The 111324-nt window shown below is 69.8% G+C and carries 120 protein-coding genes and 1 tRNA gene (2 of these 121 cut by a window edge); 58 read left to right on the top strand and 63 right to left on the bottom strand.

Translation table 11 applies throughout. The annotated features are described in order from the left end of the window. Positions 1 to 3374, top strand: the 3' portion of a protein-coding gene (gene dnaE / locus ACFFQA_RS23215; protein WP_377855981.1) for a DNA polymerase III subunit alpha. Its footprint begins 124 nt before the window's first position; 3374 of the gene's 3498 nt are visible here — the last part of the coding sequence; its start codon lies off the left edge, out of view; its stop codon occupies positions 3372 to 3374. Between the two features lie 24 nt (positions 3375 to 3398). Here the strand turns inward: dnaE and ACFFQA_RS23210 are convergent, their stop codons facing one another. The 7 genes from ACFFQA_RS23210 to ACFFQA_RS23180 form a co-directional block, all read right to left on the bottom strand. Beyond that, on the bottom strand, positions 3399 to 3836 hold the full coding sequence (locus ACFFQA_RS23210; RefSeq protein ID WP_377855832.1) for an NUDIX hydrolase: 438 nt from the start codon (positions 3834 to 3836) through the stop codon (positions 3399 to 3401). Positions 3837 to 3855: 19 nt separating this feature from the next. Continuing rightward, positions 3856 to 4683 (bottom strand): hypothetical protein, encoded by an 828-nt coding sequence (locus ACFFQA_RS23205; protein WP_377855829.1) that lies wholly within the window; start codon positions 4681 to 4683, stop codon positions 3856 to 3858. Further along, a complete protein-coding gene (locus ACFFQA_RS23200) occupies positions 4680 to 5228 on the bottom strand; it encodes an RNA polymerase sigma factor (RefSeq protein WP_377855826.1) in 549 nt (182 codons plus the stop codon). Before ACFFQA_RS23200 ends, ACFFQA_RS23205 begins: the two co-directional genes overlap by 4 nt. Before the next feature lie 62 nt (positions 5229 to 5290). Continuing rightward, on the bottom strand, positions 5291 to 5929 hold the full coding sequence (locus ACFFQA_RS23195) for a TetR/AcrR family transcriptional regulator (RefSeq protein ID WP_377855824.1): 639 nt from the start codon (positions 5927 to 5929) through the stop codon (positions 5291 to 5293). 29 nt (positions 5930 to 5958) lie between these two features. Beyond that, a complete protein-coding gene (locus ACFFQA_RS23190; RefSeq protein WP_377855822.1) occupies positions 5959 to 6282 on the bottom strand; it encodes a DMT family transporter in 324 nt (107 codons plus the stop codon). A gap of 114 nt (positions 6283 to 6396) precedes the next feature. Continuing rightward, the gene (locus ACFFQA_RS23185) at positions 6397 to 7191 is read right to left on the bottom strand and encodes a hypothetical protein (protein ID WP_377855819.1); all 795 of its coding nucleotides are present in this window, start codon (positions 7189 to 7191) and stop codon (positions 6397 to 6399) included. A 56-nt stretch (positions 7192 to 7247) separates the two neighbouring features. Then, positions 7248 to 7766, bottom strand: coding sequence for a SigE family RNA polymerase sigma factor (locus tag ACFFQA_RS23180; protein WP_377855818.1), 519 nt, complete (start codon positions 7764 to 7766; stop codon positions 7248 to 7250). 162 nt (positions 7767 to 7928) lie between these two features. Here ACFFQA_RS23180 and ACFFQA_RS23175 point away from each other — a divergent pair, with 162 nt between their 5' ends. Both ACFFQA_RS23175 and ACFFQA_RS23170 read left to right on the top strand, forming a co-directional pair. Beyond that, on the top strand, positions 7929 to 8978 hold the full coding sequence (locus ACFFQA_RS23175) for a threonine aldolase family protein (protein WP_377855815.1): 1050 nt from the start codon (positions 7929 to 7931) through the stop codon (positions 8976 to 8978). Continuing rightward, entirely contained in the window at positions 8942 to 9538 is a 597-nt protein-coding gene (locus ACFFQA_RS23170; protein WP_377855813.1) for an HAD family hydrolase, read from the top strand. The genes ACFFQA_RS23175 and ACFFQA_RS23170 overlap by 37 nt, the downstream gene beginning before the upstream one ends. Positions 9539 to 9583: 45 nt before the next feature. On the opposite strand, the gene ACFFQA_RS23165 is transcribed toward ACFFQA_RS23170, so the two are convergent. Both ACFFQA_RS23165 and ACFFQA_RS23160 read right to left on the bottom strand, forming a co-directional pair. Continuing rightward, positions 9584 to 9745, bottom strand: a complete 162-nt coding sequence (locus ACFFQA_RS23165) for a hypothetical protein (protein WP_377855810.1) — start codon at positions 9743 to 9745, stop codon at positions 9584 to 9586. A gap of 58 nt (positions 9746 to 9803) precedes the next feature. After that, positions 9804 to 10973 (bottom strand): pyridoxal phosphate-dependent aminotransferase, encoded by a 1170-nt coding sequence (locus ACFFQA_RS23160; RefSeq protein WP_377855808.1) that lies wholly within the window; start codon positions 10971 to 10973, stop codon positions 9804 to 9806. Positions 10974 to 11205: 232 nt separating this feature from the next. Between ACFFQA_RS23160 and ACFFQA_RS23155 the strand changes: the two genes are divergently transcribed. After that, positions 11206 to 11985: an SdrD B-like domain-containing protein gene (locus ACFFQA_RS23155; RefSeq protein ID WP_377855805.1), complete on the top strand. Its 780-nt coding sequence runs from the start codon at positions 11206 to 11208 to the stop codon at positions 11983 to 11985. A 56-nt stretch (positions 11986 to 12041) separates the two neighbouring features. On the opposite strand, the gene ACFFQA_RS23150 is transcribed toward ACFFQA_RS23155, so the two are convergent. The 3 genes from ACFFQA_RS23150 to ACFFQA_RS23140 all read right to left on the bottom strand — a co-directional run bounded on the left by ACFFQA_RS23150 (position 12042) and on the right by ACFFQA_RS23140 (position 17447). Beyond that, positions 12042 to 12665, bottom strand: coding sequence for a Uma2 family endonuclease (locus ACFFQA_RS23150; protein ID WP_377855802.1), 624 nt, complete (start codon positions 12663 to 12665; stop codon positions 12042 to 12044). Positions 12666 to 12747: 82 nt separating this feature from the next. Beyond that, positions 12748 to 15018: a (Fe-S)-binding protein gene (locus ACFFQA_RS23145; protein WP_377855800.1), complete on the bottom strand. Its 2271-nt coding sequence runs from the start codon at positions 15016 to 15018 to the stop codon at positions 12748 to 12750. A gap of 254 nt (positions 15019 to 15272) precedes the next feature. Beyond that, on the bottom strand, positions 15273 to 17447 hold the full coding sequence (locus ACFFQA_RS23140; protein WP_377855798.1) for an LPXTG cell wall anchor domain-containing protein: 2175 nt from the start codon (positions 17445 to 17447) through the stop codon (positions 15273 to 15275). 405 nt (positions 17448 to 17852) lie between these two features. Here ACFFQA_RS23140 and dnaK point away from each other — a divergent pair, with 405 nt between their 5' ends. The 5 genes from dnaK (at position 17853) to ACFFQA_RS23115 (ending at position 23351) form a co-directional block, all read left to right on the top strand. Continuing rightward, the gene (gene dnaK, locus ACFFQA_RS23135) at positions 17853 to 19700 is read left to right on the top strand and encodes a molecular chaperone DnaK (protein WP_377855794.1); all 1848 of its coding nucleotides are present in this window, start codon (positions 17853 to 17855) and stop codon (positions 19698 to 19700) included. Next, on the top strand, positions 19697 to 20398 hold the full coding sequence (grpE, locus tag ACFFQA_RS23130; protein WP_377855791.1) for a nucleotide exchange factor GrpE: 702 nt from the start codon (positions 19697 to 19699) through the stop codon (positions 20396 to 20398). The genes dnaK and grpE overlap by 4 nt, the downstream gene beginning before the upstream one ends. A gap of 27 nt (positions 20399 to 20425) precedes the next feature. After that, positions 20426 to 21607 carry a molecular chaperone DnaJ gene (dnaJ, locus tag ACFFQA_RS23125; protein WP_377855788.1) on the top strand — a complete coding sequence of 394 codons (1182 nt, stop codon included), beginning with the start codon at positions 20426 to 20428 and terminating at the stop codon, positions 21605 to 21607. Beyond that, a complete protein-coding gene (locus ACFFQA_RS23120; protein ID WP_377855786.1) occupies positions 21607 to 22080 on the top strand; it encodes a heat shock protein transcriptional repressor HspR in 474 nt (157 codons plus the stop codon). The genes dnaJ and ACFFQA_RS23120 overlap by 1 nt, the downstream gene beginning before the upstream one ends. A 134-nt stretch (positions 22081 to 22214) precedes the next feature. Next, complete coding sequence (locus ACFFQA_RS23115) at positions 22215 to 23351, top strand: sialidase family protein (RefSeq protein ID WP_377855783.1); 1137 nt, start codon at positions 22215 to 22217, stop codon at positions 23349 to 23351. Positions 23352 to 23402: 51 nt separating this feature from the next. Here the strand turns inward: ACFFQA_RS23115 and ACFFQA_RS23110 are convergent, their stop codons facing one another. Both ACFFQA_RS23110 and ACFFQA_RS23105 read right to left on the bottom strand, forming a co-directional pair. Beyond that, a complete protein-coding gene (locus ACFFQA_RS23110) occupies positions 23403 to 24506 on the bottom strand; it encodes an FAD-binding oxidoreductase (protein WP_377855780.1) in 1104 nt (367 codons plus the stop codon). 500 nt (positions 24507 to 25006) lie between these two features. After that, a complete protein-coding gene (locus tag ACFFQA_RS23105) occupies positions 25007 to 25159 on the bottom strand; it encodes a hypothetical protein (RefSeq protein WP_377855777.1) in 153 nt (50 codons plus the stop codon). A 12-nt stretch (positions 25160 to 25171) separates the two neighbouring features. On the opposite strand from ACFFQA_RS23105, the gene ACFFQA_RS23100 reads away from it, so the two are divergent. From ACFFQA_RS23100 to ACFFQA_RS23040, 13 genes are all read left to right on the top strand, one after another. Next, the gene (locus ACFFQA_RS23100) at positions 25172 to 25759 is read left to right on the top strand and encodes a pyridoxamine 5'-phosphate oxidase family protein (RefSeq protein WP_377855774.1); all 588 of its coding nucleotides are present in this window, start codon (positions 25172 to 25174) and stop codon (positions 25757 to 25759) included. Positions 25760 to 25816: 57 nt separating this feature from the next. Beyond that, positions 25817 to 26275, top strand: coding sequence for a MarR family winged helix-turn-helix transcriptional regulator (locus ACFFQA_RS23095; RefSeq protein ID WP_377855771.1), 459 nt, complete (start codon positions 25817 to 25819; stop codon positions 26273 to 26275). Between the two features lie 102 nt (positions 26276 to 26377). Next, positions 26378 to 26848 (top strand): MarR family winged helix-turn-helix transcriptional regulator, encoded by a 471-nt coding sequence (locus tag ACFFQA_RS23090; RefSeq protein ID WP_377855768.1) that lies wholly within the window; start codon positions 26378 to 26380, stop codon positions 26846 to 26848. Next, positions 26845 to 28539, top strand: coding sequence for an MDR family MFS transporter (locus ACFFQA_RS23085; protein ID WP_377855765.1), 1695 nt, complete (start codon positions 26845 to 26847; stop codon positions 28537 to 28539). The genes ACFFQA_RS23090 and ACFFQA_RS23085 overlap by 4 nt, the downstream gene beginning before the upstream one ends. Before the next feature lie 134 nt (positions 28540 to 28673). Beyond that, the gene (gene clpB, locus ACFFQA_RS23080; protein ID WP_377855762.1) at positions 28674 to 31274 is read left to right on the top strand and encodes an ATP-dependent chaperone ClpB; all 2601 of its coding nucleotides are present in this window, start codon (positions 28674 to 28676) and stop codon (positions 31272 to 31274) included. A 73-nt stretch (positions 31275 to 31347) separates the two neighbouring features. Then, positions 31348 to 32109 (top strand): TtfA family protein, encoded by a 762-nt coding sequence (locus ACFFQA_RS23075; protein ID WP_377855759.1) that lies wholly within the window; start codon positions 31348 to 31350, stop codon positions 32107 to 32109. A gap of 64 nt (positions 32110 to 32173) precedes the next feature. Further along, positions 32174 to 32953, top strand: a complete 780-nt coding sequence (locus ACFFQA_RS23070; protein WP_377855756.1) for an SDR family NAD(P)-dependent oxidoreductase — start codon at positions 32174 to 32176, stop codon at positions 32951 to 32953. An 88-nt stretch (positions 32954 to 33041) separates the two neighbouring features. Beyond that, complete coding sequence (locus tag ACFFQA_RS23065) at positions 33042 to 33551, top strand: MarR family winged helix-turn-helix transcriptional regulator (protein ID WP_377855753.1); 510 nt, start codon at positions 33042 to 33044, stop codon at positions 33549 to 33551. Between the two features lie 19 nt (positions 33552 to 33570). Further along, entirely contained in the window at positions 33571 to 34119 is a 549-nt protein-coding gene (gene pyrE, locus ACFFQA_RS23060) for an orotate phosphoribosyltransferase (RefSeq protein WP_377855750.1), read from the top strand. A 4-nt stretch (positions 34120 to 34123) separates the two neighbouring features. Then, the gene (locus ACFFQA_RS23055; protein ID WP_377855747.1) at positions 34124 to 34774 is read left to right on the top strand and encodes a TrmH family RNA methyltransferase; all 651 of its coding nucleotides are present in this window, start codon (positions 34124 to 34126) and stop codon (positions 34772 to 34774) included. 61 nt (positions 34775 to 34835) lie between these two features. Beyond that, positions 34836 to 36005, top strand: a complete 1170-nt coding sequence (locus ACFFQA_RS23050) for a glycoside hydrolase family 76 protein (protein ID WP_377855744.1) — start codon at positions 34836 to 34838, stop codon at positions 36003 to 36005. Between the two features lie 20 nt (positions 36006 to 36025). After that, complete coding sequence (gene purD, locus ACFFQA_RS23045) at positions 36026 to 37282, top strand: phosphoribosylamine--glycine ligase (protein ID WP_377855741.1); 1257 nt, start codon at positions 36026 to 36028, stop codon at positions 37280 to 37282. A gap of 62 nt (positions 37283 to 37344) precedes the next feature. Continuing rightward, a complete protein-coding gene (locus ACFFQA_RS23040; protein WP_377855738.1) occupies positions 37345 to 38346 on the top strand; it encodes a cation diffusion facilitator family transporter in 1002 nt (333 codons plus the stop codon). Here ACFFQA_RS23040 and ACFFQA_RS23035 read toward each other — a convergent pair. After that, on the bottom strand, positions 38234 to 39175 hold the full coding sequence (locus ACFFQA_RS23035; RefSeq protein ID WP_377855736.1) for a helix-turn-helix transcriptional regulator: 942 nt from the start codon (positions 39173 to 39175) through the stop codon (positions 38234 to 38236). The two genes, ACFFQA_RS23040 and ACFFQA_RS23035, sit on opposite strands and share 113 nt — an antisense overlap. Positions 39176 to 39278: 103 nt before the next feature. Here ACFFQA_RS23035 and ACFFQA_RS23030 point away from each other — a divergent pair, with 103 nt between their 5' ends. Next, positions 39279 to 40010, top strand: coding sequence for an SDR family oxidoreductase (locus ACFFQA_RS23030; protein ID WP_377855734.1), 732 nt, complete (start codon positions 39279 to 39281; stop codon positions 40008 to 40010). On the opposite strand, the gene ACFFQA_RS23025 is transcribed toward ACFFQA_RS23030, so the two are convergent. Together ACFFQA_RS23025 and dcd are read right to left on the bottom strand one after the other, a co-directional pair. Continuing rightward, complete coding sequence (locus tag ACFFQA_RS23025; RefSeq protein WP_377855732.1) at positions 39980 to 40498, bottom strand: CLIPPER-2 domain-containing protein; 519 nt, start codon at positions 40496 to 40498, stop codon at positions 39980 to 39982. The genes ACFFQA_RS23030 and ACFFQA_RS23025 overlap by 31 nt on opposite strands. A gap of 47 nt (positions 40499 to 40545) precedes the next feature. After that, complete coding sequence (gene dcd, locus ACFFQA_RS23020; protein ID WP_377855729.1) at positions 40546 to 41130, bottom strand: dCTP deaminase; 585 nt, start codon at positions 41128 to 41130, stop codon at positions 40546 to 40548. Positions 41131 to 41200: 70 nt separating this feature from the next. Between dcd and ACFFQA_RS23015 the strand changes: the two genes are divergently transcribed. After that, positions 41201 to 41271, top strand: a tRNA-Gly gene (locus ACFFQA_RS23015). A gap of 97 nt (positions 41272 to 41368) precedes the next feature. On the opposite strand, the gene ACFFQA_RS23010 is transcribed toward ACFFQA_RS23015, so the two are convergent. From ACFFQA_RS23010 to ACFFQA_RS22985, 6 genes are read right to left on the bottom strand one after another with little or no spacing between them, the layout of a single operon-like run. Beyond that, positions 41369 to 42550, bottom strand: a complete 1182-nt coding sequence (locus ACFFQA_RS23010) for a tyrosine-type recombinase/integrase (protein ID WP_377855726.1) — start codon at positions 42548 to 42550, stop codon at positions 41369 to 41371. Further along, positions 42550 to 42771 carry an excisionase family DNA-binding protein gene (locus ACFFQA_RS23005; protein ID WP_377855979.1) on the bottom strand — a complete coding sequence of 74 codons (222 nt, stop codon included), beginning with the start codon at positions 42769 to 42771 and terminating at the stop codon, positions 42550 to 42552. Before ACFFQA_RS23005 ends, ACFFQA_RS23010 begins: the two co-directional genes overlap by 1 nt. Before the next feature lie 5 nt (positions 42772 to 42776). Further along, positions 42777 to 43058 carry a helix-turn-helix domain-containing protein gene (locus tag ACFFQA_RS23000; RefSeq protein WP_377855723.1) on the bottom strand — a complete coding sequence of 94 codons (282 nt, stop codon included), beginning with the start codon at positions 43056 to 43058 and terminating at the stop codon, positions 42777 to 42779. Further along, positions 43055 to 44407, bottom strand: a complete 1353-nt coding sequence (locus ACFFQA_RS22995; RefSeq protein ID WP_377855720.1) for a replication initiator — start codon at positions 44405 to 44407, stop codon at positions 43055 to 43057. The genes ACFFQA_RS23000 and ACFFQA_RS22995 overlap by 4 nt, the downstream gene beginning before the upstream one ends. Then, positions 44404 to 44703, bottom strand: a complete 300-nt coding sequence (locus tag ACFFQA_RS22990; RefSeq protein ID WP_377855718.1) for a hypothetical protein — start codon at positions 44701 to 44703, stop codon at positions 44404 to 44406. The genes ACFFQA_RS22995 and ACFFQA_RS22990 overlap by 4 nt, the downstream gene beginning before the upstream one ends. Before the next feature lie 5 nt (positions 44704 to 44708). After that, positions 44709 to 45122 (bottom strand): hypothetical protein, encoded by a 414-nt coding sequence (locus ACFFQA_RS22985; protein WP_377855716.1) that lies wholly within the window; start codon positions 45120 to 45122, stop codon positions 44709 to 44711. 145 nt (positions 45123 to 45267) lie between these two features. On the opposite strand from ACFFQA_RS22985, the gene ACFFQA_RS22980 reads away from it, so the two are divergent. The 5 genes from ACFFQA_RS22980 (at position 45268) to ACFFQA_RS22960 (ending at position 48370) form a co-directional block, all read left to right on the top strand. After that, positions 45268 to 46056 carry a GntR family transcriptional regulator gene (locus ACFFQA_RS22980; RefSeq protein ID WP_377855713.1) on the top strand — a complete coding sequence of 263 codons (789 nt, stop codon included), beginning with the start codon at positions 45268 to 45270 and terminating at the stop codon, positions 46054 to 46056. Beyond that, complete coding sequence (locus tag ACFFQA_RS22975; protein ID WP_377855710.1) at positions 46056 to 46574, top strand: GNAT family N-acetyltransferase; 519 nt, start codon at positions 46056 to 46058, stop codon at positions 46572 to 46574. The genes ACFFQA_RS22980 and ACFFQA_RS22975 overlap by 1 nt, the downstream gene beginning before the upstream one ends. Before the next feature lie 36 nt (positions 46575 to 46610). Then, positions 46611 to 46799: a type II toxin-antitoxin system HicA family toxin gene (locus ACFFQA_RS22970; protein WP_377855707.1), complete on the top strand. Its 189-nt coding sequence runs from the start codon at positions 46611 to 46613 to the stop codon at positions 46797 to 46799. Between the two features lie 11 nt (positions 46800 to 46810). Next, a complete protein-coding gene (locus ACFFQA_RS22965; RefSeq protein ID WP_377855704.1) occupies positions 46811 to 47032 on the top strand; it encodes a type II toxin-antitoxin system HicB family antitoxin in 222 nt (73 codons plus the stop codon). Positions 47033 to 47749: 717 nt separating this feature from the next. Next, the gene (locus tag ACFFQA_RS22960) at positions 47750 to 48370 is read left to right on the top strand and encodes a hypothetical protein (RefSeq protein WP_377855702.1); all 621 of its coding nucleotides are present in this window, start codon (positions 47750 to 47752) and stop codon (positions 48368 to 48370) included. A gap of 694 nt (positions 48371 to 49064) precedes the next feature. Here ACFFQA_RS22960 and ACFFQA_RS22955 read toward each other — a convergent pair. Then, positions 49065 to 50273 carry a DivIVA domain-containing protein gene (locus ACFFQA_RS22955; protein WP_377855699.1) on the bottom strand — a complete coding sequence of 403 codons (1209 nt, stop codon included), beginning with the start codon at positions 50271 to 50273 and terminating at the stop codon, positions 49065 to 49067. 196 nt (positions 50274 to 50469) lie between these two features. Here ACFFQA_RS22955 and ACFFQA_RS22950 point away from each other — a divergent pair, with 196 nt between their 5' ends. Together ACFFQA_RS22950 and ACFFQA_RS22945 are read left to right on the top strand one after the other, a co-directional pair. Beyond that, positions 50470 to 51105 carry a TetR/AcrR family transcriptional regulator gene (locus ACFFQA_RS22950; protein ID WP_377855696.1) on the top strand — a complete coding sequence of 212 codons (636 nt, stop codon included), beginning with the start codon at positions 50470 to 50472 and terminating at the stop codon, positions 51103 to 51105. Next, positions 51102 to 51599 carry a nuclear transport factor 2 family protein gene (locus ACFFQA_RS22945; RefSeq protein ID WP_377855693.1) on the top strand — a complete coding sequence of 166 codons (498 nt, stop codon included), beginning with the start codon at positions 51102 to 51104 and terminating at the stop codon, positions 51597 to 51599. The genes ACFFQA_RS22950 and ACFFQA_RS22945 overlap by 4 nt, the downstream gene beginning before the upstream one ends. Before the next feature lie 15 nt (positions 51600 to 51614). On the opposite strand, the gene ACFFQA_RS22940 is transcribed toward ACFFQA_RS22945, so the two are convergent. From ACFFQA_RS22940 to ACFFQA_RS22930, 3 genes are all read right to left on the bottom strand, one after another. Beyond that, positions 51615 to 51815 carry a DUF433 domain-containing protein gene (locus ACFFQA_RS22940; RefSeq protein ID WP_377855690.1) on the bottom strand — a complete coding sequence of 67 codons (201 nt, stop codon included), beginning with the start codon at positions 51813 to 51815 and terminating at the stop codon, positions 51615 to 51617. A gap of 80 nt (positions 51816 to 51895) precedes the next feature. Beyond that, positions 51896 to 53404: a sodium:solute symporter family protein gene (locus ACFFQA_RS22935; RefSeq protein ID WP_377855687.1), complete on the bottom strand. Its 1509-nt coding sequence runs from the start codon at positions 53402 to 53404 to the stop codon at positions 51896 to 51898. Between the two features lie 174 nt (positions 53405 to 53578). Further along, a complete protein-coding gene (locus ACFFQA_RS22930) occupies positions 53579 to 54175 on the bottom strand; it encodes a TetR/AcrR family transcriptional regulator (RefSeq protein ID WP_377855684.1) in 597 nt (198 codons plus the stop codon). A 61-nt stretch (positions 54176 to 54236) separates the two neighbouring features. Between ACFFQA_RS22930 and ACFFQA_RS22925 the strand changes: the two genes are divergently transcribed. The 3 genes from ACFFQA_RS22925 to ACFFQA_RS22915 all read left to right on the top strand — a co-directional run bounded on the left by ACFFQA_RS22925 (position 54237) and on the right by ACFFQA_RS22915 (position 58062). Continuing rightward, entirely contained in the window at positions 54237 to 55403 is a 1167-nt protein-coding gene (locus tag ACFFQA_RS22925) for an MFS transporter (RefSeq protein ID WP_377855681.1), read from the top strand. Positions 55404 to 55463: 60 nt separating this feature from the next. After that, positions 55464 to 56096: a LysE family translocator gene (locus tag ACFFQA_RS22920; RefSeq protein ID WP_377855679.1), complete on the top strand. Its 633-nt coding sequence runs from the start codon at positions 55464 to 55466 to the stop codon at positions 56094 to 56096. Between the two features lie 133 nt (positions 56097 to 56229). Further along, entirely contained in the window at positions 56230 to 58062 is a 1833-nt protein-coding gene (locus ACFFQA_RS22915; RefSeq protein ID WP_377855676.1) for an acyl-CoA dehydrogenase, read from the top strand. 174 nt (positions 58063 to 58236) lie between these two features. Here the strand turns inward: ACFFQA_RS22915 and ACFFQA_RS22910 are convergent, their stop codons facing one another. From ACFFQA_RS22910 to ACFFQA_RS22895, 4 genes are all read right to left on the bottom strand, one after another. Beyond that, positions 58237 to 61464, bottom strand: coding sequence for a VanW family protein (locus ACFFQA_RS22910; protein WP_377855673.1), 3228 nt, complete (start codon positions 61462 to 61464; stop codon positions 58237 to 58239). A 74-nt stretch (positions 61465 to 61538) separates the two neighbouring features. Continuing rightward, a complete protein-coding gene (locus ACFFQA_RS22905) occupies positions 61539 to 61859 on the bottom strand; it encodes a GroES family chaperonin (protein WP_030429961.1) in 321 nt (106 codons plus the stop codon). Positions 61860 to 61967: 108 nt separating this feature from the next. Continuing rightward, positions 61968 to 63785 (bottom strand): NHL domain-containing thioredoxin family protein, encoded by a 1818-nt coding sequence (locus ACFFQA_RS22900; RefSeq protein WP_377855977.1) that lies wholly within the window; start codon positions 63783 to 63785, stop codon positions 61968 to 61970. A gap of 176 nt (positions 63786 to 63961) precedes the next feature. Continuing rightward, positions 63962 to 64342: a PIN domain-containing protein gene (locus ACFFQA_RS22895; protein WP_377855670.1), complete on the bottom strand. Its 381-nt coding sequence runs from the start codon at positions 64340 to 64342 to the stop codon at positions 63962 to 63964. Between the two features lie 357 nt (positions 64343 to 64699). Here ACFFQA_RS22895 and ACFFQA_RS22890 point away from each other — a divergent pair, with 357 nt between their 5' ends. Beyond that, positions 64700 to 65455, top strand: a complete 756-nt coding sequence (locus ACFFQA_RS22890) for an SDR family oxidoreductase (protein WP_377855668.1) — start codon at positions 64700 to 64702, stop codon at positions 65453 to 65455. Here the strand turns inward: ACFFQA_RS22890 and ACFFQA_RS22885 are convergent. Together ACFFQA_RS22885 and ACFFQA_RS22880 are read right to left on the bottom strand one after the other, a co-directional pair. After that, positions 65450 to 65959, bottom strand: a complete 510-nt coding sequence (locus ACFFQA_RS22885; protein ID WP_377855666.1) for a GNAT family N-acetyltransferase — start codon at positions 65957 to 65959, stop codon at positions 65450 to 65452. The two genes, ACFFQA_RS22890 and ACFFQA_RS22885, sit on opposite strands and share 6 nt — an antisense overlap. Then, positions 65956 to 67308 (bottom strand): serine hydrolase domain-containing protein, encoded by a 1353-nt coding sequence (locus tag ACFFQA_RS22880; RefSeq protein WP_377855975.1) that lies wholly within the window; start codon positions 67306 to 67308, stop codon positions 65956 to 65958. The genes ACFFQA_RS22885 and ACFFQA_RS22880 overlap by 4 nt, the downstream gene beginning before the upstream one ends. 563 nt (positions 67309 to 67871) lie before the next feature. Between ACFFQA_RS22880 and ACFFQA_RS22875 the strand changes: the two genes are divergently transcribed. Beyond that, positions 67872 to 68405: a GNAT family N-acetyltransferase gene (locus tag ACFFQA_RS22875; protein WP_377855664.1), complete on the top strand. Its 534-nt coding sequence runs from the start codon at positions 67872 to 67874 to the stop codon at positions 68403 to 68405. On the opposite strand, the gene ACFFQA_RS22870 is transcribed toward ACFFQA_RS22875, so the two are convergent. Beyond that, entirely contained in the window at positions 68398 to 69195 is a 798-nt protein-coding gene (locus tag ACFFQA_RS22870) for an SAM-dependent methyltransferase (protein WP_377855662.1), read from the bottom strand. The two genes, ACFFQA_RS22875 and ACFFQA_RS22870, sit on opposite strands and share 8 nt — an antisense overlap. 2 nt (positions 69196 to 69197) lie before the next feature. Next, positions 69198 to 69839: a phosphatase PAP2 family protein gene (locus tag ACFFQA_RS22865; protein WP_377855660.1), complete on the bottom strand. Its 642-nt coding sequence runs from the start codon at positions 69837 to 69839 to the stop codon at positions 69198 to 69200. Positions 69840 to 70002: 163 nt separating this feature from the next. Between ACFFQA_RS22865 and ACFFQA_RS22860 the strand changes: the two genes are divergently transcribed. The 4 genes from ACFFQA_RS22860 to ACFFQA_RS22845 are packed head-to-tail and all read left to right on the top strand — an operon-like array spanning position 70003 to position 74260. Then, positions 70003 to 70491, top strand: a complete 489-nt coding sequence (locus ACFFQA_RS22860; protein ID WP_377855658.1) for a MarR family winged helix-turn-helix transcriptional regulator — start codon at positions 70003 to 70005, stop codon at positions 70489 to 70491. After that, a complete protein-coding gene (locus ACFFQA_RS22855) occupies positions 70454 to 72988 on the top strand; it encodes a PEP/pyruvate-binding domain-containing protein (RefSeq protein ID WP_377855655.1) in 2535 nt (844 codons plus the stop codon). Before ACFFQA_RS22860 ends, ACFFQA_RS22855 begins: the two co-directional genes overlap by 38 nt. A gap of 44 nt (positions 72989 to 73032) precedes the next feature. Further along, positions 73033 to 73500: a hypothetical protein gene (locus ACFFQA_RS22850; protein ID WP_377855652.1), complete on the top strand. Its 468-nt coding sequence runs from the start codon at positions 73033 to 73035 to the stop codon at positions 73498 to 73500. Positions 73501 to 73516: 16 nt separating this feature from the next. Beyond that, positions 73517 to 74260, top strand: coding sequence for an alpha/beta fold hydrolase (locus tag ACFFQA_RS22845; RefSeq protein WP_377855649.1), 744 nt, complete (start codon positions 73517 to 73519; stop codon positions 74258 to 74260). 225 nt (positions 74261 to 74485) lie between these two features. On the opposite strand, the gene ACFFQA_RS22840 is transcribed toward ACFFQA_RS22845, so the two are convergent. The 4 genes from ACFFQA_RS22840 to ACFFQA_RS22825 form a co-directional block, all read right to left on the bottom strand. Further along, positions 74486 to 74755: a DivIVA domain-containing protein gene (locus ACFFQA_RS22840; protein WP_377855646.1), complete on the bottom strand. Its 270-nt coding sequence runs from the start codon at positions 74753 to 74755 to the stop codon at positions 74486 to 74488. Between the two features lie 122 nt (positions 74756 to 74877). Beyond that, positions 74878 to 75249: a hypothetical protein gene (locus tag ACFFQA_RS22835; protein WP_377855643.1), complete on the bottom strand. Its 372-nt coding sequence runs from the start codon at positions 75247 to 75249 to the stop codon at positions 74878 to 74880. A 120-nt stretch (positions 75250 to 75369) separates the two neighbouring features. Continuing rightward, entirely contained in the window at positions 75370 to 76851 is a 1482-nt protein-coding gene (locus tag ACFFQA_RS22830; protein ID WP_377855640.1) for a PH domain-containing protein, read from the bottom strand. Continuing rightward, on the bottom strand, positions 76848 to 77348 hold the full coding sequence (locus tag ACFFQA_RS22825) for a PH domain-containing protein (protein ID WP_377855637.1): 501 nt from the start codon (positions 77346 to 77348) through the stop codon (positions 76848 to 76850). Before ACFFQA_RS22825 ends, ACFFQA_RS22830 begins: the two co-directional genes overlap by 4 nt. 77 nt (positions 77349 to 77425) lie before the next feature. Between ACFFQA_RS22825 and ACFFQA_RS22820 the strand changes: the two genes are divergently transcribed. Further along, positions 77426 to 78046, top strand: coding sequence for a TetR/AcrR family transcriptional regulator (locus tag ACFFQA_RS22820; RefSeq protein ID WP_377855634.1), 621 nt, complete (start codon positions 77426 to 77428; stop codon positions 78044 to 78046). Here the strand turns inward: ACFFQA_RS22820 and ACFFQA_RS22815 are convergent, their stop codons facing one another. Continuing rightward, entirely contained in the window at positions 78047 to 78238 is a 192-nt protein-coding gene (locus ACFFQA_RS22815) for a helix-turn-helix transcriptional regulator (RefSeq protein WP_377855632.1), read from the bottom strand. A 37-nt stretch (positions 78239 to 78275) separates the two neighbouring features. After that, entirely contained in the window at positions 78276 to 78536 is a 261-nt protein-coding gene (locus ACFFQA_RS22810; protein ID WP_377855629.1) for an ATP-binding cassette domain-containing protein, read from the bottom strand. Positions 78537 to 78667: 131 nt separating this feature from the next. Between ACFFQA_RS22810 and ACFFQA_RS22805 the strand changes: the two genes are divergently transcribed. Further along, complete coding sequence (locus ACFFQA_RS22805) at positions 78668 to 79630, top strand: NAD-dependent epimerase/dehydratase family protein (protein ID WP_377855626.1); 963 nt, start codon at positions 78668 to 78670, stop codon at positions 79628 to 79630. 294 nt (positions 79631 to 79924) lie between these two features. Here the strand turns inward: ACFFQA_RS22805 and ACFFQA_RS22800 are convergent, their stop codons facing one another. Both ACFFQA_RS22800 and ACFFQA_RS22795 read right to left on the bottom strand, forming a co-directional pair. After that, on the bottom strand, positions 79925 to 80071 hold the full coding sequence (locus ACFFQA_RS22800; protein WP_162184846.1) for a hypothetical protein: 147 nt from the start codon (positions 80069 to 80071) through the stop codon (positions 79925 to 79927). A gap of 180 nt (positions 80072 to 80251) precedes the next feature. Continuing rightward, positions 80252 to 80758 (bottom strand): GNAT family N-acetyltransferase, encoded by a 507-nt coding sequence (locus ACFFQA_RS22795; protein WP_377855623.1) that lies wholly within the window; start codon positions 80756 to 80758, stop codon positions 80252 to 80254. Between the two features lie 129 nt (positions 80759 to 80887). Here ACFFQA_RS22795 and ACFFQA_RS22790 point away from each other — a divergent pair, with 129 nt between their 5' ends. Further along, positions 80888 to 81505 (top strand): SIMPL domain-containing protein, encoded by a 618-nt coding sequence (locus ACFFQA_RS22790; protein WP_377855620.1) that lies wholly within the window; start codon positions 80888 to 80890, stop codon positions 81503 to 81505. Between the two features lie 251 nt (positions 81506 to 81756). Here the strand turns inward: ACFFQA_RS22790 and ACFFQA_RS22785 are convergent, their stop codons facing one another. Continuing rightward, entirely contained in the window at positions 81757 to 83052 is a 1296-nt protein-coding gene (locus ACFFQA_RS22785) for an acetyl-CoA C-acetyltransferase (RefSeq protein ID WP_377855617.1), read from the bottom strand. Positions 83053 to 83133: 81 nt separating this feature from the next. Here ACFFQA_RS22785 and ACFFQA_RS22780 point away from each other — a divergent pair, with 81 nt between their 5' ends. The 3 genes from ACFFQA_RS22780 to ACFFQA_RS22770 all read left to right on the top strand — a co-directional run bounded on the left by ACFFQA_RS22780 (position 83134) and on the right by ACFFQA_RS22770 (position 86080). Then, positions 83134 to 84471 (top strand): 3-oxoacyl-ACP reductase, encoded by a 1338-nt coding sequence (locus ACFFQA_RS22780; RefSeq protein ID WP_377855614.1) that lies wholly within the window; start codon positions 83134 to 83136, stop codon positions 84469 to 84471. Beyond that, positions 84471 to 85319: a MaoC/PaaZ C-terminal domain-containing protein gene (locus tag ACFFQA_RS22775; protein WP_377855611.1), complete on the top strand. Its 849-nt coding sequence runs from the start codon at positions 84471 to 84473 to the stop codon at positions 85317 to 85319. Before ACFFQA_RS22780 ends, ACFFQA_RS22775 begins: the two co-directional genes overlap by 1 nt. A gap of 191 nt (positions 85320 to 85510) precedes the next feature. Next, the gene (locus ACFFQA_RS22770) at positions 85511 to 86080 is read left to right on the top strand and encodes a TIGR03086 family metal-binding protein (protein ID WP_377855609.1); all 570 of its coding nucleotides are present in this window, start codon (positions 85511 to 85513) and stop codon (positions 86078 to 86080) included. Positions 86081 to 86253: 173 nt separating this feature from the next. Here ACFFQA_RS22770 and ACFFQA_RS22765 read toward each other — a convergent pair whose 3' ends face one another. Together ACFFQA_RS22765 and ACFFQA_RS22760 are read right to left on the bottom strand one after the other, a co-directional pair. Continuing rightward, positions 86254 to 87231: a TAXI family TRAP transporter solute-binding subunit gene (locus ACFFQA_RS22765; RefSeq protein WP_377855606.1), complete on the bottom strand. Its 978-nt coding sequence runs from the start codon at positions 87229 to 87231 to the stop codon at positions 86254 to 86256. Next, entirely contained in the window at positions 87224 to 89215 is a 1992-nt protein-coding gene (locus ACFFQA_RS22760; protein ID WP_377855604.1) for a TRAP transporter permease, read from the bottom strand. The genes ACFFQA_RS22765 and ACFFQA_RS22760 overlap by 8 nt, the downstream gene beginning before the upstream one ends. Before the next feature lie 184 nt (positions 89216 to 89399). Here ACFFQA_RS22760 and ACFFQA_RS22755 point away from each other — a divergent pair, with 184 nt between their 5' ends. Continuing rightward, complete coding sequence (locus ACFFQA_RS22755; RefSeq protein WP_377855601.1) at positions 89400 to 90533, top strand: glycerophosphodiester phosphodiesterase; 1134 nt, start codon at positions 89400 to 89402, stop codon at positions 90531 to 90533. A 3-nt stretch (positions 90534 to 90536) separates the two neighbouring features. On the opposite strand, the gene ACFFQA_RS22750 is transcribed toward ACFFQA_RS22755, so the two are convergent. Beyond that, positions 90537 to 90815 (bottom strand): helix-turn-helix domain-containing protein, encoded by a 279-nt coding sequence (locus ACFFQA_RS22750; RefSeq protein ID WP_377855598.1) that lies wholly within the window; start codon positions 90813 to 90815, stop codon positions 90537 to 90539. Positions 90816 to 91194: 379 nt separating this feature from the next. Next, entirely contained in the window at positions 91195 to 92481 is a 1287-nt protein-coding gene (locus tag ACFFQA_RS22745) for an adenylosuccinate synthase (protein WP_377855595.1), read from the bottom strand. A 73-nt stretch (positions 92482 to 92554) separates the two neighbouring features. On the opposite strand from ACFFQA_RS22745, the gene ACFFQA_RS22740 reads away from it, so the two are divergent. After that, positions 92555 to 93211 (top strand): hypothetical protein, encoded by a 657-nt coding sequence (locus tag ACFFQA_RS22740; protein WP_377855592.1) that lies wholly within the window; start codon positions 92555 to 92557, stop codon positions 93209 to 93211. 186 nt (positions 93212 to 93397) lie between these two features. Then, positions 93398 to 93982 carry an HNH endonuclease family protein gene (locus ACFFQA_RS22735; protein WP_377855972.1) on the top strand — a complete coding sequence of 195 codons (585 nt, stop codon included), beginning with the start codon at positions 93398 to 93400 and terminating at the stop codon, positions 93980 to 93982. Between the two features lie 50 nt (positions 93983 to 94032). On the opposite strand, the gene ACFFQA_RS22730 is transcribed toward ACFFQA_RS22735, so the two are convergent. Further along, entirely contained in the window at positions 94033 to 94869 is an 837-nt protein-coding gene (locus ACFFQA_RS22730; RefSeq protein ID WP_377855589.1) for a hypothetical protein, read from the bottom strand. Between the two features lie 101 nt (positions 94870 to 94970). Between ACFFQA_RS22730 and ACFFQA_RS22725 the strand changes: the two genes are divergently transcribed. Continuing rightward, positions 94971 to 95231: a hypothetical protein gene (locus ACFFQA_RS22725; protein ID WP_377855587.1), complete on the top strand. Its 261-nt coding sequence runs from the start codon at positions 94971 to 94973 to the stop codon at positions 95229 to 95231. Between the two features lie 21 nt (positions 95232 to 95252). On the opposite strand, the gene ACFFQA_RS22720 is transcribed toward ACFFQA_RS22725, so the two are convergent. The 7 genes from ACFFQA_RS22720 to ACFFQA_RS22690 form a co-directional block, all read right to left on the bottom strand. Then, a complete protein-coding gene (locus ACFFQA_RS22720) occupies positions 95253 to 96350 on the bottom strand; it encodes an FUSC family protein (RefSeq protein ID WP_377855584.1) in 1098 nt (365 codons plus the stop codon). Positions 96351 to 96354: 4 nt separating this feature from the next. Continuing rightward, on the bottom strand, positions 96355 to 96936 hold the full coding sequence (locus ACFFQA_RS22715; RefSeq protein WP_377855581.1) for an SRPBCC family protein: 582 nt from the start codon (positions 96934 to 96936) through the stop codon (positions 96355 to 96357). A 5-nt stretch (positions 96937 to 96941) separates the two neighbouring features. Then, positions 96942 to 97358 carry a DUF3151 domain-containing protein gene (locus ACFFQA_RS22710; RefSeq protein ID WP_377855578.1) on the bottom strand — a complete coding sequence of 139 codons (417 nt, stop codon included), beginning with the start codon at positions 97356 to 97358 and terminating at the stop codon, positions 96942 to 96944. Between the two features lie 72 nt (positions 97359 to 97430). Further along, positions 97431 to 98465, bottom strand: a complete 1035-nt coding sequence (gene fbaA / locus ACFFQA_RS22705) for a class II fructose-bisphosphate aldolase (protein WP_377855575.1) — start codon at positions 98463 to 98465, stop codon at positions 97431 to 97433. Positions 98466 to 98685: 220 nt separating this feature from the next. Continuing rightward, positions 98686 to 99201 carry a snapalysin family zinc-dependent metalloprotease gene (locus ACFFQA_RS22700; RefSeq protein WP_377855572.1) on the bottom strand — a complete coding sequence of 172 codons (516 nt, stop codon included), beginning with the start codon at positions 99199 to 99201 and terminating at the stop codon, positions 98686 to 98688. A 141-nt stretch (positions 99202 to 99342) separates the two neighbouring features. Next, on the bottom strand, positions 99343 to 99678 hold the full coding sequence (trxA, locus tag ACFFQA_RS22695) for a thioredoxin (RefSeq protein ID WP_377855570.1): 336 nt from the start codon (positions 99676 to 99678) through the stop codon (positions 99343 to 99345). Further along, complete coding sequence (locus tag ACFFQA_RS22690; protein ID WP_377855567.1) at positions 99651 to 100040, bottom strand: MerR family transcriptional regulator; 390 nt, start codon at positions 100038 to 100040, stop codon at positions 99651 to 99653. The genes trxA and ACFFQA_RS22690 overlap by 28 nt, the downstream gene beginning before the upstream one ends. A 130-nt stretch (positions 100041 to 100170) precedes the next feature. Here ACFFQA_RS22690 and ACFFQA_RS22685 point away from each other — a divergent pair, with 130 nt between their 5' ends. Next, positions 100171 to 100587 carry a hypothetical protein gene (locus ACFFQA_RS22685; RefSeq protein WP_377855564.1) on the top strand — a complete coding sequence of 139 codons (417 nt, stop codon included), beginning with the start codon at positions 100171 to 100173 and terminating at the stop codon, positions 100585 to 100587. A 302-nt stretch (positions 100588 to 100889) separates the two neighbouring features. Here ACFFQA_RS22685 and ACFFQA_RS22680 read toward each other — a convergent pair whose 3' ends face one another. Next, positions 100890 to 101867 (bottom strand): helix-turn-helix domain-containing protein, encoded by a 978-nt coding sequence (locus tag ACFFQA_RS22680; RefSeq protein ID WP_377855562.1) that lies wholly within the window; start codon positions 101865 to 101867, stop codon positions 100890 to 100892. A gap of 162 nt (positions 101868 to 102029) precedes the next feature. Between ACFFQA_RS22680 and ACFFQA_RS22675 the strand changes: the two genes are divergently transcribed. Continuing rightward, a complete protein-coding gene (locus ACFFQA_RS22675) occupies positions 102030 to 102512 on the top strand; it encodes an RNA polymerase sigma factor (protein WP_377855559.1) in 483 nt (160 codons plus the stop codon). Here ACFFQA_RS22675 and ACFFQA_RS22670 read toward each other — a convergent pair whose 3' ends face one another. Next, positions 102513 to 102794 (bottom strand): YciI family protein, encoded by a 282-nt coding sequence (locus ACFFQA_RS22670; RefSeq protein WP_377855556.1) that lies wholly within the window; start codon positions 102792 to 102794, stop codon positions 102513 to 102515. A gap of 143 nt (positions 102795 to 102937) precedes the next feature. On the opposite strand from ACFFQA_RS22670, the gene ACFFQA_RS22665 reads away from it, so the two are divergent. From ACFFQA_RS22665 to ACFFQA_RS22645, 5 genes are all read left to right on the top strand, one after another. Next, entirely contained in the window at positions 102938 to 103543 is a 606-nt protein-coding gene (locus ACFFQA_RS22665; RefSeq protein WP_377855553.1) for an RNA polymerase sigma factor, read from the top strand. 87 nt (positions 103544 to 103630) lie between these two features. Next, on the top strand, positions 103631 to 104614 hold the full coding sequence (locus ACFFQA_RS22660) for an ROK family protein (RefSeq protein ID WP_377855550.1): 984 nt from the start codon (positions 103631 to 103633) through the stop codon (positions 104612 to 104614). Continuing rightward, complete coding sequence (gene nagA, locus ACFFQA_RS22655) at positions 104611 to 105756, top strand: N-acetylglucosamine-6-phosphate deacetylase (RefSeq protein ID WP_377855547.1); 1146 nt, start codon at positions 104611 to 104613, stop codon at positions 105754 to 105756. Before ACFFQA_RS22660 ends, nagA begins: the two co-directional genes overlap by 4 nt. A gap of 25 nt (positions 105757 to 105781) precedes the next feature. Continuing rightward, positions 105782 to 106048, top strand: a complete 267-nt coding sequence (locus ACFFQA_RS22650; RefSeq protein WP_377855545.1) for a hypothetical protein — start codon at positions 105782 to 105784, stop codon at positions 106046 to 106048. Positions 106049 to 106174: 126 nt separating this feature from the next. Continuing rightward, positions 106175 to 106852 carry a DedA family protein gene (locus ACFFQA_RS22645; protein WP_377855969.1) on the top strand — a complete coding sequence of 226 codons (678 nt, stop codon included), beginning with the start codon at positions 106175 to 106177 and terminating at the stop codon, positions 106850 to 106852. A gap of 57 nt (positions 106853 to 106909) precedes the next feature. Here ACFFQA_RS22645 and ACFFQA_RS22640 read toward each other — a convergent pair whose 3' ends face one another. Further along, on the bottom strand, positions 106910 to 108295 hold the full coding sequence (locus ACFFQA_RS22640; protein WP_377855542.1) for an FAD-binding oxidoreductase: 1386 nt from the start codon (positions 108293 to 108295) through the stop codon (positions 106910 to 106912). 43 nt (positions 108296 to 108338) lie between these two features. Next, positions 108339 to 109094 (bottom strand): MBL fold metallo-hydrolase, encoded by a 756-nt coding sequence (locus ACFFQA_RS22635; RefSeq protein ID WP_377855539.1) that lies wholly within the window; start codon positions 109092 to 109094, stop codon positions 108339 to 108341. A gap of 72 nt (positions 109095 to 109166) precedes the next feature. Between ACFFQA_RS22635 and ACFFQA_RS22630 the strand changes: the two genes are divergently transcribed. Then, positions 109167 to 109838 carry a DedA family protein gene (locus ACFFQA_RS22630; protein ID WP_377855536.1) on the top strand — a complete coding sequence of 224 codons (672 nt, stop codon included), beginning with the start codon at positions 109167 to 109169 and terminating at the stop codon, positions 109836 to 109838. Positions 109839 to 109854: 16 nt separating this feature from the next. On the opposite strand, the gene ACFFQA_RS22625 is transcribed toward ACFFQA_RS22630, so the two are convergent. The 3 genes in view from ACFFQA_RS22625 to ACFFQA_RS22615 are tightly spaced (each overlapping or abutting the next) and all read right to left on the bottom strand, a layout consistent with a single transcriptional unit that may run on beyond the window. Then, a complete protein-coding gene (locus ACFFQA_RS22625; protein ID WP_377855533.1) occupies positions 109855 to 110487 on the bottom strand; it encodes a nucleoside/nucleotide kinase family protein in 633 nt (210 codons plus the stop codon). Then, complete coding sequence (locus tag ACFFQA_RS22620) at positions 110484 to 111299, bottom strand: ATP-binding cassette domain-containing protein (protein ID WP_377855530.1); 816 nt, start codon at positions 111297 to 111299, stop codon at positions 110484 to 110486. Before ACFFQA_RS22620 ends, ACFFQA_RS22625 begins: the two co-directional genes overlap by 4 nt. Continuing rightward, positions 111296 to 111324 carry the 3' portion of an ABC transporter permease gene (locus ACFFQA_RS22615; protein ID WP_377855527.1) on the bottom strand. The gene runs 946 nt beyond the window's last position, so 29 of the gene's 975 nt are visible here — the last part of the coding sequence; its start codon lies beyond the right edge, outside the window; it ends in the stop codon at positions 111296 to 111298. Before ACFFQA_RS22615 ends, ACFFQA_RS22620 begins: the two co-directional genes overlap by 4 nt.

The raw sequence follows: 111324 nt of genomic DNA, 5'->3' as shown, positions 1-111324 counted from the left end.
AGAAGTTCGGGATCAAACCGATCATCGGCATCGAGGCCTACCTCGCCCCCACCAGCCGCGGCCACAAGAAGCCGGTGTTCTGGGGCGAGCCGCACCAGCGCGGCGACGACATCTCCGGTGGCGGCGCCTACACCCACATGACCATGGTCGCCCGCAACGCCACCGGCCTGCGGAACCTGTTCAAGCTCTCCAGCCTGGCCAGCATCGAGGGCTACTACCGCAAGCCGCGGATGGACCGCGACCTGGTCCAGCAGTACGCGCAGGGCATCATCGCCACCACCGGCTGCCCCTCGGGGGAGGTGCAGACCCGGCTGCGGCTTGGCCAGGAGAAGGAGGCCGTCCAGGCCGCCGCGGACTACCGCGACATCTTCGGCGCGGAGAACTTCTTCCTGGAGCTGATGGACCACGGCCTTGACATCGAGCGCCGGGTCCGCGAGGGCCTGCTCAAGATCGGCAAGGACCTGGGGATCCCCCCGCTGGCCACCAACGACTCCCACTACGTCACCAAGGACCAGGCCGACACCCACTCGGCGCTGCTGTGCGTGCAGTCGGGCAAGACGCTCAACGACCCGAACCGGTTCAAGTTCGACGGGGACGGCTACTACCTGAAGTCCGCGGCGGAGATGCGCCAGATCTGGGACTCCGAGGTCCCAGGGGCGACCGACTCCACGCTGCTGGTCGCGGAGATGGTCGAGTCCTACGACGAGGTGTGGAGCTACCACGACCGGATCCCGATGTTCCCGGTCCCGGAGGGCGAGAACCAGGAGACGTGGCTGCGCAAGGAGGTCATGCGCGGCCTGGAGTGGCGTTTCCCGAACGGCATCCCGGACGGCTACGTCGAGCGGGCCGAGTTCGAGATGAACGTGATCAACCAGAAGGGCTTCCCCGCCTACTTCCTGGTCGTCGGCGACCTGGTGAAGTACGCGAAGGAGGTGGGCATCCGGGTCGGCCCCGGCCGTGGTTCGGCCGCGGGCGCGCTGGTGGCCTACGCGCTGGGCATCACCAACCTCGACCCGATCCCGCACGGCCTGCTGTTCGAGCGGTTCCTCAACCCGGAGCGCGCGTCGATGCCCGACATCGACATCGACTTCGACGACCGCAGGCGCGGCGAGATGGTGCGCTACGCCACCGAGAAGTGGGGCCACGACCGGGTCGCCCAGGTGATCACCTTCGGCACCATCAAGACCAAGGCGGCGATCAAGGACTCCGCTCGCGTCCACTATGGACAGCCGGGCTACGCGATCGCCGACAAGATCTCCAAGGCGCTGCCGCCGCCGATCATGGCCAAGGACATCCCGCTGTCCGGCATCGTCGACCCCAAGCACGAGCGCTATCCGGAGGCGGCCGAGGTCCGCACGCTGGTCGAGAACGACAGCGAGGTCGCCAAGATCTTCGAGACCGCCCGCGGCCTGGAGGGCCTGATCCGCAACGCGGGCGTGCACGCCTGCGCGGTCATCATGTCCTCCCAGCCGCTGATGGACTCGATCCCGCTGTGGCAGCGCGACGACGGCTCGATCATCACCGGCTGGGACTACCCCTCCTGCGAGGCCATCGGCCTGCTCAAGATGGACTTCCTCGGCCTGCGCAACCTCACCGTCATCGGTGACGCCATCGAGAACATCAAGGCCAACCGGGGCGAGGACATCGACCTCGACACGCTTGAGCTGGACGACAAGCCCACCTACGAGTTGCTGGGCCGTGGCGACACCCTCGGTGTGTTCCAGCTCGACGGTGGGCCCATGCGGGACCTGCTGCGGCGCATGCAGCCGACGGCGTTCGAGGACATCGTCGCGGTCGGCGCGCTGTACCGCCCCGGTCCGATGGGCATGAACGCGCACAACGACTACGCCGACCGGAAGAACGGGCGGCAGAAGGTCAAGCCGATCCACCCGGACCTGGAGGAGCCGCTCCAGGACATCCTCTCCGAGACCTACGGCCTGATCGTCTACCAAGAGCAGATCATGTTCATCGCCCAGAAGGTCGCGGGCTACTCGATGGGTCGAGCGGACGTGCTCCGCAAGGCCATGGGCAAGAAGAAGCAGGAGGTCCTCGAAAAGGAGTTCGAGGGCTTCCAGCAGGGCATGCGGGACAACGGCTTCTCCGACGAGCCGATCAAGGCCCTGTGGGACACGATCCTCCCGTTCGCCGGCTACGCGTTCAACAAGTCGCACGCGGCCGCCTACGGCCTGGTCTCGTACTGGACCGCCTACCTCAAGGCGAACTACCGCGCCGAGTACATGGCCGCGCTGCTGACCTCGGTCGGCGACAACAAGGACAAGTCGGCGGTCTACCTCTCGGAGTGCCGTCGGCTCGGCATCAAGGTGCTGCCGCCGGACGTCAACGAGTCCGCGCTGCGCTTCTCTGCGGTCGGCCAGGACATCCGCTTCGGCCTCGGCGCTATCCGCAACGTCGGCGCCAACGTGGTCGACTCGATCATCAAGACCCGGGAGCAGAAGGGGGCCTACACCTCCTTCACCGACTTCCTCGACAAGTCCGAGCTGGTCTGCTGCAACAAGAGGGTCATCGAGTCGCTGATCAAGGCGGGCGGCTTCGACTCCTTCGACTCGACCCGGCTCGGCCTGTTCCAGGTGCACGAGGAGGCGGTCGACGCCGTCGTCCCGCTCAAGCGCCAGGAGGCGATGGGCCAGTTCGACCTGTTCGGCGCGGGCGGCGACGACGAGGAGCCGAGCGAGGACGCCTCGCCGCTTGCGCACCTGAAGTTCTCGGCTGAGGAGTGGCCGCGCAAGCAGCTGCTCGGCTACGAGCGGGAGATGCTGGGCCTCTACGTCTCGGCGCACCCGCTGGACGGGGCCGAGCGCGCCCTGCGGCAGAACGCCCCGAGGTCGATCGCGGAGATCATCGCCGACCCGCCGAAGGAGGGCGAGATCGCCATCGCCGGGATGATCTCGGCGATGGAGCGCAGGGTGAACAAGAAGGGCGAGCCCTGGGCGATCTGCACCGTCGAGGACCTGGACGCCTCGGTCGAGGTGCTGTTCTTCCCCAAGTCCTACAGCGTGCTCTCCGAGGAGCTGGTCGAGGACGCGGCCGTCGCGGTCAAGGGCAGGGTGAACTGGCGCGAGGAGAAGATGTCGATCTTCGGCTCCGGCCTGGTGACCCTGGACATCGCCGAGGCCGACCTCACCCAGGACCCGCCGCTGGTGATCAAGCTGATGGCCTCGAAGGTGAACGCGACGCTGGTGGAGGACCTCAAGCACACGCTCAAGGCCCACCCCGGCGAGACCCCGGTGCACCTGAAGATCCAGAACAACCGGCGCGCGTTCACCCTCGCGGTGGACGACGGCTTCCGGATCAGCACCTCGGGCGCGTTCATGGGCGAGCTCAAGGCCCTGCTCGGCGCGGGCTGCGTCGGCTGACCCGCACCTCCACGGCTGGTGGCCTCACCAGCCGTGGAGGGCGAACGGGATGCCTGCCGCGATGTTGCGGACGGCCTCGGCCGGGTAGGCGATCGTGTTGTGCGGCAAGGCGTCCAGCGGAAACCACGCCAGGTCGGAGCACTTCCCCGGTTCGCGGTTCACCGGCTCGCCCTCCCACTGCCACGCCCGGAAGAAGAGGCCGATCCTGGCCTCGCCCGTCGCTTCGCGGTGGTGCATCACGTGCACGCAGTCCAGGTCGGGCGCGGACAGCCTGATCCCGGTCTCCTCCCACGCCTCGCGGATCACACCGTCCACAACGGACTCACCGACTTCGAGGTGTCCGGAGACCAGGTGGTACCTACCGTCCTGGTAGCCGGTGTTGTGCCTGCGGGACAACAAGATCCGGCCGTCCTCGATCAGCACCAGGTGCACGTCGACAACGCTGCGGTAGCGCTCACTCATGCCCCGCAGCCTGCCCGACTCACATCGTGAGGTCGCGATCGGTGGCCAGAGCGACCAGCTGCTCGTTGGTCAACGCGGGACGATCGCGCATCGGCCCGCCGCCGCCGGACGGGTTGTAGGTGTAGGCGCTGACCCGGACCACCACGCCATCGAGGCGGTAGTGCACCGCGCTGGCGATCGCACCGCCACCCTGCGTTCCCCTGACGAGGTCGACGACGAGCGCGGTGCCGTCCGGCAGCTTGCTCACGTGGCAGCTCTCGATGCGCACGGTGCTCTGCGGCTGCTGCACGCACTCCTCGGCGGGTCGGTGGAAGGTGTAGCGCGGCGAGTAGACGCTGTAGACCACGGCGGTGTCGCCGGCCTGGTCGCGGAAGTCGACGCCGCCCTCCATCACGTTCGGCCCCAGGCCGGGATCACCAGCGGTGAGCGTGTTGGCCTTCTGCGCCTTCGCGTTCGTGGCGTGCGGGGCCTCCTTCAGGAACGCACGCAGGAAGCTGTCGCGCACCCCCGCCGCCTGTTCGTCGGCCCTGCTCTGGGTGTAGCGCTCCGGCCGGGGCAGCCCCTGCGGCGGCCACGGGAAGTCGATCTCCAGCCCGGTGATGGCCGCCGGTGGGGCCGGCGGCTGGCCGGCCACCTCCAGGCCGCCGCCGCGACCCACGCCGACGCTCTGCTGCACCAGCACCGCCCCGCCGAGGACGGCGACGACCGCGGCGGCCACGCCGAAGGTGGCGCGCCGTCGCCGGACCTTGACGCCGATCCTGGTCACCGCCTCGTCCGGGTCGAAACCCAGCGGCGGCTCGTCGGTGACGGCGCCCCGCAGACCGTCCCGCAGTTCCTTCTCGATCATGACTCCGTCCTCCCGCCTGCCAGGGCGGACTCGTCCACGCCCAGCCGCGTGATCACGGCCCGCAGGTTGTCCAAACCGCGGGCTGCCTGGCTCTTCACCGTGCCTTGTGAGCACCCCAGGGCCGCCGCGGTGTCGGCGACCGACAGGTCCTCGAAGTAGCGCAGTACGAGCACGGCCCGCTGCCGTGACGGGACCTCGGCCAGCGCGCGCAGGACGAGGTCCCGTGTCTGCGCGCGCTGGCCTACGGCAGCGGGATCGCCATCGTGGTCGGCGACGTCCGGTACGACGCCGGTCCTGTCCTCCGCCCTTCGCCAAGGACGTCGGACCTCGTCCAGCCAGCACCGCACCACGGTCTTGCGGACGTAGCGGTCGAGCGACTCCGCGCCGCGGATCCGCCACCACGCCGAATAGAGCTTGGTGAGTGCGTTCTGGACCAGGTCCTCGGCGAGGTGCCAGTCCCCGCACAGCAGGTAGGCGAAACGACGCATCGGCGCCGCCTGCCTCCGTGCCATGTCGCGAAACCGGGCCTCGTCCTCGGACCGCATGATGGTGCTCCCTTCGCGCTACCGGCCTTACTCACGCGAGCCAGAGCGCAGAGGTTGCACGGTTACCGGAGCTCCGCTCGCAGCATCCTCCGCGCGGCCCCGCGCGGGTCGGGATCGGACTCGATCAGCGCGTTGACGACGGTGCCGTCGATCAGTGCGATCAGCCTGGTCATCTCCGCGGTGGACATCGGCGCACCCGCCGCGACCAGGATCTCCACCAGCAGCGCGTGCAGCTCCTCGCCCATCTCGCGCATGAGCGGTGCGAGGTAGGGCCGCCGCCCGGAGCCGACGAGCCGCTCGTAGCGCAGCAGCACCGCGTCCAGGCCGCCCTCGCGGGAGTTGTGGCCGAGCAGCAGGTCGAGCACCAGCTCACCGAGCTCGTCGCGGTCGAGCCCCTCCTCGCCGAGGTCCCCCAGCTCGGCGAGCCGGTCGCGCCCCCAGGCCAGCTCGGTGCGGCCGTGGTACTCCACCGCCAGCTCCACCAGCTCCTCGATCGAGGAGAAGTAGTAGGTGGTCGATGCCAGCGGCAGCCCGGCCCGTTCGGCGACGGCGCGGTGCCGGATGCCGTCGAAGCCGCTCTCGACCAGCAGCTCGCTGGCCGCCTCGACGAGGGCCTGGCGGCGGCGCTCCCCCTTGGGTGTGCTGGCCTGGCCGGTCCGTCCCTGGGACGGGCTCGGAGCGGCTTCTGTTGGCTCAGGCATGACCCTGCATGGTGCCAGCCCGCGCAAGATCAGTGCGCACCGCCGGCGAGCTGGAGCCCGACCACCCCGCCGATGATCAACAGAATCGAGACGACCTTCAGCACGGACACGCCGTCGCCCAGCCAGACCATGCCGATGACGGCGGTGATCGCGGCGCCGATGCCGGTCCAGACCGCGTAGGCGGGGCCGGCGGGCAGCTGCTTCATCGCCCAGGCCAGCCCGCCGAAGCTGGCGGTGGCCAGCACCGCGAAGGTCACCGTCGGCCAGAGCCGGGAGAACCCGTCGGAGAGCTTGAGCGCGACCGCCCACCCGGCTTCGAGCACCCCGGACACGATCAACACGAGCCACGCCACGGTGACCACCTCCACTTTCTGGTACGAGCGTACCAGTTTTCTCGGGGCACGCACGGCGATGGCCGGCAGATCGACTCTCTGCCGGCCATCGCTCTGGGGGAGGGGACCCGTGGTCTAGAACTTCTCCGCGATCTTCTTCGCGATCTCGTCCACCCTGGCGCCGTACGGCGACGCGGTGGAACCGCCCTGGGGCTCGCTCACCACGACGAGCGGGCGGCCGCTCGGGGCGTAGGCACCGGAGGAGCGCGCGCCCGTGGGGAGGTCCCTGGTGCCGACCTCGTCCGAGTCGATCTTCGCGTCGGGCGGGCCGAGGATCACCGAGATCACCCCGGTGACCGAGCCGTCCCTGACCAGGACGGACATCGCCTTGGAACCCGGTGCGCAGTACCGGTTGGCCGGAGTCGGCGTGAGGCCGGCAGCGGCCGGGAGCTCGTGGGCGAGGGCGACCGCGAGCTCCCGGTCCGCCGGTCCGCACCCGGTCGGGGTGCTGCTGGTCGGCCGACCAGCTCTTCCCGGGTCGTCGTCCCCCTGCTTGGACGTCGGCTCGGGAATGCTTTTGGGCGGTTGTTCCGTGGTCTTGCCCGGCGGAACCGCTCCGGTGGGCAACGGGTTGTTCGTGGGTACTGAGAACGGGACGGCGGGAGCGCCGTTCTCGGTTGCACCGTTTCCGGGAGAATTTTGGGCGGCGACGGTCGTGCCCTGGTCGGCGCCGGTGTCCAGCGCGTTCGCGCCGAACACCGCGACACCCGCGAGCACGACGACGCCGAAGGCCGAGCCGGTCGCCACGCGCATCCGATGGCGCGCCGTCGCCCGCTGCGAGGCCCCGAGGACGTCCTGCTCACCGAACGATGACGGTGGCGCGTCACGCACCGCATCGCGGAACAGGTCCGCGAGCTTGTGCTCGTCCACCTAAACCCACCTCCTCGACCGGCGAAGGTCGCCGCACCCCGACTGTTCGCCGGTGTTCACGACGCCGAACGCAGGTCGTCCAGCGCGTCTCCCAGCGAGGCGCGCAGGGCCTCCAGCCCGCGCGCCGTCTGGCTCTTCACAGTTCCCTCGGTGCACTTCAACGCGGCCGCGGTCGCGGCGACGTCAAGGCCCTCCAGGAACCTCAGCACGAGCACCGCCCGCTGCCTCGGCGGAACTCCCGCAAGCCCGGCGAGCAGCGTCTCCCGCGTGGCGACCGACTCACCGACCTCGGTGTCGGTGACCGGCGTGTCCGGGAACTCCTCCACGGTCCGCTCACGTCGCCAGGGTCGGCGTGACTCGTCGATCGAGGCCCGGACCAGCGTGCGCCGGACGTAGGCGTCCAGGGCTCCCTTGTCCCGGATCTTGCGCCAACGCCGGTGCAGCGCCACGAACGCCGTCTGGGCCAGATCGTCCGCACGGTGCCAGTCTCCGCAGAGCAGGTACGCCGTTCGCCGCACGGCGTCGCGCCGGGCAGCGAAGTACTCCGCGAACTCCTGCTCTTCGCGCTGGTCCACGCGGGACTCTCCGCTCGTCGTGTCTTGCACTGGGGAGACGGACGCGTCCGTTCCGAGGGTTGCATGGTGCCGCACTCGAATTCCTCCTGGCCACCTGCCCCGCTCCCGCGGCGGTCGCGAAAGCGGGCCGACCCGTGGCCCGATCTGTGGTCTGATCGGCTGGTGACCTCCATCGACCTGCGTTCGGACACCGTCACCCGCCCAGACGAACGGATGCGCACCGCGATGGCCACCGCCGAGGTGGGCGACGACGTGCTCGACGGCGACCCCACGATGCGCCGGTTGGAGGACCGGGCGGCCGAGCTGCTCGGGATGCCGGCCGCGTTGTGGGTGCCCACTGGCTGCATGGGCAACACCATCGCTTTGATGTTGCACCTCAAGCGGGGCGACTCCTTCCTCGCGCCGGAGGACGCCCACGTGCTCAACCACGAGCTGGGCACCGCCGCGTGGCTGGCGGGCGGCATGCCCCAGGCCCTGCCCTGCGACGTCGGTCCCGGCCGGTTCTCACCGGACGCGGTGCGCGCGGCCACCGACAACACCGGTCCTTACCACTCCATGCGCACCTCGCTGCTGTGCCTGGAGAACACCCACAACTCGGCGGGCGGCACGGTGCTGCCACCGGAGGAGCACGGCCGCCTCGTCGCCGTCGCCCGGGATCAGCGGCTCGCCGTGCACCTCGACGGCGCCCGGCTGTGGAACGCCGCCGTCGCGGCCGGGGTCTCCCCCGCCGAGCTGACCACCGGCGTGGACACCGTGCAGTCCTGCCTGAGCAAGGGCCTCGGCGCACCGATGGGCTCGGTGGTGGCGGGCACCGAGGAGTTCGTCGGCGAGGCGCGGCGGATCAGGAAGATGCTCGGCGGTGGTGTGCGCCAGGGAGGTGTCGTCGCGGCGGCCGGACTCGTCGCGCTGGAGCGGATCGAGGACCTGGCCGTCGACCACGACAACGCCAGGGCGCTCGCGGACGGCCTCGCCGAGCTGGGCTGGCGGGTGCGGGAGCCGCAGACCAACATCCTGCTCGCCGAGCTGCCCGGCCTGACCCAGGCGGAGGCGCTGGAGCGGCTGACCGCCCTCGGCGTGCTGGCCGGGCCGATGGCCGGTCAGGTCCGCTTCGTGACCCACCGCGACGTGAGCAAGTCCGACATCGATGAGGTGTTGAACCGGATGAGGAGGTCCGAGTGGGCTGGGTCGTCTTCGACTACGGCGAGGTCCTGAGCAGGAGATCGGCGATGCTGCCCAGGCTCGCCGAGTCCTACGGCGTGTCCTTCGAGGAGTTCGAGGAGGTCTACTGGCCCGCACGGGACGCCTACGACCGCGGGCAGAGCGACCTGGACTACTGGCGCGGCATCGGCGAGAAGCTCGGCGTGGACGTGGACGAGGGGCTCTGCGCCGAGCTGACCGGCGCGGACATCTCCGGCTGGCTCGAACTGAACCCGGGGTCCATGGCGCTGTTGGAGGAACTGGACGAAGCCGGGGTGCAGCTGGCGCTGCTGTCCAACGCTCCGGCCTCCTTCGGAGCGGCCGTGCGCGAGCAGCCGTGGACGCGGCGCTTCCGGCACCTGGTGTTCTCCGGCGACCTCGGCGTCGCCAAGCCGGACCCGGCCATCTGGACCGCGCTGCTGGAACGGCTCGGCGCGCGGGCCGGGGACTGCCTGTTCCTCGACGACCGCCAGCCCAACATCGACGGGGCGCGCCTCGCCGGGCTCACCGCGGAGCTGTGGACCGGCCCCGAGGAGGTCCGCCCGCACCTGATCGAACGGGGACTGCTGTCCTGAACAGGCGAAAGGGCGCCGCGACGACGCGGCGCCCTTCACCGGAGGTCAGTACTTGGGCGACTGGTTCTTCTTGAACCAGCCCAGTCCCGCGGTCACCAGGAACGCGATACCGCCGATGACGGCCAGCCAGAACAGGCCCTTGAAGATGAGTCCGAGCACGGTCAGCGCCAACCAGATGATCAGCAGCGTCGCGATGATGGCGAGCATGGTGTCCTCCCCTGAGCGTCTTGCCAACTGAACGGTTGCGCGGGACGTGAAGTTCCCGTCAGCCCAGCCAGCCGCCGATGCGGTGAACGGCCTCCCGCACGTCCTCGGTGGAGCCCGCGAAGGACATCCGGACGAAACGGTTGCCGTCGATGGGATCGAAGTCCACTCCGGGCACGATCGCCACTCCGGTGTCGGCGAGCAGGCGCTCGCAGAAGGCCATCGAGTCCTGCGTGAGGTGCGAGACGTCGGCGTAGGCGTAGAACGCGCCGTCGGCGGGAGCGACCCGGTCGATGCCGAGCTTCGCCAGCCCGGCAAGGAGCTCGTCGCGGTTGCGGCGGTAGCGCGCCACGTGCCCGTCCGCCTCCGCGTAGCCCTCGGCGGTGAACGCGGCGACTCCCGCGTACTGCGCGAGCGCCGGAGGGCAGAGTGTGAAGTTCCCGGTGAGGCAGTCCACCGCGCGCAGCAGCGGGCGCGGCAGCAGCATCCACCCGAGCCGCCAGCCGGTCATCGAGAAGTACTTCGAGAACGAGTTGACGATGATCGCTTCGCGGGAGGTCTGCCACGCGCAGCCGAGCGGGCGCTCGTAGCTGATGCCGTGGTAGATCTCGTCGCTGATCAGCCGGACTCCGTTCGCCTCGCACCACGCGGTGATCGCGGCGAGCTCGGTCGGGTCGAGCACCGTCCCGGTGGGGTTGGCCGGGCTGGCGACGATGAGCCCGCGCACCGGCTTCTCCAACGCCTCCAGCATCTCGATCGTCGGCTGGAACCGGGTGCTCGCGTCGCACGGCAGGTCGACGACCTCGCACCCGAGCGCGGACAGGATGTTGCGGTAGGCCGGGTAGCCGGGGCGGGCGAGCGCGACCCGGTCCCCCGCGTCGAACGCGGCGAGGAACGCGAGCAGGAACGCGCCGGAGGAGCCGGTCGTGACCACCACGTCCTCCGGGGCCACGTCCAGGTCGTAGCGGCGGCCGTAGTGCCCGGCGATCGCGGCGCGCAGCTCGGGGATGCCCAGCTGCTCGGTGTAGCCGAGGGTGTGCCGCTCAAGGGCGGCGGCCGCGGCGGCGCGCACCGGCTCGGGGGCGGGCGTCGCGGGCTGGCCCGCGGCGAGCGAGATGACGTCGCCGGACTCGCGCTGCCTGCGAGCCGCCGCGGAGAGGACCTCCATCACGTGGAACGGCGGGACGACGGCGCGCTGAGCTGCACTGGCGAAGGCGGCGATGGACGACATGGCGTCAGCGTGCCACGCAGGGCCCGTTGGGCCACAGGAGTGAGCCACAGTCCACACCGAACACCTCCGCTGCGCTGTTCCGGTGACGGGTCTGGCGGAGGAGTCCCCGCCGGGTCTAGATCTTCGGAGTGAAAGTAGGATCTTGGACAACCCGCGTACCGGAGCGAACGTCTACCTAGCGCCGACGCCCGCAGCACCGGCACCAAGCACCACTTCCGCGAGGGGAACCAGCATGACCAGGGGCATCCGCCGGTCCGCATCCACCGTCCTCGGCGCCGGTATCTCGGCGGCGATCCTGATGAGCTTCGTCCCCTCCGCGGGCGCGATCTCGGGCAGCCTCGGCGCGATCGACGGCACGGTCTTCTTCGACCGCAACGGAAACGGCCTCATCGACCGCAGCACCACCGGTGGGGAGCCGGGTGCGGAGAAGGCCGAGGTCCGCCTCTACGACGCCGACGGTGACGTGGTCGCCGACGCCGTCGCGGACGCCAACGGGAAGTTCCGCTTCACCGACCTGCGCCCGGGCACCTACAAGCTCGACGGCGGCCAGTCCGGCTTCGTCTCCACCACCGAGGACGAGCGCAAGGTCGAGGTGCGCGGCAGCAAGACCGAGTTCGTCCGCTTCGGCATCCGCGGCGGCAGCATCACCGGCCTCGCCTGGATCGACGAGAACGGCGACGGCATCCACCAGGAGACGGAGAAGGCGTACACGGACTCCCGCGGCTTCACCCTGACCGGCGCCACCGACTACTACGGCAAGATCGCGCAGCGCACGGCCAAGGTGGACGAGAACGGCGAGTACGCCTTCGAGGACCTGCCCTCCGGCCGCTACACGGTGCAGACCACGGGTCCCGATGGCACGACGGCCACCAAGACCGAGGCCGGCCCGGACGCGACCACCGACTCGGACTTCACCGGCAAGTCGGGCACGGTCAAGTCCGACAAGATCCAGCTCGCCCCCGGCGCGGGCATGGTCAGCCTGGACGCGGGCTTCACCCGCGGCACCAACTGACCACAGAGGACAGACGAAGGGCGGCTCCCCGTAACGGGGAGCCGCCCTTCTTGTTCTCAGCGCCGGATGTCCAGCAGGTCGAGCGGCCTGAGCGAAATCGGAAACGGTTCGTCGGTTTCGAACAGCTCACCGCTCACCGCTTCGGCAATGACCTTGTACTCACCCAACTCAAGCCGGGACAGGCGAAGCGACACGAACCGCTGCCGCAGATCTGCCTTGCCGAGCAGGTAGTACGGGATACCGGCTTCGGCGCACAGGTCAGGCTTGTCGAACCGGTCCCTCCGCACGCTGGACGGTGAGACGAACTCGCCGACAAGGACCACATTGTCGACGTCAACCCAGACATCCGGATTCGGGTTCCGCACGATTGTCAGGTCGGGCTGGATCCACCGTTGCGAGGTGATCCTCAGGTTGACCGTGGGGTAGACGGCAAGGCCCGCTTCATGAGCTGGACCGTCCATCGCCATGGCGAGTTTCAACATGGCGAACCCATTGGGGCCCGCCTCGTACGGACTCATGATCAGGTTTCCGTCCAGGCACTCGTACTTCACCGGCGGAACGCCAGGAACAGGCAGATAGCGCTCCGCGAGATCGGTGGTCCACATGCCCGCCAGTTCCACCAGCGGATCGAACGGTGCACCTGGTGGGTCGTACGGCCTGCCAATCACTTCAGCCACCACCCTCAACCACCTCCGGCCGCGAGGCTATCGCCGGAGAGCACACAAAATCAGTCCAGCACAGATTTGCGCCCCTGTCAGGTAATCAGGAGTCGGTGGCCGCCTTGTCGTCCTGCTCCGGGAGCGGAGTGCCGGTCGGCTCCTCGTCGGTGGGCGTGTCCTGCTTGGCGGGCTTGCCGCGCCGCACGGACTCCAACAGCATCTGCGCGACGTCGACGACCTGGACGCTCTCGTCGGCCTTGCTCTCGTTCTGCCGCTGGGTGAGGCCGTCGGTGAGCATGACGCGGCAGAACGGGCAGCCGGTGGCGATCTTGGTGGGCGCGGTGCCCAGCGCCTCGTCGACGCGGTCGACGTTGATGCGCTTGCCGATCCGCTCCTCCATCCACATCCGCGCGCCGCCCGCGCCGCAGCACATCGAGCGGTCGGCGTGGCGGGGCATCTCGCGCAGCGTTGCGCCGGTGGAGCCGATCAGGTCACGCGGCGGCGAGTAGACCTTGTTGTGGCGGCCCAGGTAGCACGGGTCGTGGTAGGTGACGTCCTCGGCGACCGGCGCGACCGGGACCAGCCTGCGCTCGCGGACCAGCTTGTTCAGCAGCTGCGTGTGGTGCACGACCTCGAACTGCCCGCCGAGCTGCGGGTACTCGTTGGCCAGCGTGTTGAAGCAGTGGGCACAGGTCACCACGACCTTGCGCTGCTTGGCTTCCCGGCCCTCGAAGACCGCGTTCAGCACCTCGACGTTCTGCTGCGCGAGCATCTGGAAGAGGAACTCGTTGCCAGCGCGGCGAGCCGGGTCACCGGTGCAGGTCTCCTCGGAGCCGAGCACCACGTACTTCACGTCGGCCATGTGCAGCAGCTCGGCGACGGCCTGGGTGGTCTTCTTGGCGCGGTCCTCGAAGGCGCCCGCGCAGCCGACCCAGAACAGGTACTCGGTCTCGTCGGCCAGCTCTCCGTCGAACACCGGGACCTCGAAGTCCAGCGCCTCGGTCCAGGCCAGCCGGTCCTTGGCGTTCTGGCCCCACGGGTTGCCCTTGTTCTCCAGGTTCTTGAACATCCCGCCGAGCTCGGTGGGGAAGTTCGACTCGATCAGCACCTGGTAGCGGCGCATGTCGACGATGTGGTCGACGTGCTCGATGTCCACCGGGCACTGCTCGACGCACGCGCCGCAGCTGGTGCAGGACCACAGCACCTCGGGGTCGATCACGCCCAGCTCGTCCGGGCCGCCGATGAGCGGGCGCTCGGACTCGGCGAGGGCGAGCACGTCGATCTTGGCGAGGCGGGCCTCGGCGTCGTCGCCGGTGATGCCGACCTCGTCACCGGCCATGTCCTTGCTGCCACCGGCGAGCAGGTACGGGGCCTTGGCGTAGGCGTGCTCGCGGAGGCTGGTGATCAGCAGCTTCGGCGAGAGCGGCTTGCCGGTGTTCCACGCGGGGCACTGGGACTGGCACCGGCCGCACTCGGTGCAGGTGGTGAAGTCCAGCCAGCCCTTCCAGCCGAAGTCCTCGATCTTGCCGGCGCCGAAGACGTCCTTCTCCGGGTCGGCCTCCTCGAAGTCCAGCGGCTTGCCACCGCTCATCATCGGCTTGAGCGCGCCGAGCGCGACGCCGCCGTCCTGCTCGCGCTTGAAGTAGATGTTGAAGAACGCGGTGAACCGGTGCCACGCGACGCCCATGGTCATGTTGCGCGCGATCACGATCGCCCAGGTGCCGGAGATGAACACCTTCAGCGCGGCGACGATCGACACCGCGAGCAGGCTGGCGGGCAGCAGCGCGCCGAGACCGTGCGAGATCGGCGCGGCCCACACCGGGTACGGCAGCAGGCCGTTGGCGGACTTGAAGGCGCGGATGCCGAAGATGCACAGGCCGACGCCGAGGATGACCGCCTCGACGAAGTACGCCTGGCGGAAGTTGGAGCCGGAGAAGCGGGACTGGCGGTCGGCCCGGCGCGGGTGGTTGCGCTGCCGGATGGCGATCAGCACCAGGATGCCGATGACCGTGGTCAGGCCGATCAGCTCGACGAACACGCCCCACACGGTCCAGTGCCCGATGATCGGCAGCTCGAACGCGGGGTCGAACACCTCCCCGTGCGCCTCGACCAGGGTCAGCACCAGCGAGCCGAAGCCCACCATCACGAACCAGTGCGCGGCCCCGACCGTGCCCCACTTGAGCATCCTCGTGTGGCCGAGGATCTCCTTGAGCATGTTCTTCAGCCGCGGCCCCACCGGGCCGTTGCGCGTCGGGTCGGGTTGCCCGAGCCGGATCGTGCGCACCATGCGGATGACGGTCTGCGTCAGCATCGCGACCCAGACCAGCGTCATCGCGACGCAGATCAGGCCCAACACGATGTGCAAGGCGCCCATGCCCACGGCCTCCTGTCCGGTTTCTACCGTGCCGGGAGACTACGCCATATTACTCACCAGTAACCACTTGGAAGTGGCGGGTGTCGCACCGGCAGGTGGATCAACTGCGCATCCTCGCAGGCCCGAGCACGTCACCCGAACTCAGCCAGCCCCCCACCCCCACACCACCCCCCTCTGCCATTCGCGGGCTTATAGACCGGTCCGGAGGTCCGAACACGTCCATAAGCCCGCGAATGGCCGTCAGGGAACGGGGGTTAGGCCTTGCGGCGGCGGAACTTGAGCATCAGTGCGGCGCCCGCGACCAGGGCGACCAGGCCGCCGACCACCAGCTGCCAGACGAAGTCCACACCCGTGTCGGCGAGGTTGCCACCGCCACCGCCGGGCTTGTTGTTGCCGGGCTGCGGGGCGGGCTGGTTGGCAGGGGCCTTGACCGTGTAGCGGACGGTGGTGGCGTCCGAGTCGACCTTCGCCAGCGTCTGACGGGCGCCGATCACGCGCTCGCCCGCGGCGAGGTCGGCGGTCAGCGGCAGGGACCACTTGCCGTCAGCGGCCACCGTGGCCTCGCCGACCTTCTTGTCGTCGACGGTCACTGTGACCAGGGCCTTCGCGACGCCGGTTCCGGCAACCGCGGGCCGGGCGTTGTCGCTGGTGGTTCCATTCGCAGGCTCGGTGATCTTCGGGGCGACCGGGACGACGGTGAACTTCGAGACCGTCTCCTTGGACGAGGTGCCCTTCAGGGTCTGCTTGACCTTGATCTCGTGCGAGCCCAGCGCCAGCTCGGAGGAGAGCTTGAGCGACCACTCCGACTGGGCGGTGCCGGTGACCTCGCCGAGGTCCTTGCCGTCGAGCTGGACGCTCACCTTGGCGTTCGGCTTGGCGAAGCCGCCGAGGGTCGGCTTGGTGTCGGTGATGCGGGCGTCCGCGGCCGGGGTCTTCACGCCCGCCGGACGCAGGTTCGGCTCGTCGGGGTCGAGGTGCGCGGCGATGCCGTCGCCGTTGGCGTCCTTGGTCTGCGTCGGGTTGGCCGACAGCTCGTCGATGTCCTTGACGCCGTCGCCGTCCGCGTCACCGGTGGTGGTGAGCACGGTGAGCTTGTTGTTGGCGAACTCCGGCAGCGTGAGGATGTCGGTCGCCAGGCTCTCGCCGAGGTTCTGGTACGTCATGTTGCCGTTGTTGTCCGGCACCTTGATGCACTTGGAGTCCTCGAAGTAGGCACCGGTGCTCCAGCCGAGCGCGGCGCCGCCCGCGACGATCGCGCCGCCGCTGTCCCCACCGGCGACGCAGGCGCCGTGGAACTCGAAGCCGAGCTGGGCCCTGCCCTTCTCGGTGCCGTCGCCGATGTACCACAGCGACCGCTCGTTGACGACCTTTCCGCAGGTCCAGCCGGTGGTGCGGCCCGACTTGCACACGTTCATGCCGACGATGGCCGGGCTGACCGAGTCGACCTTGACGTTGCCGCCCGCGGTGCCCCAGGTGTAGACCTCCGGCACCGCGCGCACGGACGGGTTGGTCACGCGGATGGTGGCGTAGTCGTTGCCCTTGCGGTCGTCGATCTGGCCGCTGCCGTTGTCGGCGTTGTCCCACACGGTGGTGGCGAAGGAACCGATCTTGTCGCCGAGCTGGGACTGGTTGCCCTGCTTGACCTCGACGAAGACGTCCTTGAGGGCGGGCTGGTGCATCAGCGCGCAGTGGCCGGCGGTCAGCGGGGTCAGCTTGCCGTTCTCGTCAACGGCGTTGAAACCGATGGAGCACAGGCCGTAGCTGGGGCTGGCACCGCCGCTGGAGCCGATGTAGCCGCTGCCGTTGAGCAGGTTGGCCGGGGCCTTGGGCTGGAGCTTGCCGTACTTCACGTCCTGGGCGACGACCGGCTTGGGCATCTTGGCCTGAATGCGGCGGCCGTCCTCGGAGTCGGCGAGCACGATGTTGAGCTTGCCGCCCTTGACGTCGATGCTCGCGGAGAAGACCAGCTTGCGCTCGGCCTCCGGCAGCGACTTGACCCACGCGGACAGCGCGGTGAGCGCGTCCCTCAGCTTCGACTCGGTGGTCGGGCGCACGTGCGCCTCGGCACCCGCGGCGCGGGCCTTCTTCGCGGCGGCCTCGGTGGTGACCGCGATGTTGGCCTTCTTGGTCGCCGGGTCGAACCAGACACCGCCGAAGTCACGGCCGAGCTCCTTGCGCAGGGCCCTGCCGGTCTCCGCGGCCTTCTGCGCCGCCTTGGCGTCGGCGACGTAGGTCGTGGCGTCGGTCTTCAGGTCGCGCTGGATGGCTTCCTTCAGACCGGGCGGGAGCTGACGGACGGTCGCCTCGGTCGAGGCCGCGTCCGGCTCGGCGGCCGGGGCCACGCCGGCGCTGAACGCGACCGACAGGGCGACCAGACCGGTCACCGCCGCAGCGGCGACGAGGCCCCTGCGGAGTCTTCCCTCGGACAATTGCTCTCCTTCCCCAGGCCACCCAGCGGAACTACCTCTAACGGGTGACGAGGGACCCTATGCACACGCCTTGCAGCCGAAGGGGCACTTCACTGAAGAAAGTGGAGGTTTTGTTATCTCGATTTCACCTGGCCATGGCATGCGTTAGGCCATTCGGACGCAGACGGACGGCGTCCACCATAAGGATGACCATGATCAACAGAGTGTGACGGCCGTCGCCCCCGGCCCCGGGAACACCGCGACCGGGCCGCCCGTTGAGCGGGTCAGAAAGCTTGAGCGCGGGTCACTCAACTCCGGTTTGACGCCGGGGCGCCGGAGAATCCAGACTTGAGCCAGACGCACTCAAGGCTCGTCGGGCCTTGGCGTGGTACCTGCACCGATCACGGACACATGGAGGAAACTGCAATGGCGCGAGCGGTCGGAATCGACCTCGGGACGACCAACTCCGTCGTCGCCGTCCTCGAAGGCGGCGAGGCCACGGTCGTCGCCAACTCGGAGGGCTCGCGGACGACGCCCTCCATCGTGGCCTTCGCCAAGAACGGCGAGGTCCTCACGGGTCAGCCCGCCAAGAACCAGGCCGTGACCAACGTCGACCGGACCATCAGGTCCGTGAAGCGGCACATGGGCACCGACTGGAAGGTCGAGCTCGACGACAAGAAGTACACCTCGCAGGAGATCAGCGCCCGCGTGCTGATGAAGCTCAAGCGCGACGCGGAGGCCTACCTCGGCGAGGAGATCACCGACGCGGTGATCACCGTCCCCGCCTACTTCGAGGACGCCCAGCGCCAGGCCACCAAGGAGGCCGGGCAGATCGCGGGCCTCAACGTCCTGCGCATCGTCAACGAGCCGACCTCGGCCGCGCTGGCCTACGGCCTGGACAAGGGCGAGAAGGAACAGACCATCCTGGTCTTCGACCTCGGTGGCGGCACCTTCGACGTGTCCCTGCTGGAGCTGGGCGACGGCGTCGTCGAGGTCCGCGCCACCAGCGGCGACAACCACCTCGGCGGTGACGACTGGGACCAGCGCATCGTCGACTGGCTGGCGGAGAAGTTCAAGACCAGCAGCGGCATCGACCTGACCAAGGACAAGATGGCGATGCAGCGGATCCGCGAGGCCGCTGAGAAGGCCAAGATCGAGCTCTCCAGCTCCTCCACCGCCAGCATCAACCTGCCCTACATCACGGTGGACGCGGACAAGAACCCGCTGTTCCTGGACGAGACGCTGACCCGCGCCGAGTTCCAGCGGATCACCTCCGACCTGCTCGACCGCTGCCGCGCGCCGTTCAACAACGTGATCAAGGACGCCGGCATCCCGATCGGCAACATCGACCACGTCGTCCTGGTCGGCGGCTCCACCCGGATGCCCGCCGTCGCCGAGCTGGTCAAGGAGCTGACCGGCGGCCGCGAGCCGAACAAGGGCGTGAACCCGGACGAGGTCGTCGCCATCGGCGCCGCGCTGCAGGCCGGTGTCCTCAAGGGCGAGGTCAAGGACGTCCTGCTGCTCGACGTCACCCCGCTGAGCCTGGGCATCGAGACCAAGGGCGGCGTGATGACCAAGCTCATCGAGCGCAACACCACGATCCCGACCAAGCGCTCGGAGATCTTCTCCACCGCCGACGACAACCAGACCACGGTGGGCATCCAGGTCTACCAGGGCGAGCGCGAGATCGCGGCCTACAACAAGAAGCTCGGCACCTTCGACCTGGTCGGCCTGCCGCCCGCCCCGCGCGGCGTCCCGCAGATCGAGGTCACCTTCGACATCGACGCCAACGGCATCGTGCACGTGCAGGCCAAGGACCTTGCCACCGGCAAGGAGCAGGGCATGACCATCACCGGCGGTTCCGCGCTCGGCAAGGACGAGATCGACCGCATGATGAAGGACGCCGAGGCGCACGCGGACGAGGACAAGAAGCGCCGCGAGGAGGCCGAGGTCCGCAACCAGGCCGAGACCCTGGTCTACCAGACCGAGAAGTTCCTCAAGGACAACGAGGAGAAGGTCCCCGCCGAGGCCAAGGAGAAGGTCGCCGCCGCCGTCACCGCCGCGCAGGAGGCGCTGAAGGGCACCGACATCTCCGCCATCAAGGACGCGGTGGAGAAGCTCAACGCCGAGTCCCAGGCGCTCGGCCAGGCGATGTACGCCCAGGCCGCGCCGGAGGGTGCCGCGGGCGCCGGTGCGCAGGCGGGCGCCGACGCCAAGGCCGACGACGTGGTGGACGCCGAGATCGTCGACGACGAGAAGGACAAGAAGAAGTGACGGACGAGCACCAGGAGGGGGAGCCCCGCGTGGTGGTCCGGGACCGTCGCCGTGTCGATCCGGAGACCGGCGAGGTGCGCCCGGCCACTCCCGGTGGCGAGGAGCCGGGCGCGGGCCCGGTCGCCCAGGAGAGCACCGGCAAGCACGCCGCGGCCGAGGACGCCGAGCCGGTGGTGGAGGAGGCGGCGGGGCAGCGGCCCGTCGCCGACGAGACCGCTGCCGTCCAGGCCCAGCTGGCCGAGCGCACGGCCGATCTCCAGCGGTTGAGCGCGGAGTACGCGAACTACCGCAAGCGCGTCGAGCGGGACCGGGAGGCGGTGATCTCCGGCGCCAAGGCGCAGGTGGCCACCGAGCTGCTCGGCGTGCTCGACGACCTGGAGCGGGCGGAGGCGCACGGCGACCTGACCGGCGCGTTCAAGGCGGTCGCCGACAAGCTCGGCGCGGCGCTGACCAAGGTCGGCCTCGAACCGTTCGGGACCCGGAACGAGCCGTTCGACCCGTCGGTGCACGAGGCCGTGCAGCACGACACCTCGCCGGAGGTCTCCGGCCCGACGGTGACCGCGGTGCTGCGCCGCGGTTACCGCTTCGGTGACCGGGTCGTGCGCTCAGCGCTGGTCGCGGTGACCGACCACGAGCCAGCGCCGTCCGTCCAGGGCGAGGTCGTCGAGCCGGGCTCCGGCGACCGTGGCAACGGCTGACCGACTACCGAGGGGAGGAAACGCCCGATGAGTGCGCGGGACTGGATCGAGAAGGACTTCTACGGCGAGTTGGGCGTTTCCTCATCGGCATCGGCCGACGAGATCAAGAAGTCGTACCGGAAGCTGGCGCGGGAGCTGCATCCCGACGCCAACCCCGGTGACACGGCCGCGGAGTCCAGGTTCAAGGCGGTCTCCGAGGCCTACGCGGTGCTCTCCGACCCGGAGAAGCGCAGGCAGTACGACGAGGCGCGCAGCCTCTTCGGCGGCAGGCGGCCGGGCTTCGAGGGCTTCAGCGGTGGCAACACCGGCTTCGACTTCGGCAACATCTTCGGCGGCGGCGGCGCGCAGGGGGCGGGCGGCGGAGGCGGGTTCAGCGACCTCTTCGGCGGCCTGTTCGGCAAGCGCGGCGGCGGCGCGGGCGCGGCGAGCCGCGCCCGTCGCGGCTCGGACGTCGAGGCAGAGGTGCGGATCGACTTCGTCGACGCGGTCAAGGGCGCGACGGTGCTGCTGCGCCTGTCCAGCCCGACCACCTGCGGCACCTGCGGCGGTGACGGTGCCGCTCCCGGCACCTCGCCGAGGATCTGCCCGAACTGCTCGGGTTCCGGCCTGGTCACCCGCAACCAGGGCGCCTTCGCCTTCAGCGAGCCGTGCCAGGAGTGCCGGGGCGGCGGCCGGATCATCGACACGCCCTGCGGCGAGTGCGGTGGGGACGGGATCAGCACCCGGACCCGCGCGCTGAACATCCGGATCCCCGCCGGGGTCGAGGACGGCCAGAAGATCCGGCTGTCCGGCCAGGGCGAACCCGGTCGCAACGGGGCCGCCGCCGGTGACCTCTACGTGCGGGTGCACGTCGCCCCGCACGAGGTCTTCGGCCGCTCCGGCAACGACCTGACGCTGAGCGTGCCGGTCTCCTTCCCGGAGCTGGCGCTGGGCACGACGCTGACCGTCCCGACCCTGGACTCCTCGGTGACCGTGCGGGTGCCGTCGGGCACCGCGAGCGGTCGCGTGCTGCGGATCCGGGGCAGGGGCGTCGTGCGCAAGGACGGGCAGGCCGGTGATCTGCTGATCACCCTCCAGGTCCATGTTCCGTCCACTGTGGACGACAAGGCCCGTGCCGCGCTTGAGGCGTACGCCGGGGCGACGGCGGGAATCGACCCGAGGGCCGGCCTGAACGCGTTGCTGGCCAAGGAAGACCCAGGGGAGGCGTGATGAGCTCCGACCCCAGCTGGCACGGCATCCCGGCGGCGCCCGGCACCGACGAGGACACCCCGGTGTTCGTCATCTCGGTTGCCGCGCAGCTCGCCGGGCTGCACGCCCAGACGCTGCGCACCTACGACCGGCTGGGGTTGGTCTCTCCCGGCCGGTCGCCCGGTGGCGGCCGCCGCTACTCGGCCCGCGACATCACGTTGCTGCGCCAGGTCCAGCGGCTCTCGCAGGAGGAGGGCATCAGCCTCTCCGCGATCAAGCGCATCATCGAGCTGGAGCAGCACGTCGACCTGCTGGGCGCCAAGGTCGCTGAGCTGAGCGAGCGCCTCGCCGAGGCGCACGAGCAGCTCGCCGCGGCCCACGCCGCGGCGGAGAGCGCGGCGGCCGCCGTGCACGCCTCCTACCGCCACGACCTGGTCCCGGTGAAGCCGCAGTCCACGGCGCTGGTGATCTGGCGGCCCCGGCCGCGTCGCTGAGACGCCGAGCCAGTGAGCTCAAGCACTGAAGCGCTGAGCCGAACGGGGCAAATGGGCTAGGCCGATGCGGCGTTCGGCCTAGCCGAATGGGAAAGTGTGCCTCCCCGACACGCACTCCTTCCCCGAGGAGCCCCATGCATCGCCGCGTGGGCCAGGTCTTCCTGGCCGTACTCGTGCTGCTCGCGAGCAGCACTCCGGCACTCGCCGAACCCAGCGCCGTGCGCTCGCTCGAACAGACGCACGCCACGTACCCGAGGGCGATCCGCCTCCAGCACTCCGGTCCGTTCAACGGCCGCATCATCGCCACCACCACGACGTTCACCAACGGCGCCGGAATCGGCTCGCTCTACGAGAGCCGCGACGACGGCAAGACCTTCCGCAAGATCGGCGCGGTCAAGGACCCGCTCGCCGCGCGCGGCCTGTGCTGCACCCACCTCTACGAGCTGCCGCAGCGCGTCGGCAAGCTGCCCAAGGGCACGTTGCTGTGGGCGGGCAGCGTCGGCCAGGACGAGAGGAACATGTCGCTGCGGGTCTGGCAGAGCCGGGACCGCGGCCGCAGCTGGTCGCAGCTGACCTCCTGCTACGACTCGCCCAACGGCCAGGGCCTGTGGGAACCGGAGCTGTTCGTCGACGCGGCGGGCAGGCTGGTCTGCCAGTTCGCCGACGAGACCGAGAAGCCGCGCTTCGACCAGCTCGTCGCGCAGCGGGTCTCCGTAGACGGCGTCACCTGGGGGCCGAAGACCCACGTGGTGACGAGCGGGAACCGGTGGCACCGGCCGGGGATGCCGAACGTGCGCAGGCTGCACAACGGCGTCTTCTACATGACCTACGAGATCTGCGCGCAGTTCGGCAAGTACTTCTGCGCCGTCTACTACCGGACCTCGAACGACGGCGTGAACTGGGGCGATCCGTTCGACTTCGGCACTCTGGTCGAGAGCACCCACGGGCGGTACTTCACGCACACGCCCACGATCGCGCTGACCCCGCAGGGCAGGTTGCTGCTGATCGGCCAGATCCTGCAGAACGCGGACGGCTCGGTCGCCGAGGGCAACGGCAGGACGCTGTTCGTCAACGACAACAACGGGAACGGGCGGTGGACCGAGGGCGTGGCACCGGTCGCGGTGCCGGGTGCGCGGGACAACTACTGCCCGAACTACAGCCCGACGCTGGTGTCCTCTTTGGACGGCAAGCGGGTGCTGGAGATCTCCACCGACTACGTGGCCGACCAGAGCTGCCGGGCGTTCTTCGCCACCGGCCCGCTGCCGGCCTGACCGGCCCCGGACGGACCCCTCCGCGCTGTGCGGAGCGGGTCCGTCCGGTGCTCAGTCCAGGGTGAACGGGTCGTACTTGATGCGGTCGAGCGGAGTCCCGGCGACGAGCATCCGGGAGACGGTCGCGCGGATCATCCCTGGCGAGCCGCAGACCAGGACGTCGCGGTCGTTCCACGAGCCGTAGCGGGTCACCACGTCGGCGAGCGTGCCGTGCTCGACGCCGCGGGCTCCGGGGTCGGCCTCCAGGGTCGGCACCACGGTCAGCCAGGGGTTGCCCATGGCCAGCCGCTGCAGGTTCTCCAGGTCGTAGAGGTCGGCACGGGTGCGGCCACCGACGAACAGGTTGACCCTGGGGTTCTCGCCCCACTGCGCCATGTCGTCGACCATCGCGCGCATCGGCGCGACACCGGTGCCGCCCGCGACCATCAGCACGTCGCGGCCACTGGTGCGGTCGACGCCCATCCGGCCCATGGGAGGGCCGATCCGCCAGACGTCGCCGATCTGGGCGTGCCCGACGATCGCGCGGCTGACCCAGCCGCCCTCGACGGAGCGGATGTGGAACTCCATCATTCCGTCCTCGCGCGGGCCGTTGGCCGGCGTGAGGTAGCGCCACAGGCGAGGGCGCTGCGGCGTCTCGACGCTGACGTACTGGCCGGCGCGGTAGGGCACCGGGTACTCGGTCTGCACCCGCACGATGGCGAGGTCCCAGCTCAGTCGCTGGTGGCCGACGACCTGGCCGTTCCACCAGGCAGGGCTCTCGTCGGCGTTGGCGGCCTCCTGCATGGTGCGGGCCATGATCGTGTAGGCCTCGGCCCACGCGCGTTCGACGGCCGAGGTCCACGCGTCGCCCGCGTACTTGCGCACGGAGGACAACAGCGCGGTACCGACCGCCTCGTAGTGGCTGGCGACGACACCGAACTTGCGGTGGTCGCGGCCGAGCTGGCGTAGGAACGGGACAAGGTCATCTGGGCGGTCCACCATCTGCACGACGTGGACCAGCGCACGCAGCAGACGGCTGCGTTGCACCTCCATGTTCGCCGGGAACAGCTCGCGAGTGACCGGTGCGAGGCTGAACAGCATCCCGTAGAAGAACCTGGCGACATCCTCGGCCCTCGGCTCCACCACCGCGAAGCTCTCCCGAATCATCCGCACCATGGCGCTGACTTGGGCAGGGGGCTGGCGGTTAGGTTGCGAGGGCGGCACTGGCATAAGCACGGCGTTCGCGGTCATGGTCCGGGCGCGTCTTCTCCACGTTGTTCGGTGAGCCTCGGTGGCCCACCATTGGTCGACGAGCGTCCCCCGACAGGGTGGACACTAACTCGTCATCCAGGCCAGTGGCTGCTTGATGCCACCTTCGAGTGCAATTTGCTTACTGCGTGTGTACATACTTCCGGCCAACGGGCGAACCTCCCATCTGACATGTGCATCGACCCACCTGTTCGTGACACCGTGACACCGTGAGCCCCGACTCCCCCGGCCCGACCGGTACCGCCGGTCCTGACCTACTGCAACTGGAGCTGGCCGAGACACCCGCGCGTCCCCCGGCGGTGCAGGTGACACGACCAGTTGACCACGATCGGCAGCGGAGCGTCGGTGTTCTGCGAGCCGTCCCGCTGCCCCATTCTCCCGTGCGCACCGCTGTTCCAGAAAGCCCTTCAGGCGCACCCGTTCGCCGGGCAGCCGAACAACCGACCCAGCTTCTCCAGCGTCCGGCACCCGCCGAGCCCGCGACCAGGAAGATCGCGCTCCCGCCCGGGGACCCGCACGCCGAGCCCGAGCCGGGGCTGCCGGGTTCCCAGGGCGAGCACCTGTTACAGAACGTGTACGACACTCGGAAGCGCGCCGAGCGGTTCTACAACGACCAGGTGCTCGGCCACCTCAACGACAAGATGATCGAGTTCATCGGCCGGATGGAGATGCTGTTCGTCTCGACCGCCGACACCAAGGGCGAGTGCGACGCGTCGCTGCGCGCGGGGCCGCCCGGCTTCGTCCAGACGCTGGACGCCGAGCACCTGGCCTACCCGGAGTACCGGGGCAACGGCGTGATGGCCAGCCTCGGCAACATCAGCGAGAACCCGCACGTGGGCATCCTGATGATCGACTTCACCGAGGACGTGATCGGCCTGCACGTCAACGGCCGCGCGCGCATCGTCGAGGACGCCGACCTGCGGCGGGAGCACCCCGGCCTGCCCACCGACTTCGACAGGGGCCGCACGCCCGAGCGCTGGGTGGTCGTCGAGGTCGAGGAGGCCTACATCCACTGCCGCAAGCACATCCCGAGGCTGGTGCCGATCAGCAGGGACCGGCCGTGGGGCACCGACGACGCCAAGCGCAAGGGCGGCGACTACTTCGGCGCCAAGGCGCTGGCGAAACCCTGGCAACCGTCCCAGGTTGGTCACCGGGACTGAACCGGCCGTACCTTACGGTCTTCCGTCAGACGGAGTCGGGACGGGAGACCGGAGACCATGGTGGCGGACGAGGACTCTGCCCACGCGCACCGGCGGGCGGCCGGGGACGCGGTTGAGCGAGAGCTTTCAGTGCTGTTCCGCCGTGCGCGGAGCCTGTCGCTGACCCTGGCCGCACGGCTGCACCCGGACCTGGACGCGGCGGCGTACGGACTGCTGGTCTTCGTCGCCGACAGCGAGCCGGTGCGCGCTGCCGAGCTCGCCGAGCGGTTCGGGCTGGACAAGTCGACGGTGAGCAGGCAGCTGGCCCAGCTGGAGTCGCTGGAGCTGATCGAGCGGGTCGCCGACCCCACCGACGGCAGGGCGCGGCTGGTCCAGCTCACGGCGAACGGCAGGACCCGGCTGGTCGCCGTGCGCGCCGAGCGCAGGCAGCGCTTCTGGCAGAGCCTGTCCGACTGGGAGACCGAGGACATCCGCGCGCTCTCGGAGCTGCTGGGCAAGCTCAACGAGGACCTCTAGGGGCCTGGGTTCGGCCGCTCCGGTCCCTCGCACCCAGCAAAAGGTTGCTGAGTACAACTAACTCCCTTATAGTTGTATTGCGCAACCATGAGGGAGGCTGCCATGGCGCCCACCACCGAGACCTGCGTCGAGCTCATCCAGCACGTTCGCGAGTTCGTCCAGCTCCGACACGCGATGGCATCCCGCCAGGTCGAACCCGGTGAGCCCAGCGTCGCCCTGATCGGACTGCTGGCCGAGCTCGAACGCCGGGGCGAGTGCGCGGGCACCGCCCTCGCCCAGGAACGTGCCGTCGACCCCTCGGTGATCAGCAGGCAGGTCGCCCAGCTGATGCGCGCCGGACTGGTCAGCCGCCGCCCCGCGCCCTGCGACGGACGCGTGCACCTGATCAGCGCCACCCAGCGGGGAGTCGAGCTGCTCGCGGGCTGGCGGCGACGTCAGTCCGAGTGGTTGCGCGACGCGCTGAGCGACTGGCCGGACGCCGAGGTCCACCAGGTCGGCGCACTGATCCAAGCGATGACGCGCGCCGTGCGCGACGCTCTAGAACCGACAACACCGACCGGAGCCGCCCGATGAGTGACGTCACCCCCGTGCCCGACAAGCCCATGACGCACAAGGAGATCCTGCGCGCGCTGACCGGGCTGCTGCTGGCACTGCTGGTGGCGATCCTGAGCTCGACCATCGTGGCCAACGCGCTGCCGACGATCCTCGCCGACCTGAAGGGCACCCAGAGCCAGTACACCTGGGTCGTCACCGCCACCCTGCTCGCATCGACCGCCACCACCCCGCTGTGGGGCAAGCTCGCCGACCTGTTCAGCAAGAAGCAGCTCTACCAGGTCGCCATCGCCCTGTTCACCTTCGGCTCGGTGCTGTGCGGTTTCGCGCAGTCCATGCCCGAGCTGATCGCCTTCCGCGCCGTGCAGGGCCTCGGCCTCGGCGGCGTCCAGGCGCTGGCCCAGGTGGTCATCGCCGCGATGGTCAGCCCCCGCGAGCGCGGCAGGTACAGCGGCTACACCGGCTCGGTGCTCGCCGTCGCCACCGTGGCGGGGCCACTGGCGGGCGGGTTCATCGTGGACACCGACTGGCTCGGCTGGCGCTGGTGCTTCTTCGTGGTGGTTCCGCTGGCCCTGGTCGCCATGTACGTGATCGGCAGGACGCTGCACCTGCCCGTGCTGCGCCGCCAGGTCCGCATCGACTGGGCGGGCGCCACGCTGATCACCGGCGGGGTCAGCCTGCTGCTGATCTGGATCTCCCTGGTCGGCAAGAACTTCCCGTGGCTGTCCTGGCAGACCGCCGCCTTCGTGCTCGGCGCGCTCGCCGCGCTCGCCGTCGCGCTGGTGGTCGAGGCCAGGGTGGCCGAGCCGATCATCCCGCTGCGGCTGTTCCGCAACCGCACCCTGGTGCTCGGCGTGCTGGCCAGCGTCGCGGTCGGCACCGGAATGTTCGGCGCCTCGGTCTTCCTCGGCCAGTACTTCCAGCTCTCCCGCGGCTTCTCGCCGACGATCTCCGGCCTGCTCACGCTGCCGCTGATCTTCGGCCTGCTGACCTCGTCGACGCTGTCCGGCCAGATGATCACCCGCACCGGCCGGTGGAAGGGCTTCCTGGTCTCCGGCGCGGTGCTGATGGCCATCGGCCTGGCGCTGCTGTCCACGATCGACCACGAGACCTCGCTGCCGCTGCTCGGCGGCTACCAGCTGCTGCTCGGGCTCGGACTGGGGCTGAGCATGCAGAACCTCGTGCTGGCCGTGCAGAACTCCACCGACGTGCGCGACCTGGGCACGGCGAGCTCGACGGTGACCTTCTTCCGCTCGCTCGGCGGCACCGCGGGCGTGTCCGTGCTCGGCGCCGTGCTGGCGGCGCACGTCTCCGAGCTGGTCACCGAGAAGCTGCACGGCGCGACCGGCGGGGGCGGCTCGCTGGACATCGCGCACCTGCCGGAACCGGTCCGGTCGGTCGTGCGCGACGCCTACGGCGACGCCACCGGCCTGCTGTTCCTGATCGCCGCGGCCATCTCCCTGGTCACGCTGGCCTCGGTGCTGTTGATCAAGGAGGTCCCGCTCCGCGGTCCATCCACAGCCGCTGAGGACAAGGCTGTGGACAACGACCTGGGGATTGGGGACAACTCGGCTGAGCCTGTGGGTGCGCAGGTGAAGCATGTGGGTGAAGTGGCGCTCTCTGGGGGCAGCTCGCCCCAGCGTGTGGAGCAGCGGGACGGTTCTGTGGATTCCCCTGTGGACAACTGGGAACAGTCCACAAGCCGGAGATAGGCGCGACGGGCGGGTGAGCAAGACCACTCGCCATCCCTCGCCTCAGCTAAGTTGAGCGGAACACACTCAACCCTGCGAACGTTGGGCAGGGTGTTGAACAGAGTTTTCTGCCAGGGCTCGACACGAGGTGGGGAATGGACGCTTTCAATCCGACCACGAAGGCACAGCAGGCGATCTCGGCCGCGATCCAGGCGGCCACCGTCGCAGGCAACCCGGACGTGGGCACCGTGCACCTGCTCGGCGCCCTGCTGGCCCAGGCGGACGGCCTGGCCACGCCGCTGCTGACCGCTGTCGGTGCGGACCCGAAGCAGGTGCGGGAGGAGCTGGACAAGCTCGCCACCGCGCTGCCCGCCGCGTCCGGCTCGACGGTGAACGCCCCGAACTTCTCCGGGGAGGCCGTCCGCTCGATCACCCACGCCCAGCACCTGGCGACCGAGATGGGGGACGAGTACGTCTCCACCGAGCACCTGCTGGTCGGCCTCGCCGCCAAGGGCGGCCAGGTCGGCGAGCTGCTGGTGCGGCACGGCGCCAACGCCGACGCGATCCGCGAGGCATTCGACAAGGTGCGCGGCTCCGCGCGGATCACCAGCCCGGACCCCGAGGGCACCTTCAAGGCGCTGGAGAAGTACGGCGTCGACCTGACCGAGCGCGCCCGGCGCGGCGAGCTGGACCCGGTGATCGGCCGCGACGCGGAGATCCGCCGCGTGGTCCAGGTGCTGTCCCGGCGCACCAAGAACAACCCGGTGCTGATCGGCGAGCCCGGCGTCGGCAAGACCGCGATCGTCGAGGGCCTCGCCCAGCGCGTGGTCGCCGGTGACGTGCCGGAGTCCCTGCGCGGCAAGCGGGTCATCTCGCTGGACATGGGCTCGATGGTCGCCGGGGCGAAGTTCCGGGGTGAGTTCGAGGAGCGGCTCAAGGCCGTGCTCAAGGAGATCACCGACTCGGCGGGCCAGGTGATCACCTTCATCGACGAGCTGCACACCATCGTGGGCGCCGGCGCCTCCGGCGAGGGCGCGATGGACGCGGGCAACATGATCAAGCCGATGCTGGCCCGCGGCGAGCTGCGCATGGTCGGCGCGACGACCCTGGACGAGTACCGCAAGCACATCGAGAAGGACCCCGCGCTGGAGCGGCGCTTCCAGCAGGTGCTGGTCGGCGAGCCCAGCGTCGCCGACGCGGTCGGCATCCTGCGCGGGCTCAAGGAGCGCTACGAGGTCCACCACGGCGTGCGGATCACCGACAGCGCGCTGGTCGCCGCCGCCACGCTCTCCGACCGCTACATCACCGCGCGGTTCCTGCCCGACAAGGCGATCGACCTCGTCGACGAGGCCGCATCGCGGCTGCGGATGGAGATCGACTCGCGGCCGGTGGAGATCGACGAGGTCGAGCGCTCCGTGCGCAGGCTGGAGATCGAGGAGATGGCACTGTCCAAAGAGGACGATGCGGCTTCGAAGATCCGGCTGGACGCGCTGCGCTCCGAGCTGGCGGAGCAGCGCGAGACGCTGGCCGGGCTGACCGCCCGCTGGCAGAACGAGAAGGGCTCGATCGAGCGCGTCCGCGAGCTCAAGGAGCAGCTGGAGCAGCTGCGCGGCGAGTCGGAGCGCGCCGAACGCGACGGCGACCTCGGCCGAGCCGCCGAGCTGCGCTACGGCCGGATCCCCGCGCTGGAGAAGGAGCTCGACGCGGCGACCGCCGCCGTGGCCGCGCCGGAGGCCGACGTGATGCTGAAGGAGGAGGTCACCGCCGACGACGTCGCCGACGTGGTCAGTTCGTGGACCGGCATCCCGGCCGGACGGCTGCTGGAGGGTGAGACGACCAAACTGCTGCGCATGGAGGAGGAGCTCGGCTCGCGGGTGATCGGCCAGACCGAGGCCGTGCGCGCGGTCTCCGACGCGGTGCGCAGGGCGCGGGCGGGCGTCGCCGACCCCGACCGGCCGACCGGCTCGTTCCTGTTCCTCGGCCCCACCGGCGTCGGCAAGACCGAGCTGGCCAAGGCGCTTGCGGAGTTCCTCTTCGACGACGAGCGGGCGATGATCCGCATCGACATGAGCGAGTACGGCGACAAGCACACCGTCGCGCGGCTCGTCGGCGCCCCGCCCGGCTACGTCGGCTACGACCAGGGCGGCCAGCTCACCGAGGCGGTCCGGCGGCGGCCGTACAGCGTGGTGCTGCTCGACGAGGTGGAGAAGGCCCACCAGGACGTCTTCGACGTGCTGCTGCAGGTGCTCGACGACGGCAGGCTGACCGACGGCCAGGGCCGCACCGTGGACTTCCGCAACACGATCCTGGTGCTGACCTCCAACCTCGGCTCGCACGCGCTGACCGACATCACGCTGGACGACAAGCAGCGCCAGGAGGCGGTGCTCGGCGTGGTGCAGCGGCACTTCAAGCCGGAGTTCCTCAACCGGCTCGACGACGTCGTGGTCTTCCACGCGCTGGCGACCGAGGAGCTCACCTCGATCGTGGACATCCAGGTCGACAAGCTCGCCAGGCGGCTCGCGCAGCGCAGGCTCACGCTGGAGGTCACCCCCGCGGCCCGGGACTGGCTCGCGCTCAACGGGTTCGACCCCGTCTACGGGGCGCGACCACTGCGCCGCCTCGTGCAGTCCTCGATCGGTGACCAGCTCGCGAGAAAACTACTGTCGGGTGATGTTCGTGACGGCGACGGCGTTCGCGTCGACGTGACGGACGACAGCTCGTCTTTGCAGGTCAACGCGTTGACACGAGGAGCGTAGCCGGTTTCTACCCGTCCGGGTGAGATCGTCCATATGCAGGTTTTGTGGCCAATTCGATGCCATTGGGCCGCGCGTGACCTACGTTGTGGTCGATCTCACCGCTACGCTGCGCAGTGTGGGCATCCCGGCGTGGATCTGGTTCCTCGTTGCCGTCGTAGCGGCCGTGGCGGGCCTTGCGCTGCTCGCCGGAGACCGGGCGCAGCGCACGGCACGTAATCGCGAGCGGCGCAGATGGGCCGCGCTGCGCGGCTGGCGCTTCGCCGAGCAGGACCACGCGCTGCTGACCCAGTGGCAGCACGGCGGCCTCGCCTTCTCCAAGTCCGGCGGGGCCACCGACGTGGTCACCGGCTCGATGTTCACCGCGGACGGCCGCAGGCTCGTGCAGGTCATGGACCACGAGCAGGGCAGCAAGGTCACCATGGTGCTCGCCGCGGTGAAGCTGCGCCGCGCGGTGCCGACGGTGCTGGAGCTGTGGGAGCCGAGCGTGCCCTTCGCCCGCGAGCGCGAGGCGGAGCTGGACCTCTACGGCCCGGTCGGCAACCGCTACGGCTTCACCGCGGACATGGCCATCGCACACCCGGTGATCACCCCGGAGTTCGTCGAGGCGGTCGACGAGATCGGCGACGACGTGATGGTGGTCTGGCTGGAGGGCACCTGGGTGCTCGCGGCCGCCCCGCCGAACGCCGATCCCGCCCGCCTGGAGCGCCTGCTGTCGGACCTCGGCGAGGTCGCGGACTTCGTCGACCCGTTCGACTCCGACCCGAACGAGCACCCCGAGCACCCCGAGAGCACCGACGTCTACCGGCCGTCCAGCTCGCAGCACACCTCCCAGTAGCCGCCCGGCCCCGGTTCTCCCACGGGGTGGTGTGCGGGCGGTGCACGCGGGATAGCCTCGTGTTATGCCGACTGCGCTGGTGACAGGTCCCACGGCGGGCATCGGTGCCTGCTTCGCCCGCCGACTCGCCGCCGAGGGGCACGACCTCGTGCTCGTCGCCCGCAACGGTGACCGCCTGGAGAAGCTGGCCGACGAGCTCCGCGAGCGGCACGGCGTGCACGTGGAGGTGCTCGCCGCCGACCTCGCCGACGAGAAGCACCGCGGCATGGTGGAGCTGCGGCTGGGCGACCCCGACGCGCCGATCGACCTGCTGGTCAACAACGCCGGGTTCGGCACCGGCAAGGAGTTCTGGGACGCGCCCGTCGAGGAGCTGCAGTCGCAGCTGGACGTCAACGTCACCGCCGTGCTGCGGCTGACCCACGCTGCCCTGCCCGGCATGCGGGAGCGGCGGCGCGGCGCGGTGATCAACGTGTCCAGCGTGGCGTCGTTCTTCCCCGAGCGCGGATCGACCTACGCCGCGAGCAAGGCCTGGGTGACCTTGTTCTCCGAGGGGCTCGCCGCGGCGCTCGCCGGCTCCGGCGTCCGCGTCGTCGCGCTGTGCCCCGGCTTCACCCACACCGAGTTCCACGAGCGCGCCTCCATCGACATGTCGAAGGCGCCGGAGTGGGTGTGGCTGGAGGCCGACCGCGTGGTGCACGACTGCCTCAACGACCTGCGCCGCGGCAAGGTCATCTCCGTCCCAGGAGTGCACTACAAGGCCGCCATCGGGCTCGGCAAGGTACTGCCGAGGTCGCTCGTGCGGATGGTGATGAACAAGGCGGGCGTGAGCAGGCTCAAGCGCTGAGATAACGGAACTGGTGAACGGCCCACCGATTTCCGGTATCGGCGGTGTGCTCCTCGCGAAAAGGTCCTAGGGTTCGGGTGATCGGCGCGTGAGCGAGGGGGCCGCGGTGGACTACACGGGAGAGATTCGCCGTCAGCCCATCGGCTACTGGATCAAGCGCACCGGCGAGGTGCTCAACCACACCATCGACGAACGGCTGCGCGACGCCGGGGTCAGCAGGCAGCACTGGCTGGTGCTGTGCCTGGTCCGGGAGGCGCCCGCCGGGGCGACGCGGGACCAGCTGCACTCCTCCCTGCGCAGCCTGTCCGACGAGCAGCTCGACGAGATCATCAGCGACCTGTGCGCGCGGGGCTGGCTCGCGCCGGAGGTCGATCCGCGCTCGGGTGTGGTCCGCCAGACGCTCACCGAGATCGGCCGCGCCGGGCAGCTCAAGCTGGCGCTGGTGATCAGCGGGGTGCGCCGCCAGTCGCTGGAGGGCATCTCCGAGGACGACTACGCGTTCATGATCGAGTGCCTGAAGCGGATGATCACCAACCTCGGCGTGGAACCGGGACAGGGACCGAGCTCGAACCACCGCTCGAAGCCGGCGCGGACCTGACGTGCGAAGCTAACCGCTCGTGACCGTCGAAGTGGATCCCACCGCCAAGGCCGAACTCGCCAAGCTCGTGAGCGAACTGGCCGTCGTGCACGGCAAGGTCGTGCTCTCCTCCGGCGCCGAGGCCGACTACTACGTCGACCTGCGCCGCGCCACCCTGCACCGCACCGCCGCACCGCTGATCGGCAAGCTGCTCGGTCAGCTCACCTCGGACTGGGACTTCTCCGCCGTGGGCGGGTTGACCATGGGCGCCGACCCGGTGGCCTGCGCGATGCTGCACGCCGCCGAGCGCGAGCTGGACGCGTTCGTGGTGCGCAAGGCGTCGAAGGCGCACGGCATGCAGCGCCTCGTCGAGGGCCCTGACGTCGCCGGGCGCCGCGTGCTGGCCGTCGAGGACACCTCGACCACCGGCGGCAGCGTGCTGACCGCCGTGGCGTCGCTGCGCGAGGCAGGCGCCGAGGTGGTCGGTGTCGCGACCGTCGTGGACCGCGACACCGGTGCCAGGGAGGCGATCGAGGCCGAGGGCCTGCCGTACCGCTCGCTGCTCAGCCTCGCCGACCTCGGCCTGTAAGCCGGTGCCCGAAGAAGAACCCGGCCCCACCGAGTGGGGCACCGAGCAGGTCGGCGTCGGCCCGTGGCAGGGCCCGCCGCCGACGGGCGAGCACTGGGACCCCGAGCTGCTGGCCGAGGGCGACCGGCGCAACGTGGTGGACGCCTACCGCTACTGGAAGCGCGAGGCGGTGGTCGCGGACCTGGACACCCGCAGGCACTCCTTCCACGTGGCGATCGAGAACTTCCAGCACGACCACAACATCGGGACCGTGGTGCGCACGGCGAACGCGTTCGCGGCCAAGGCGGTGCACATCGTCGGCCGCAAGCGGTGGAACCGGCGGGGCGCGATGGTCACCGACCGGTACCAGCACGTGCTGCACCACCCGGACGTGCGAGGTCTGGTGGAGTTCGCGCGCGCCGAGGACCTCGCGCTGGTCGCCGTGGACAACACCCCCGGCTCGGTTCGGCTGGAGCGGGCGAAGCTGCCCGAGCGGTGTGTGCTGCTGTTCGGTCAGGAGGGGCCCGGCCTGTCCGAGCAGGCCCGCGACGCCGCGTCGCTGCTCGTGTCGATCGCGCAGTTCGGATCGACGCGGTCGATCAACGCGGGCGTGGCGGCGGGAATCGTCATGCACGCCTGGGTGCGGGAGCACGCGGACCTCGACACGGCCTGGTGACTTCGCGTGCCGGGACGCGCGGCGGCGCGCGTCCCGGCAGCTCAGGGGTGACCATGATGCGGTGACCGGCGACGGGGTGCCCGAGCTCTGGGGCGCGCGGGCGGCGGTGGCGGAGGTCGCCATCGTCGGCAGGCACCTGCGTCAGGTCTGGGGCACCCCCGGCACTCGGCTCGGGATGACGCGGTGGCCTCCTGATGCCGGGCACCGGCTGCACGCGAACTGGCACTACGGCTGGCAGGCGCAGCTGCTGGACTGCGCGGTCGACGCGGGCGAGCGCACCGACGACGACGGGCGCAAGGCGACCGTGGTGAAGCTCGTGCGGGGCATCCGGCTCCGCAACCCGCACGGTTGGTTGTCCGACCGGAACGACGAGCTGGCCATGATGGGGCTCGCGTTGGCGCGGGCGCGGCGGCTGACCGCGATGCCGAAGGCCGCGGCGCTCCGGCTGATCGCCTCGCGGCTGCGCGCGGCGTGGACCGACCACGCGGGAGGTGGCCTGTGGTCGACGCGCGACGGCGGGGTGAAGGACGCGTCCACCAACGCGGCGTTCGCGATCCTGTTTGCCAGGCTGGCAAAGGAACTCGGGGAACGCGCCGATCTTCAGCGGGCCCGGTCCACCGTGGACTGGCTCGCGGAGAGGTTGATCGATCAGGAAACCGGCCTGGTCGCGGAGTCCGTGCGGATCATCGGCAATGAAGTGGCGGAAGTCACATCCGGCATCCAGGCGCACGCGCAGGGGCTGCTCGTCGGCGCGTGCGTCGAGCTCGCCGAGACGACCGGTGAGCGGCGGTGGCGCGAGCTGGCGAGCCGCACGATCGACGCCGTCGACGAGCACCTGACGACCGCCGGAGTGCTGCGCGGCAACGGCGGATCGGACTCCGGGTTGCACGCCGGGATCTGCGCGCGGCACCTCGCGGGCGCGGCACTCGCGTTCGACGGTGACGCGGCGAAAACCGCTGCCAGAATCGTGTATCGCTCCGCCGAGGGCGCGTGGCGCAACCGGGCAGCGGTGCCGGGCGGACCGCTATTCGGTCCACAGTGGACAGTACCGGCGGTCGGCAGGAACGGGCTCGCCCCCGCCCGGCTCGCCGAGCAGTTCGGCGGCATCGGCCGGGACTCCCGCTGGGAGTGCGACCTGTCGGTGCAGATCTCAGGCTGGACCGTCATGGAGGCCGCCGCGCGCCTGGCTCGCGGCGGCGTGCCCGAGCGCGAGTTTCGCGTGATGCGCTGAGGCATCTAGGGTTGCTCTCCGTGCGCGTTCTCGTAATCGGCGCAGGTGCCCGCGAACATGCCCTGCTCCTCGCACTGTCCCGCGACCCGAGCGTGACCGCTCTGGCCTGCGCGCCCGGCAACGCCGGTACCGCCGCGCTGGCCGAGACCTACGGAGTCGACGCGGTCGACCCCGGCGCGGTCACCAGGCTCGCCCAGGAGTGGCAGGCGGACCTGGTGGCGATCGGCCCGGAGGGCCCACTGGTCGCGGGGGTGGCCGACGCCCTCCACGACGCGGGGATCCCGTGCTTCGGCCCGTCCAAGGCGGCCGCGCGGATCGAGGGGTCCAAGGCGTTCGCCAAGGACGTCATGTCCGCGGCCGGGGTGCCCACCGCCCGCAGCGAGGTGGTCGACAACCCCGCGCGGCTGGACGCCGCCCTCGGCCGGTTCGGGCCGACCTGGGTGGTGAAGGACGACGGCCTCGCCGCGGGCAAGGGCGTCGTGGTGACCGCCGACTTCGACGCGGCGCGGGCGCACGCCATGCGGCTGCTCGACGACGGCCACCCGGTGCTGCTGGAGTCCTTTTTGGACGGCCCGGAGGCGTCGCTGTTCTGCCTCGTCGACGGGACCACCGCGGTGCCGCTGCTGCCCGCGCAGGACTTCAAGCGGGTCGGCGACGGCGACTCCGGCCCCAACACCGGCGGAATGGGCGCGTACGCGCCGCTGCCGTGGGCGCCGGAGGGCCTGGTCGAGGAGATCATGGACCGCGTCGTGCGGCCCGTGGTCGAGGAGCTGGCCCGCCGGGGCACGCCGTTCTCGGGCCTGCTCTACGCCGGGCTCGCGCTGACCAGCGACGGCGTCCAGGTCATCGAGTTCAACTGCCGCTTCGGCGACCCGGAGACCCAGGCGGTGCTGGCGCTGCTGCGCACGCCGCTGGCCGGGCTGCTCAAGGCGGTGGCCACCGGCACGCTCGCCGACCAGCCCCCACTGGACTGGGCGGACGGCGCGGCGGTCACGGTGGTCGTGGCGGCCGAGGGCTACCCGGGCCGTCCGAGGACCGGCGACGTGATCACCGGCAGCGAGGGCGACGGGGTGCTGCACGCGGGCACCCGCAGGCGCGACGACGGCGCGGTGGTCTCGGCGGGCGGCCGCGTGCTGTCGGTCGTCGGCATCGGCGAGGACCTGGACGCCGCCCGCGACGACGCGTACCGCAAGATCGCCAGAGTGCACCTGACCGGCTCGCACCACCGCACCGACATCGCGCTCCGCGCGGCACAGGGCCAGGTCGCCGCACTCTGACCACCCACTCCGCCCGCACCGCTCGGGGTGTGGGCGGAGCCGTGGGGATCTACGGTTTCGGAGTGGCTGAGCAGCAGCGGGACAGCGGCGGCGAGAGCACGTTCACCGTGCTCGTCGCGCTGGCGGTGAACTTCGGCATCGGTGTCATGAAGGCGTTCGCCGGTGTGGTGACCGGTTCGGCCGCGTTGCTGGCCGAGGCCGCGCACTCCGTCGCCGACACCTTCACCGAGGGGTTGTTGCTGACCGCGCTGCGGCGCTCCGGGCGGCCCGCCGACCGGCACCATCCGTTCGGGTACGGCAAGGAGCGCTACTTCTGGTCGCTGCTCGCCGCCGTGTCGATCTTCGTGTCCGGCGCGTTGTTCGCGTTCATCGAGGGCTTCGAGACGCTCGCGGGCGAGGGCGTCGAGCAGACCGACGCGTGGGTCGGCTACCTCGTCCTGGGACTGGCGTTCGCGATGGAGCTTGTCTCCTGGTCGCAGGCCGTCCGCCAGGTCCGCAAGGACGCCAAGGAGGACGACCGCTCGTTCGGCGAGTACCTGCGGATCTCCGACGATCCGACCGTCAAGACTGTGTTCCTCGAAGACACCGCCGCGTTGATCGGACTGGTCATCGCCTTCGCCGGAGTCGGGCTGCACGACCTCACCGGCTCCTCGGTCTGGGACGGTGTGGCGTCGCTGCTGATCGGTGTGCTGCTCGTCGTCGTCGCGTACATCCTGGGGCGCAGCAACAAGGCGCTGCTGATCGGGCGCCAGGCCGACCCACGGCTCGTGCGGGAGGTGCACAACCGGCTGCGGGCGCAGCCGGAGGTCGAGACGGTCGCCGACCTGCTCACCATGCTCACCGGGACCGACCAGGTGTTGTTGTGCGCCAGGGTGGACTTCGACGACTCGCTGACCGCCGCGGAGCTGGAGCGGGCGTGCGTGCGGATCGACGCGGAGCTGCGTGCGGAGTTCAGCGAGCTGGACGAGATCTTCCTGGAGCCGGTCCCCCGCTCCGACCCGGAGCTGCGGGCGCGGGTGCTGGCTCGCTACGGTGATCTCGCTGAGCGCTTCGGGAAGAGCTGAAACGCTGCGCTCCCAACACTTTCAGCAGTCTCAGCGCCTCGTGTGACGGCGTGCCGGGGGCCGCCGTGTAGAGCACGATGCACTGGTCGGCCTCCGGCACCATGAGGCGCTGGCAGTCCAGCACGAGGTCGCCGACCTCCGGGTGCCACATCCGCTTGCTCCCGCCGCGCAGCACCCGGACCTCGTGCTCGGCCCACAGGTCCGCGAACTCCTCGCTGCTCGCGAGCAGCTCGGCGACCAACGCGCCCAGCTCGGCGGAGTGCGGATAGCGGGCGGCGGCCTGGCGCAGGTCGGCGACCATCTCGCGGCCGAACTGCTCGGCCTGCTCGGCGTCGAAGGGCCGCTCGGGCCGCATCAGGAACCGCTGCCGGGCGAGGTTGCGCAGCTTCGGCGGCAGTGCGGAGTAGTCCGTCCCCAGCGCGACCGCCATGTCGTTCCACGCCAACATGTCGTACTTGGCGTCGATCACGAAGGCCGGGGTGTCGTCGAGGCGGTCGAGCAGGTGGAGCACGCCGGCGGGGACGTCCTGCGGCGGCTCCCCGACCGGCTCCGGCGTCTCCCCGACGAGGGTGAACAGGTGCCTGCGCTCGTCGTCGGACAACCGCAGCGCCCTGGCCAGGCCACCGAGGACCTGGCGGGACGGACGCGGGCCGCGCGCCTGTTCCATCCGCGTGTAGTAGTCGACGGAGATCGCGGCGAGCCTGGCGACCTCCTCGCGGCGCAGCCCCGGCGTGCGGCGGTTGTGCCCCGCGGGCAGCCCGACGTCCACGGGGAGCACCCTCGCTCGACGGCTGCGAAGGAACTCGGCGAGCTCGGTCCGGTTGTTCACGTGTCCCAGGATGCATCGCGCGGCCGCGAACTGGGAGGGACTGCCGATCCCAGCCTCAGCGGGTCTCTCCCGCCGCCGGGGAAACCGCCGGATGCTCGGTGGCATGAACGAGACGACGAAGATCGCCCTGGTCACCGGGGCCAACAAGGGAATCGGGCTGGAGATCGCGCGCCAGCTCGGCGAGCTGGGCATGACCGTGCTGGTCGCGGCGCGCGACCCGGAGCGAGGCGGCGAGGCCGCGGCGCGGCTGCGCGAGGGCGGCGCCGACGCGCGGTTCGTGCTGCTGGACGTCGGCAACGCGGAATCCGTTGCGGCAGCGGCGAAAACCGTTGAGAAGGAGTTCGGGCGGCTGGACGTCCTGGTGAACAACGCGGGCATCACCGGCAGCTCCTACGCACCACCGAGCGAACTGCCGACCGAGGTCATGCGCACCGTCTACGAGACCAACGTCTTCGGGGTGGTCGAGACGACCCAGGCGTTCCTGCCGCTGCTGCGCCGGTCGCCCGCGGGCCGGATCGTCAACATGAGCAGCGACCTGGGTTCGCTCGGCCTCGCCGCGCACCCGGAATACCCGTTCCGCGAGCTGAACTACCTCGCGTACTCCTCGTCGAAGACCGCGCTGAACGCGGTGACCGTGGCCTTCGCGAAGGAGCTGGCCGGCACTCCGGTGAAGATCAACTCGGCGAACCCGGGCTTCTGCGCGACCGACCTGAACAACCACTCCGGGCACCGCTCCGCCGAGCAGGGCGCGCGGATCGCGGTGCGGCTGGCGACCTCCGGCGAGGACGGCCCGCACGGCGGCTACTACGAGGACTCCGGCGCCTTGCCCTGGTAGCGGTTGCGGCCGGATGCCACCAGCAGCACACCGAGCAGCACCATGCCGATTCCCATCAGCGGCAGGGGTTCCAGCTCGACACCGGGCGACGCCAGCTGATCGGGGCTCGCACTTGCCTGAGGCGCAACGGTTTCCACCTGCTGGCGGTGCACGATCACCTTCGTGTCGTACGTGGCGCGCACCTGGTTGTGCTGCGGATCGACCGCGGTCACCGTGACCGTGCCCGGCGGGCTGAAGTCCTCGACCACGGCGCCACAGGTGTAGGTGCGCTCAGCCCCCGGCGGCAGCGGCTCAGCGAAACTGTTGCCGCACACCGCGTCCTCGTCGTCGTCGATCGAGACCTCGGTGAGCGGCACGTCGCCGGTGTTGCGAACGGTCACCGTGAAGGTGGCCATCTCGCCGGGGCTGGCGGGACTGCCTTCCTTGACCACCTCGACGGAGGAGCCTGCCAGCTGCTCCGGATCGGTGCGGGCGAACGGGACGAGCACGCCCCCAGTCTGGCCCCGCCCGGTTCAGCGCGCCGGGCGGGGTCGGCTCACCTGCGCGTGTCGACGCGGTGGAAGTTCAGGTAGGCGCGCGACGGGGTCGGCCCGCGCTGGCCCTGGTACCGCGAGCCCACCGAGGCCGAGCCGTACGGGTTCTCCGCGGGGCTGCTCAACCGGAACAGGCACAGCTGACCGATCTTCATGCCGGGCCACAGCGTGATCGGCAGGTTGGCCACGTTGGACAGCTCAAGGGTGATGTGGCCGGTGAAGCCGGGGTCGATGAACCCCGCGGTGGAGTGGGTCAGCAGCCCGAGCCGCCCCAGCGAGGACTTGCCCTCCAACCGGCCAGCCAGGTCGTCGGGCAGCGTGACGAGCTCGTAGGTGGACCCGAGCACGAACTCGCCGGGGTGCAGCACGAACGGCTCGTTCTCGTCGCTCTTCTCCACCAGCGAGGTCAGCTCGTCCTGCTGCAACGCCGGGTCGATGTGGGTGTACTTCGTGTTGTCGAAGACCCGGAAGAAGCGGTCCAGCCGGACGTCGATGCTGGACGGCTGGATCATGTCGGCGTCGAAGGGATCGAGCCCGAGGCGGCCAGCCTCGACCTCCTTGCGCAGGTCCCGGTCACTGAGAAGCACGGACCCAGACTAGCCGGGGACCCCGGGGCTCCCCGAGCCCGACCGGTCTGTGTATGCTCTTGATCGCACTGCGGGTGTAGTTCAATGGTAGAACGACAGCTTCCCAAGCTGTAGGCGCGGGTTCGATTCCCGTCACCCGCTCTCGACACACGAAGGCCCAGGTCAGAACCGGTTTCCCGGCGACCTGGGCCTTCGTCGTTCGATCTTGTTTCTACGTCATCGTGCTGTCGGCGTGCGGTTAGCCCACCGGAACCAGCGCACCGGCTTCGCCGTCGTCGTCATCGTCAGCCGACTTCTTGTAGCGCTCCCGATCCACCAGACCGCTCAGACCGCGAGCGATCTCCTGATCGGCCTCGCTGGTTGCGTGCTGGTAGATCATCGCCGCACGAGGGCTGTCATGCCCCATGCGCGCCATCAGATCCCGAGTGCTCGCCTTAGTGCGAGCCGCCAGCGTGTTCCCGGTGTGCCGAAGGTCGTGAAAGTGCAGATGAGGCACGCCGATAGCTGCTACGGCGGCCTTCCACTTGGTGGCCGGGTTGAAGTTGCAACGCCGAAGCGGATTGCCCCGCTTGCCTGTGAAAACCCAGGCATCAGGCTTCGACCCCACAAACTCATCCAGGTGAGCGAAGATGTCGGCCCGAATCGCCTCCGGAATCGCCACAGTCCGCCGCCCCGCACGGGACTTCGGCGGCCCGTAGACCAGGCCGCGACCGGGCAACTCCACGAACGCACCAGCCACCCGCACCCAGCTCGCGTCAGGTGCGATGTCCTGCCGACGAACCGCAGTGATCTCACCCCACCGCAGAGTGGCGAACGCGGCCAAGAGCACGAAGGCCCTGTACCGCTTCTCGGCCATCCTCGAAGCAAGATCGAACACCTGGGCAACAGTCAGAACGGGACGCTCGTCCGGGTTCTCCGAGCCAGCGCCACGAACCTGACACGGGTTGCGCGGGATGATCCGATCCTCGTTCGCGGCGGTCATCAGGACCGCCCGCAGCAGGCGGTACGCCTTCGCCGTCATCGTCTCCGAGACACCCTCCCGCAGCAGCTTCGCCCGCCACGAGCGGATCATGGGCGTGTCGAGCTGTCCGAGCTGGACCTCTCCCAGGTGAGGCGTGACGTACTTGGCCAGCAGCCAGCCGTACAGGTGCACCGTGCGGGGCCGCAGTCCGGGGCGTTCCGCAATCCAGCTCTCGGCGTAGTCGCAGAGCCGGATCTTGGCCTGGTCCGGGTTCGTCCACTCACGACGGAGGATCGCGCCCTCAACATGGACCAGCCAGCGGTCCGCGTCCCGGTCCGTTGGGAAAGTCTCAGGTGCGTTGTGCCGCTTGCCGTCCGGACCGAGGTAGCTCGCCTGGAACCTCCCCGAAGGCAGTTTGCGCACCCATCCGAAACGGCGACGGCCCTTCTTGCGAGCCATTAGCTCACCCTCCTCAGGTCGCGGAGAACGGACTCGGCGGTGATCGGCTCGACCTTGCCCGCCTGGACGAACTCCTCCAGATCGCGATGCTTCAGCCGGACGTACCGACCGACCTTGTAGAACGTGATGCGCCGTTCGGCGATCAGCCGCCGCACGAACCGCACCGTGGTGCTGAGGTAGGCCGCAGCCTCCTCAACCGAGTAGTGCTCGTTCGCGATCACCGAAGTCACCAGGCACCCCCTTCGCGCGGCAGCGAGTCCAACCAGGTCGCCAACCGCTTGCGCGACGCCACCCACTGACCGCCGATGCGCGAGCCAGGGATGACCCCTTCGGTCAGGTACTGCTCGGTGACCGAGGTGCTCAGGTTGAGCAGGTACGCCAGCTCACCCACGGTGTAGGTCAGGCCCTCCGGGGCGATGTCGGGCGTCGGCCCCTCGTAGAGGTCGCCGAACTCCTCGGGCTCCGGCTCCTCAGCGGGCCGGGCCGGGAAGGCGATGACGTTGCTCATGAGGAGTCCCCCTGGTGTGTGGAGCGGCGGTGTGCGGTGCGTGCGGCGATGGCGGAGGCCATGTCGCGTTCGGCGTCAGAGCGGTAGCCGACACCGGTCATGTGCCAGTCGTTGACCACCGAGACCCGCTCGGTGTCGCTGATGCCCAGCCCGGCCAGGTACTCGGCGAGCCGGAACTGTGCGCGCGTGGTGCGCATGGCCGTGAAGGTCGTGGAGTAGTGGCGGGACTTGGTCAGGAAGTGGCCCCGGAAGCCGAGCATGTGCGCCCACTTCCGCAACCTCAGTGCCTCGAACTCCTCCAGCCCGCCGAGCCACCACGAGGTGGCGATCATCGTCTTGTGGTGCTCGGAGACGTCCAGGTCCTCGATCGCCTTGGCCTCATAGATGCGGCGGTTAACACCCGAGGTTGCGCCGGTGCCCTTGGTGGCGTACTTCGCGATGTACCCGGCCACCTGGTGATCCCGCACCAGCGCGTCCGGGTCGTCCGGGTCGTGCGCGGTGATCGGGCGCGCGTCGACCTGCTCACCCCACACCAGAGTGCGCGTGCCCACGGTGTCGCTGTGCGGGCTGGTGACCGCCACGGCAGCGGCGGCGGAGCGCACGACCTCGCACAGCAGGTCCGCAGTGACTCCGGCCGGGGGCCGGGTAGTGGGGCCGTCAGGGCCGTCCACTCGGATCACCGCGTGGAAGTGCACCAGCCCGCGCCGCTGGTACTCGGCGACCTTGGCGTAGGAGATCCGAAGGTGGTGCCGCAGCTGTCCGGGGGCGATGCCCAGGGCTGCGGCCAGGTGGCGAGCGCAGGTGATGGTGAACCGCCGCCACAGCTCGGTGGAGTGCGCCTGCCACAACACCGCACCCACGTAGTCATAGGCAGCCGCATCCACCGGGGTGCCCAAGCGGGTGTCGTAGTCGGAGTGGAACTCCCCGCACGAGCACGGCCGGGCCTTGCCGGTGCGCGTGCGCGGCTGGGAGTGCACCGCCCCGAAGGACGGCGGGGTCAAGGTGGCGAAGACCCGCACATGCCCCGACACCGCTTCCGGGACCTCTTTGCCGCCGCACAAGCCCGCGCGGATCAGGTGGAAGGTGTCGGCGGCGTACTTCGCCGCACAGGGCTCGCACACGGCTTCACGTCGGTTGTTGCAGGGGACGAAGATCTGTCCCTCGAACTCCTCGAACCGGGCACCTGTGGTGTCCTGAAGACACGTCGAGCCCGTCAGCCGTACCGGCTTGGCGCACCCGGAGACGGCCTCGACCTTGCTACGCCAGGACTTGAAAGCCTTGGAGCGCACCAGGTTCACCATGCGCTCGTCCTCAGTGGACAGACGAGACACCAGGGCGGAAGTGCTCACGCGGAACCACCCCGCCGACCCGTCGCGGTGGTGGTGAACACCCGGTGAGGGTCAACGAACTCGGCGACCTCGCCGTACTCGACGAGGAGATTCCACTCGGCCGAGGGCATGTCCAGGTAGTCGGTGACCACGGCGGCGACGAAGCCCGGCAGGTCACGGAACCGCGACCGCTCGTAGGGCTCGCCCGTGATCGGGTTGCGGTCGGCGAAGGTGAACGTCACCGGCACCGGCACCGGCTGTGACGAGTGGGGTTCGCTGTCGTCAGCGAGGACCAGGAAACGACCGTCAGGGAACATAGGGATCACCACACGAATCCGTCGCTGCACGAGCACACCAGCGCGGCCCCGACCGTCCCGGTCAGCGAACCATCGGTGTCGATCTGCTCGCAGGTCCCCCAGCAGTCCGGGCACACACCAACACCAGCCACACCCGTACGCGCCGACCCAAGGGGGCGATCCAGGACCAGCGGCAGCCGGAACAAGCCGTGGCAGTCGACCCGCTCGGCAACCTCACGCTCGGCCACCAGGTCGTCCCACTCGCGGGGAGACAAGCCGAGCTGGCGCTCAACGACCAGGGACACCGCGTAGGGAAGGTCATCGAATCGCGAGGCCCAGTACGCCAACCCAGTGCAGGGGTTGTCATCCGCGAAGCGGAACCACAGATGCGCAGAACCGTGCCGGAACTGCGGCGTTCTCTCCTTGACTGCCACCGTCATCACTCGCTCCCACCCTGTCCCAACTGGCTTGAGCCAGTACTGGCTTAAGCCAGTGAACACGGCGACAAGGCTCGCGTCAAGCAACTGGCTTGAACCAGTTGTAGGCTTGGTGGTGTCAGGTCCCCACGAAGGCATGAGGTGTGCCGTGACCGATCACGGTTCAAGCGAGGCAGACAAGCAGCTCCCCAGCAGGCGGTTGGCGGAGCAGCTTCGCCACGCGATCACGTCCGGCACGTTCCCCCCGGGCACGAAGCTGCCTTCCGAACGCACCCTGGCTGCGCAGCACCAGGTAGCGCGCAACACCGCCCGAGAGGCCATCCGGCTCCTTGCGGAAGAGGGTCTGGTTACCGCCGAACACGGCCGAGGGGTGTTCGTTCGAGAGAAGCGCCGCCTGCTCCGATTCGGCAGCGAGCGCTACTCGCAGCGGGTGCGCAACGAAACCGGCCTATCTCCGTACAGGGCGGAACTGGCTAAGCAGGGCCGCACCGCGCGTGTGGACTGCACGTCTATCACGCGCTCTCAGCCTCCAGAAAATGTGGCTGAGCGCTTGGGTATCAGCCATGAAGAAGACTCTGTTGTTCGACGCGAAAACTGGTACTACGCGGACGATGAACCCGTTCAGGTCGGAATAACGTACATCCCATGGGAGATCGCATCGGGTTCCGTCCTTGCAACCTCCGCACAGATGGGAAAGGGAAGCCTCTACGCACGATTCGAGGAGCTTGGCCATCCGATCACGAGGATTCGCGAAGAGATCTGCGCGCGAATGCCAAACCCCGACGAGGTTCGAGGTCTGCGAATTCCGGACGGAGTTCCCGTGATTGATGTCTTCCACACGGGAATTAATGATAAGGGCGAGCCATTCGAGGTGACACACTTCGTGATGCGGGCAGATGTGAACGGACTTGACTACAACATGCCAGTGGAGGACTGATGGCCACCGACGTGCGCGTTCGACTTCAGGACGACCTTCCTTCATGCGCCCAGGCACTAGTGGAAGTTCACCGGAGCGATGGCTATCCGGTCGAAGGAGTAGCCGATCCCATCGGATGGCTAACACCTCCGACGCTAATCCGGGCGTGGGTTGCAGAGAAGGACGGAAGCATTGTCGGCCATGTCCTGCTGACCACTCCGCAAGAAGGTGACGACGCAGCTCGCCTATGGCAATCCCAGTCGGCAAATGACGAGAAAATCGCCGTACTGGGACGCCTTTTCGTGCTATCCACCGCGCGCGGCCATTCCTTTGGTGAGCACTTGATGCGCGCCGCGACCGAGTACGCGCAGCAGCAAAACATGCGTCTCGTGCTCGATGTCATGGACAAGGACAAGGCCGCGATCCGCTTGTATGAGCGTCTCGGATGGCAGCGCATCGGAACCGCCTACCACCAGTTCGGCGAGGGGCAGAGCATTCCAGCGTTCTGCTATGTCTCGCCGACGCCTGCCAGTTCGTGAGTGCCCTGCCGCAAAGCGATCAGCGAGGTTAGTGCCGTGCCCCTGAAGGTCAGCGAGATCATCAAGCTCATCGAGGCAGACGGGTGGTACCTAGCCCGAACAAAGGGCAGTCACAGGCAGTACCGGCACCCAACCAAGCCAGGTACCGTGACAGTGGCAGGCAAGCCCAGCACTGACGTGCCGATCGGTACCGAGCGCAGCATCCGCAAGCAGGCTGGCATCTGATGGAGGCAGCAGTGAGTACGTACGCCATCATCATCGAGCGCGGCGAGACCGGTTCCTTTGGCGCGTGGTGTCCAGACCTTCCCGGGTGCGTAGCCGTCGCCGATGATCAGGACGAGTGCCTTCAGCTCATGCGAGAGGCCATCGAGTTCCACCTTGAGGGCATGCGCGAGAACGGCGAGCCCATCCCCCACCCGGCCACCGTCGCCGCCACCACCGTCACCGTCGCTGCTTGATCCCCTGTCCGGCACCAGTCCACGGTGAGGACTTTCTTTACTTGTTCAAGGCGGCCCCTGCGGGGCCGCTGGTCGCCTGCCTGACCCGATCGCTCAGGGCTGACGCGGCCCCGTTCTTTGCCGACCCGGCCAGCGGGCTGCGGCCTGACGGCCGGTCCCGCGCCGGGTCGGCGGAGGGCCGCGCCCACGCGATCGGGGAGCAACCACCGGCCCCAAGCACGCAGAAGCAGAAGTCTCCAGGACCACACGCCGCAGGCCGAAGACGAGCGCCTGACGGTGAGCCTCGATGTGGTGGCAGTCCCTACGCGGACCTGTGCGCGACTGGGTTGGTCTTGTGGTTGGGGGTCCGCGACTGCGCAGGGCTTCCGGTCCTCGGCCCTGGCGGGCCTGCGGTCCGGGTCCCTTTGCTCCGAATGAGCAACCCCACATAGCCCTGACCTGCGCAAAGGAGTGATTTGAAAACAAAAGTGCCCAGGGGGTTGACGTCCCCTGGGCACCTGTGCGAAACTTGGAGCGGATGCTGTATACCTACAGCTCTAGCCACTCTACCTAAGTTCTGGATCTCAACAACCCAAAACTTAGCCGGGAGCAGCCCGGCTTGTCAACCTCTAACACCCATTCAGGGGAGGTTGTCGAAAGGTAGTCCGGGTGACGTCCGGAGTAGGTGGCTTCCAGTCGCGATCTAAGGAGCCGTACTTGGCTACCCCCTCCACCTCCGTGAACGAGCGCAGCATCGGCGGCCTTCCGTGGTTGGACTACGTCCTTGCCACTCCCAAACAGGCCGTGGGCATCGCCCGGGCGCACAGGCAGCGCTACGAGGGCAACTCAATGGCATACGCGATGTACTCGCCGTTGCACGCGGCTATGCGCCGGTCACTCAACTCCGTTGACCCGCGAACGCCCTTGGACAACGTCGTTGCGTGGGCCGTACAGAAGCGCGACTGGCGAGGGCCTGCCTTCCGCAAGGCGGCCAACGGCTTTCTAGATCTGTTGCCCGCTGGAGCCACCGGCGTGAGGGTTGCGCAGGAAAGCTGGACCGAAAGCGAACTCACCATCGTACTGCGGGACCTCCTCGGCATCCGCCTTACCAGCGGAAAGCTCCTGCTCGTTGCGCCATACTGCAAGGAGTTGGAACTACACCAGGACGCCGCCGACATCCTGTTGCTGATGATGGAGTCAGTGCTCGACCAGGCTCTACCCGGAGCAACCCCCGTCGTGTGGGATACCAGGCACGGTCAAGCCTTCCGGCTCCACGCCCGCACCAACCGCCGCATCCTGGAGGTTGCAGCGCGGGGGCTCGTCGCCAAGTACTTGCGCGAGTGGTCTCTAGCTGCTTGACCGTTGTGCGTGGGCCGGGTCTCGACTGCGTGCGAGTCCCCGCCCACGCAACGTTCGGGGCGAAGTGCGTACGTGCTGTCTGCGTGCTGTTAGCGCAGGTCAGTAGCGGTCAATCAGGGACACTGGTGACTCGCTCCAGCCGCAGGTCAGGGGCGCCACCTGGTCAGCCGCAACGGGTTCCCAAGCTGTAGGCGCGGGTTCGATTCCCGTCACCCGCTCGACGGCCAGGGTGTTCGGCGGCTTTGCCGCCTTCCCCTGGCCTTCATTATTTTGGGGGACCGAGTCCCCCATGCCCCCTACGGTGCGGGCTTCGTCCTTCTCAGCGTGGCTTGGTTTGGTGTTACCAGCAGCGTTGGGTGCCGGTGGCTGAGTTTGGCGTTACCAGCAGCGTTGAGTGCCAACGGCTGGGCTTGGCGTTACCAGCGCCGTTGAGTGCCGGTGGCTGGGTTTGGTGTTACCAGCAGCGTTGGGTGCCGGTGGCTGGGTTGGCGTTGCCAGCAGCGTTGGGTGCCAACGGCTGGGTTTGGTGTTGCCAGCAGCGTTGGGTGCCGGTGGCTGGGTTTGGCGTTACCAGCGCCGTTGGGTGCCGGTGGCTGGGTTTGGCGTTACCAGCAGCGTTGGGTGCCGGTGGCTGGGTTTGGCGTTACCAGCGCTGTGGGTGTGGCCAGGACGGCTTCGGCGCTGGCGGGTGGGGCTAGTGGCGGGCGGGCGGGGCCGGGAAGAAGCCGGAGTGCTGGGCTCGGGGAGCCGTGCGCGGGGGCATCCGGGGGACCGGCTTGATGCGCTCGGTCGGCATCACTCCCGCCAGGCGGACCTCCAGCAGGTCCAGGAAGGCGTCCACTTCGCCGTTGTCGTAGCCGCCGTGGCCCGGCGCTGGCGGGTGGAAGCGGACGCGCTGGACGTCCTTGAGGGTGATGCGGTCCTCGCCCTGCAACGTCGCCTCGACGCGGTCGAGGAACTGGTCCACCTCGATCTCGTCGTAGCCGGGCTCGCCGGGCCGCGGGCGGTGGAAGGCCACCTTGCGGACATCCGCGGCGGTCAGCATCGGCAGCGGCTTGGGGGTGCGCGGTGGCAGCTGGGTCAGCGACAGCGCCAACCGGTCCAGCAACGCGTCGACACCGTCGGCGTCGTAGCCGGGCTTGCCCCGGCGCGGTGGGGTGAAGCGGATGTCGGCGACCTGCTGCGGGGTGATCGTGTCCTTGCCCCGCATGGTGGCCTCGATGCGCTCCAGGAACGCGTTGACCTGCTTCTCGTCGTAGCCGCGGCCGCCGGGTACCGGGGGCCGGAACGCCTGCTCGCGGATCTTGTCGCGGACCGGGGGCGCCTTGCGCTCGGTGATCTCCGTCGGGAGGTCGGCGAGCTCGTCATCCTCCAGCTGCCGGGTGATGCGGCGGAGGAAGGCGTCGACCTGGTCCTCGTCGTAGGCGTCGCCGCGGCGCTTGGCGGGCTTGAAACGAGCGGCCTTGATCTTCTTGGCGGTGAGGGAGTCCTCGCCGCGCAGAGTGGCCTCGATCCGGTCCAGGAACGCGTCGACCTCTTCGTCGTCGTAGCCCGCCTTGCCGCGCGCGGGCTTCTTGAAGACGACCTTGCCGATGTCGGCGGCGCGGATGCGCTCGGCCGAGGGCTTCTCGCGCGCCTCGCCCTCCTCGGCGAGGGCCTTGAGCGTCTCCACCGCGCGGTCGAGGAAGTCATCGACGGCGTCCTCGTCATACCCCCGTCTGCGCCAGCGCGCGGGCGGGAAGCGGACTTCGAGCACTTCCTGGGGGGTCAGCGTGTCCTCACCGCGCAGGGTCGCCTCGACCCGGTCCAGGAACGCGTCGACGTCGTCGTCGGAGTAGCCCCGTTCGCCGCGTGGCGGCTTCGCGAAAACCACAGAGCGGATCTCTTCCGGGGTGAGTGTCATGACTGCCGCCGCTTCATGCTTGGTCAGGCCCCCGACTACCCGCCGTCAACTCATCGGGCCACACTTTGCCCAATCGGGCGACCCTCAGCAAGGTGCATCCGCGTGTAATTGCTTGATGTCGGTCCGTCACAGCGAGACCACGTCGGCGCGACGCTACCTGACAGCTGTTAGGTAACTCGGGTACGCTACCTAACCGATGTCAGGTAACGAGCGGTCCCCACGCAGGAAGCGGCTCCGGCCGGAAGACCGACGCGCGCTCATCGTCGCGGCGGCGGCGGAGATCTTCGCCGCGCACGGCTACGACAAGGCGTCCATGCGCGAGGTCGCGAAAGCGGCGGGAATCAGCACGCCGGTGCTCTACGACCACTTCCCGTCGAAAGCCGGGCTCTACGCGCACCTGCTCGAAGCGCACGCCACGGCGTTCATCGAGCATTGGTCGGCACCGGAACCGGCGGAGACACCGGAACAGCTGGTCACACGGTCCCTCGACGCGATTTTCTCGTGGATCGAGGGCAACGAGCACGCGTGGCGAATGATCTTCCTGGACACGCCGGGCGACGCCGAGGTCGCCAAGGCGCACCGGCGCGGGCAGGAGCTCGCCACCCAGCGGCTCGCCGGGCTGTTCCACCAGATCCCCGAGCTGTCGCTCTCGGTGGAGCTGGAGCGGGCACGCGCCGACGAGCTCCTCGCCGAGACGTCGAAGTGGGCGGTCAACGCCCTCGCGGCGTGGTGGTGGCGGAACCGAGACGTGTCACGGGAGCAGGTCGTGCTCCTCGCCAGGGACCTGCTGTGGCGGGGTTTGGCTTCGACGACGACGAGGAGTGGGACATGAGCCTGGAGCGAGCGGAAGCCACCACGGAGCGGTTCCGGCTGGCGGGCGAGCGCGGCGACGCGGACCTGGCGGTCTCGACCATGGCTGAGGACGTGGTGCTGCGGTCGCCGCTGACCGAGCGCGGCACCTTCTCCGGCAAGGAGAGCGTGCGCGAGATCTTCGAGGCGGGGTTCAGCAGCATCAGCGACATTCGGTTCCACACCGATATCGGCGACGACCGGCAGCGGGCGCTGTTCTACCGGGGCCGGGTCGGCGACGTTGCGATCGAGGAATGCTCACTCGTGCGGCTGGACGACAACGCGCAGATCGCCGAGGTGACGCTCTTCATCCGGCCCTTGCCCGGTATCACCGCGGTGATGGGCGCGATCGGACCGAAGATCGCACGCCGCTACGGCAAGCCGCGGATGGCCGTGTTGTTGTCGGTGCTGACCAAGCCGTTGCGGCTGATGGTGGGTTCCGGCGACAAGCTCGCGGCCCGGGTGCTCAAGCGCTGAGAAGGCCGTCCCGGGTCAGCGGGAGCCGGCGTGCTGGAACTCGACGCAGGCCACGATGTCGGCCGGGGTCAGCTCCGGGTGGCGCTGGATGATCTCCTGCTCGCTCAGGCCCTGGCAGACCAGTGCGACGACCGAGGAGACCGAGATCCTCGTGCCGGTCACCAGCGGAACACCCTGAAGGACGTCGGGGTCGATCGAAATCTCCTGGAGAGCCACGAGCTCATCATCGACCATCGCCGCCGGCGAAGACAAACAACCCCGGGCGGTGTCACCGCCCGGGGCTGCTCGCGTTCGGATCAGGCGGTCTTCGCGGTCTCCTGCACTGCGGCCCCGTCGGTGGACAACGAGTCGATCAGCTCGTCGCGCCGGTTGTCCCGCTCCGGCTTGACCAGGCCGACCAGCACGTAGAGCACCAGCGAGGTCAGCAGCGGGAACGCGACCAGGGCTTCCTTGTCGATGACGACCCCGCTCTGCTGGCTGATGTAGAGCGCCGCCCAGACGCCGAGACCCGAGACCACCGACGCGAGCGCCGCCGCGGGCCCCATCCTGCGGAACCACGGCAGCAGGCCGAGCATCAGCGGCACCGCGATCGGCCCCATGGTGGCGGCGACCAGGTCCACGACGATCTTGAGCACCCAGCCCTGGCCACCGGAGGTGACCGCGATCAGCATGCTCGCGCCGATGAAGACGAACGTGGTGACCCGCGCCAGCTGGAGCTGCCGCTCCGCGCTCAGGTTCCGCACGCCCTTCCACAGGTGCGGCAGCATGTCCCTGGTGATCACCGCGGAGATCACGTTGGCGTCCGAGGAGACCATCGCCATGGTGTGCGAGAAGAACCCGGCGAGCACCAGGCCGATCATCCCGGCCGGCAGCATGATCTTGCCGAGCTCGATGTAGGCGTCGTCGGCAGAGGCCAGCCCCGGCACGATCAGCGGCGCCGCCCACATGGGGAAGAACAGGATCAGCGGCCACACCAGCCACAGCACGCTGGACAACAGCGCGGAGCGCTTGGCGGCGGCCCCGTCCGGCGCGGCCATGTAGCGCTGCGCCAGGTTCCACATGCCGCCGTTGTACTCAAGGGTCTTGATGATGAACAGCGCCATGAAGAAGGTCGCGGTGTAGGGCTCGCGCAGCGGCTCGCTGTTGGCGGCCGGGAGCTGCCCCCAGATCTCCCACATGAACTGGATGCCGCCGAAGTGCGCGGCGACGGCGACGAACATGACGATGCCCGCGGCGGCCTGGATGAGGAACTGGCCGAAGTCGGTGAGCGCGTCGGCCCACAGCCCGCCCATCACCGAGTAGACCATCGTGACCAGGCCGACGATGAGGATGCCCCAGGTGATCGGGACCCCGGCGAACCCGCGCAGCAGCACGGCGACCGCCGCCCACTTGGCCGCGATGTCCACGACCTTGAGCAGCGTGCCCGCCCAGGCCATCACCTGCTGGGTCGGCACGTTGTACCGGGTGGCCAGGTACTCCAGCGGCGAGGCGACCCCGTGCTTGGCGCGCAGCCGGTTCCACCGCGCGGAGAACACGAACGCGCCGATGCCGATGCCGACCCCGATGGTCAGCGCCCACCAGACGTAGACGGTCAGTCCGAGCCGGTACGCCTCGCTGGCGAAGGCCACGAACATGACGGCGCTGTAGCCGGACATGTGGTGCGAGATGCCGGACAGCCACCACGGCATCTTCCCGCCAGCGGTGAAGAAGTCCAGCACGTTCTTGATGCGCGTGCGGGACCACCAGCCGATGCCGACCATCACGAAGAAGTACCCGCCGACCACGATCCAGTCGAGGGTCCCCATGAGACCTCCCAGGGTTGTGCGCGAAGCCTGCGCACCGTGAGGGCACCGGGGACCGTTCGGCGACGACGGGGGCTGGCGGACCCCCTGCCCCTCGGCATCCCGCACGGGATTGCTGAGTGGCTTACGTCATACGGCCGGGACGCTGGTTAACGGAATGGTTACGGACGAACCGAGTCACACTCGTGATTGTTGTTCACGTACATGACCGATGGCGGCCTCGGCGAAGTCTCCGATGTGGTGCTTGAGCCGTTCGCGCCCTTCGTCCGTGTCGACCTCCTCCCCCAGCACCAGGCGCGCGATCTGCGGCACCACCACCGGCCACGAGCACAGCGCCATGAACATGAACAGGTACGGCGCGGCCTCCTCGGCGCTGTCCAGCCCGATCGCGTCGGCCATCGCCCTGTTCTTGCGCACGTAGTGCTCGACCCGGCTCTGCCGGTTGGGGCACGAGCCGCCGCCCTGCATGCCCTCCCAGACCAGCAGGCGCACCAGGTCGGGCCGCTCCCGGTGGAAGTCGTGCACCCGGCGCACGTACTCCCCGATGTCCTTGCCCGGGGCGCCGACGAACTCCATGACCTCGTCCAGCACCTCGTCGAGCACGGCGTCGAAGAGCTTGCCCTTGCTCCCGAAATAGCCGTAGATGCGCTCCTTGCTCACCCCCGCGCGCTCGGCGATGCGGTCGACGCGGGCACCAGCAGCCCCGTGAGCTGCGAATTCGACGCGAGCGGCGGCGAGGAGGCTGGCCTTGGTGGCACTGGGGTCCCTGGACATGCTCCAACGCTACCAACTGGTTGGTTGACTACCAACCAGTTGGTTGGTTAGCGTTCCCGGCATGCACTCGCCCCCTGCGACAGCCCAGCGGCGGACCTACGCCCCGCTCGGCCGGACCATCTCCGCGTTGGGCGTCGCCGCCCTGCTCGTGGTGAGCCAGCTCTACGCGTCCATCCCGTTGTCCGCCCTGGCCGCGGCCGATCTCGGTGTCCCGGAGTCGGCGCTGGCGTGGTCCTCGACCGGTTTCGGCCTGGCCTACGCCTTCGGCTTCCTCTTCCTCGGCCCGCTCTCCGACCGCTTCGGCCCGAGCCGGGTGATGGTCGTCGGGCTCGCCGTGACCGCGCTGACCACGGCGGCCGTCGCGCTCGCGCCCGGCGTCAGCGGACTGGTCGTCCTCAGGGCGTTCCAGGGCTTCACGGCCTCGGCGTTCGGTCCGGCCGCGCTCGCCTACGTCGGCGCTCAGATCGACCCCCAGCGCCGCGCGGTCGCCTTCACGCTCTTGACCAGCGCGTTCGTCTCCTCCGCGGTGATCGGCCAGGTCGGTGCGCAGCTGCTCGGTGACCTGGTCGGCTGGCGGGCGGTGTTCGTGATCAGCGGGATCGGCCTGCTCGCGTGCGCTGTCTGGCAGAAGCTCGTCTTGCAGCCGGAGCCCGCCCAGCCCGCGGCGGTGACCGTGTCACCGTGGCGGGTCATGGTCGAGTTGCTGCGGAACCGGCGACTGGCGCTGCTGTTCGCGGCCGCGTCGACCCTGCTCGCGGGGTTCGTCGGCGCGTACTCCGGCATCCAGATCACCGGGCTCGCCGACCAGGACGGGCTGCTGTGGCTGCGGGCAAGCGCGTTGCCGGCGATGGTGCTGACCGCCGTGGCGGCACCGCTGGTGACCAGGATCGCGGCATCGCGACGGGCCGTGCTGGCGCTGGGCTTGTCCGCGGTCGGCGCCGCGATCACGGCCGCGTCCGGCGGCGGTCTGGTGCTGATCGGAGTCGGCATGTTCGTCTTCTCCGCCTGCGTCGTGGCCGCCGGTCCCGCACTGGTGGAGTCGATCAGCGACAACGCGGGCCCGGCGCGCGCCACCGCCGTGTCCGTCTACTCCTTCGTGCTGTTCATCGGCGCGAGCCTCGGCCCGCAACTGGCCGTGGTGCTACACGACGCCGGGTTCTCGGTGATCGCGCTGGCCATCGCCGCCCTGCTGTCGCTCGGCACCCTGCTCGCCCGCCTGGCCAGGTAGCGGCGTGAGCGCGCCCACAACGGTGTGGGTGCACTCGCACCGGCGGCGCACACTTCCGACATGGATGCCCTGACCTGGCCGTTCGTCGTCACCTGCCTCGCCGTCGTGATCGCGCCGGGCCCGTCCCTCGCGGTGATCATCGACCAGTCGCTGCGCGCAGGGCGGGTCGCCGGGCTGGCCACGGTCCTCGGCAACACCAGCGGCCTGGTGTTCTGGGCGTTCGCTTCGGCCTTCGGGCTCACCGCGCTCGTGCGGACTTCGGAGATCGCGTTCGTCGTGCTCAAGGTCGTCGGCGCGATCTACCTCGTGTGGCTCGGGGTTCAGGCCTTGCTGCGGTCGCGGCGGCGGCGCGAGGAGGAAGCGGCCGCCGGGCCGGTGCAGCGCGGTCTGCTCGCCTCCTACCGGGCAGGGTTGCTGGCGAACCTGGCGAATCCCAAGGCCGCGGTGCTCTATCTCGCACTGCTCCCCCAGTTCCTGCCCGTCGGCGGCACCGTGTTCGCCGGGACGGCGTTGCTCGCCGGAGCGCAGATGCTGATCAGCACGTCCTGGTACACGCTGGTGGTGCTGGCCGTCGGGGCCGTGCGGCGGTTCCTGGCCCGGCCCGGCGTACGCGCCAGGGTGGACCAGCTCAGCGGCCTGGTGCTGGTCGGTATGGGTGTCCGGATGGTGACGCTCGGTCGCACCGCGGCCTGACTTCACCCGCCCGTGACATCAGTTCTCCTGTCCGTCGCTTGCTAGCGGTTACCCATGGGTAATATCCTGTTGTTACCGGCTAGTAGGGGAGCGCCCCTCGGCCAGCAACCCGCGATGACCCGGGAGCAACGAGATGGGCCACTACAAGAGCAACCTGCGCGACCTCGAGTTCAACCTGTTCGAGGTGTTCAAGATCCAGCAGCGACTGGGCAGCGGGCCGTTCGAGCAGGCCGACGAGGACACTGCCCGCGGCGTGCTGACCGAGCTGAACACCCTGGCGACCGGTCCGCTGGCGGAGTCCTTCGCCGACGCCGACCGCAACCCGCCGGTCTTCGACCCCAAGACGCACTCCGTGACGCTTCCGGAGAGCTTCAAGGCCGCCTACCAGATGCTCATGGACGGTGAGTGGTGGCGGCTCGGCGCCGTCGACGAGCTCGGCGGCTTCGGCATCCCGCCCACCGTGCAGTGGGCCGCCGCGGAGCTGATCCTCGGCTCGAACCCGGCGCTGTTCATGTACATGGCGGGCGCGAGCTTCGCCAGCATCGCCCACGCCAACGGCACGGACGAGCAGAAGCACTGGGCGCAGCTGATGGTCGACCGCGGCTGGGGCGCCACCATGGTGCTGACCGAGCCGGACGCGGGCTCCGACGTCGGTGCCGGTCGCACCAAGGCCGTGCTCCAGGACGACGGCACCTGGCACCTGGACGGCGTGAAGCGCTTCATCACCTCCGGCGACCAGGACATGACCGAGAACATCATGCACCTGGTGCTGGCCCGCCCCGAGGGTCCGGGAATCGAGGTCAAGCCCGGCACCAAGGGCCTGAGCCTGTTCCTGGTGCCCAAGTTCCACTTCGACCCGAAGTCGGGCGAGCTGGGTGAGCGCAACGGCGCGTTCGTCACCAACGTCGAGCACAAGATGGGCATCAAGGCGTCCACCACCTGCGAGCTGACCTTCGGCCAGCACGGCGTGCCCGCCAAGGGCTGGCTGCTCGGCGAGGTGCACGACGGCATCGCGCAGATGTTCCAGGTGATCGAGCACGCGCGGATGATGGTCGGCACCAAGGCGATCGCCACGCTGTCCACCGGCTACCTGAACGCGCTGGAGTACGCCAAGGAGCGCGTGCAGGGCGCGGACCTGACCCAGATGCTGGACAAGACCGCGCCCCGGGTCACCATCACCCACCACCCGGACGTGCGGCGCTCGCTGATGCTGCAGAAGTCCTACGCCGAGGGCCTGCGCGCGGTCTACCTCTACACCGCGACCTTCCAGGACCAGATCCGCGCGGGCGAGAACGCGGAGCTGGCGAGCCGGGTCAACGACCTGCTGCTGCCGATCGTCAAGGGCGTCGGGTCCGAGCGCGCGTACGAGATGCTCACGCACTCGCTGCAGACGCTCGGCGGCTCCGGCTTCCTGCAGGACTACCCGATCGAGCAGTACATCCGCGACGCGAAGATCGACAGCCTCTACGAGGGCACCACGGCCATCCAGTCGCTGGACTTCTTCTTCCGGAAGATCGTCCGCGACAAGGGCCAGGCGCTGGCCTTCATCGCCGGTGAGATCCAGCAGTTCCTCGCCGACGAGAGCGGCAACGGCCGCCTCAAGGAGGAGCGCGCGCTGCTCAAGCAGGCCCTAGAGGACGCGCAGGGCATGCTCGGCACGCTGATCGGGTTCCTGACCTCCTCGCAGGAGGAGCAGCGCAACCTGTACAAGGTCGGCCAGAACACGGTGAGCCTGCTGATGAGCATGGGTGACCTGCTGATCGGCTGGCTGCTGCTGAAGCAGGCCGACGTCGCGCTGGTGGCGCTGGACTCCGGCCCGTCGGCCAAGGACAAGTCCTTCTACGAGGGCAAGGTCGCGGCGGCGAGCTTCTTCGCCAAGAACGTGCTGCCGGAGCTGTCCTCGCGCCGCAAGATCGTGGAGAGCACGGACAACTCGCTGATGGAGATCGACGAGTCGGCCTTCTGAGCTGGTTCTCCTTCTGGTTGAACCCATGAGTCCCGGTCGGGATGGGAGGCGGCGGTGCCAGGGCAAAGGCACCGCCGCCTCTTTCTTTCCCCGCCGCCGGGCTGCGACCCGGACACGAGAAGGGCCCCTCGGAACTCGGCGTTCCGAAGGGCCCTTCGTGGTTCGTGCTCCCGCTCAGCCGCCCGCGGGAGGCGCGCCGCACACGACCTTGTGCTGCGGGTTGTAGCGGACCGTGCGGTCCTCGCGGCGCACGTGGCCGGTCGCCAGGTCCTTGATGGTCCTGGTGTCCTTCACGCTGAAGCCGCCGGAGCCCGAGCTCGCCGTGCAGGGCTGGCCGTACGGGATCTCCTTGACCTGCGGAGCGGTCTGCGCGAACTCGCCGCTGGTCTGCGACGTCACCTCGTAGGTCTTGGTGCCCCACATCTTCACGGTGATCGAGTTCGACGTCCAGATCGTCTGGATCAGGATGCCGGTCTTCGTGTCGTTCTTGAACTTCACGTCGATCACGCTGCTGCCGTTGGGGTTCTGGAAGACCGTGGCCTCCCGGCCCTTCGGGTACCGCGAGATGTAGAAGCTGTGCTCCTTGTGCGCCACGTCGACCATGCCCGCGAAGTACGCGGCGTTGTAGAGCGTGGTGGCCATCTGCGAGACACCGCCGCCGACCGCCCGGCTGAGCTCGCCCTTCTCGATGATCGCGGCCTCGACGTAGCCGGTCGCGGCGGTGCGCGGGCCCGTCCTGCCGTTCATGCTGAAGGTCTCGCCCGGCTTCACGATCGCGCCGTTGATCTGCTCGGCGGCCCGCTTGATGTTGCGGCCGGAGTCCGCGGCGAAGCCCTTGGTCTCGAACTCGGCGACGAGCTGCTTGACGCCGAGCGCGTTGGCCTGCTCGGTGGTCAGCTTCGCCGGCAGCTGCGAGTAGGTGGCCTTGATCTGGCGGTCCTGCGGCTTGCGCAGCACCTCCAGCGCGCCCGCGAGGGTCTTCTCCCAGTCGACGCCCCTGCCGTCGGTTGACGGCTTGACCACCGGCTTGCCGCCCTCGATGACGATCTCCGCGTCCTTGCCGGGCTTGTCGGTGGACGCCAGCTGCGGGCGGGCGACCTCGGCGACCTTCGGCACGTCCAGCGAGGCGGCGAGGCCGCCCTTGCCGTCGGACTCGAAGCGCATCGCGTTGCCGATCGCGACCGGCGGGACCGTGGCGTTGCCACCCTCGCCGAGCACGGTCAGCGGGCCGGACACGGCGGGCTTGGCGACCTCTTCGAGCGCCTTGCGCACGCCCTCCGGGGTGGAGACGACCGGCTCGACCACGACCGGCAGGGCGACCCGCGTGCCACTGGCCCACGCCGACTTCAGCACCGGGATCGCGGCGGGGGCGTCCAGCTTCTGGCCTGGCTTGGGGTCGATCGGCTTGGGCCTGCCGTCGGTGAACGCGATGGTGCCCTCTGCCGGCAGCCGGTCGGTGATCTCGCGCAGGTGCTCCAGCGCGCCGCTGACCTTGCTCTCCTCGGCCGAGGTGATCACGCCGAGCTCGGTGGTGGTGAAGAACGAGGCGATCCTGGTGAACGGGTTGTACGACTGCTCGCCCGCCTGGTCCAGGGTGCCCTGCCAGTTCATCGCCAGCCCGGCCTCCTGCGGCGAGACCTCGGTGTCGACGTCGCCGACCCGCAGCGCGACGGGCTTGCCGAGCCGCGGCTCGATCTGCTCGCGCAGCTTGCGCTCGGCGGAGGTGCGGTCCATGCCGCCCACGTCCACCCCGGCGACCGTGACGCCACGCGGCACGGTGCCTTGGGAGAGCAGGAGGTCACCGACGTAGAGCACGCCGAACAGGCCGATGACGGAGGCAGCCGCGAGCAGGACCTTCTTGCGGCGGCCCGCCTTGGGCTCGTCCTCGTCGTCCTCGGGCAGCGGGTGGATCGTGGTGGAGCTGTCGATCGGCGGCGTCGGCGGTGTCGGCGGCTTGGCGTTGAAGACCGCCGTCGCCTTGGCCGGGGGGACCACCGCGGTCGGAGCGGCCGTGGTGGCCGCGTCGATCTTGGGGATGCGCACCGTGTCGGACTCGGGGTCGATCGGGCGCCCCGATCCGAGCCCTTGCGGCCGGATCGCGGAGGTGGCCTGGTCGATCCGGTTGGTCGCCTGCTGGAGCGAGTCGACGCGGACGGCCGTTGTCGGCTGGTCGACGCGGTCGGCGCCCTGCTTCGCACCGGAGCCGACGGCCTTGGTCGGCTGGTCGATCCGGTTCGTGCTCTGGTCGAGGTCACCGCCGGGCCGTGCCTGCTCGGCCTGGCCCACCGGGCGCACGAACGTGGTCGCCTGTCCCTGCTGCGGCTCGGCCTTCTTCGCGTCGCCGACCGGACGCGCGAAGGTCGTCGCCTGCTCGGGCCGCGGGGCGGGCCGGGCCTTGGCGTCCTCGGCGGAGCGCTGGCCGTTCTGCTCGGCCGCGGGGCGCGGCGTCGCCGGAAGCTGTTGGAAGACGACCGTCTCGGTCTGCTCGGCGACGTTCTGGAACAACGCCGCCCCGGAAACCGTCGCCTGCTGAGCGGGCTTGTTCTGCTGCTGCGCGTCCTGCTGCTCGCGCTGGACCGGACCGCTGTCGTGGCGCTGCTGCTGAGCCTGGTCGCGGCGCACAGGACCACTGTCATGACGCACGGGCGGCTGGGCGGCGGACTGCTCCCGCTGCACCGGGCCGCTGTCGTGGCGGTAGGGCTGCGGGGCGGGCGGCTGCTCGCGACGGACGGGACCGCTGTCGTGCTGCGACTGCTGCTCGCGCTGCACGGGGCCGCTGTCGTGACGCGGCGGCTGCGCGCCTTCAGGTCGCGGCGCGGCGCCGTTGTCGGGGCGCTGCTCGGGGTTCTGCCACTGCTGGCCGCCCTGCTCCGGGCGCGGCTGCACGCGCTGGTACTGGACGTTGCTCTGCGGCTGGCCCTGGTTCCACTGCTGCTGACCGGGCTGGATTCTGGGCTGCGGCCCGCTGTGGTGCACCGGCGGCTGGCCGGGCGCTCCGTGCGGAGCGGGCTGCTGCGGCTGCTGCGGCTGGGGTGCGTTGTAGTGCACGCGGGGCATGCCGTCGTTGGGCGAGATGCTCTGCGGAACGCGCTGCTGGGGACCGCTGTGATGGACCTGCGGCGAGGACGGCTGGGGCTGCGGTGCCGACGGTTGCGCAGCCACGGGCGAAGCCGGCTGGGCCGGCGCCTGGGACGCGGCGGGAGCCTCCTCCTCGGGCTCGGGCCGTTCGGTCCCGGGCTTGGCCGCGGACATCCACTGGATGCGCTTGGTCGTGCGCTCCGCGCTCACCGGACGCTGCTCCGACCCGGTGGTGTCACCGGTCGTTGGTGTCGCGGGTGTCGACGCAGCCGGTGTGGAGTCGTGCTCCGGCTGCGAGTCGGGCCTCCCGTTGTCGTCCGACACCGTGTCCCCTCCTCCAGGTGCGCTCGGCAAACACGCGTCCGCCTATCGGCCGACGGACACGCCGAGAACACGAATCACAGATACAGACCCGTACCGTGCTCGGTCCGCTCGCTGGCTACCGCGTGCAGATCGCGCTCGCGCATCACGAGGTAAGCCTCGCCCTGCACCTCGACCTCGAACTGGTCCTCGTGGTTGAACAACACCCGGTCACCGACCTTGACGGTCCTGACGTGGTTGCCCACCCCGAACACCTCGCCCCACGACAAGCGCTTCGCGACCTGGGCGGTCGCCGGGATCACGATCCCACCGCCGCTTCGCCGCTCCCCGGCCTCCCGCACGACTTTCACCATGACGCGATCGTGCAGAAGCTGGATTTCGAGCTTGGCATCGGGCACCAGCGGAGTTTACTTGGCGCGACCGGGTGGGCTACCACGGATCCCGGTCACACACCAGACCTTCGTTGCGGTGTAAAGCGCGAGCACCTGGCCCCACGGTGACCCAGATCACTCCGCCGAGTCGTCCATTCCGCCCATGACCAGGGGCAACCTTCGCGGTGCCCCGCCGCTGACGCGGACAGGGACGCCCCAGTCCTGACGGGCCAGCCTGCACACCGGGTGCTCGGCATCGACGTCGCAGCTGGCGGCCTGGGCGACCACGTGCAGCACGCCGGAGGCGATGCCCTCGGCGATCACCAGGCGACGGCTCAGCCCGGTGCCGACGCCCGCGCCCTCGACCAGCAGCTCCGGCGGCGACGAGGTGATCTCCAGCCGGGTCGGCGGGCCGTAGCGCTCGTCCAGCTTCTCGCCGGGCGGCGGGGTGAAGACGACCACGAGCTCGACCTCGCCGGAGGCGATGTCGGTGGGCAGGCGGCGCACCTGCTGCGCGGCTCCGGCCACCAGCCGCGCGCTGAGCCCGGGTGGCACGGGCCGTTCCAGGCGGTGCGCCGCGGAGGCGATGACGACGAGCTCGCCGTCGACGATCAACGCGCCAGAAGGCTCGGCGACCTCGGTGGCGAGCGTGGAGACCTCGTCGCTCACCGGGTCGTAGCGCCGGACCGCGCCGTTGTAGGTGTCGCAGATCGCGACGCTGCCGTCGGGCAGGACCGCGAGCCCGAGCGGGTGCTGCAGCAACGCCTGCCCTGCCGGACCGTCCCGGTGCCCGAAGTCGAACAACCCCTCGCCGACCGCCGTGCGCACGGTGAAGCCGTCGTCCGCCTTCTCGATCCACCGCAGCGCGGAGGTCTCCGAGTCGGCGAGCCACAACCGGTCCTCGCTCGCCGCCAGTCCGGAGGTCTGCGCGAAGAAGGCCTGTTCCGCCGCGCCGTCGCGCAGCCCTTCGACGGTGGTGCCCGCGAAGCGGGAAACCTCGCCCGACAAGGGGTCGAACAGCCCGATCGTGTGGTTCCCCGCCATCGCGACGACCACCCCGTTCGCCGGCGGCCACCACAGCACGTCCCACGGGCTCGTGAGATCGACCTCCAGCCCAGGACCGTCGGTCTCCCCGTCCCGCCACTGGTTCCCAGTACCGGCCACAGTGGACACTCGCCCGTCCGCGAGCCGGACTCCGCGCAACAGGTGGTTCACGGTGTCGGCGACGACGACGTCGTACCCGACCCGCTCGGCGACCTCCTGCGGCAGGAGGGCGAGCCCGTTGGGCTCGGAGAAGCTCGGCGCGTCCCCGTCATCACGCCCCCGCGAGCCGGAACCGATGCGGCGCACCAGGTTCTCGCCGGTCGCGTCGAGCTCGGCCAGGCTGTGCCGTCCGGAGTCGGCGACCAGGATCGTCCCGTTCGGGGTGAGCACTGCCTTGGCGGGGAAGCGCAGCGCGGTCTCCGGCGCGGCCGGCGGAACGTACGGCCCGTCGCCCCGGTGCAGCGTGCCCTTGGCCTCGTGCTCGGCGACCACCTCGCGGATCACCCTGCGCAGCGCCTCGGCGTGCCCCTCACCCGCGGCGACGTGCACGACATAGCCCTCGGGATCGACCAGCACGAGCGTCGGCCACGCGCGCACGGCGTACTGCTGCCACGTGGTCAGCTCCGGGTCGTCGAGCACGGGGTGGTGCACCTCGTAGCGCTCGACGGCGGCCTTCACCGCGTCCGGATCGGCCTCGTGGGTGAACTTCGGCGAGTGCACGCCGATGGTCACCAGCACGTCGGCGAACTCCTCCTCGATCGGCCGGAGCTCGTCGAGCACGTGCAGGCAGTTGATGCAGCAGAAGGTCCAGAAGTCCAGGAGGACGACCTTGCCCCGCAGGTCGGCGAGCCTGACGTCGGCCCCTCCGGTGTTCAACCAGCCACGGCCGACCAGCTCGGGAGCGCGCACCCTGGCGCGAGGCTTCGCAGTCGTCACGTCTTATCGCAACACGACCTGCCGTCCGCGGTGTTCCCGTCCCACTTGCTGGGACCCGTCCGCTCAGGCCCAGCCAGGTGGACCACGTGGGGCCGGAGGCGAACGCCACGGCGCTGAGGTCGGAGCCGATGTGGCGGGGCAGGAGGCGGTCAGCGGACCGAGCGCGGGCCGAGCACCTCGGCTCCGAGTGCGGTCACCCTGGCGCGGAGGGCGCGGTCGGCGGTCACCACCGCGCAGCGGCGGCCGGGCGCCTCCGCCCGGACCAGGTCCACGATCGCGTCGTCGCCGGAGCCGGGGGCGGCCAGCACCCGGACGCCTTCGACCTCGGTCACTCCCCTGGCAGCGCCCTCGACGACGAGCACCACTTCGAGCGGAGCGCCGAGGGACGGCAAACCATTGGTGTGCAACGGGATCAGCGCGTCACGGAGACGCTCGTTCGCGCCACGGCGGTCGCGCCACCAGCCGTCCGGCACCGAGCCGACAACGTTGGCCGCGTCGACCACCAGCAGCGGTAGCGGGTTCCTGTCCACGGCACCAGCCTGCCAGGCACTCCGCGAGGGCCGTAAGTTTGGCAATGCGGGCGCATTGCCAAACTTGCCCGCCAGTGGATACGATGCACTCGCATTGGAAATGACCTGGGTGATCGCAGGGATCCGGACCGAGGGGGTCGGGTTCACTGGGGGAACGTTCGCCCAACCCCTTGTCGGGGGGACCGAGCCGCTCTGGGGGAGATTGGCGCGGTCCTCCCGGCAACGGTGCCGGTCCGTCGCTCCGCACCGCTCACCCGAACATTTCCGCTGTCAGAAGCCACGCCGCGTGGATGCAGCTGTCACATCGCGAACCCGGATCTCGTCCTCCTGACGCAACAGCTCAGGAAGGAGCGATCGATGCGGGTTCTGGTGACAGGTGGGACGGGCACGCTGGGCAGGGCACTGGTCCCGACGCTGACCCGCGCGGGTCACGAGGTGCGGGTGACGAGCAGGCGGGAGCACGAGGGCGACGAGTGGGTTCGCGCCGACCTGGCCACCGGGGACGGCGTGGCGGAGGCGGTCACCGGGGTCGACGCGGTCGTGCACCTGGCTTCGGCTCCGTACAAGGGGAAGTACACCGCGAAGGTCGATGTGGACGGCACTCGGCGGCTCGCGGAGGCCGCGCACACCGCCGGGGTCCGGCACCTGCTCTACGTCTCGATCATCGGTGTCGACCGCATCCCGTTCGGCTACTACCGGGTGAAGCTCGCCGCGGAACAGGTCGTGGCCAACGCCGAGGTGGGCTGGTCCGTGCTGCGGGCTGCGCAGTTCCACGACCTGCTGGAGACGGCTTTCCGGGCGCTGACCAGGCTGCCGTTCGCCGTCGCCGACCCCCGTATCACCGCGCAGCCCGTCGCGACGCGGGACGTCGCCGCACACGTCCTGGCCATGCTGGAACGCGGTCCGAGCCTGGCGGTCGAGGAGTTCGGCGGGCCCGAGGTGCTCGACTTCGAGCAGGCGCTGCGCGCGTGGATGACGGCGCGCGGAGTCCGGCGGCCGGTGCTGCGGATCCGGGTACCGGGCAAGGCGGGCCGGGCGTTCCGCGGTGGTCACCTGACCACCACCGCCCAGCCCACCGGCACCGTCACCTGGGCCGAGCACCTGCGGTCATAGCGTGCGGACGAAGGAGATCCGGTCAAGACCGGGGCCGTCGTAGTCCGGCTGCACCCACACCCCGTCGACCACCTTCTCGCCCTGCTCCACCAGGAAGCCCAGCGCGGTGTGGAAGGCCAGCGACGTCGTGTTGGACGGACTGGTGATGCAGTGCACCCGCTTGCGCCCGTGCTCCCGAGCGAGGTCGAAGAAGCATTGGTAGAGGCTGCGCGCGAGGCCGGAGCGCCGCAGTCCCGGATCGACACCGACGAAGTGGATGTACGCGGCGTCGGTGTCGGTCTGCGACAGGAACCCGATCAGGAAACCGACCAGCCGATCGTCGGCGTCCTCGACGAGCCAGCTGGTGGTGGTGAAGTGCTGGAAGTACAGGCGGGGCAACAACAACGCGCGTTGCTGCGACCCCGCCTCGCCACCGAGGCCGCCCCACCACTCGTCCAGGACCGCGAGCACCCGCAGCTGGTCCTCGGGCCGGGGGTGGCGCAGGCGAAGTCCCTCTCCGATCACTGCCCGCGCCACCCCTGGGGGTCGACACCGCCGGGCACGGCCGCATCCGGGTCGTACGGGGTCCTGGTGAAGACGAACGTGTTGAGGTCGAGGTGGCTGACCGAGCCGTCGGCCCTGCGCACCACGCGCAGCTCCTCGCCCGCGTAGTAGCCGTCGAGCCCGATCCACGCGCCGTTGCCGTCGCGGCGGAAGCGCGATGCCCGGCCCCTGCCGTTGAGCGGGGTCAGGTCGATCATGCCCTCCGGGCGCAGCCGCAGCGCGTAGCCCATCGGCCCCCAGTACCACTGGCCGGTCAGCGCGAGCAGCTCACTGTCCACATCGGACTGCGGGGTCCAGGTGGCCGGGATGCGCGGCTCGTGCTCGGCCATCAGGTCGAAGAAGTCGGTCAGCAGCATGTAGCCACCGCCGGAGGTGGTGTTGGCCAGGAACAGCACGCCGGTGCTGTCCTTCGGGTCCACCCACACCGTGGCGAGGAAGCCGGGCATCGAGCCGGTGTGCCCGGCGACGCGCCTTCCCTTGTGCCGCATCAGCTGCAGGCCGAGCCCGTGGCCGCCGCGCCATTCGTCGGCGTCGTCGACGATCGCGGGCTCGCGCATCTCCGCGACGGTGTCCGGGTGCAGCACGTCGCCGGTGTCGCCCCCCAGGAACGCCGCCCAACGCGCGAGGTCCGTCGCGGTCGACCACAGCTGGCCGGCCGGGGCCATGGCGCCACCGTCGTGCGAGGGCTCCGGCAGCAGCACGTCGGCCCACGGGTGCACCGCGTAGCCCTGCGCGTGCGGGGCCTCGGCCAGGAAGGTGGTGCGGCCCATGCCGAGCGGCTGGAGGATCTCGGCGCTGACCGCTTCCATCCAGCTCATCCCGCGCGCCCGCGCGATGATCTCGCCGAGCAGGCCGAATCCGAGGTTGGAGTAGTGGAACCGGCGACCTGCGCGGTGCGGCATGGACTCCTTGCCCAGCAAGGAGATCAGCTCGTCGGCGGAGACGCCCGGAGTGCGCTCCCACCACTCGCCAGGCGACTCGGCGGTCAGCCCGGAGGTGTGCGAGAGCAGCTGCGCGACGGTGCTCGCGCCCGCGGGGGTGCCCGGGACGAAGCGGTCGAGCGGGTCGTTGAGGTCGAGCTTGCCCTCGTCGCGCAGGCGCATGATCAGGGTCGCGACGAAGGTCTTGGTGATCGAACCGATCCGGTACTGGGTGTCCGCGGTCGGCTCGGCGCCGTCCACCCGGCCCCTGCCGCCGATCCACACCGGCTCCCCGTCGCGCACCACGGCGGCGACGATCGACGGGACGCGGTTCTCGCTCTGGTCGACGGCGAGCCGGCGCAGCAGCGCGCGCTGGGTACCGGCCAACAACTCGGGCATGCGGGTTCCTCCCTGAACGGCTACGCCGGGAAGTCCATCACATGCGCGCGGAGCCGCCCAACCGTTTGGCGGAACGGCTCCGTCAGCAGTACTACTCCGCGCACTCCTGGTCGTGCTGGACGTCGATCGCATAGCTCGCGTTCGGATTACCGGGAACCGGGGCCCATCGACCGTTGGTGCCGTTGGACCATTCCGGACAAGCGATGAGCAGTACTTTCGATTGAAGTCGATTCCGGTTCCGCGTGGAGTGCGAACTCCCGGATAGGCATTGATGACGGCGACGGCCCGGTCGGCGAGGCGGCCTGCTCCTCCACCATGCCCAGTTTGAGGTCACCCGGCCCGCTTGGGCGGCCGAACCGACAAGGACGGCACCGACCACGCGCACCTCATTTCACTCCCCTCTTCAACGAAAGCCTCGAACTTCCACACAAAGGAGAACAGGCAAGCCACCGAACTGTTACTGGGAAAAGGAGGAGATCGAACAGGCATCTCCGAGCAGAATGTGCTGCGCGGCGGTGACCAGCGGAGTCGGGCCGAGTTCAACAGGAGGAACAGTGAACGTGGTCATCCGAACGGCCCAGCTCCCGGAGGACAGCGCGGAGATCCTCGCGGTGGACCGGAGGTTCGGCACCCGCGAGGTCCTGCGGGTCGAGCTCACCGGGGACACGTTCGCGCTGACCACCGTGCCGCTCGCCGAGGAGCTGACCAAGGAGTACGAGATCGACCCGCTCGACGACCCGGAGCGCGACGGCGACCACGTGCTCGTCGCCGAGGTGGACGGCCGGGTCCGGGGGTTCCTCTCGCCGCGCTACGACGCCTGGAACCGCAGGCTGGTGATCTCGGAGATCTTCGTCGACGCCGCCTGCCGCGGCGCGGGCGCCGGGCACGCGCTGGTGGAACGGGCGACGGAGTACGGGCGCTCGCGCGGCGCGACGCACGTGTGGCTGGAGACCAGCAACGTCAACGTTCCCGGGGTGCGCGCGTACCGGCGGATGGGTTTCGAGCTGTGCGGCCTGGACACGCGGCTCTACGAAGGCACACCGGACGCGGGCGAGGTCGCGCTGTTCCTGGCCCGGTCGATCAGCTGAGCGGTTTCCTGCCGACCCCGCAGCACCAGGACTTCCACCGCTCCTCGGAGTCCGGTCGCCAGTCCGAGAGCCGCACGACGCCGGGATCGACGAGGTCCAGACCGGCGAAGAACGCGGCGACCTCGGCCGAGGTGCGCACGACGATCGGGCTCGTCGTGCGCTGGTAGACCTCGCGCACGGTCTCGAAGCTCGACGTCTCCTCCTCGGAGAAGTGTTCGTTGGTGCCGTGCGAGACCACCAGGTAGCCGCCGGGCGCGAGCCGGTCGACGTACCCGGCGACCATGGACCACGGGTCTTGCGAGTCGGGGACGAAGTGCAGCACCGCGACCATCAGCACGGCGACCGGCCGGCCGAAGTCCAGCAGGTCGCGCACGTCCGGCTCGTCGAGCAGCCGTGCCGGATCGCGCATGTCGCCGAGCACCGCGGCCGCGTTGGGGTTGTCCGCGAGGATGCGCTTGCCGTGGCCGACGGCGATCGGGTCGATGTCGACGTAGACCACCCGCGCGTCCGGGCACTCCCCCTGCGCGATCTCATGGACGTTGCCGATGGTGGGAATCCCGGACCCGAGATCGAGGAACTGCCGGATTCCCTTGCCCACCAAGTACTTGACCGCGCGGCGGAGGAAGGACCTGTTCGCCCGCACGGCCAACCGCACTCCGGGGAACGCCCGCTCGGCCGCCGCGGCCGCCTCGCGGTCCACCGCGAAGTTGTGCGAGCCCCCCAGGAAGTGGTCGTACATCCGAGCGGCGCTCGGCCGCGTCAGGTCGATCTCCTCCGGGATCCAGCCCACGGTCAGCGACGAACCCTGGGCAGGACAACGGTCTCGTCCTCCGCGGGGACACGGGGCAGGACGACGGTGGCGTCCGCACCCGGCTGCAGGTCGGCCTCCTCGGCTTCAGCCTGGAAGTACTTGCGCCGCACCAGCTTCGCCCCCCACCACACGAGGAACGTCGCGACCACGCCGACGACCCCGCCCATGATGATGTCGGAGGGCCAGTGCACGCCGACGAACACCCGGGAGACCGCGACGAGCACGGCGGGCAGCGCGAGCAGCCAGCCCCACAGCGCGGAGACGAAGATCCCGACCACCAGCGCCACGGTGATCGCGGCCGTCGCGTGGTTGCTGGGGAAGGAGACCCCGGGATCGTGCTCGACGAGCAGGTTGACCTCGCGGGTCTGGAACGGGCGTTCGTGGAAGGCCATCATCCGCAGGACCCGGTTCACCAGGAAGCCGAGCAGCAGGGCGGCGCCGACCTGACCGACCATCCAGATGTTGGTCGTCCGATCCTGGTGCCGCATGGCCAGCAGGGACACGATCCCGGCCGCCGCGAACAGCAGGTAGATCAGTGGCCCGGCGGCGAAGAGCATCACCGCGTCCAGGGTGGGGCTGCTGTGAGCCATGCCGTTGATCAGGTCGAATAGCACGTCCTGCATGGTGTCGCTACTCCCACTCGGTGAACGTCCGCTGACATTGGCGTCCCCCGATCATCCCAGCCTAGCCAGAAACGCTTCCGCCGTCCGTTATTCACCAGGCGTTGATTTTCCACCCCGGGCAGCGCTAACGTGCACCCATGCACTAGTTGCAAAGACGCAAACATTGGAGGACGCCATCAGCGCCCACGACAGCAACCGCGTCGCCGAGGAGATCGGCGCGGTGCGCAGAGAGCTCCTGTCGGACTTCCTCGTGTCGGTGGTCCGCAGGGCAGGCGACCTCCAGCTCGTCCACGTCGCGACGCTCTACGTGCTCGACGCCGGCCGCGCACCCACCGTCAAGGACCTCGCCGACCACATCGGCCGCTCGGTCTCGGCGACCAGCCGGATGGTCGAGCAACTGGTCGTGAGGGGACTCGTCGGCAGGCGCGAGGACACCGAGGACCGGCGGGCCAAGCGAGTGCACCTCACCGACGAGGGGCGGGAGTTCCTGCGTGGCTTCGAACGCACCAGGGCCGAGGCGCAGCTGGGGCTGATGGCGTACCTGTCAGAGGAGGACCAGCGGATCGTCGCGCGGTCGACGACGCTGCTGGCTGAAGCCGCGAGGAGACATCGCGATGAGCACAGGGCAGCAGCAGGGGAAGCACCGGGCTAGCGGCGCCGAAGGGGTGGTGCTCGACCTGGCAGTGCTCGACGGCGGAATGGGCGAGCTGGTCGGCGGCAAGGCGGCCAACCTCGGGGAGCTGGTCAAGGCGGGGATTCCGGTGCCGCTGGGGTTCTGCGTCACCACGGACGCCTACCGAAGGATCACCGACGTCACCGGCCCGGTCTCCGAGCGCGACCCCGCCGCGGCCCGCGAGCTGCTCCGCTCCGCGCCGATCCCCGCCGACATGGCCGAGGAGATCGTCTCCGCGTACCACGCACTCGGCGACGACGTCCCCGTCGCTGTGCGCTCGTCCGCGACGGCGGAGGACCTGCCGAACGCGAGCTTCGCCGGCCAGCAGGACACCTGTCTCAACGTGGTGGGCGCCGATGCGGTGCTGGACGCGGTGCGCCGGTGCTGGGCGTCGCTGTGGACCGACCGCGCGGTGAGCTACCGCGACTCCAACGACATCGACCAGAGCACCGTGCGCCTGGCGGTCGTGGTGCAACGCATGGTCGACGTCGACGTCGCGGGCGTCATGTTCACGGCGAACCCGGTCACCGGCACGCGTTCGGAGTTCGTGGTCGACGCCAGCCCCGGCCTCGGCGAGGCGGTCGTCTCCGGCGTGGTCAACCCGGACCACTTCGTCGTGGCGGCGGACGGACGCGTCCTGGACCGCAGGCTCGGCGACAAGCTGGTGGCGATCAGGGCGAAGGCCGGCGGCGGGACCGAACACGTCGAACTGTCCACAAAGGATGCCTGCCTGACCGACGAGCAGCTGAAGCTGTTGGTAAAGCTGGGAAAGAGGGTTCAGGACCACTACGGGACACCCCAGGACACCGAGTGGGCGTTGGACGACAAGGGCGAGTTCTGGCTCACCCAGTCCCGCCCGATCACGACGCTGTACCCGATCCCTGTGTCCACTGAGGACGGTGTGCGGGCGTACTTCTCCGCCAATGTGGCACAGGGCCTGTTCTGCCCGTTCACCCCGGCGGGACTGGCGGGCATGCGGCTGGCGATGGGCGCGGGCGCGAAGGCGTTCGGCTTCGCCTTCGGTGACCCGGTCGACGGCCCGCCGGTGTTCACCGAGAGCGGCGGCCGCATCTACATCGACATCACCAGTGCGCTGCGGAACCCCGTCGGCAGAGCGCTCGTCCCTCGGATGCTGGACATGATGGAGAGCCGGTCGGCTGAGGTCTTCCGGCAGCTCACCGAAGACCCCCGCTTCTCGCTCACAACCACCAGGCGCGGACCCGCGCTGCGTCGGCTCATCAAGGCCGCGCTGCACGTCGGCGCCCCGTTCAGGGCCGCACACGCGCTGCTTCGACCGGATGCCATGCGTGCGAGAGCGTACGGCTACGCCGAGGAGATCGACCGGCTCACCAGGACGCGGCCGGGGCTCACACCCGTGCAACGGCTGGACTTCGTCGAACACATCTTCGAGGACGTGACGATGCCGAGGGTCGTGCGGATCATGCCGGTCGTGCTCGGCGGCTTCGGCCTGATCAACGCGATGCCGAAGCTGATCGGCGACCCGGACTGCACCGACGACGTTCGCGTCGTGCTCAAGGGCATGCCGCACAACGTGACCACGGAGATGGACCTCGAACTGTGGCGGATCGCCACGTCCGGCTCGGACGGTGACGTCGACCGGTTCCTGGCGAGGTACGGGCACCGCGCAGTTGCCGAGATCGACCTCGGGGTCCCGCGCTGGTCGGAGGACCCGACGCACGTGCGCGGCATGATCGCCAACTACCGCAGGGCCGAGGCCCCGGGGTGGGCCGCGGACAAGCAGTTCGAGAAGGGCGTCGCCGAGGCCGAGGCGATGATCTCGCGGCTGACCAGGCGCGCGGGACGGCGCGGCTGGCTGGTGAACAGGGCGCTGCACCGGATCCGCGCGCTCGCCGGTGTCCGGGAGCTGCCGAAGTACTGCCTGGTGCTGGCGTTCGCGCGGGCGCGCGAGCAGCTCAAGCTCGTCGGCGCGGAGCTGGCGGCGTCCGGCGTGGTCGGCGAGCAGGACGACGTGTTCTTCCTCGACTTCCACGAGATGCGGGAAGCCCTGCGGGGCGAGGACTTCAACGAGACCGCCACGCGGCGCCGGGCCGACTACGACCGCGAGCAGCGCAGGCGGCACGTGCCGAGGCTGCTGCTCTCCGACGGCACCGAGCCCGAGGCCGTCTGCGCGGCCGTCGACGGTGCGCTGACCGGGACCGCGGCCTCCCCCGGCACGGTCACCGGCGTCGCCAGGGTGGTGCTCGATCCGATCGGTGCCGAGCTGCACCCCGGCGAGATCCTGGTCGCCCCGTCGACCGACCCCGGCTGGACTCCGCTGTTCCTGACGGCAGGCGGGCTGGTGATGGAGATGGGCGGCCCGAACTCGCACGGCGCTGTGGTGGCGCGCGAGTACGGCATCCCCGCCGTGGTCGGCGTCGCGCGGGCCACCCAGGAGATCGTCACTGGTCAGACCATCACGGTGCACGGCTCCAGCGGCTCGGTCGAGGTTTCTTGACGGCCATCGTCAAGTGCTTTACGGTCATCGTCAAGGAGGCCGCGATGACCCTTGAGGTGACCGAGGCGGAGCTGGCCGAGCAGCTCGCCGCGCTGGTCGGCACCCGCCTGCTGGACCCGCTGGAGATCCTGCTCGGCGCGGACTGGACGCTGACCAAGCTGGAGCGCAGGACCAGGACACAGGCGGCGGTCTGGGCGAAGGAGCTGCTCGGCCGGAGCGACCGGACCGCGACCCAGACCGCGGTGAGCCTGATCGCGACGCTGTACCCGGGCGACGGCCCCTTCGACCCGCCAGCGGCGTGGTGGCAGACCCCGTTCGGCCAGGTCGTGGCGTACCGCGTCGGCCACCCGACCATCGCGGGCCTGTCCTACTCGACGGCGGGCGCGATGCTCGGCGTCACCAAGCAGGCCGTGCACGACCTGGTCAACCGCGGGAAGCTCGTCCGCCACGAGGACGGCGGCGTGACCTCGGAGTCGGTCCGCCTGAGACTGCGCCAGCGGAGCCGTCGATGACCTTGGGGTGTCCATAGTGGACTTCACGGATGTTGTTGTTACTGGCCCTGTTCCGATCGCGGCGCGAGACTTCGGCGGAACCGGGCAACCGGTGGTGCTGCTGCACGGCCTCGGCGGCGGCAAGGAGAACTGGGCCGGCTTCGCCCCGATGCTCACCGCGAAGCACCGCGTGGTCGCGCTGGACCTGCGCGGTCACGGCGACTCCGGTGACGCGCCGTGGGACTGGGAGGGCGCGGTGGGCGACATCTCGCGAGTCGTCGCGCACTTCGGCCTCGAAGCACCGGCGGTCGTGGGCATGTCCCTCGGTGGTGGCCTCGCCGTGCTGTGGGGCCAGTCCCAGCCGAGCTGTCCGGGTGTGGTCAACATCGACGGCGGCCACCGCCACGTCAGCGACGCCCGGCAGTACTCCGACGCGACGGGGCTGCACGAGCTGAACGCGCTCTTCGACGCCCAGGCGAAGCTGGTCCCCCGCCCCGGCCCGGAGATCCTGAAGCCGCTCCGCCTCGGCCTGACCGGCCTGGACCTGTTGTCGCGCTACGAAGAGCTGTCGTGCCGGTGCCTGGTGTTCACCGCGACACGCGGCCTGCCGGGCATGGAGGCGTTCGAAAACCTCGGCGTGGTGTACCGCGACGGCCTGAACCGCGACCTCGCCGAGGTGGGCAACCCTCTGGTCGAGGTCGTCGAGTTCGACGGCAGTCACGCCATGCTCTTCGAACGACCGGCGGAGATCGCCGACCGGGTGCTGGAGTTCCTGGGCTAGCGCCTGTCCTCCAAGTCGTCCCCATCCCCCCGAGGCGGCTCCGCCCCCGCACCCCCCTGAGCTGGCCGACGTGGCCGGGGGTGGCCGGGGTTCTCGCGTTTTGTCACCTTGATGCGCGAAAGAGCGCTCTCATTTCGCGTTTAGGTGACAAAACGCGAATTGAGGGGGATGCGGGTGAGGGCGCCAGGGGGTGGTGAGGTGGTGCTACCACGTGCAGGACACGACCTAGCCGGCCGTTCGCTGCGCCCGCTCCAGCAGCTCCTGCTCGATGAGGTCGAGGTAGTTGTCGACCTCCTCCTCGTCGAACCCACCAACGCCCAGTGACGTGCTGAAAGCGACGTTGTGCACCTGTGTCGCGGTCACGTTGCCCCGGCCGTCCAGGGTGTTCGCCACCTCGGCGAGAAACCCGACGACCTCGACCTCGCTGTAGCCGCGCCGCCCGAGGCCCGCCTTCGTGAAGCGCACTTCCCGCACGTCGTCCGCGGTGAGAGCCATGCTCAGTCCTCCCAACGGGTAACCCGTCGAAAGTATTAGCCCGCTCCCACCGCCCGGCCACTCGAAACCAACCGACGCGGTCTACTTGGGACGAACAGCGGGGTGAGGGCACGCCCCCCAGGTCAGTGCCAGCCAGTGCAGTGGAAACGGCCGTTGACCTCGGAACAGGCGCGCCAGCTGTAGTTGGCGCGGTTGAACTTCTTCGACCAGCCCTGCCCTCTGCCGAGCGGACCCTCCCAGGTGCGCCCGCCGTCGAGAGAGCGGTCCAGGTGGGTGTAGTAGTGACCGTTGTCCCAGCCCGCCATCGTCCGGTCGCTGCCGTAGAACAGGACGGAAATCTTGTGGCCACCGCTGATGGTGTCCCGGCACATCCAGCCGCCGGCAACGCCGTTGGGCTCACAGGCGCTCGCCTGCGCGGCGGGAGCGGCGAGCACCATGCTTCCCGCCGCAGCCGCGGTGACGAGCGCTGCGGCGATCTTCTTCCTGACGTGCATGGCTCCCCCGATGTCGCTTGTCCACAGTGGATTGTTGGGCGTGGAAGATAACGACAGGAATTCGACGATCACTAAACATCCGCTAAAAGCGCCTGGCTTTCACGGCAACCAGAGGAATGCTCACGACGGCCGGGCGAGGAACTCCGTGAGGAAGTCGGGTGTCGCGGTGTCGGCGAAGCCCACGGCGTCGGCGCGGGCGAGGTCCCTGATGCGATAGCCCTGCTCCCCCGCGGCGACGGCCGCGGTCGCGGTGACCAGTCCGGCTCGGCGGGAGAACGGGTTGCTGCCGAACGACCACGAGAGCACACCTTGTCGTTGCAGCAGAACAGTGTCCCTGCTGAACACACCCGATCTGATCACCAGGTGGTCTCCGGAGACTCCGTGGCCGAGGTTGCGGTAGGCATCCCTTGCCAGCCACACGGTGATCGGCGTCGCGAGCACGAAGAAGATCCACGCCACGTGCACCAGGACCGAGGTGAGCAGGAAACCCAGTACCAGCAACGCGAACGTGATGGGCAGCGTCACGAAAACCATGCCGCGCACGACACGTCGACGCTGAGCGACCTTGGGATGCTTGCGCAGCACGAGATCGGTGGGCTGGGGCAGTCCCAGGACGTCGAGCGCGACCCGTGCGGCGTCGGCGCGTGGCGACGGGGGCAGCAGCGAGCTTCGACGACGGGTTTCCTCCTCGTTGCCGAGTCCTCCAGCGACTGCGTCCACCAGCGCTCCGCCACTGGCGCGCAACAGCAGCGGTTCGCGGAGGCGGGACCCGCGCAGCCGGCGGCGCTCGATGGACACGACCCGCGTGGTGAGCAGTCCCCTGCGGATCTGCAAGGTCTCCGAGTCCGTCCACTCCAGACGGTAGGACCACCAGTTCTCCACGTACAACGCGACCGCGCCGAGCACTCCGATGAGCGTGATCCCCAACAGCAGCAACGGAATGGTGATCCAGAGCGTACTGTGGCCGAACGCGTCGAACCCGCCCCGCACGAACCCGAGTTTCCACCACTCGATGCCGAGACCGTCCAGGGCGCGCGAGGCGGCACCGCCCACGATGAGCACGCCACCGAAGACCCAGAACGTCAGTGGTGCGTAGCGAAGCCACCGCCAGTTCATCGTCGCGATCACCGGATCGGGCGCGTGCACCCGGCTCGCCCTGGCGAGGAGCTCGTCGCGCAGCCGGTCCGCGTCCGAGCGCCGCAGCGCGTCGAGAACGATCTCGGTCCCACCGTCGGAGGCGGCCGTGCCCGCGCGGAGCACCACCAGGCCGAGCACGCGGTGCACCGGGCTGGCGGTGACGTCGACGTTGCGGACCCGCTCCAGCGCGATCGAGCGGTGCCTGCGGTTCAGCAGACCGGTGCGCAGCTCCAACGTGGTCGCGGAGATCCAGTACCGCGTACTGGTCAGCCGGACCACGCCGAGCACGGTGATCACCAGGAACGCCAGGGTGATCGCGGCGAGGCTGGTCCAGCCCCTCACCCCCACCTCGCCGCCGGTGGCCAGCAGCGTCAGCACGAACGAGGCCAGCGGCGCGACGAGCCACGCGCAGTGCACCGCGATGGTGCGGCGGTCCAAGCGCCGCCAAGTCTGGTCCGAGGTCACGTCGCATCACCCGGGATGGCCTCGGCCGCCTCGCCGATGCGGCGGGCCAGCTGGTCGGCGTCGGCCGCGGCGAGCCCGGCGATCTTCACGTCCCCGTGCGTCGACGCCGTGGTGACCACCACCGTGGCCAGGTCGAACACCCGCTGGAGCGGTCCCTGGGTGGTGTCCACGGTCTGCACCCGGGACAGCGGCGTCACGCGGTGCTTCTGCCAGAACCAGCCCGAAGCGGCGTACACGGCCCGGGAGCCGAGCTCCCACGCGTGCACCCGGTACCGCCACGACGGCATGACCAGCGCGTACAGCACGGCTGGCAGCACGAGCACCACGGCGAGCAGCGGACCGAGCCACACCAGGGCTCCGGGGAAGAACAACAGGGACAGCGTGAACATCGTGAGCGCGACCAGCAGCATCGGCACGGCGGGCAGCACCCAGGCCTGCAACGCCCACCATCGGCGGGCGCGCGGATCGACTCGGTTCGCGGGCGGGCGCAGGTTCATGGCGACATCTCCCCTTTCCAAGTCGAACGTATTAAGTCAGCCGTAATAAGTCAAACGTATTGATATAGGCTCTGCTCGTGCCGAAGCAGGTGGACCACGAGGAACGACGTGCCGCGATCGCCCACGCCCTGTGGTCGCTCGCCGGGGACAGGGGCCTGGACCGGGTGAGCCTGCGGGACGTCGCGCGCGAGGCCGGGATGTCGCTCGGCCAGCTCCAGCACTACTTCGGCACCCGCGAGGAGATGCTGTTCTTCACCATGGACTTCATCAGCGAACGCTCGGGGGAGCGGACGAGGGCGAGGATCCAGGAACTGCCCGAGAAGACGCCGTACGCGATCGTCCACGCGTGCCTGTGCGAGATGCTGCCGCTGGACGCGCACGCCCGTCAGGGCAGCCTGATGAGCATCAGCTACTACATCGAGGCGCTGCGCAACGATCGCCTGCGCGAGCACGCGCGGGACGGCGCGGGCAGGCTGCTCGCGTTGATCACCGGCCAGCTGGAGCTGGCGCGGGAACGCCGCGAGATCCCGGCCGACCGGGACCCGCGGCGGGAGGCCATGCTGATCATGAGCATCGCGGACGGGCTGACCAGCTACTGCCACCTCGGCCTGCACACCGCCGAGGAGGCGCTGGCCATGGCGCGGTCACACCTGGACCGCCTTTTCGCCGCGGCGCCCGCACACGAAACGAAACGTTAGTCAGCCGATCCTCGGGAACGGTGAGGTCGAGAAGACGACCTCCACCGGGACCTCGAAGTGCTGGGCGATCCGGAGCGCGAGGTACAGGCTCGGGCTGTACTCGCCGCGCTCCAGGTAGCCGATCGTCTGGTAGTGCACCCCGAGCGCCTCCGCGAGCTGCCTGCGCGAGATCCCCCGCTCCGCGCGGAGCATCGCGATGCGGTTGTGGACCGTCTCCGACCCCGAGCCCTCACCCAATGCGCCGCATCGCCCTGGTGCGGCGAGCCTCCATGAGGGAGCCGGACTCGCGCCGGGCCATCCGGCGCAGCACCGACGGCGCGACGAGCACCGCCCAGGCGCCGAGCACGGTGGTCTTGCCCGCCCCGTTCGGCCCGACCAGCGCCAGCACCTCACCCCGGCGCGCCCGCAGGTCGACCCCCCGCAGCACGTCGTGCGCGCCGTATCTCATCCACAGGTCGCGGACGTCGATCACGGTGTCGTCAGCCGTCACGAACCTCCCCCTTTCCGTCCTACCCCTGCGCGTGAATGTAGCAGTAGTACTACATTCGATAGCGAGTCCAATCTGGTTCGCCGGGCGAGAACCGGACAGCGAACACGGGGCCGACGTGTTCGGATTGAGCCATGCGGGTGGTCGTACTCGGTGGGACGCACTTCATCGGCAGGCGCGTGGTCGAGGACCTCGTGGCGCGGGGTGACGAGGTCCTCGTCGTGCACCGGGGACGGACGGAGCCCCGGAACTGGGTCGACTGCGAGCACCTGCACACCGACCGGTCGGGCTTCGCCGACGTCGCCGGGGACGTGCGCGCGTTCGAACCGGACGCGGTGATCGACAGCTTCGCGCTGAGCAGGGCCGACGTGGACGCCGTGCTGCCGCACCTGCCCGACGCGCAGCTCCTCCTGCTCTCCAGCATGGACGTCTACCGCGCGTTCGAGCTGGCCAGGGCGGGCGTCAGCGGCGAGCCGATGCCGCTGACCGAGGAAAGCGCGCTGCGACTGGTGCGGTACCCCTACCGCGACCAGGGCATCGGCCTCGACGACTACGACAAGCTCGACGTCGAACCGCCCTACCTGGACCGGGACGGCACGGTGCTCCGGCTGGCCGTGGTCTACGGCGAGCACGATCCGCAGCGCCGGGAGGAGTTCGTCCTACGGCGGGTACGGGCGCGACGTGAACGGATTCCCGTCGGACCCGGCAACTGGCTGTGGACCCGGTGTTACGTCGGCGAGGTGTCCGCGGCGGTCCTCGCGACACTCGGCAACGCTCGCGCGCGGGGCGAGATCCTGAACATCGGCGAGCCCCGGACGCACAGCTTCTCCACCTGGACCCGGCAGATCCTCGCCGCGGCGGAGCACGAGGCGGAACTGGTCGAGGTGCCCGGTGACCTGGTCCCCACCGACCTCACGTTCACCAGGGCGCACGCGCAGCACCTGCTCTTCGACAGCTCGAAGGCGCGCGAGCTGCTGGACTGGAGGCCGGAGCCCGTCGAGTTCGGCATCGAGCGGTCCGTGCGGTGGCACCTGGCGAACCCACCCGCCGACGCGAGCACCGACTTCAGCGAGGACGACCACGCCCTCAGCTACTAGCGAGCGAGCCGGTGGATATGGGAAACCCCGCGGTGCTGCCAGGTCGGGGGTCCGACAGCATCGCGGGGTCATAGTGGTCATCGCGGACGCCACCGAGCTTGTTACACGATACGGTGGATGTGACGTAGGTCACGTTTGATGAGGCGTAGTGCCGAAGGACGTCCGGAAACGATGAAGCGCCCCTGGGCGGCGGGAGGCCGCTCAGGGGCGCTGGTAACTCCGTTGGGCGAAACGGCGGGAGGGCCGCTCAAGCCGGCGGTCGAGGTCGCCGGCGAACGTCCGCCGTCTCCGGCCTCAGCGGAGGGTAGTCACCTGCTGCTGGGCAATGACCATGAGCTCGTGACGCAGGGCCGGGGTGGCCGCGCCGTCGATCGCGCGGTTCACGGCACGGCGAGTCCGGTTGTCGGCACGACGAGCACGCATCTTCGCGACGAGGTTCATCTGAGTTCGCATCCCCTTGAAGGCTTCGGTGTCGGTGTGACAACACAAGTATGCACCAGGATTCGAGGTTTGACACCCGATTATCCGGTGAGGTGGCTCACCGACCGGACAAGTAACGGGCCGATGCGGGTTACGACCGCATGATCATCCGCCAAACGGGGCATGACGCCGATCGTCCCCTCACAGGTGCCGTTGGTAGCGGACGAAGCTCGGGCAGTCCGGCCTGCGCGCGGCCTCGTCCAGCCACCAGCCACGCCCGGAGAAGAAGGATCGGGCCCGCGTGTTGTGCTCCCAGACCCACAGCGTCAGGTAGCCGAAGGAGACCCGGAGCCTGCTGACCGCCGCCCGCAGCAGCTCGCCGCCGATGCCGCGGCGCCAGCTCGGCGGTTCCACGTACAGCGAGTAGAGCTCGCCGATCTGCGCCGGGTCCGCGTCCGGGTCGTGGCTCGGTCCCGCCGCGGCGAAGCCGACCACCCGCCCTGCCAGCTCGGCGCACAGCAGGGCCTGGTCCGGTGAGTAGAGGAACCCCTCGATGACGCCTCTGCGCACGGCGGCCTGCTCGGGGTCGACGAGAACCCGCTCGTCGACGTAGCCGCGGTAGTACGAGGCACGCGCCCTGGTCTGGATCTCCGAGAGATCGTCGAGGTCAGCGAGATCGGCAGCCCTGATCCGCAGGTCTTCGCTCATGCAGTCAGGACGTGTGAGCGCGGTTCTGGTGGCCCGCAAGCGATTTCTCGCACAGTTGCGACCAAGCCCTCAAGTTCCGCCGAACGCCCGTCGTTGCGGCGGCGGCGGAACAGGGGTTGGGTGGGTCGCGTGGCTGAAGTTGTGACCAAAGGGACCGGGGAAGTCGAACGCATCGCCGATCGGGCGCAGCTGTGGGTCTCCTACAGCGCGAACGGGCAGGACCGCACCGCCGCGGTGAACGAGCTGACCTCGCGGATCTCGCGGGTCGAGCCGTTGCTGGACCGCGAGGGTGTCGAGGTCCGCTCGCGGCGCCTTTCGGTGCACACCAACTGGGAGAACGGACAGCGGGTCGGTTCGGGGGCCGAGCAGTACTACTCGGTGCGGGTGACCGACCGGGAACAGCTCGACGAGCTGCTCGGGGCGTTGATCGCGGCGGAGCCAGCCTGGCTGAACGGACCGGACTGGGAGCTGTCGGACCGGACGGAGGCGGTCGCCGAGGCCCAGCACCACGCGGTCGAGGACGCGCGGCGACGGGCGCAGGGATACGCGGCGGCGCTGGGCGTGCGGCTCGGGCCGCTGCTGCGGATCACCGACGGCAACGACTCCTACGGCGGGTCGGTGGAACGGATGGCCTACGGGGCGACCTCCGTCGCGTCCTTCACGCCGGACACCAGGGAGCTGAAGCTGGAGCCGCAGCCGGTCACGGTGTCGGTCCAGTGCACGACGACGTGGGTGCTGCTGGAGTAGCCGGCACGAGGACGGACGGCGGGAAGCCGGCGCCGGGTAGAGCGCGCTACCCGGCACCGGCTCGGAAAGAGCATCAGCCGAGCGGTGCCGCCTCGGTGACGTCCGCCCGGTCGTCCACCGGGTTCTGCCAGAACGAGATCACCACGAAGCGCGCGTCTCGCACCGGGAGCGACCGGACTTCACCATCGGTCGATGGTGCCACCGGTGGACCTACCCGCCCACGCCTCCTGGTAACCCATCACCGCCAGCGGTCAGCGTTCGAGAATCGCGGTGACGCCCTGTCCGCCAGCGGCGCAGATCGAGATCAGACCACGTCCGGAGCCCTTCTCCGCCAACAGCTTCGCCAGCGTGGCGACGATGCGCCCGCCGGTCGCCGCGAAGGGGTGGCCCGCAGCCAGCGAGGAGCCGTTGACGTTGAGCCTGGCGCGGTCGATCGAGCCGAGCGGGGCGTCGAGGCCGAGCTTCTCCTTGCAGTAGCCCGGGTCCTCCCACGCCTTGAGGGTGGCGAGCACTTGCGACGCGAACGCCTCGTGAATCTCGTAGAAGTCGAAGTCGCCGAGTTCCAGCCCGGCGCGCGCGAGCATCCTGGGCACCGCGTAGGTCGGCGCCATGAGCAGCCCCTCACCGCCGTGCACGAAGTCAACGGCGGCGGTCTCGCAGTGCGTGAAGTAGGCCAGCACCGGAAGTCTGCGCTGCTCCGCCCACTCCTCGCTGGCCAGCAGCACGGTGGAGGCTCCGTCGGAGAGCGGTGTGGAGTTGCCCGCCGTCATCGTCGCCTCGCCGCCAAGCTCCTTGGACTTCGTGCCGAACACCGGCTTCAGCTTCGCGAGCTTGTCCACTGTGGAGTCCGGGCGGAGGTTCTGGTCCCGCGTCAGGCCGAGGAACGGCGTGAGCAGGTCGTCGAAGAAACCGCACTCGTAGGCGACCGCGAGCTTGCGGTGGCTGGCCGCGGCGAGCTCGTCCTGGTCCTGCCGCGAGATCTCCCACTCCTTGGCGGTGATCGCGGCGTGCTCCCCCATGGACAGCCCGGTGCGCGGTTCACCGTTGCGCGGGATGTCGGGGATGACGTGACCGGGGCGCAGGCGCGGCACCAGCTTCAACCGCTCGCCGAGGCTCTTCGCGGAGTTGAACCTCAGCAGCAGTTTGCGCAGGTCCTCGTTCACGCCGATCGGCGCGTCGCTGGTGGTGTCGACTCCCCCTGCGATACCGGAGTCGATCTGGCCGAGCGCGATCTTGTTGGCGACCAGGATCGCGGCTTCGAGGCCGGTGCCGCACGCCTGCTGGATGTCGTAGGCCGGGGTGTGCGGCGACAGCCTGCTGCCGAGCACGCTCTCCCGCGCCAGGTTGAAGTCGCGGCTGTGCTTGAGCACGGCGCCCGCGACCACCTCGCCGACCCGCTCACCCTGGAGCCCGAACCGGCCGACGAGGCCGTCGAGCGCGGCGGTGAACATGTCCTGGTTCGATGCCGAGGCGTAGGGGCCGTTGGATCTCGCGAACGGGATCCGGTTCCCCCCGACGATCGCCACGCGGCGTGTGGTCCCGGCCATGTGCCCCTCCAGCGGTTGCGGGGATACCCTTCGAGCATAACCTACCGATGAGTAGTCTTACTGGTGAGTAGGGAGCGTCACATGGCGGATCGGTACCAGCGGTTCAGCACCTCTCCGCTCGGGCGGGTGCTCGTGCGCAAGCTCGGCCTTCCCAGTCCGGCGAAGCTGCGCAGATACCGGCCCGGTGACCCTGTTGTAGCAGGTCAGGTTCTTGTCGGCAGCTCGGGCGGCGGGCGGCTCGCCAAGGCCGCCGCGAGCGTGCTCACCTCGGCGGGAGCCGACGTGGTGACGACGGCCCCCGAAGGCGACTCCCGCTTCGCGGTCCTGGTCTTCGACGCCACCGGGATCGGCGACAGCGCCCAGCTCCAGGACCTGCACCGGTTCTTCCACCCGGTGATCCGGCGGCTGGACTCCTGCGGACGGGTGATCGTGCTGGCCACCCCGCCGGAGGACGCGGGCAGCACAACGGAGGCGACCGCGCAGCGGGCCATCGAGGGCTTCACCCGCTCGCTGGCCAAGGAGATCAAGCGCGGCGCGACCGCTCAGCTCGTCTACGTCTCCCCCGGCGCCGAGGACGGCATCGCGAGCACCCTGCGGTTCTTCGCCTCCGACCGGTCCGCCTTCGTCTCCGGCCAGGTCGTGCGGGTCGGCGTGGCCGAGGTGACCGAGCCGGAGGACTGGGACCGCCCGCTCGCCGGGAAGACCGCGCTGGTCACCGGCGCGTCGCGGGGGATCGGCGCCGCCATCTCCGAGCTGCTCGCCCGCGATGGCGCTTCCGTTGTGTGCCTTGATGTTCCGGCCCAGGGTGACGAGCTCGCCGAGGTGGCCAACCGGATCGGCGGCAGCACGCTCCAGCTCGACATCACCGCCCCTGACTCCCCCGCCAAGATCGCCGAGCACCTCGCGCAACGGCACGGCGGCGTGGACGTCGTGGTGCACAACGCGGGGATCCTGCGCGACAAGACGCTCGGCAAGATGGACGACCAGCGGTGGGACTCGGTGCTCGCGGTCAACCTCTCCGCGCAGGAGCGGATCAACGACGCGGTGCTGGACGGCGCGCTGCGGCCGGGTGGGCGAATCATCGGCGTGTCCTCGATCGCCGGGATCGCCGGCAACTTCGGGCAGACCAACTACGCGACCTCCAAGGCCGGGGTGATCGGCATGGTGCAGTCGCTGGCACCGGTCCTCGCCCGCTCCGGCGGCACGATCAACGCGGTGGCCCCCGGCTTCATCGAGACGAGGATGACCGCCTCGATTCCTTTGGTGACAAGGGAGATGGGGCGCCGGGTGAGCAGTCTCGCCCAGGGCGGCCTGCCGGTCGACGTCGCGGAAACCATTGCGTGGTACGCGAATCCCGGATCGGCGGGGGTCAACGGCAACGTGGTCCGCGTCTGCGGCCAGAGCCTGTTGGGGGCGTGATGACGGTGGTCCGGACGGTTCGCAAGCTGCACAGCACGCCCAGCCTCGGGCTGCTGTACCCCAAGGCGGCGTTGAGCTTCGGCGGGCGAGGCTCCGAGCTGCCCGGCGTGGAGTACGTGCGGCCGGAGGTGGTGATCGACCGCGCGGCGCTGGCTTCGTACAACGAGGTGTGCGGCTTCGGCACCGGTGACGTGCTGCCGGCGACCTACCCGCACGTGCTGGCGTTCCCGCTGGCGGTGCGGCTGATGACCGATCGCGGTTTCCCGTTCCGGCTGCCGGGCCTGGTGCACGTGAACAACCGGATCACCCAGCACCGTCCGGTCTCGGCGGGGGAACGGCTCCGGCTGCGCGTGTGGGCGGACTCGTTGCGGGAGCACGAGCGCGGACAGCAGTTCGACGTGATGTCCGAGGCCGCGGTGGGGGAGGACGTCGTGTGGGAGGGCGTGAGCACCTACCTGCGGCGGACGACGTCGTCCTCCTCGGCCTCGCCCTCATCGTCCGAAGTGGAGGAGCTGCCCGCGCCGTCGGCGGTGTGGCACACCGGGTCCGACCTGGGACGGCGGTACGCGGCGGTGTCGGGGGACCACAACCCGATCCACCTCCGCAAGATCACCGCGCGGCTCTTCGGCTTCCCCAGGGCGATCGCGCACGGCATGTGGACCAAGGCGCACTGCCTCGCCGCGTTCTCCGGCCGGTTGCCCGACGCCTTCACAGTGGACGTCCGCTTCAAGCTGCCCGTGCTGCTGCCGTCCTCAGTGGAGTTCCGGTCTGCCCGGCACGGCTCGGACTGGGAGTTCTCCGTCCGCTCGAAGCGTGGTCCACACTTGACGGGTGCCATCCAGGCTTGACTTCACCAAGCACATCCCTTGACTGCGCCTGGTTTCCGACTTGTCCACAGTGGATATGTCGGAGTGGGCACTGCCGGTTGGAGCCACCGTCCCGGTTGGACGGCTACGGCGCGGAGTCTGTTCGGTGCTCTACGCGAAGCCCTTGGCGCGTCGAGTGGCGTAGTGCGGCTGGCGCTGATGGGGTAAGGGCCATGGAGCTGCTGGAGGCGCACGACCGCGCGATGGAGGAGTTCGACCGACGAGTCCACCTGGTGCGTGCGGACCAGTGGAGCTTGCCGACCCCGTGCACCGAGTGGACAGTGCGCGACCTGGTCAACCATCTCGTCGGCGAGCAGTTGTGGGCCCCGCTGCTGCTGCGTGGAGCGACCACCGCCGAGGTGGGTGACCGCTTCGACGGCGACCAGCTCGGCGACGACCCGGTCGGGGTGTGGCAGCGCGCGGCGGAGAAGGCGCGCGGCGCCTTCGAGCGGCCGGACGCGCTGGACGACGAGGTCGAGGTCAGCTTCGGTCGGATCCCGGCGAAGGACTACGGCTGGCAGATGACCCTGGACCTCACGGTGCACGCCTGGGACCTGGCGAAGGCGATCGGTGACGACGACGCGCTCGACGCCGAGCTCGCCGAGGCGGTCTACGCGGTGATGCGGCCGGAGGTCTTCAAGTGGCAGGACTCCGGCATCTTCGCAGCCCCGGTCCAGGTCCCCGACGACGCCGATCCGCAGACGAAGCTCATCGCCCTCGTCGGCCGCAACCCGCGCAGCTAGACCCCTCGTCCCGCGCGTAGCGACACCACCTCACCGAGTCGCCGCACCCTCATCCGGGGACGCCCCCCTCCCGTTCGCGTTTTGTAGCCATAACGCGAAATGGGAGCGCTCTTTTGCGCAATAAGGCTACAAAACGCGAAAACCCTGGCCAGGGTGGTCAGGGCGCGCGGGAGCTAGCTGAGCGCCTGCCTGGCGCCGGGGTGGAGCTGCACCGGAGCGGTCGTGGACGCCTTCTCGCGGAGGATGTCCTTGGCCGCCGGGTGCACCTTCTCCAGCTCCGCGCGCTTGTCGAAGATCAGCTTCGTGATCGCGCAGGCGGTGCCGACCGGGAAGTCCTCCCGCACCAGCAACAGGTTCGGCACCACGATGGTCGGGACGTCCTTGGCCTGCTTGTAGGTCGCGGCCGGGATGGTGCCCGCGTCGTAGACCGGGTTGATCTTCTTCAGCGGCTCCAGCAGCGGCGTGGTGTCGACGAAGCGCACGCGCTCCCGCATCGAGGTCGTCAGGTCGGTGAGCTGCGCGGTCGGCAGGCCACCGGACCACACCAGCCCGTCGAGAGTGCCGTCCTTCATCCCGTCGATGGTCTTGTTCAGGTCCAGCCGCTGCGCCCGCACGTCCTTGGCCGGGTCGAGCCCCGCCGCCTGCAACAACCGGTTGGCGATCAGCTCCGTGCCGGACTTGGGGGAGCCGGTGGAGATCCGCTTGCCGCGCATGTCGGCGATCGAGTTGATGCCGGAGTCCGCGCGCACCACGACCTGGGTGTAGTTCGGGTAGATCCGGGTCAGTGCCTGGATCTTCTGCGGCTTGCCAGCGAAGGAGTCCTTGCCCGCCACCGCGTCCGCCGCCGTGTCGGCCAGCGAGAAGGCGATGTCGTAGTCACCGGCCACGAGCTGCTGGACGTTCTGCACGGACGCGCCGGTCTCCGCGGCGGTCGCGCGCACCTTGGTGTTGTTGCTGATCAGCTGCGCCAGGCCGCCACCGACCACGTAGTACACGCCGCCCGCGTTGCCCGTGGCGATGGTGAGCCTGCCGTCCGCCGCGACGCAGCCCGCCGCGTTGGGGTCGGCTCCCGCACTGGTGTCGACACGTTTGCCGCCACAGCCCGTCGCCAGCAGGGCCACCGCGGCGAGTGCCACCAAGCTCTTACGCATCAACGTCAACTCCCTCGTTTCGACGCCGCGTGGCCAGGTGCAGCACCACGGCCGCGACCAGCACAGCGAGGCCGATGGACACCACCAGTGGCTGGAGGTAGAGCAGCATCAGCGCGGCGACGGCGCACAGCGCGCGTTCCGGCCACCGCGCGGGACCGAACAGCCAGCCGCCGGTGGTCACCGACAGCGCTGCCACTCCGAGCACCGACACCCCGAACACCCACACGGTGTCCAGGAAAGGCTTCTGCAGCAACAAGGCCGCGCCGTTGTCGGTCAGCACGAACGCGATCGGCACGAGGAACGCGGGCAGCGTGTACTTCCACGTCTGCCACATCGTGCGCATCACCGAACCACCGGTGATCGCCGCCGCTGCCACGGCCGCGAGCGCGGTCGGTGGCGTCACCTCGGACAGGACCGCGTAGTAGAACAGGAACATCGCGCGTTCCGGCGCTTCGACGCCGAGCGTCGCCATGGCTGGGCCGAGCACCACCCACGCGATGATGAACGAGGCGGTCACCGGCACCGCGAGGCCGAGCACTCCGACCGCGATCGCCGAGAACAGCACGGTCAGCAGCAGCACGACCGTGGCGTCGGTGGCCAACGCGCCCGCGAGGTCAACCAGCGCCGAGGACAGCACCTGGCCGAGCCCGGTCTTCGTGATCGTCGAGGTGATCACGCCCGCCGCGGCGCAGACCGCGACGACCGGCAGCGCGCCACGGACGCCACGGGACAGGGCGAGCGCGACCTCGCGCAGCCACTCCACGACGGATCCGCCCGCGACGAGCTTGCTGACCAGCGCGAACACCGCGGCGAGCGCGGACGCGTAGACCACGGCGGCGAAGGGCGGGATGTCCAACGCCAGGAACACCACGATGATCGCCAGCGAGGCGAAGTGATAACCGCCGCGCAGCAACACCTTCCCTGGACCGGGCGTGTCGATCTCGACCTCACGCGCGCCGAACCGCTTGGCGTCGGCCTGCACCGCGAGCACGATCCCGAGGTAGTAGAGCAGCGTGGGCAGCAGCGCCCAGAGCAGCACGTCGAAGTACGAGACCTGGAGGTACTCGGCGATGATGAACGCCGCCGCGCCCAGGGTCGGCGGGGACAGGATCGCGCCGATGCCCGACGCCGCGAGCAGCCCACCCGCCTGCTCCCTCGGGTAACCGGCGCGCTTGAGGATCGGCCAGGTCACCGCCCCGAGGCTGACCGTGGTCGCGGTGCCCGAACCGGAGACCGTGCCGAGCAGGAAGCCGGAGAGCGCGGTGGTGCGGCCGGGCGCGGTCGCCGAACGCCGGAACGTCGCGAAGCTGATGTCCACGAAGAACTTGCCCGCACCGGAGACGTCGAGCATCGCGCCGTAGATGGTGAACAGCACGATGTAGGTCGCCGCGACGTCGAGCGGAGTGCCGTAGAACCCGCTGGCGTCGTTGTACAGCGCGTTGATGATCTGGCTGAAGTCGATGCCCGCGTGCGCGATGGTCCAACTGGGCGGCAGGAATCCGCCGTAGTAGGCGTAGGCCAGAAAGCCGGCGCAGACGGCGGGGAGCACGAGCCCGGTGGTGCGCCTGCACGCTTCGAGGACGAGCACGAGCAGCACGGCTCCGCAAAGGATGTCCATTGTGGACAGAGAGCCCTGCCGGTCGAGGAACGCGTCGAACCCACCGAGCACCGGGTAGAGCCCGACCAGCAGCGCCAGCGCCGCGAGCACCCAGTCGTACGCCGGCGGATTGTCCCGCTCGCGCCGTTGCGAGCGGGACAACCCTGGACGGTAGACCAGGAAAACCAGGGGCAGCACCAGCGCGAGGAAAATGATCAGGTAGTACTGCCCGCCCTTGCCGAACGGGAAGAACACCTGCTTGAGCACGAGCAGTGCGACAGCGAAGGCGGCGAAGCCGACGCCGAACTCCCAGCGCCCGGTGAGCCGGCGCGCGGGGCGTTCCTCGTCGTGGTCGGCAACCAGCTCATCGACCGTCGGACCGGCCAACGGCCACCTCCAGCAGCGTGGTGCAGCTCACAGAGAGGACCATCCTGCGGGTCGGATGGCAATACTCCACGGCACATTTACCGCGTTGTTGCCAGCTCGTAGCCCTACGGTGGCACCAGCGACGCCACGGGCGCCGAGGGTGTGCCGAACAGTGCCGTTCACCGAAAAGGGGAGGTCTCCCACGATGTCTCGCCGCTCGCGGACGTCCCGGATCGCCGGACTCGCCGTGTCCGCCGTCGCCGTGCTCGGGGTGGTCGGGGTGCCCGCCTCAGCCGCGCCGGAAGCCGCTCAGGAGCTCGCCTCGCACCGGGACAGCGGTCCGCTGGTGCTCGGGCACCGCGGCGCGTCGGGCTACCGGCCCGAGCACACGCTGGCCTCCTACGAGCTGGCCGCGCGGATGGGCGCGGACTACATCGAGCCGGACCTGGTCCCCACCAAGGACGGGGTGCTGGTCGCCCGGCACGAGAACGAGATCGGTGGCACCACCGACATCGCGAACCGCCCGGAGTTCGCCGACCGCAAGCGCACCAAGGTCATCGACGGCACCACGCTCACCGGCTGGTTCACCGAGGACCTGACGCTGGCGGAGCTGAAGACGCTGCGGGCCAAGGAGCGCATCCCGGAGACCCGGCCGCGCAACACCCTCTACGACGGCCGCTTCCAGGTGCCGACGTTCCAGGAGGTGCTGGACCTGCGCGCCCGGCTCTCCCGCGAGCTGCGCCGCGAGATCGGCGTGTACCCGGAGACCAAGCACCCCACGTACTTCCGGTCGATCAAGCTGCCGCTGGAGCCCGCGCTGGTGCGCACGCTCACCCGCAACGGGCTGAACACCCCGCGCGCCAAGGTGTTCGTGCAGTCCTTCGAGGTCGGCAACCTCAAGGCGCTCAGGAACGAGCTGCGGGTGCCGCTGATCCAGCTGATCGACTCCTCCGGCGCTCCCGCCGACTTCGTCGCCTCCGGCGACCCGCGCACCTACGACGACCTGGTCAAGCCCGCCGGGCTGCGGGAGATCGCGAGCTACGCCAACGGCATCGGCCCGTCGAAGGACCGCATCCTTCCGCGCGACGCCAAGGGCTTCCTGAAGCCGCCGACCACCCTGGTCGAGGACGCGCACGCCGCGAAGCTGAAGGTGCACCCGTTCACCTTCCGCAACGAGAACACCTTCCTGCCAGCGGACTTCCGCACCTCGACCGACCCGGCGCAGTACGGCAGGGCGTTCGAGGAGTACGCGCTGATCTTCAAGCAGGGCGTCGACGGCCTGTTCTCCGACAACCCCGACACCGCCGTCGCGGCGCGCGAGGAGTTCCTCCGCCGCTGACGGTCAGCTCGACGGCGGCCACGGCGGAGCCGCCGGTGGTGGCCACCGGGACGGGGGAGACGCGGGGGCTGGCGGTTTCTGCGTCTGGTACCAGCGTCTCTCCCATTCCTCGGGGTCGGCTCCGCACGCCTCGGCGAAGGCCATCACCACCGCGCGGGTGGGAAAGTGATCACCGCGTGCCGCGGCCGACAGCGTCCCGGCCGAGAAGTAGACCCGGTCGGCCATGTCCCGATAGGTCGGATTTCCGGTACTGGCACGGAGATTTCTGAGCTGCGCGGCCATTCTCCCCGCCGGTGACTCCGGATCGCTGATGGGGCGCTCTGGCCGCCCCGATTTCCTAGCCGACATCGAACCCCCCGCTCGACGCATTCGTGCAGGTCGTTTCGTTTTTTCATGCGGCCCACAAGGATTGTGCGTTCGGCGGTCGCGGCGACGACAGGTCCACAGGGGTTGGTTTGAACGAGTGGAAATAGGGCGAACGGACTAATACGCGGCGTGCGGTAGTAACGCAGACGAGAACCCGGCAGATGCCGGAGATGTCCGATCCGAGTCCCGTGCGCGGGGCGGCGACTCCGCTGTAATGGGGCCGGAGGAACACCGGCCGTGAAACGCCGAGGGGCACCTCGCCGCGGCGAGGTGCCCCTTGCGGTGCGACGAGGTGTCAGGCCATCGGGTAGCGGACGATCGTCTGCTCACGGCCGGGACCGACGCCGATCGCGGACATCCGCGCGCCGGAGAGCTCCTCAAGGCGCAGCACGTACGCCTGGGCGTTGGCGGGCAGCTCCTCGAAGGTGCGGCAGTGGCTGATGTCCTCCCACCAGCCCGGCAGCTCCTCGTAGACCGGCTTGGCGTGGTGCACGTCGGACTGCGACATCGGCATGTCGTCGTGGCGGACGCCGTCGACCTCGTAGCCCACGCACACCGGCACCCGGTCCATGCCGGAGAGCACGTCCAGCTTGGTCAGGAAGTAGTCGGTGATGCCGTTGACGCGCGCGGCGTAGCGGGCGATCACCGCGTCGAACCAGCCGGTGCGGCGGGCCCGGCCGGTGGTCACGCCGACCTCGCCGCCCGTCTTGCGCAGCCGCTCACCCCACTCGTCGTTGAGCTCGGTCGGGAACGGACCGGAGCCGACGCGGGTGGTGTAGGCCTTCAGGATGCCGATGACCGTGGTGATCCGGTTCGGCCCGATGCCGGAGCCGACGGCCGCGCCACCCGAGGTCGGGTTCGAGGACGTGACGAACGGGTAGGTGCCGTGGTCGACGTCGAGCAGGGTGCCCTGCGAGCCCTCCAGCAGCACGGTCTCGCCGCGCTCCAGCGCCTGGTTGAGCAGCAGGCGGGTGTCGGCGATGCGGTGGGCGAACTTCGCCGCGTGACCGAGCACGGTGTCCACGACCTCGTTGGCGTCCAGCGCGCGCCGGTTGTAGACCTTGACCAGCACCTGGTTCTTGAACTCCAGCGCGGCCTCGACCTTCTGCCGCAGGATCTTCTCGTCCAGCAGGTCCTGGATGCGCACGCCGACCCTGGCGATCTTGTCCTGGTAGCAGGGCCCGATGCCACGACCGGTGGTGCCGATCTTGGCCTTGCCCAGGTAGCGCTCGGTGACCTTATCGATGGCCACGTGGTACGGCATTATCAGGTGCGCGTCGGCGGAGAGCAGCAGCCGGGAGGTGTCCACCCCGCGCGCCTCCAGGCCGGAGAGCTCCTCCAGCAGCACACCCGGGTCGACGACGACGCCGTTGCCGATCACGTTGGTCACGCCCGGGGTCAGGATGCCCGAGGGGATCAGGTGCAGGGCGAAGTCCTGCCCGTCGGGAAGAACCACGGTGTGGCCGGCGTTGTTGCCGCCCTGGTAGCGAACGACCCACTGCACCTGCTCGCCGAGCAGGTCGGTGGCCTTGCCTTTGCCTTCGTCGCCCCACTGGGCGCCGATCAGGACGATGGCAGGCATGTGAATACTCCAAGAGGTCCGGCTGAGCGACGAGGGCGGATGCCGGTAGTTGAGGGTAGACCAGGAGTCGATTGTGGACGCACTAGCGTTGTGCTGCGGAAACGCGGGGATCACCGAGGGTGAGGGACTGGAGACGCACCGCATCGGTGCGCGGCCCGGCCGCTCGGAGGTCGACCCACTGCTGGACACCCTCGGCGACCGGCGGTTGGTCGTCTGCGGGACCGACGCGGACCTGGCCGCGGTGGCCCTGCGGCTGCTGCGCACCGAGCGGCTCGCGGAGGTCGCTGTCGGTTACGTCACCTCTGACCGGAATTCCGCTGTGGCGGAACTGTGGGGGCTGCCGACCGAACGCGAAGCGGCGCTGCGGCGGGCACTGGGCGGCGAGGTGGACAAGGTGCCGCTGGTGCGCGACGACGTCGGGGGAGTGCTCGTCGGCAGGGGCAGCATCGGCCCGGTGCGCGGCGTCGCCTACTGCGACGACACCCAGGTGCTGCGCGGCCAGGCGAGCAGCCTGGAGGTCACCCCGCACCCGGCGCTCGGCCTTGAGGTCACCGTCGTGCGGCGCGGGCTGCTCGGCAGGCGGCGGGTGGTGACCACCGGGCGCGCGATGCAGGTGGGCTGCCTGCCCGTGGCGGTTCGCAAGGACGGGGTCGTGCACGACCGCCAGCTCGACAAGTGGATCTGGTACCGGCACACCGAAGATCTTCGTCTCATTCGTGGCCTCGAATGAGTTGTGCCTTATTCCCGACTTTCGGAGGAAATTCGGGGGCTATTCGTAGCGTATTCACCGAATAGTGTTGCTGCGCTCACTCTGATGGGTGATGGTCTATTTGACCCTGCAATCACCCTGCTGGAGGCCCGAGTGTCCGCCACACGCGTCCTCAAAGCCCTGCTCCCCGCCACGCTGCTCGCCGGCATGGTCTCGGTCGGACTGACCGGCTCGGCGAGCGCCACCCCACCCGGCATCCCCGACGCCGCGACCGCCAAGGCCGAGCTCACCGCGCTGAAGGTCGCCCCTGAAGGCCCGATGACCGGCTACTCGCGCGAGAAGTTCCCGCACTGGGAAACGGTTTCGGGCACCTGCAACACCCGCGAGGAAGTCCTCAAGCGCGACGGCACCAACGTGCAGACCGACGCGTCGTGCGCCGCGGTCTCGGGCAAGTGGTTCAGCCCGTACGAGGGCGGCACCTACACCAAGGCGTCGGACATCGACATCGACCACGTGGTGCCGCTGGCCGCCGCCTGGCGCTCCGGCGCGAGCAAGTGGACCACCGACCGCCGCAAGCAGTTCGCCAACGACCTCGGCAGCCCGCAGCTGATCGCGGTGAAGGACACCGTGAACCAGGCGAAGGGCGACAAGACGCCCGACGTCTGGAAGCCGCCGGTGCAGGGCTACTGGTGCACCTACGCGAAGATGTGGACGAAGTCGAAGACCAAGTGGGGCCTGACGGTCACCGAGGCCGAGAAGGGCGCGCTCAAGAGCATGCTCGACCGCTGCTGAACCGGCAGTCCTCAAGGGACACAGGATCTTCCTGTGTCCCTTGAGTGTTCTCAGCCCGTCACGACCCGGCGCAGCGCCTCCTGCATCGCCAGCAGCCGCTCCGGCATCTTCGAGGGCACCGTGATGTCGTTGCCCGGCAAGAGGCTTCGCCGCGCGTGGGCGTCATAAGCGCGCTCCGTCTCGAACCGCCTGATGGCCCTGTCGAAGTCGTCGAGACCGCGGAAGAGCTTGTGCACCACGGTGTTCAGGCGATCGACCTCGCGTTGCATCTCCGCGGCGATCCCGGCGAACGCGGGACGGGTCCGCGCCTCGGCGACGTCGGAGCGCAGCACCAGCTGGTCTCGCAGCTCCACCAGCGTCAGCCACACCCGCCGTTCCAGGGCGGCGAGCGCCGCGTGGTCGACGAGGTCGAGCTCGACGATGCCGCTGCGCTGGATGCTGGTGAGCGGCTCGCACAACGAGCGCGCGAGCTGGCGGTCCTCCGGGTAGCCCTCGAAGTGGGTCCACGCGACGACGTCCTCCTCGTCGGCGACCACCACCATCAGCTGCTCGACCTCGGCGTGCGTACGACCGGACACCCGGCCGCGAACCGCCTCAGCCGCCAGGAAAACGCCTGCCAGCGCCACCACGACGGCCCCTGGCACCAGCGCGACCACCAGCACGTTGGTGAAGGTGATGCCCAGCAACAGCAGCACGGTCGCCGCGGGCACTCCGAAAGCAGCGCCGATTCCGCCGAAAACACCGAGCACGGACCGAATCCGCTTGCGCTGGGCCAAACGTCGGACCGCCGTCAGGTCGGCGACGGGGTTCCACATCCACCAACGGGGGAACCCGGTGACGACGACAACGTGACCCGGACGCGCTGGGAGCCAGTTGTGCCTGGTCACACCAACCTCCCCCGTCGCGGGCCAAGCCGGTTCCGTCCTGCGCCGTGATACCACTACCGGTACCGTCCGCGCACCCCCTTGAGACGACAAGGATAAGCGGCATGAGCGAACTGACGTCGAAATTCACCGCGTTGCCGGGTGGCGTCATGACCGACGACGTCGGTGTGATCACCGGGGACCTGGAGCTGCGGACCCGCTACGACCAGGACGGCACGCTCACGGTCGACGTCCGCTACGACGAGGCGGACGAGTGGTACGGCCTGACGGGTGCCGACTGCAAGCTCTACGACGAGCGGGACCACGAGGCGGTGCACACGGTGCTGCGCAACGTCCTGCACCGGCCGCCGATCGAGACGGGCTGACCGACTCTCCACAGTGGACAGTCAGCGTCTCTCCTCGCGGCGCGGGGTGAGCGGGGGCAATGCCGCGATGGCCTCGTTGCGCTTGATCCCGGTCGCCAGCAGCAGGTCCACCGCGATCGAGCGGAGCTGGGCGAGCACCACCCGCGAGGAGAACCCGCCCTCGCCGATGAGGGTGAGCGTCGCGCTCCGCGCGGCGACGTAGATCTCCTCCCGCGCCTTCACCGGCTCGCGGCCCTCGGCCAGGTCCGCCTGGAGCGTCCGCACCGAGTCGGCCAGCTCGTCGAGCACGTCGGCTACGCCCTCGGGTATCGGCTCGTCGTCCCGCAGCGCGGCGAGCGCCCGCCGCACCAGCACCCTGGTGTTGCGCAGCGCGTAGTCCACGGCCGTCGCCGCCGTCTTGTACCGCTCCAGGTCACCGCGCCTGCGCCAGCGGATCGGCGCGATCTTGGCGATCTCCGCGCCCGCGTCGAGGCTGGTCCGGAGGTCCTCGACGGCCTTGTGACTGTCCCTGGCCCTGGCCAGCACGTCGGCGCACTTGGCGGAGTCGTGCCCGCGCACGGCCTCCGCGACGCCGCGCAACGCCAGCTCCAGCTCGTCGAGCACGACCTTGCCCTGGCGGTGCGCCACGGTCAGCGGGTTGGCGGGCAGCAGCCCGGCGACCACCAGGCCGACGACACCGCCGATGAGCGCGTCCACCATCCGGTCGAGACCGCCGGTATCACCCGGCGGCAGCAGCGTCGCCACCAGCACGGCGGAGGAGCCCGCCTGCAGCGCGATCACCGCGCCGCTGTCCAGCAGCACGGCCGCGGACATGGCCAGCGCGACCACGAGCATGATCTGCCACGGGCCCGACCCGATCAGCGAGATCAGCAGGTCGCCGACGCCGATGCCGACGCTCACACCGACCACCAGCTCGGTGACCCGCCGCAGCCGCTGACCGAAGGACACCCCGAGGCAGACCACCGCGGCGATCGGCGCGAAGAACGGCCGTGGGTGGCCGAAGAGGTGGAACGCGACCAACCAGGCGATCCCGGCGGCCAGCGCACATTGGACGATCGGGATCGCCGTGCGCTGCCACCGTCTCAGTCTGCGCTCAAGCTCTGACCACACCCGCTGCACAGCGCTAATGCTGTCTGTTCGAACGCGACAAAGCCACAGCGGCGCCGAGTGCGAGAGCGACGCCACCGACGAGCGGCCACCTGGGCGCGGTCGGCGGCGGGGGCACGTCGCGGCCCCGCCGCCGGTCCAGCTCCAGCAGCAGGCTGCGCTCGCCCATCCGCATCGCCCAGTTGTGGTTCGCCGCGAACGCGGGCTTGAACACCGCGGAACCGTGGCGCAGCAACGGCTTGTCCGCGCGCACCACCCAGTCGAAGACGACGAGCACGTCCTCGCCCTGCTGTTCGAAGTTCCACTCGCCGGTGCCGGTCAGGTCGCCGTGGCCGGAGAAGCCCGCCCCGTCCTCGCGCTGGTCGGTGACCGTGAGCCGCCAGCGCAGCGTGTACGGCAGCCAGCCGTTGGTGAACAGGTCGAAGGCGGCGCCGATGCCATCAGGACCGCCGGGGTCGGCCAGCGTGACCTCGCGGTAGACCGACGGCCACCACCTCGGCAGGTCACGGGGGTCGCTGAGCACCTCGCGGATCTCGTCGACGGTGCTGCCGGGCACCAGCCAGCGGGACTGGAAGGCGTAGTCGTTGGCGCCGCCCACCCGGCTCAGCCCAGCCCGAGTTCGGCGGGCGCCTCGGGGTCGCTGTCGGCGAGGAAGGTGCGGCAGCGGTCGTACTCCTCGGTCTCGCCGATCTCCCCGGCGGCGCGGGCGAGAGCGGCCAGCGCCCGCAGGAAGCCCTGGTTCGGCGCGTGGCTCCACGGCACCGGGCCGAAGCCCTTCCACCCGGCGCGGCGCAGCTGGTCGAGCCCGCGGTGGTAGCCGGTGCGCGCGTAGGCGTACGCGGCGACGGGCTCACCGGCGTCGAGCGCGCGCTCGGCCAGCGCGGCCCACGCGGCGCTGAAGTACGGGTGCTCGCGAGCGACCTGGGCCGGGTCGGTGCCGCTGTCGAGCGCGGCCTGGGGCACCGGAAGCTCCGGCAGCGTGGTGGGGTCGGGTCCGAGGAGGTTGCCGTGCAAGCTCATTGCCCCATCGTGCCACCTGGCACGGCGACGGCCCGGCACCCCGAAGGGCACCGGGCCGTCGGTGTGCGGTGCTCAGCCGGCGATCATGCGGCCCGCGGACTTCAGGTTCTCGCAGGCGTGCGCGATGCGGGCGGCCATGCCCTGCTCGGCGGCCTTGAGGTAGCTGCGCGGGTCGTAGGTCTTCTTGTTGCCGACCTCGCCGTCGATCTTCAGCACACCGTCGTAGTTGGTGAACATGTGCGCGGCGATCGGGCGGGTGAAGGCGTACTGGGTGTCGGTGTCGATGTTCATCTTGATGACGCCGTAGGACACCGCCTCGTGGATCTCCTCCAGCAGCGAGCCGGAGCCGCCGTGGAAGACGAGGTCGAAGGGCTTGGACCCGGCGGGCAGCCCCAGCTTCTCCGCGACGACGTCCTGACCCTGCTTGAGGATCTCCGGGCGCAGCTTCACGTTGCCCGGCTTGTAGACGCCGTGCACGTTGCCGAAGGTGGCGGCCAGCAGGTAGCGGCCGTTCTCCCCGGCGCCGAGGGCCTCGACGGTCTTCAGGTAGTCCTCGGGGGAGGTGTAGAGCTTGTCGTTGATCTCGTTGTCGACACCGTCCTCCTCGCCGCCGACGACGCCGACCTCCAGCTCAAGGATGATCTTGGCCTTGTAGGCGCGGGCGAGCAGCTCGGTGGCGATCTCCAGGTTCTCGTCGAGCGCGACCGCGGAGCCGTCCCACATGTGCGACTGGAACAGCGGGTTGAGGCCCTTGGCCACCCGCTCCTCGGAGACGGCGAGCAGCGGGCGGACGAAGCCGTCCAGCTTGTCCTTGGGGCAGTGGTCGGTGTGCAGCGCGATGTTGACCGGGTACTTCTCGGCCACCACGTGCGCGAACTCGGCGAGCGCGACGGCGCCGGTGACCATGTCCTTCACCTTGGTGCCGGACAGGAACTCAGCACCGCCCGTGGAGATCTGCACGATGCCGTCGCTCTCCGCCTCGGCGAAACCGCGCAGTGCCGCGTTCAGGGTCTCCGACGAGGTCACGTTGATCGCGGGGTAGGCGAACTCGTTCGCCTTCGCCCGGTCCAGCATCTCGCCGTAGACCTCGGGGGTTGCGATCGGCATTGAAACGTCCTCCTCGTGGGCGTTCTACGGACTCGGGGCAACGCCGTCTCCGCTGCATCCTACGAGGCGATGCCGTAACGCCCCTCACACACCGACCAAATCGATCAAGTATTGCGGCGATCGGTGGACGTTCGCGTGCGTACGCAAGCACTGACTGTGCCGTGGTGCTCGAAGGGCGGGACCGGGGTCGCATCCCGGTCCCGCCCCTCGCACGTGGCGACTAGGAGGCCTCAGCCATGCGGGAACCGCCGAAGTTGCGGTCCACCTCGGCCGCCTCGGCGGCGTTCGGCGGGACGCTCTTGCAGCTGACGCCGCCGGTGCTGCCCGACATCAGGCTGGAGCACGGACCGGGCTTGCGGTCCGGCAGGCCGAGGATGTGGCCCAGCTCGTGGGTGGCGATGCGCGGGACGTAGTAGCCCTGGTTGACCGCCGTGCGCCCCATCCAGACCCGGCCGGAGCCGAGCGCGCCGGGCTGCGCCCGGGGCCAGCCGTCGTCGACCAGGATCTTGATGGAGGAGTTGGCCGGGGTCCCCTTGGCCAGCTTGACGTTCTTCACGCTGTTGTTCCAGACGACGGCCGCGTCGTCCCATGCCTTGGCGTACTCGCCAGCCTGGCTGGTGTCGTAGTACAGCGTGCGGGCAACGGGGGCCGCCGTCGCGGCGGTCTGCAGGCCTGCCGCGAGCGGCATCGCCACGACGAGACCGATCACCGCGCGCCGGAGGTGCGAGAGTGCCATTTTCTGAGTTCTCCTTGCTGTTGCAGGGGATTGGCAAGGTGCGTACCCGGCGGCGGCCGGGTCTCAGGTGGCCGTGTGCATCGACGCTAATTCGTGATCTTCCGCTCCAGGCAGGGCCGTTCGTTGGGTCTTGTCCACCCTTCAGTCGGCGAGGCCGAGGTCGGCGAGCAGCCGCGCCTTCGGCTTGGCTCCGACGATCTGCCGGACGGGCTCACCCTTGTCGAACACCAGCAGGGTGGGCAGCGACATCACCGCGTAGCGGGCCGCCGTCGCCGGGTTCTCGTCGTAGTTGAGCTTGACGACGCGGATCCGGTCGCCGTGCTCGGCCGCGATCTCGGCGAGCACGGGGGCGATCATCCGGCACGGCGGGCACCAGGTGGCCCAGAAGTCGACGACCACCGGGAGGTCGCTGCCGAGCACGTCCCGCTCGAAGGTCTCGTCGGTGACGCTCAGGAGCTCTTGCGCAGGCGCGGACATGTCGTCTCCTTGTGCTTTCTCGCTCGTTCGAGCTGGTTTTCGAGGTGGCCGCGGACCGCCAGCAGCCGCTCGACGCACTCGTCGATCTCCTCGATCTTGCGGCGGTAGACGGCGACGGAGTCCGGACACGCGTCACCCGCCGCGTTGCCCGCGCGCAGGCACGCCACGAACGGCCGGGTCTCCTCCAGGGCGAACCCGATCGCCAGCAGTGAGCGGATCTCCCGCGCAACGCGCAGGTCGAGCTCGTCGTAGTCCCGATAGCCGTTGGCACTGCGGCGAGCGCCGAGCAGCCCCTGGCTCTCGTAGTAGCGCAGCGCCCTGGTGCTGGTGCCGACCTTCTCGGCGAGTTCTCCGATGCGCATCTCCGCCTCCCGCCAGGCGACGCTAGACCTTGACGCCGACGTCAACGCCAGCGTTTTCCGGCAGATTCCGGCACACCAACGGGTGCGGGGGCCACCACGGGGCACCGACCCTCAGTAGCCTTTCCAGCACGTGGAGTCACACCGGGAGGCGACCGCCGTGGAGTTGGCGTTGGACGTGGCGTGCCCCGCATGCGAGGGCAGCGGCAAGAACACCCAGCCTGGGGCCGAGCACATCGGCGAGGAGGGGTTCCGCAAGCGCAGGAGGGCCGAGCGGTTCCTGCTGGCGCCGCCGGTCGCGGCCAGGATCACCGAGATCGCCGAGGAGTGGGAGGAGCTCAAGCGCTACGCCGCGGAACGCGGTGACGACGAGGTGCTCGGCTTCGTCGACTACCTCCAGCTGCGCGAGGGCGACTCCGTGATCACCAGGGCCTACGTCACCGCGAACACCAACCCGGACTGCGAGCCCTGCAAGGGCAAGGGCCGCGAGCTCACCGAGGAGGGCAAGAAGCTCCTCGCGTTCATCAAGCGCTGGCCACCGGAGGACTAGGCGTCCTCACCCACCCGCCCCTCCTTTCGCGTTTTGTCACCTTGATGCGAAATGGGAGCGCTCTTTCGCGCATCAAGGTGACAAAACGCGAAAAACCCGGCCACGCCGGCTGGCTCACGCGGATACGGGGGCGCGGGGACGCGGGGGCGGCGCGTCGGCTCGGGGGAGCGGGACGACTTGCAGGACAGGCTCTAGGCGCCCTCGGACGCCGAGCCGCAGTGCGGTGTGCGCGCACCGGCGTGGCCCGGTTCTCGCGTCGCGTCAAGGCTCCACACCGCGAACGAGGGCGGACCGGCAGTAGCTCAGGTGCCGTGCAGGACGAGGCCGGCGCGCTGCGCCCGGACGGCCGCTTCCGTGCGGCTGCGCACGTCCATCTTGTGCAGCACGCGCTCGACGTGCTTGGCCACGGTCTTCGGGGAGATCAGCAGCCTCGTCGCGATCTGGGTGTTGGTGCAGCCGTCGACCAGGAGCGTGAGGACCTCCAGTTCGCGCAGGCTGAGCGCGAACGGCGGCTCCGCCACCTCCTCCAGCACCAGCACGCGGTCCTCCCAGCGGGTCGTGGTGACCGCGTGCAGCACCCCACCGCCGGAGTGCCACCAGAACTGCTGCGGCAGCCGCTGCTCGGCGATCATCGCCAGCAGCGCCCTGACCAGCGGTGTTCCCTGCACGAGGTGGGGACCGGTCGGGCGACCGGGGACACCTTCGAGCACCGGGCCGGGGTAGACGCAGACGGAGTTGACCGCGTCGTCGACCTCCCACACCGGCGGCGGCAGGGACCTGGTGCGGTCGACCAGGCCGCCGAGCATGGACTGCATGGCGACCAGCACCGAGACGTCCTCGTCCGCCGGGTGGCGGGCGTCGTCGGTGGAGACGTGCAGGTTGCCGGTGTAGACGCCGAGCCGGTTGTAGAGGCAGACGGTGACGCCCTCGGTGAACCCGGCAGGCAGGAACACCTCTTGCGCAGAGAACGTTTCCCGGTAAGGAAAAGGTGTGTCCCGCCACCGCAACGGCCGCCGGTTCACCTTCCGCATGTGTTCGTAGGCGGGGTCGTTGCGCACGAACCACGAGTCGAGATGGTCGAGCACCTTGTCCGGGTAGTCGACGTTGACAAGGGCTTTATGGTCTACGTCAAAACCGTGGAAAGTGGACAGGCTGGCCGCGGCGTAAGGAACGACCTTCCGCAGCCCGGCCAGGATTTCCTCCGCTTTCTCCGAGGAACCGGCCGAACCGCCGAGCACGGCCCCCACCTCGATCAGGAAAGCGATCTGGTCATCGCGCATCCGCTACCTCCCGCCGAGGGTGCGCCAGGGTACGTCCAGCCTTTCACCAGCGCAATGGGCACTTGACCCCCTTGGCCAGCACCGTGCCGGAAAATAGCGTGACCGTCGTGCGACAGATCGCGTAGCCCGGGGCGATATGCCCCGAACTGGGGACGGTGACAGGTGACTGACGACGCGGACTTCACAGCCAGCCTGACACGCTATCGGCCGACCATGCTGACGATCGCGCGAGCGATCACCGGTGATCGGCACGACGCCGAGGACGCGGTTCAGGCCGCTTATCTCAGGGCGTGGCGCAAACGCGCGCAACTGAGCGACCCCGATGCGGTCAATTCCTGGCTCGGCACCATTGTCCGGCGCGAGTGCTATGCGCTTGTCCGGGCCAGGAGAAAATGGACGGAAGTGCCCGGAGAAATCCACCGCACGTCGGTGGACCCGGCCGAGATGGTGACGGCGGGGGAGTCGCTGCGCCAGCTGCTGCGCGCGTTCTCCCGGCTGCCGAAGACCGACCAGCTGGTCTGGTACCTGAAGTTCCACGAGAACTTCCGCTACCGGGAGATCGCGACCATCGTGCGGAGCTCGGAGGGCGCGGTCGGGGCGCGCCTGCACCGGACCCGGATCGCGCTCCGGGAGGCGCTGTCCTGATCAGCCCACCCAGGCGCCGAGCACCGGGTTCCACTCGGTGACGGTGGTCTTCACGATCACGCCGGCCTTGGTGTACGGGTCGGCGTCGAGGTAGCCCTGGAGCTCGGTGACGTCGGCGGCTTCGAAGACGACGATGCCGCCGGAGTCGTCGCCCAGCGGTCCCGCGGCCAGCACGACCCCGCGCTCGGCAAGCGAGCCGAGGTGGAGCCGGTGCTCGGGGCGGGCGGCCAGCCGGGCGTCCCGGTCCTCGCTGTAGACCCACTGCACGACGAAGCGCGCCATGACGTCCTCCTACCTCAGCTGATCTTGTTCCCGAACGCTAGTCCACTGCGCTGCGTAATCGATTGACCGTGGAAGGTCACGTTTTCTGGGAGTTATCCCAGGCAAGTTGCCACAACCACGCCTGACCTCGGTACGGTCGTCGCGTGGTTGGGGATGATCCGCGGGGACTGAGTCGAAACACGGGCCCGAGGCCGGTCACTGTCGAACAGACAGTGGAGCGGACACTCGGCCACATTCGCGCGCTCGACCCCGACGACCGGCCGGGCGGGAACACGCTCACGCTGGAGGACCTCTACCGCCAGCACCGGATGCGGCTGGTCCGGCTGGCCGTGCTGCTCGTCGACGACGCCGCGACCGCGGAGGACGTGGTCCAGGAGGCGTTCACCGGCCTCTACCGCAACTGGTCCGGCCTGCGGGACGGCGCCGCTGCCGTCGGCTACCTGCGCACCGCCGTGGTCAACGGCAGCCGCTCGGTGCTGCGCCGCCGCAAGACCGCGCGGGAGTACCAGCCGCCGCACATGATCAACGCGCGGTCCGCCGAGTCGCTGGCCATGCTCACCGCCGAGCACCAGGCCGTGGTCGCCGCGCTCGGCCAGCTGCCGCCTCGCCAGCGCGAGGTGCTGGTGCTGCGCTACTACGGCGGCATGTCCGAGGCGGAGATCGCCGAGTCCACCGGCATCTCGCGGGGCACCGTGAAGTCCACGGCGAGCCGGGCGCTCGACGCGCTGCAGAAGATCATCAAGACCTAGCTCCTTCGTCCCACCGGCCTCGCGAGGCTTGCTCGCGTCGGGCGAGAGGTCTAGACCAAGCGCCACCTGGTGCCGCAGGATGCGAAGGTGCCCAGCTCCCAGGTGGTCATCGCCGTCGACGTCGGCGGGACCGAGATCAAGGCCGCGCTCGTCAGCGGATGTGCCGACGGCGATGGCGCCGACCTGCGCGAGGTCCGGAAGCTGCGCAGGGCGACGCCCAAGCTCCCCGACGGCACCGAGACCGCGGACGCCGTCGTGGACGCGGTCTGCGACATCGTCGCCGAGCTCGGCGAGGGCGTGCGGCCGGACGCGGTCGGCGTGGTGGTGCCGGGCCTCGTCGACGACCAGCGGCGCGTCGGCATCTTCTCCGCCAACCTCGGCTGGCGGGACTACCCCTTCGGCGACGCGTTCGCCGCGAAGATCCCCTTCCCGCTCGCGTTCGGCCACGACGTGCGCGCCGGCGGGCTGGCGGAGGCGCGGCTCGGGGCGGGCCGGGGTCTTGAGGACCTCGTCGTGCTGCCCATCGGCACCGGGATCGCGGGCGCGCTGATCCTGGGCGGGCGGCCGCACTCCGGCGGCGGGTACGCGGGCGAGATCGGCCACCTGGTGATCGCAGACGGCCCGGAGTGCGCGTGCGGCCAGCGCGGCTGCCTCGAGCTCATCGCGTCCTCCTCCGCCGTCGCCCGCCGCTACACCGAGCGCACCGGCAAGGCGGTGAGCGGAGCGGTCGACGTCGCGGCCGCACTGCGCGAGGGCGACGAGGACGCGAAGGTGGTGTGGGGCGACGCGGTGGACGCGCTGGCCAAGGCCATCGCCCAGCTCGCAACCGTGATCGCCCCGCAGGCGGTCGTGCTCGGCGGTGGGCTGGCCATGGCGGGCGAGCTGCTGACCGGGCCGTTGGACGCCCGGCTGGACGAGCTGATCACGATCCAGCGCCGGCCGGCGCTGCGGCAGGCGGCGCTGGGTGACCGGGCGGGCTGCCTGGGCGCCGCGCTGATGGCCATCGGCGCGGCCGAGACAGCGGAAGCGGTCGATGCGGTCGATGCCGACGTTGCGGAGGAGGACCGATGAGGCTCGCTGGAGGCAGGATCGTCACGCCTGCCGGGGTGCTCGACCCGGGCTGGCTGCGCGTGGACGGCGGCAGGATCGCCGAGCTCGGTGCGGGCGAAGGGCCGACGCGGCCAGGTGAGCGGGTGGTCGACGCGGCGGGCTGCTGGATCGTGCCCGGCTTCGTGGACATCCACTGCCACGGTGGCGGCGGTGAGTCCTTCTCCACCCTCGACGGCGCCCGGGTGGCGCACGCGGTCGCCGCGCACCGCAAGCACGGCACGACGACGATGCTGGCCAGCCTGGTCACCGGTGAGATCCCGGAGCTGGCCAAGCAGGTCGCCGCGTTGGCCGAGGCGACCGAGGACGGGCTGATCGCGGGCGTGCACCTGGAGGGACCGTTCCTGTCCGCGGCCCGCTGCGGAGCGCACGACCCGGCCCTGCTGCGCGCGCCGGACCGCGAGTCCGTGCGGACGCTGCTGGAGGCCGGGGGCGGCGCGGTTCGGATGATCACGCTCGCACCCGAGCTCGACGGTGCGATCGACGCCGTCCGCCAGCTCGCCGACAACGGGGTGATCGCGGCGATCGGGCACACCGACGCGACCGAGGCGCAGGTGCGTCCCGCGGTCGACGCCGGAGCGACGGTGGCGACGCACCTGTTCAACGGCATGCGACCGCTGCACCACCGCGAGCCGGGTCCGATCGGCGCGCTGCTGGACGACGAGCGGGTCACCGTCGAGCTGATCTGCGACCTGGTGCACCTGCACCCGACCGCGGTCCGGCTGGCGGCCCGGTACGCGGGCACCGGGCGGACGGTGCTGATCACCGACTCGATCTCCGCGTCGGGCATCGGCGACGGCGTCTACGACCTCGGCGGCCTCCAGGTCACCGTGCGCGACGGCGTGCCGACGCTGGCGGGCGGCTCCCTCGCGGGCAGCACGCTGACCATGGACGCCGCCTTCCGCAACGCCGTGGTCAGCGGCGGGCTGAGCATGTCCGAGGCCGCGTACGCCTGCTCGACCCGGCCTGCGGGGCTGCTCGGGCTGGACGGGGTCACCGGGGCGATCCGCGCCGGGCTGGCCGCGGACCTGGTGCTGCTGGACGCGGACCTGCGGCTGCGGTCGGTGCTGCACCGCGGCGAGTGGGTGGACACGGCCGCGTCCTGACCACGCCTGCCGCTACCGTGGTGGGGTGGCCCAGGCAGACGATCCGGAGCGCTTGCTCGCCGAAGCGCTGCGGGCTCAGGCCGCCTCCACCCCGTCGAGCGGGTCCGGCGGCCTCCCCACGGCGGCGGCCCTGCGCGCCATCACCCAGAGCGGACCGACCGAGCGGGTCGCCGACGACCCCATGACCGTGCGCACGCAGCGGCCTCAGCTGCGACCGGTAATGTTGATCATGCTCGCGGTGCTGCTCGGGCTCGCGGTCGGCACCGTCGCCGGGCTGGTCTCGGTGCTGTGAGGTCGCGGCGGCCGTCCTCCCGACGGTCGTCAACCGCACGACCTCACAGAGGCCCCGACCGGAGTCTCTGTATCGTGTGGCCTTGTGACGACCGTTTTGCCCGCTCTCGCGAGCACGTCGACCGAGATGGCACTCTTCGGCATCAAGTGGCTTGACCCCGAGTACATCATCAGCTCGATGGGTCACTTCGCACTGGTGGGGATCTGCCTCATCGTCTTCGCCGAGTGCGGTCTGTTCGCCTTCTTCCTGCCAGGCGACTCGCTGCTGTTCGTTGCGGGCCTGTTCGTGGCGAGCGGCGCGATCGAGACCCCGATCTGGCTGGTCTGCACGCTGATCACGCTGGCGGGCATCCTCGGCAACGTGGTCGGTTACGCGATCGGCTGGAAGGCCGGTCCCGCGCTGTTCGACAAACCGAACTCCAAGATCTTCAAGAAGGACTACGTCGACAAGACGCACGAGTTCTTCGAGAAGTACGGCGCGCGGGCGATCGTGCTCTCGCGGTTCGTGCCGGTGGTGCGGACGTTCATCACCGCGCTCGCCGGTGTCGGGCGGATGGACCCGAAGCGCTACTTCACCTACTCGATCATCGGCGGTATCGCCTGGGGCGCTGGCATCACCGTGCTCGGCTACTTCCTCGGCGAGGTGTCCTTCGTCAAGGAGAACCTCGAGGTCGTCATCCTCGGCATCGTGTTCATCTCGGTGGTCCCGATCATCATCGAGGTGATCAAGGCCCGCAAGGAGAAGCGGCTCGCCGCGGAGAACGCGGCCGAGCAGACCCAGATCCTCTACCCCAAGCACGACTGATCTGCTTGCGAGAACAAGGGCCCCGCGGCTGACCGCGGGGCCCTTGTCGTCGCGGTGTCAGGAGAACATCGAGCCCGGGTTGAACAGCTGCCCGGGGTCGAGCGCGTTCTTGATCGCGCGGTGCGCCGAGAGCCCGACCGGGCCGATCTCCTTGGCCAGCCACTCGCGCTTGATCTTGCCGACGCCGTGCTCGCCGGTCACGGTGCCGCCGAGGCGCAGCCCGAGCTCCAGGATCTCGTCGAAAGCCTGCTGCGCCTTGGCGAACTGCTCCTCGGAGGAGGCGTCGTAAACGATCGTCGGGTGCATGTTGCCGTCACCGGCGTGGCCCACCACGGCGACCAGCAGCCCGCAGCGCTTGCTGATCTCCTCGCAGCCGCTGATCAGCTCGCCGATCCTGGTGCGCGGCACGCAGACGTCGTCGGTGAGCCAGGAGCCGTAGACCTCCAGCGCGTTGAGCACGGCGCGGCGGGCGGTCAGCAGCATCCGGCCCTCTTCGAGGTCGGTCGTCGAGTACGCCAGGTCCGCGCCGGAGTCGGTGCAGATCCGCTCGACCGCGGCCAGCTCCTGCCGTGCGGCCTCACCGCCGGAGTCGGACTGGCAGATCAGCAGGGCCGCGCTGCCCGCGCCCGCGCCGACCTCGGTGTTCAGGTGCTGTTCGACGGCCTTGATCGACGCCGCGTCCATGATCTCCATCAGTGACGGGACGAGGCCCTCGCGGACGATCCGGCTGACGGCGGCTCCCGCGGCCGCGGTGGAGGAGAACGAGGCGACCATCGTGCCCGGCGCCTTCGGCAACGGCCGCAGCGCGAGGGTGGCCTGGGTGATCACGCCGAGGGTGCCCTCGCTGCCGACGAAGAGCTTGGTGAGGTCGTAGCCCGCGACGCCCTTGACCGTGCGGCGGCCGGTGCGCAGCACCTCGCCACTGGCCAGCACGACTTCGAGCCCGAGCACGGAATCCGTTGTCACGCCGTACTTCACGCAGCACAGGCCGCCCGCGTTGGTCGCGAGGTTGCCGCCGATCGTGCACCAGTCGTAGCTGGAGGGGTCGGGCGGGTAGAACAGCCCGTGCTTCTCCACGGCGTGCCGGAGGTCGAGGTTGACCACTCCAGGCTCCACCACGGCGAGCCGGTTGTCCTGGTCGATCTCGACGATCTTGTTCATCCTGGTGGTCACCAGGACCACGCAGCCGTCGATGGCGTTGGCAGCACCGGAGAGCCCACTGCCCGCGCCCCTCGGCACGATGGGCGTCCCGGCCGCGGCGCAGGCCAGCACGACCTGACGGACCTGCTCGGTGTCGGAGGGCAGCACCACGGCGAGCGGCGAGCCGACCGGGGCCAGCGGCATCATGTCGCGGCTGTAGCCCGCGGTGACGTCCGGATCGGTCAGCACCCCGTCTGCTCCGACGGCGGCTTTGAGCTGGTCGATGAGGGCGGCGGTGTCCACCCACCGACCGTAGACCGCGGCGCCCTCGGTCGGCGAGGGCTCTTCAGCGCAGTTCGTAGGTCTCGTTCTCCGCGACCGCGGCGGTGCGCCCGCAGTAGACCTTCGCGGCGCGCTGGGCCGCCCAGTCCGGCGTCATCGCGGGTCCGACGTGGGTGAGCAGCAGCTGGCGCACCCCGGCCTTGCGCGCGGCCTCGCCCGCGTCCTCGGGCGTGCAGTGGAACGCGGTGTCCATCTCGTCGTCGGAGTCGGCCTCGCACAGCAGGACGTCCGCGCCGTGGGCCAGCTCGTCCAGCGCTGCGCACGGGCCGGTGTCACCGGAGTAGGCCAGCACCGTTCCGTTGTGCTCGGCACGCACGCCGAAAGCGGGGATGCCGTGGTGCACGGCGCGGCTGGTGAGCCGGATGCCGTCGACGTCCACGTCATGGCCGTCGTGCAGCTCGTGCTCCTCGAAGACCGCGCTCATCGCGGCGACGTGGGCGTTGGTGAGGAAGGCTTCGAGGCGCCCGCCCCAGCCGATCGGGCCGTAGACGGGGATGCGGCGCTGCGGGCGCAACTCGGAGAAGGCCAGCGCGTAGTAGGCGGCGGCGAGGTCGGCGAAGTGGTCGGCGTGCAGGTGGGAGATCCAGATGGCGCTCAACCGATCGGGCGAGACGTGGCGCTGGAGGTTGGCGAAGGACCCCGGGCCCGCGTCGACCCACACCGCGCTCTCCTCGGTGCGCAGCAGGTACCCCGAGCAGGCGTTGTCCGGCCGCGGGTACGGCGTGCCCGCCCCGAGCACGGTGAGGCTCAGCGAGCTCATCGCGACGCCCTCCCTCGTCGTCAACCAGGAATTCACCGATGACCGGCCGCTGACCCACGTAGTGTCGGCACAGTGACGGCGGCGCTGACCAACCTTGCCTGGGACCCCTTGGGCTCCAGCGGACCCGTTCTGATCTGGGCCGTGGTCGTCGGCTTCATCTTCGCTGAATGCGCTCTCATCATCGGCCTTTTCCTACCGGGCGACTCGCTGCTGTTCACCGCCGGGGTCCTGCTCGCACAACAGGACCTGCCCGGCAACGCGTGGGGTCTTGCCGCTGCGACCACCCTGGTGGCGATCTGGGGCAACGACGTCGGCTACCGCATCGGGGTGCGCACCGGCACCAGGGTGCTGGCCCGCGAGGGCGGCAAGGTGCTCAACCGGGAGAACCTGGAGCGGGCGCGGAACTTCCTGGACCGCTACGGGTTCTGGGCGATCGTGGCGGCCCGCTGGCTGCCGTGGGTGCGCACGCTCGCCCCGATGATCGCGGGCGCGGCGCGGATGGACCGCCGCCGCTTCTTCTGGTCCTCCGTGATCGGATCGATCACCTGGGCGCCGCTGCTGATCCTCTTCGGCTACTACGCCGCGGGGCTGCTCGACCGGTACCCGTGGCTGAAGGTGGCGGCGATCATCGCGTTCCTGGCGGTGGTCCTGACGGGAACGGTCTACGGCGCGGTCCGCTTCCGCCAGGACATGAAGCGCCCCATCGACGAGTCGGCGGACACCACCCCGCCACAGTCCCGCTGAACACCCCGGCGCGGCGCTAGGTCACGGCGTGGATCCGGAGGTCGGCGCGCGAAGCCGTCGCGACCACCCGGAGCGCGTTGGCCTGGTCCGAGCCGTGGGCGCGGCGTTCGGCCTCCTCGTGGCTGCGGCCGTAGCGCTCGTGCCTCGCGACCAGGCGGGAGAGCCGCAGCTCCTCGTCGGGAGCCAGGAACCAGGTCTCGTCGAGCACGTCGCGCAGCCGGGGCCACGGGTCGTCCGGTAGGAGCAGGTAGTTGCCCTCGGTGATCACCAGCGGCACCTCAGGCGCGACCGGGACCGCGCAGGCCACCGGCTCTTCGATCTCGCGGCGGAACTCCGGGGCGTAGACCGTCACGCCCGGCTCCGCCCGCCGCAACCGCACCAGCAGGTCCAGGTAGCCGTGCGCGTCGAAGGTGTCCGGGGCCCCCTTGCGCTCCGCCCTGCCAAGACGTTCCAGCTCGCGCTGGGCCAGGTGGAAGCCGTCCATGCCGACCAGCACCGCCCGCTCGCCGAGCGCGTCCGCGAGCCGTTCCGCCAGCGTCGACTTGCCAGCCCCCGGGGCGCCGGTGATGCCGAGCAGGCGACGCCCGCCCGGCTCCGCCAGCCTCGACGCGCGCTCCAGCAGCTCGTCGAAGGTCACGTCGAGGCTCATGCGGGCTTCCGTCCCGCGTTGCGGTACACCTCGACCAGCTCGCCGTCGTCGCCGACCTCCAGCGCGCCGGTGATCAGGCCGACCACCTCGTTCATCGTGCGCTCGCGCGGGGAGACCACGCCGACGCGCCTGCCGAGCCGGTGCACGTGCACCCGGTCGGCGATCTCGAAGACGTGCGGCATGTTGTGGCTGATCAGCACCACCGGCAGGCCCCGGTCCCGGATGCGGGCGATCAGGTCGAGCACCTTGGCCGACTCCGCGACGCCCAGGGCCGCCGTGGGCTCATCCATGATCACCACCCGGCTGCCGAACGCCGCCGCCCTCGCCACCGCGATGCCCTGGCGCTGCCCGCCGGAGAGCGTCTCAACGGCCTGGGTCATCGACTTGATCTTGATGTCCAGCTCACCGAGGATCCTGGCCGCCTCCGCCCGCATGCCCTTGGCGTCCAGCAGCCGGAACACCGTGCCCAGCGGCCCTGGCCTGCGGCGCTCCCTGCCGAGGAAGACGTTGGTCGCGATGTCCTGGGCCGGCGCGAGCGCCAGGTCCTGGTAGACCGTCTCGATGCCGTGCCTGCGCGCGTCGAGCGGGCCGGAGAACCGCACCCGCTCACCGTCGAGCAGGATCTCGCCCGAGTCCGGGACCACCGCGCCGGAGAGCGCCTTGATCAGGCTGGACTTGCCCGCGCCGTTGTCGCCGACCACCGCGAGCACCTCGCCGGGCAGCAGGTCGAAGTCGGCGCCGTCGATCGCTGTCACCTTGCCGTAGCGCTTGACCAGGCCGCGGGCCTGGAGCACCGGCAGCTGCTCGCTCATCGCTGCTTCCTCCTGGAGAACCGGT

The sequence above is a fragment of the Allokutzneria oryzae genome (assembly GCF_042429765.1).
GTDB lineage: Bacteria > Actinomycetota > Actinomycetes > Mycobacteriales > Pseudonocardiaceae > Allokutzneria > Allokutzneria oryzae.
The sequence above is the reverse complement of the archived record's forward strand: the minus strand, read 5'-3'. Positions and strand labels throughout refer to the sequence as shown.

Coding starts and splice junctions, on each gene's coding strand:
- ACFFQA_RS23210 (WP_377855832.1), bottom strand. CDS start 3,836: ATGAGTGAGCGCTACCGCAGCGTTGTCGACGTGCACCTGGTGCTGATC.
- ACFFQA_RS23205 (WP_377855829.1), bottom strand. CDS start 4,683: ATGATCGAGAAGGAACTGCGGGACGGTCTGCGGGGCGCCGTCACCGAC.
- ACFFQA_RS23200 (WP_377855826.1), bottom strand. CDS start 5,228: ATGCGGTCCGAGGACGAGGCCCGGTTTCGCGACATGGCACGGAGGCAG.
- ACFFQA_RS23195 (WP_377855824.1), bottom strand. CDS start 5,929: ATGCCTGAGCCAACAGAAGCCGCTCCGAGCCCGTCCCAGGGACGGACC.
- ACFFQA_RS23165 (WP_377855810.1), bottom strand. CDS start 9,745: ATGCTCGCCATCATCGCGACGCTGCTGATCATCTGGTTGGCGCTGACC.
- ACFFQA_RS23160 (WP_377855808.1), bottom strand. CDS start 10,973: ATGTCGTCCATCGCCGCCTTCGCCAGTGCAGCTCAGCGCGCCGTCGTC.
- ACFFQA_RS23155 (WP_377855805.1), top strand. CDS start 11,206: ATGACCAGGGGCATCCGCCGGTCCGCATCCACCGTCCTCGGCGCCGGT.
- ACFFQA_RS23145 (WP_377855800.1), bottom strand. CDS start 15,018: ATGGGCGCCTTGCACATCGTGTTGGGCCTGATCTGCGTCGCGATGACG.
- dnaK (WP_377855794.1), top strand. CDS start 17,853: ATGGCGCGAGCGGTCGGAATCGACCTCGGGACGACCAACTCCGTCGTC.
- dnaJ (WP_377855788.1), top strand. CDS start 20,426: ATGAGTGCGCGGGACTGGATCGAGAAGGACTTCTACGGCGAGTTGGGC.
- ACFFQA_RS23120 (WP_377855786.1), top strand. CDS start 21,607: ATGAGCTCCGACCCCAGCTGGCACGGCATCCCGGCGGCGCCCGGCACC.
- ACFFQA_RS23115 (WP_377855783.1), top strand. CDS start 22,215: ATGCATCGCCGCGTGGGCCAGGTCTTCCTGGCCGTACTCGTGCTGCTC.
- ACFFQA_RS23110 (WP_377855780.1), bottom strand. CDS start 24,506: ATGGTGCGGATGATTCGGGAGAGCTTCGCGGTGGTGGAGCCGAGGGCC.
- ACFFQA_RS23095 (WP_377855771.1), top strand. CDS start 25,817: ATGGTGGCGGACGAGGACTCTGCCCACGCGCACCGGCGGGCGGCCGGG.
- ACFFQA_RS23090 (WP_377855768.1), top strand. CDS start 26,378: ATGGCGCCCACCACCGAGACCTGCGTCGAGCTCATCCAGCACGTTCGC.
- ACFFQA_RS23085 (WP_377855765.1), top strand. CDS start 26,845: ATGAGTGACGTCACCCCCGTGCCCGACAAGCCCATGACGCACAAGGAG.
- clpB (WP_377855762.1), top strand. CDS start 28,674: ATGGACGCTTTCAATCCGACCACGAAGGCACAGCAGGCGATCTCGGCC.
- ACFFQA_RS23070 (WP_377855756.1), top strand. CDS start 32,174: ATGCCGACTGCGCTGGTGACAGGTCCCACGGCGGGCATCGGTGCCTGC.
- ACFFQA_RS23030 (WP_377855734.1), top strand. CDS start 39,279: ATGAACGAGACGACGAAGATCGCCCTGGTCACCGGGGCCAACAAGGGA.
- ACFFQA_RS23010 (WP_377855726.1), bottom strand. CDS start 42,550: ATGGCTCGCAAGAAGGGCCGTCGCCGTTTCGGATGGGTGCGCAAACTG.
- ACFFQA_RS23000 (WP_377855723.1), bottom strand. CDS start 43,058: ATGAGCAACGTCATCGCCTTCCCGGCCCGGCCCGCTGAGGAGCCGGAG.
- ACFFQA_RS22990 (WP_377855718.1), bottom strand. CDS start 44,703: ATGTTCCCTGACGGTCGTTTCCTGGTCCTCGCTGACGACAGCGAACCC.
- ACFFQA_RS22985 (WP_377855716.1), bottom strand. CDS start 45,122: ATGACGGTGGCAGTCAAGGAGAGAACGCCGCAGTTCCGGCACGGTTCT.
- ACFFQA_RS22975 (WP_377855710.1), top strand. CDS start 46,056: ATGGCCACCGACGTGCGCGTTCGACTTCAGGACGACCTTCCTTCATGC.
- ACFFQA_RS22955 (WP_377855699.1), bottom strand. CDS start 50,273: ATGACACTCACCCCGGAAGAGATCCGCTCTGTGGTTTTCGCGAAGCCG.
- ACFFQA_RS22950 (WP_377855696.1), top strand. CDS start 50,470: ATGTCAGGTAACGAGCGGTCCCCACGCAGGAAGCGGCTCCGGCCGGAA.
- ACFFQA_RS22945 (WP_377855693.1), top strand. CDS start 51,102: ATGAGCCTGGAGCGAGCGGAAGCCACCACGGAGCGGTTCCGGCTGGCG.
- ACFFQA_RS22935 (WP_377855687.1), bottom strand. CDS start 53,404: ATGGGGACCCTCGACTGGATCGTGGTCGGCGGGTACTTCTTCGTGATG.
- ACFFQA_RS22930 (WP_377855684.1), bottom strand. CDS start 54,175: ATGTCCAGGGACCCCAGTGCCACCAAGGCCAGCCTCCTCGCCGCCGCT.
- ACFFQA_RS22925 (WP_377855681.1), top strand. CDS start 54,237: ATGCACTCGCCCCCTGCGACAGCCCAGCGGCGGACCTACGCCCCGCTC.
- ACFFQA_RS22920 (WP_377855679.1), top strand. CDS start 55,464: ATGGATGCCCTGACCTGGCCGTTCGTCGTCACCTGCCTCGCCGTCGTG.
- ACFFQA_RS22915 (WP_377855676.1), top strand. CDS start 56,230: ATGGGCCACTACAAGAGCAACCTGCGCGACCTCGAGTTCAACCTGTTC.
- ACFFQA_RS22890 (WP_377855668.1), top strand. CDS start 64,700: ATGCGGGTTCTGGTGACAGGTGGGACGGGCACGCTGGGCAGGGCACTG.
- ACFFQA_RS22865 (WP_377855660.1), bottom strand. CDS start 69,839: ATGCAGGACGTGCTATTCGACCTGATCAACGGCATGGCTCACAGCAGC.
- ACFFQA_RS22855 (WP_377855655.1), top strand. CDS start 70,454: ATGAGCACAGGGCAGCAGCAGGGGAAGCACCGGGCTAGCGGCGCCGAA.
- ACFFQA_RS22850 (WP_377855652.1), top strand. CDS start 73,033: ATGACCCTTGAGGTGACCGAGGCGGAGCTGGCCGAGCAGCTCGCCGCG.
- ACFFQA_RS22840 (WP_377855646.1), bottom strand. CDS start 74,755: ATGGCTCTCACCGCGGACGACGTGCGGGAAGTGCGCTTCACGAAGGCG.
- ACFFQA_RS22835 (WP_377855643.1), bottom strand. CDS start 75,249: ATGCACGTCAGGAAGAAGATCGCCGCAGCGCTCGTCACCGCGGCTGCG.
- ACFFQA_RS22825 (WP_377855637.1), bottom strand. CDS start 77,348: ATGAACCTGCGCCCGCCCGCGAACCGAGTCGATCCGCGCGCCCGCCGA.
- ACFFQA_RS22815 (WP_377855632.1), bottom strand. CDS start 78,238: ATGCTCCGCGCGGAGCGGGGGATCTCGCGCAGGCAGCTCGCGGAGGCG.
- ACFFQA_RS22805 (WP_377855626.1), top strand. CDS start 78,668: ATGCGGGTGGTCGTACTCGGTGGGACGCACTTCATCGGCAGGCGCGTG.
- ACFFQA_RS22800 (WP_162184846.1), bottom strand. CDS start 80,071: ATGAACCTCGTCGCGAAGATGCGTGCTCGTCGTGCCGACAACCGGACT.
- ACFFQA_RS22795 (WP_377855623.1), bottom strand. CDS start 80,758: ATGAGCGAAGACCTGCGGATCAGGGCTGCCGATCTCGCTGACCTCGAC.
- ACFFQA_RS22785 (WP_377855617.1), bottom strand. CDS start 83,052: ATGGCCGGGACCACACGCCGCGTGGCGATCGTCGGGGGGAACCGGATC.
- ACFFQA_RS22780 (WP_377855614.1), top strand. CDS start 83,134: ATGGCGGATCGGTACCAGCGGTTCAGCACCTCTCCGCTCGGGCGGGTG.
- ACFFQA_RS22775 (WP_377855611.1), top strand. CDS start 84,471: ATGACGGTGGTCCGGACGGTTCGCAAGCTGCACAGCACGCCCAGCCTC.
- ACFFQA_RS22770 (WP_377855609.1), top strand. CDS start 85,511: ATGGAGCTGCTGGAGGCGCACGACCGCGCGATGGAGGAGTTCGACCGA.
- ACFFQA_RS22765 (WP_377855606.1), bottom strand. CDS start 87,231: ATGCGTAAGAGCTTGGTGGCACTCGCCGCGGTGGCCCTGCTGGCGACG.
- ACFFQA_RS22755 (WP_377855601.1), top strand. CDS start 89,400: ATGTCTCGCCGCTCGCGGACGTCCCGGATCGCCGGACTCGCCGTGTCC.
- ACFFQA_RS22750 (WP_377855598.1), bottom strand. CDS start 90,815: ATGGCCGCGCAGCTCAGAAATCTCCGTGCCAGTACCGGAAATCCGACC.
- ACFFQA_RS22745 (WP_377855595.1), bottom strand. CDS start 92,481: ATGCCTGCCATCGTCCTGATCGGCGCCCAGTGGGGCGACGAAGGCAAA.
- ACFFQA_RS22735 (WP_377855972.1), top strand. CDS start 93,398: ATGGTCTCGGTCGGACTGACCGGCTCGGCGAGCGCCACCCCACCCGGC.
- ACFFQA_RS22725 (WP_377855587.1), top strand. CDS start 94,971: ATGAGCGAACTGACGTCGAAATTCACCGCGTTGCCGGGTGGCGTCATG.
- ACFFQA_RS22710 (WP_377855578.1), bottom strand. CDS start 97,358: ATGAGCTTGCACGGCAACCTCCTCGGACCCGACCCCACCACGCTGCCG.
- fbaA (WP_377855575.1), bottom strand. CDS start 98,465: ATGCCGATCGCAACCCCCGAGGTCTACGGCGAGATGCTGGACCGGGCG.
- ACFFQA_RS22700 (WP_377855572.1), bottom strand. CDS start 99,201: ATGGCACTCTCGCACCTCCGGCGCGCGGTGATCGGTCTCGTCGTGGCG.
- trxA (WP_377855570.1), bottom strand. CDS start 99,678: ATGTCCGCGCCTGCGCAAGAGCTCCTGAGCGTCACCGACGAGACCTTC.
- ACFFQA_RS22690 (WP_377855567.1), bottom strand. CDS start 100,040: ATGCGCATCGGAGAACTCGCCGAGAAGGTCGGCACCAGCACCAGGGCG.
- ACFFQA_RS22680 (WP_377855562.1), bottom strand. CDS start 101,867: ATGCGCGATGACCAGATCGCTTTCCTGATCGAGGTGGGGGCCGTGCTC.
- ACFFQA_RS22670 (WP_377855556.1), bottom strand. CDS start 102,794: ATGGCGCGCTTCGTCGTGCAGTGGGTCTACAGCGAGGACCGGGACGCC.
- nagA (WP_377855547.1), top strand. CDS start 104,611: ATGAGGCTCGCTGGAGGCAGGATCGTCACGCCTGCCGGGGTGCTCGAC.
- ACFFQA_RS22645 (WP_377855969.1), top strand. CDS start 106,175: ATGGCACTCTTCGGCATCAAGTGGCTTGACCCCGAGTACATCATCAGC.
- ACFFQA_RS22635 (WP_377855539.1), bottom strand. CDS start 109,094: ATGAGCTCGCTGAGCCTCACCGTGCTCGGGGCGGGCACGCCGTACCCG.
- ACFFQA_RS22625 (WP_377855533.1), bottom strand. CDS start 110,487: ATGAGCCTCGACGTGACCTTCGACGAGCTGCTGGAGCGCGCGTCGAGG.
- ACFFQA_RS22620 (WP_377855530.1), bottom strand. CDS start 111,299: ATGAGCGAGCAGCTGCCGGTGCTCCAGGCCCGCGGCCTGGTCAAGCGC.